The following is a 115,343-nucleotide window of genomic DNA, read 5'->3' on the forward strand; positions in this document are numbered from 1 at the left end:
ATATGATCATTAATACCTGCATCAGTAGCATTAAAATCACTAACATCACTAGCAAAAACAACATTCGCACTTAAAAAAACAGCACAAACAACTAACAATGCCAAAAACTTACTAAAATTCAAAAAAAATTAAACCTCCAATATATTCTAATATAATCTACTATAATGTATACTTACTAAAATATATAAAGTTTACGTATGCCTAAATTTTTTAGTAAAAAAAGAAAATAATCATAAAATTGAAAAAAATAATCTAAAAAAAATAATACAAAAGTTTAGGACTGAAAAATACAAAAATAGCAAAATTGATAAGATTGCAGGAATAATCCCACAATCTAATTAGAATATTGGGAAAGTATTAAATCTATTTACCAATTAAAACTTCGGTAGATTTGATAATAGCAGTAACATCGTCACCTTCAGATAAACCTAATTTCTCTGCAGATTCTTTAGTAATAACAGCAGTGATATTGTTAGGTTCAGTTACTTCGATTTTAATGTTAGCCATTACAGCACCAAGGTCTACTCCAGTTACTTTTCCAGTTAATTGATTTCTAGCACTTAATTGCATAATAATAATCTCCTTCAAATATTTTATAACGACAGTAAATACGAAGTTACTCTTGCATATCGTATCATGCCGACAATACTATATTGTCATCGAATTGTATATAAACTTTTCGTTTTTTAGGAAAAAAACTAATTTTTTTATCGATTACTAGATTTGCTTCATATCGTAAATAATTAAAAAAAATAATAAATTATTCTTCCAAAAGAATAATGTTTTTAGGATCAACTTTTATGTACTCTGGAAGATTTAATTCATGGTCATAAATCAATTTATCAAGTTTCCACCATAAACCGTTAGATAAAGTTACCTGCCATTCAAAAGGCATTTCCAATATAGCTGCATCAGTAGTATCTAACACATTAATATCCTCTTTCTCAGCGGGAGTAAAATCGTGTGCTCTTATACCAATATGAGAAATATTGGAAGTAATTTTCTCAGATACTTCAAATGTTACTCCCCATTCTAGTGCTTTGAGATGATAATCATCTATAACTTCAATTTTTGAGATATTTTTACAACCAGTAAGCAAAGCAACCTGAACTTTGCCAGGATTTTCGAAAACATCATGAGTAGGACCTTTTGCAATGATTTTACCTTGGTCCATTACAATAATTTCATCACAAAACTGGAATGCCTCATCACGGTCATGAGTAACTAAAATAGATAATCCATTATAGTAATCCAATAACTTAATAAGTTCAATACGTAATCTTTCTTTTAACACAGTATCCATTGCACTAAACGGCTCATCTAACAAAATAACATCAGGACCATAAGCTAAAATACGAGCTAGAGCAACTCTTTGTTGTTGACCACCAGATAATTGCCTAGGATACCTTTTTTCCAAACCCTGAAGATGAAAACGTTCAATCATTTCAGAAACAATTTTTTTATCCTGATTTTCACCTAATCCAACTGCAACATTTTCTTCAACAGTCATGTTTGGGAATAAAGCATAATTTTGAAATAAGTAACCTACATTTCTTTTTTGAGGTTTTAAATTGGTTTTTTTATTAGAATCATAATAAACTGTCTCTTCACCAGTATTTAAACTTATAAAACCAGAATCAGGATCAACAATACCTGCAATTGATTTTAAAGTCATACTTTTACCACAACCAGAAGGACCTAAAATACCTAAACAGCCTTGTTTTAATTCAAAATCCATTTCTAAATTGAATTCCTTAAGTTCCTTTTGGATGTCCACTTTCAACAATTTATCACTCATAATTAAACCACCAAATAATAAAAAAATATTTAATTAATCATTATTTCCATTGTTTTTCCTTACGTATGGAAATATAATCCATAATAAAAATAGCTATAAAGGATATGATAATAATGACTATTACATAATTAAATGCATCTCCCATATTACCTGCAGCTACTTCAGAATAAACTGCCATTGGGAGAGTTCTGGTCTGTCCTGCAATATTACCTGCAATCATAGCTGTAGCACCAAACTCACCTAAACCACGAGCATAAGCAAGAATTCCACCACTAATAATACCAGGTAAAGCATTTGCAAATAAAACTTTCCAAAAAATTTTCCACTCAGACATACCTAATGTACGACCAGCATCCAACAAGTTAGAATCAACCTGTTCAAATGCTCCACGAGCAGAACGATACATTAAAGGAAAAGACATGACCACTGCGGCAATAACTGTTGCAGACCATGAAAAAGCTATTTTCACAGTGAAAAAGTCTATAAAAAACTTCCCAATAGGACCCCTTACACCAAAAAGATACAATAAGAAAAATCCTACAACAGTAGGTGGCAATACAAGAGGTAATGTGAAAAGACCATCAAGTACTACTTTTATTGAATCATTTTTAATTTTTATAATACCCCAAGCAACAATCAAACCTAAAAAGAAGGTTATTAAAATTGATAAACTTGCGGTTTTCATTGAAATAAAAACGGGACCCCAATCCATCATGTCAATATATATCTCCTTTAACTTTATTAAATATTTAGATAAATAAATTTAAGAAAATTTATTTATGAATAGTAAATCCGTAGTCTTCAAATACACTTTGAGCTTCAGGGGTTTGTAAGAACTCCATAAATTTAGCTGCAGCATCTGCGTGTTCAGCATCTTTGAGTGGAGCTACAGGATAAACAATAGTTTTTAAAGAACCTTCAGGAGCTTCACATACTACTTTTACATCTTTACTGGATTGAGCATCAGTAGCATATACAAGACCACATTCAGCGGATTTTTGAGCAACTTGATTTAATACAGCAGTTACATCAGTAGCTAAAGATAATTTAGGTTCAACAGCATCCCAGATACCAAGGTTGTGTAATGATTCATTAGCATATTGACCAGCAGGTACAGATTCAGGATCACCGATTGCAATATTACCTTTTACGTTTTTCAAGTCTTCAAATGAAGTCATATTAGCATTAGAATCAGCAGGTACAATTAAAACAAGTTTGTTTTCTAAAAATTTAACATTGGAAGCGTTGTCAACTAAACTTTCATTGATTAAAGCATCCATTTGTTTATTACCTGCAGACATGAATACATCTGCTTTTAAACCATTTTCAATTTGTTTTTGTAAATCCCCACTAGAAGCGTAGGTAGGAGTTACAGTTACTCCAGGATATTTTTCTTCAAACATTGGGATTAATTTTTCATCATAAACATTTTTTAAACTAGCTGCAGCTGCTAATTGAACATCTTGTCCATTTAAATCACTAGAAGCAGTGTTTCCTAATGAACCAGTAGCATATAATCCAGCAGCAATAATTACGATTACTGCGACTACAGCAATGATTATTTTATTTCTAGATTCCATAATTATTCTCCTTGAATTAATTAATACAAATTACTAAAAGACAACAATTAACTTAAGACTAATGAAGATAATAAGAATAAAATCCTTAATTATCCACTATGAACAATGAATTAAAAAAATCAACCAACTGTTATATGTAAAAATAATTTTCCAAAATAAATTTGAAGCATATTTAATACACAACCACCAATCTTAAATTACAATTATCAATATTAGTAATTATAATTAAGTAAAAAATGATATATAAATATTTTCATATCGTTTTGCAAATTATGTATAAATTTAAATAAAATATTTGTCATGATAAAGTAAATATCTAAAAATAGTTCAATTAAAGCATTAATCCAATGAAAAAAAGTACAATAATTCCAAATAGTACAAAATAACACTTATATAATGTATTTAGCGACAATTATCTAATTACACATTATAAAAAAATAAGAAATGGGTAAAAATCCCATTAGAATTAACTATTCTTTTTGAAATACAATGAAATAGTGAGATTTACCTTGTGGAATATCTTCACCAATCTCTTCATTTAAGTGAGTCATTTTTAAACCGTGTTTAGCAAAGACTTCTTCCAATTCCTCTGGAGAACTTCTAAATGCTGTTGGAGGTCCTTTTGGAACATCCCAAGCTTTATAGTCCATAATTGCAATTTTACCATCTTGTTTGATGATTCTTGCAAATTCATCAATAGCTTCATCCATTGTTCTTGATGCTCTAAATCCGTGGAATACGTTAACCATTAAAACAACATCAATAGATTCATCATCAACACCAGGAATTCCTTTTGTAATATCAGCTTCAATGTTAATAAGATTTTCAACATTATTTTCTGCTTTATATGCTTCCATATCTTCAATAGATGCATCATATACATCTACTGCATAAACAGTTCCATCAGGAAGATATTCTTCAACTACTTTTATTGCTATGTGGCCGTCACCACATCCTGCGTCCATAAAAGTCTCATTACCTTTAAGATTCAATTCAGAAATAATCTCATCAGAATCCAAGAAGTGTACACTTGAAAATCCATGAGCCCTATGTCCATTCATATAATCACCATATTATACTTTCTAAAAAATAGTATTTAATAATTATCAATATGATGATGTTTTCACAACATTAAAAAAAATAGTTAAAATAAAAAAAGTTATAAGAGGATTATTTTTTCCAAGTTTGTTTAACTCCTCTTCCTCTTTTACTACCAGGTTTAGTGTAATGTCTTTTTTGTCTGGTTCTTCTGTTAGTTCCTTTAACTTTAGCCATATTTTCCCCTCCTTCAAAATCAATAATAAAAATATTAGAATTATATCTATAACATAAAAATATTTGTTTTTAATATATTTAAAACTTTTCTTTATGTGGTGTATTCAGCATTGATTTTTACATAATCATATGTCAAATCACAACCCCAAGCAGTTGCCTGCCCATCACCTAAATGCATATCAATATTAACTGAAACATATTTTGACTGCATTACTTTTTCAGCTCTTTCAAGGTTTGGAGTGTCTTCAAATGCTAAGATAGTGCCATCTTTAACTAAATCTACTTCATCATCACTATTTGCAATAGCTATTGTTACTATATCTGGATTTAAATCACAACCAGAGTATCCTATTGCAGATACAATTCTACCCCAGTTTGGATCTCCTCCAAACACTGCAGATTTAAATAAACTTGAAGATACAATTGATTTTGCAGCTAATTTAGCATCATTTTCATCTTTTGCACCGCAAACATTAGCTTCGATGAATTTTGTAGCACCTTCACCATCACGAGCCATTTTTTTAGCTAAATCTATACAAATATAGTCTAAAGCTTCCTGGAAATTGGAATCTAATTTTCCATCCCTAACAACTTCAACACCAGATGATCCGTTTGCCATCATAAGACATGTATCGTTGGTACTTTCATCACCATCAACAACAATCATGTTAAAACTGATATCAGCAGATTTCTTTAATGCTTTGTTGATTTCATCTGCAGGAATTACTGCATCAGTTACAATAAATGACAACATAGTTCCCATATTTGGAGCAATCATTCCACTTCCTTTTGTAATACCTGCAATTTTAACAGTTTCTCCAGTTGTTAAAGTAACTTCAATTGCACATTCTTTTGGGAATGTATCAGTTGTCATAATAGCTTTTGCAGCTGCAAGTGAATGCTCAGCATCACTTCCTAATTTAGAAAGAGATTCGTAAGCAACTTTGGAAATAGTATCAATTGGCATTTCACGACCGATAACACCTGTTGAAGAAATAGCAATTTCATCTTTAGGTAATTTTAAGTCATTAGCAACCAATTCAACTAAAGTTTCACAGTCATCAAGTCCCTGTTGGCCTGTAAAGCAATTTGCATTACCACTATTTACAAAAACAGCAGAAACAATTCCTTTTTTAAGCATTTTTTTAGTATATTTAACTGGCGCAGCAACTACTTTATTGGAAGTAAACACGGCAGAAGCAGTACTGTTTGGTGAGTGAATAATTGCAACACCAAACTTGCCTTCACGTGCACCTGAGACTTCCAAATTTTCAATTACTGAAAATCCACCATCTAATTCTTTAATAAAATCCATATAAATCACAAAAAATAATTAATAAGATGGTTCAACAGTCAGATTTAGCTCAGATACTGTTTGATTATCATTATAGTCAATACCATCTACTTCTTTATCATAAGTAACATTATCATCAGTTAAGTTTGTAGTCATCTCCTTAGTCACATTATGCCAAGTAGGACCATTATCCTCATTAAGATCAAAAGCCAAAGAAATACCTGCTCCTGCACCAACAACAAAAGCAATTAAAGCTAGAATAATGACAAATACTGCACCATTACTCCATTTTCTTGGTTTAGGTTGTCTTCTTCTATTATTTTGTTGGCGTTGAGGAAAACTTATTCTCCGGTTATTGGAAGAACGCCTACGATTATTTTGTGGAGAAAACAAAACCCTTTTATCATCTTTTTTTCTTCTCATATTCTTTCACTTTTTTATTTATTAAGATATGAAAGCATAAACTAAAGCGATTATGACTCCCACAAAACTAAAAATTCCTAATCCTAAAACTGACATCACATATGCAAATATAAACACGAAAGCAAAAATACCAATTAATTTTGCTTTTTCATTTTCAATTAAATTAATTAAAGTTCTAGTAAATTCTGAAGGAATATTATATGCATATAATCCATTTGCCAATTCAAATACAACTAAAGACAAAGGAGAGGTAGTTTTTAAACTATCTACAAGCTGTGCTCTTTCACCTGCTTCTCTTCTACTTCTACCAACACCAGCCCTTATCTTTGCACCGTTATCAAGTGCAAACCATGCTGCATCAAGACCAGCACGTATAGCTAAATCTTTAGAAGGGAATCTTGCAATAAAGTCATCTCCCCCTTCACGATATCCTTCAAGTTCACCGTCACATTCAGTTTCGATGAAATTTTTAATACCAGTCATCAAGTCAACAAGTTGATTACGACCGTTTTTATCAATGAATTTAGTAGAATCAATTAAATCAATGAATAAATAATTATCTAAGTTAAGAGGCTTTGATTCACGAAGTAAAAATGGTGAATCAAAAACTAAAGCATATTCTCCACCTAATTTAGTAAATGCAATACCTGGAAAACTTCCAACATGCTGAGTATAATGAATTGCTCTTTCGATTGATGCTGCTCCAGTCATTCCAACAGCAGAAATTACCTGAATTCCTTCAGATAATCCTATACCAATTAATTCAATAGCTACACGAATTGCATCATTTTTACTTAGCATTTTAGCAACTAATTCTGTTTCTGTTTTTTCAACAACTTCTCCTTTTTCATTTTCAATGATTTTAACAAATACATTGATTAAGTTAGATGGATTTTGAAGCTCAATGTAGAAGTAACGGTCATTACCCATAATAATGTTACTTACAAGAGCATATTCTTCAATCCTGTTTTCTGCAGGCTTTAATTCGTAGAAATTATAGTCTTTTGGTAGATTTTCACCACCAACATCACGAATTAAGTTCTCCAAAATAGAATCTGAAGTGATTTCTGCTTTATCCAATTCAAAAAGAATAGTTTGAGTATAATTGAATAACTCTACATATTCTGTTTCAAGAGAATTGGTTGGAAAAAATTTAGTTCCAACAGAAATAGGAGTTAAATTAGTAGTTAATTTAATAAGAGATTTAGTTAACGGATTAACCATCGAAACCTCCTCCCTTCTCAAGTTCTATTTCAAAGTCTCCTGGTTTTTCTAAAAGCATATCTGGTTTTACAGAAACAAATGGGAATTTCCAAGATCCAAGTCTTCCAGCAATAGTACTTGCAATGTTTCTGGAATTCTTTTTGATAAATATTTCATCACGTTCACATACACGTATTGCAACGTTGTATGGAGCATGTTCAGTTACTTCATCTGCTAATAAAATATTTAATTCAAAATTACCTGGTTTAGTGAATAAATCGTTTCTAACTGCAATTAATGGTTTTTTCTCAAGACCTAATCTGTCTGCAACAGTAACAGAAATGTTTCCTGCATTTTTAACAGCAATCTTATAGTCTCTAGGATGTACTAATACAAAAATCACATAAGGTGCTGCGATTTCCACATCATCAACCATTTCTACAATTTTATTGAACATTGGAATTTTGGAAAATATATTTTCAAGCTTTGATTCTGTGTTATTTGCATTATCAATACGAATAATAGCTTGTTTAGCAATATTTAACGGGGAAATTTCCAATCCTTCTTTTCCTGTGTAAACTTCCCATTTTTTAAACTTTAATTCCTTAATAATTTCATCACAGATGTGCTGGAGAATGTTTTTATCCTTTTTAGCTTTCTTAGGTTTTCCAAACACAAGTCTGCCATTTTCAATAATGAATGGAATTCTCATAGATGAAATATTAGTAAACTCAGCAGCATAATCTCTGAATTTATCATTGGACAATATTTTTGCTTTTTCACGTACAGCAATTTCTAAAATAAAGTGATCAGCATCATTACCCGCAGGAACTTCCTCTACGTTTTCACTTTCCAATAACTTGAGAAATGTTTCTTTATCATCAATATCATGACGAAGTGATGCATCGGCAATAATTACAAACTCATCCTCACCTTCTTCTAATGCCTTAACAGCTGCAAGAATATTAGACATTTGAGGTTGTCCATTTTTATTTTTAACACTAAAAGCCACATTAGAAGCATCTACAACCACTTTCATAATCTCACCTATAATCAATAAATAATTCCTATAATATATTTTATGTTCTATTATTTAAATTTACTTTATAACTTATTTCTCGCATATTTTCCAAATAAAAATTTTTCTCCGCCAAGATTATTGAGAAAAATCTCTATTTCTTCTTCTGTAATGTTATACACCATATAAGAATTGCTAATTTTACCTCTAAGTTTTTTTGAACAAAGAGAACCTGCATTAACAACTATTGTATTATTTATTTTCCAGATATTTGGAACATGTTTGTGTCCAGATAATACCAAATCAACATCATGAGTTGTTAATGTTTTTAAAACATCCCCTGCATCGGATAAAACATTACGTTCACGTCCTGTTTGAGGAATAGGAATCACATGATGGTGAAGAGCTACAATAGCGAAATTTTCATTAATAGCACATTCATCTAATTGATGTTCTAACCACAAATGTTGAGGATTGCCAATATGGCCTTTATTTTCATCTGGAGAACTGCTGTCTATTCCCATAACAGTTAAATCATCATCCATTGTTAATTTCCAGCTACGCTCACCTATTACTTCTTCAAAAGTTTGGTAACCTAAATTACGTGCATCATGGTTTCCCGGAACTGCAAATAACGGTGCTTCAAACATCTCCAAATATTTGGTAGCCTGTTTATATTCAGCATAATAACCATTACTAGTTATATCTCCAGTTAAAATAATCATATCAGGCTGCAAATAATTTATTTCACTTACTGCCCGCATAAAAACTTCTTCATTAAATTCAGAATCGCCAATATGTAAATCTGAAATATGTACAATAACAGTCATTTTATCTATTGATTTAACTTCATGATAGCTTCTGCAAGGTCTCCTTTACATTCTTCAAGTGCTGCTTTTGCATCATCTTTAGAAACACCTGCACTGTTAGCTACCATTTCAATATCTTCTTCAGGAATTTCAATTTCATATTCAAGTTCTACTTCACGAGCTTTACCATCAATTTGGTAAGTTTCCTGACCCATTACATTCATTAAACTTACACTAGGATTATCAATAATCAACTCTTTTTCATCAAAACGGATAATAACTTCACGAACACCGTCAAGGTCTTCCATTTTCATACCCATTTTTTTCATTTGTCTTTCCATCTGTTTCATTTGTTTTTTATTCATACCAGGTATCATAATAAAATCCTCATAAGATTAACTGTTTATAATTATATTATTAATTATTATTAAAACTTGCTTAAATGATAATAAAATTAGAGTTAAATTGAATTTTAATAAAAAAATATTTAGAGATTATTTATCAATTCTTTTTCATAATCCAATAATTCCACAACATGATTTAGTGAATAAAGAAGTGGACTGTTATTGTCTTTAAATTCCCCACCATCGATTATTTTAATCATTTCATCTTTCATTTCATCAGATAATTCATAAATTTCCATGTAATTTAAAATAGTGTAGGAAATATTGATTATTTTAGACTGTAAATAGTATAATTCTTCATTTTCACTTGTTAGTTGAATATTTTCACGAATCATATTGCTTATAACAATAAGAGATGTTTTATTAAATGAAGATTTGCCTTCACATTTTGATTTGATCATTTCAACAAACTGTTTATTCAATTTATAGGATGATTTTAGATTATTTTTAGTTTCTTTTTCAATTGAAAATGGTAAAAATCCATAGTTAATTATATTTACAACCAAAATAGCTGTAAAAACCCATAATATTTTTAATTCAATAGCTTTAGGCGGTGCAATACAAAGTAATGATGCTGATAGAGACATTACAGTCATAAAGAAAAATCTTACAGGCCGATTTTTAATTGATAAAAGTATACCTACAGTCCCTATAAGAAGTGCAACACCAACATATGATTTTGTAGATATTGGAATAAACGGAAGAGCAATCAAAATTATTAAAAATGCAAAACTACCTACAAATGTTCCGATAACACGGCTTTTAACACTATGCAATACATCATCAATATGAGGAAGCATTATTGAAATTGCTGCAAAATAAAGCCATGTTGCATATGGAAAATTAAATAAAACAGTTATAATTTCACATAAAGTTAAAACTAAAGCCATTTTAAAAGCAAAAGTAAATTTAGCTGATTTAAACGAAAACTGCCTTTTAACCAATGGTTTTACAATACCAATAACTGCTTTCATATCAGGAATATTATCTGATGTTTTATCATGTGAATTTTCAAGCTCATTTTTTATGACTTTTAAGTTTAAAACAACAAGATTCATTTCCTCATGTTCAACAGGAATGTTTTCAATATCAAATGTTTTAGATTCTTTAAAATCGTTTAAAACAATTTTAATATAGTTTAATTCATTTAATGATAAATCACATTTAGATATAACCCACCCGATAAACTGAAGAGATTTTATAATATTCAAATAAGATTCATTTTTTTGAGTTGGGAAAAACTTATGCTCAAATTTTGAAAATGCACTTCTATAAAATCCATCAGCAACATTGAAATTTTCAATTGCCACTTCTTTCCCATCCAATTTCAACTCAACAGCACCGATAATCTCATCAATTAATGAAGATACAGTGTATTTATTAAAATTTGAATATTTTTTCCCATTTAGCACCAGATTAAACCCAACAATAAATACTGCTCCAAATGCTAAAGACATTAATCTCATTGGTAAATCTTCAGGACCTACGGGTCTAGCAACCATAATTGTATATATCACTAAAAACGGCCGGTAGACATGAGTTCCAAATAAATGATAGGATGAAAATGTAGTTGCAAAAACTATAAAGAAAGTTAAAACACATCCAAAAGAAGTAATTGGACTATTAATATATGCTCCTATCCCTAAAATTAGTAACAAAACCAGCAGTTTAACAAATGATGCTTTTGGTTTATATGACAAATCATTTCCTAAATTCAGCAATGCTGCAATAAACACCATTAAACCAATTATCAGATTTGCCTTTCCAAATACTTTAATATAAAAAACCATGATTAAAACCATGGTGAAAATCAATAATAATCTAAATTTTAAAGCCTTTTTCATTTGTTAACCTTTTATAAAAAGTGGATTTTTTGCAATAATATATTTAAACAAAGTTTTTAATAATAATTTCTATGACAAAAAAGAGATGTAGTTGGGTAAGCGATGATGAAATTTATATAAAATACCATGATGAAGAATGGGGCGTTCCAACTCATGATGACCATGAATTATTTGAAATGCTTGTTTTAGAGTCTTTTCAGGCAGGGCTTTCCTGGATTACAATTCTTAAAAAAAGAGAGAATTTTAGAAAGGCATTTGATGATTTTGATTATGTGAAAATCTCCCAATATGGTGAAGATAAGATTAATGAATTGCAAAACAACAAAGGAATCATCAGACACGAGTTAAAAATCAATGCTGCAATAAAAAATGCTAAAGTGTTTATGGAAATTCAAAATGAATTTGGCAGTTTTGATAAATACATTTGGGGCTTTACAGATAGCAAAATTATTAAGGCTGAATTTAAAACTGAATCTGAACTTTCAAAGACAATTTCCAAAGATTTGAAAAAACGTGGGATGAGCTTTGTTGGCCCAACAATCATCTATTCATATCTTGAATCAATTGGAATTATTGACAATCATCAAGAAGACTGCTTTAAGTTTTAAGTTATTTTTATAAGAGGTTTGTCAATAATTTAGTTTTTTAATATTTTTCCCCATTTTGTTATTTTCTATATTAATTTTCGTTTGTTTTTAAATTTAAATGTTTTTATCAGTTTTTTCTATGATTGATTTTTGCTGTTTTTCCAATCAGAAAAAGCAAATTTTTATTAAATTAAAATTTCAAAAATAGATTTGAACAGCAATTTTCTTAAAAAACATAAGTTTAAGTATAAATTGTTTGTTTCAGATACGGCGTACTGTCTATCTTAATGATAAACATTTAACATTTTTAGTAGTGTTTTAATGTTAAATATGCTGTGTCAGTTAGATTAACTTGTCTTGTAAGGTTGTAAATGGTATTTCTTAGTTGGATTTCGTTGTCAACTGCATTTTTTGTAGTTCCGATTAATTTCAGAATGCCATCATCACCTTTCAAGAAACCATTAATGCCTTCACTTCTTGAAAAACGAGATTTATAATGAATATTATGTCGTTTATCCAAGAATTTATTGGTCATATCAAAAATCAGGTCTGAAATTCTATCTTCTATTATTTTTATGCAGTTTTCACTTCGAGGACATCCTTTGCAAGAATATGTTTTAAAAATATGTCGTTTCTTTTTGCAAATGTCTGGAAGATTATCATCCTCATGTGGTTTGCGATGATTAATTTCTATAGGGTCCAGATGTCTCATAAAACGACCAATAGGACAGGTATAACCATTTTTAACCCTTTCAAATCCTTTTCTATTTGAATCTTTTCTTTTTTCTTCATGCTCGTTTTCACGCCTTAATTTATTGTTATGTTCTTCTGCAATCTTTTTAGGCATGATTAATGCATTTATTTTATGAATGAATAAGTAATAGAGGTTTTCTGTAGTGAAATAACCAGAATCTGCAATTAAAATATGTTCGCGCATTCTTTTTCTTATTTCACGAGTGTTCCATCTTTGTCCAAATTCACGTTGCATCTTTATGAAAAGTTCAATAGTTTTATAAAGATTTTTTAAAACGTATTTGATTGTTTTTTGGTCATTAGGTTCTGCTAATAATATTCCAGCCAATATTATATGATTTTCAGTCATCAATTCTTGCAAATTGAATGCAAAATCAAAGATTCCTCTTTTCGTTTTCATCCAACAAGCCTCAGGAAATGTAATAGAAACACTATCAACATCCCTTTCAACCATAACTTTCAAATAAATATCCTTTTTAGAATACACATTGTAATTGTAAATTTTAACTCTTTTTAAGGCCAAATTAATTGTTTTACACATTTCTTTATCATTTTCAAAAATTTCCAATTTTTCTTTTAATCCATTTATTGTGCGATTAATGGATGATGACGTATTATTATGTAATAAACCCCATTCATGTACTTGTATTAATGCATCTAACTCTTTTACACTAATTTTGTAGTACCGTGATCCTCTGACAAGAGCATCGGTTCCATCAACAAATAATTTAACAAAATCTAAGAAGTGTAAATCATTTAATAAGACCAATGTACTTACAAAAACTTTTTTAATTATTTCTGCATCACTATTATTTAAAAAATTAGCGAATGTATTGCGTGTTGGCTTTAATCCACATGTAACGATTAAAAGAAATTTATTTTTCCTACATTCTTCTTCCATTTTAGTATAATTGGTAATATCAATGCTAAAACAATATAAAACCACTATTAAAAGTAGTGTTCGAGGATAAGCAGGACGTCCAGGTTTAGATACAAATTCAGCATCCAATTGAGCCATTAAACTTTGAATCATATTAGTGAATGCAAAATTACAAATCGTTAACAACATTTTAGGACAATCCTCCTCTTCTTTAAGTTTTTTTATCATACTACCATCATTATACTCTTTCAATTCTATAATTGACATATAAAATCCAAGAGTAAGATTATTTAAAGAATTATTCATAGGTTTTAATTTTAAATAAAAATTTTCACAAAACTAAATAAAATCCAATAAAAATTAAATTTAACATATAAAAATTCATGTTACAATACTATAAATAATTCTTATATAATTATATATAATTTAACTTATTTAAAACTTATTATATCTAATTTTAAGTAATATTAAACTAAATTAAAGTAATTAAAAGAATATTAATAAAGTATTTCTAATTTAAAGAATTTATAATGGAAAAAATTAGTTGATATCAGTTAAGTTGATCAAAATTTTTCAGACGAAAAAATTGCGAGAAAAACATGAAAATAAAAATTTCGTAAAAACAAAAAATAAGCAATAAAAATATGAATTTATTAAAATAAAGAAAAATTAACTATGAAAATTAGAAAAATAAGAAAAATTAAGAAAATATGGATTTAATGACAAACCCCATAAAAAATACTTTGCAATAGCAATATGTCCTTGACGAATAATATTAAATTTCATGACGCTAGTTATTTAGTGTAAAGAAAGTATTATCAAATAAGTAGTCATCATGAATAACTATCATTTTATGAAGCAAATATTCATTTTAATAAAAGGAAATTTTCAATCAATATATCAAAAAAATAAAAAAAGAGAGTATTAAAAAATAATACTCTTAAGCAGGAATTTCACCAGCAGATAATGTTTTAGACATTTCAACTTTGAAAAGTCTATCTGGATCAGTTAAAGAACCAATTGAAACTTTAATTACATTTTCACCTTCTTTAAAGTCACCAGCATCAAATGAGAATACTCCAACACCATTTACAACATCAAATTTAACTTCAACATCATCATTTAATGTAGCAAACATGTCAAATACTGGTAAATTAGATGCTACAACATCTTTATCATAAAATGTAATAGAATATGTTCCAGGAGTTACACAAGTTATTTCCTTAAATGCAATTCCAGTAGTGTTGATTCTAGGACACATTGTTCCGTAACCTACAACACCAGTATCATTATCCCAAGTTACAATTTGGTTTTTACCATACCAGTTGGTACCAATATTTAATCTTAAAGAAGCATTAAATGCACCAGGACCATAGATTCCAGCAGGGTTTGCACTTAATTCACCTAAGATCATCATACTTGGACCTCTAGCATTTCTATAAATTGCATTTTCAACAACCACAGGTTCAACTGCATTTTTAGCTAAATCATAACCTTCATTGAATCTAATTCCTTCTAAAACATTGTCAGAAATTAAATTGCTTTTTATGACAATTCCAGTTGTGTGGTTTGCATCAACAGAGATTCCTAAATGATTCCAAGTAATGTTGTTTTTGGTAATTGTTACATTTACTGCAGAATTGTTTAAGAATATTCCGTATCCTCTAGGACCTTCAGGAACTAAGTTAGTGTACAATCCAATGCTATCATAGATTTTATTGTTTGTGATATTGGAATTTGCAACTCCATAATCATATTTAATTCCGTAGTTGTTCTTTTCTAATAAATTATCAGCAATAGTTAATTTATTTGAGTCATAAGCATAGATTCCACTTTCAAACAAGTAAATAGAGTTATTATTAATTTTAATATTCTCTGAATTAGCAATAGCTATTCCATATCCAGGAAGTGAAATTGTACTTTTCATGTAACTATCAAGTTTGGATTCATCTAATTTATTTGAAATATTGTTTCCAGAAATTACAACATTGTATCCATTGTCAATAACAATTGCATCATTCATGTTTGAAACAATTGTGAAATCGGAAATTGTTACATTATTTGCCATTATAGTAAATACTGCGCAATTAGCTTTAGCATTTAAAGTAGAGTTGTTTTCAGAATAAATATTCAATGATTTATCAACAGTTAATGCAATATTATCATAGTTTTTACCTAAAAATTCAACTTTACTTCCTTCAGCACAATTATCTAAAATATTTTGAATTTCTGAATTTGGTAAGTTTGCATCAACAAATACCACATTTGTTTTATCAGACATTGCAATTAAGCTATCTGCACTAACTGGTCTGTATTGATTATCACCCGCAAATTTTGAGGTAATATTAAAAGATCCAGAATCATTTAACTTAATTTGTGCAACACCATTTTGATTAGTTGTATTTACAACAGTTTTACCGTTAAATACAAATGAAATCTCTTTATTAGCTAATGGTTTACCATTTTTGTCTTTTAAAGTTACAGTATAAATTTTACTGGAATCAGCAGCAAATGTTTTATTATAGCTTAATAATTGAGAATCCATTTTTGAAACAGCAACACTGCTGGTTGTTTTAATTGGTTTATAATATGTATTTCCTAAGTAATTTAACACAACTGCATAAGTTTTTTCAGTTGGGAATACTACATCAATACTAGCCTGACCTCTAGCATTAGTTATTCTTGAATAGGTTTTACCATTAACAGCAATAGTAATTTTTTGACTAGATAATGTTTTTCCAGCAGTTGTTTTTAAAGCTACAGTGTATGTTTTTTTCTCATTTGGAAGAACTGAAAGAGTTGGAGCTACAAATTTAGTAGCAGCCTTAGCAACTACAATTTTACCAGTTGCAGAAGTTGCCCTGTAGATTTTGCTTCCAGAATAACTTGCATATACTTTATATGAACCTAATTTTGCAAACTTAACTTTAAGTGAAACAAGCCCATTACTATTGGTTGTTTTTGTATAAGTTTTACCATTTAATTTAATAGTTACTTTTTGATTTGCAATTCCTTTACCATCAGCATTTTTTAAAGAAATTGTATAGGTTTTATAAGTATTTGGAAGAATTGTAACTGTAGGAGTTGCCAATTTAGCAGTTTTAGATGAATATTTAACATATAAGTAATTTGTTTTTGAAACTGCTTTGTATTTGTTAGTACCTGCAAATTTGATATGAACAGAATATACTCCTTTATTAAGTTTAAGTCTAATTTTTGCAACACCGTTTTTATCTGTTTTTACAGAGTAAGTTTTACCATTTACTTTGAAAGTTACAGTTTGATATGCAATTGCTTTTCCTGATGCATCTTTTAAAGTAATTGAATAATAATCATACATTTTAGGAATCATGTACATATTTGAAGCATATATCTTGGAATATGATTTTTTAACAACTACACTAGCTTTAGCTTCACTTGAAGTGTAATCAATATCATCACCAACAAAGTTAGCGGTTATTGCATAGGTTCCTTCTTTAGCGATGGAAATTTTTATTTGAGCAACACCATTAGCATCAGTTTGAGCAGTTAAAGTTTTACCGTTGATTTTAAATACAATACTTTGATAAGCAACAGGAGTTCCATCAATATCAGTTAAAGTTGCTTTGAAAATTGCATTTGAACTAGGATATGTAACCATATTGGATATAGTGAGTTTTGTATCAGTTACATTACCTGGTATGAACTTATCATCAACATTAAATAATCTATAAGGTCTGTAAGGCATAGAGTAAATATTATTTCCAGTACCGGGGAAACTTGCAAGTAAAACATTTTCAGAGTCATAAAACTCATCTGGATAGAATCTTACAGTTGCAGTACCATTTTGTATCATTACAACTTTACAAGCATCTCCTTCTTTAGGTGCTTTTTGTCTGCCATTAATATCCAAATCTTTTTTCATCATGTAGAAAGTAACAGGAATAGAACTGATTTCTTTAGCAATATTTCCATTAACATCAACGATGGATATTTGATATACTCCTTTTTTAATTTGAGTAATGTTAGTTAGATATAAATAGTAATTTCCAGTTTTTGTCCAAGGAGTTACACCATGTTCAGGGTAAGTGAAATAGATGTTTGGACATTGGATAAATTGATTAATAATAAATGTATAACCTAAGAAAGTTCCGGTTTGGTGACCCCAATATTCACCATTGTTTTCACCAACATAAGTATAAACATCATTTACAGGATCATAATTATAATCTCCAACACCAGGTCCTTTATATTCATAAACTTGACGCCAGATTGGTCTTTCAGCGTTGTCGCCTCCAACCATATAATTATTATTAATTACTTGTATGTTTTCTCCGCCTTTTACCCATATATTTCTAACTCTGTAATCATTAAAAATGTTATATTGAACATTTCTATCAATGAAGTTACCTTTAACTTCCATTTTTTCAATATTACAGTTTGTGTAAATACCATATCTTCCATTTAATCCAACATAATTGCTTATAATGTAGATATAATTAGCAGAAGTCATATTAATACCAATATTACCTTTAGAAATATAATTGGATTTAATATTGACATTTTTACTTGTACCTGCAATAGCTATTCCTGCAATTTTGTTATTTGTAATATTGTTGGAAAGCAAATCTACTTTATTAGAATCAATGACATTTATACAGTATTTTGCATTGTCAATAAAAGAGTTTTCAACTTTAACATTTTCACTGTTTATAATTCTGATTCCACTGCCTACACTAGCTATAGAAACATTGTCAATTACAGTATTTTTTGCATTAACTACTCTAATTGCATCAGAAACCATTCCATTATTAGTGAAATTACAATTTTTAATTGTTACATCAGATACACCATTAACATAAATTCCATAGTCATCATCTCTAGAAACTTCATTAATTATTGTAAAACCACTAATTACAGTACCACTAGCTTCAGGAGTTACATAAAAAATACCTCTATAACCAGAAACTGCATTACTACCGCATGGTTGCATAGTTGTTCCAACATTACTTATAATTGTTAATTTTTTATTAACAATGAAATGACAGTGCACATAACTTTCCCCTTCAATAATAATTGTATCCCCAGGATTTGCACTATCAATTGCTTTTTGAATTGTTGGATCATTCATTTCATTGTGCTCTTTTTCAACTTCTTCTACAACAATAGTGTTAGCAGTTAGAACATCACCAACACCTGATTTATATGAATTTACATTAATATCGTTACTATTTGATTCATCAATTGTGCTTATTGCACTTAATGAATCAGTTGTTAAGTTATTATCATCACTATAAGCTGATACTGAACCAATAGATAACAGTACAACTAGTATGAATGATAATAATATCATAATCTTATCAAATTTCATAAATATAGTATCCCCCATATTCAATATATAATAGTATAACTATCGATATATTTAATGTTTTATGATTTAATTCGAGAAATAACTAATTATTTTATATTAAAAAAAAGTAGAATTGAATAAAAATACACATTGAAATAAAAAAAAGATGTAGAAAAGAAATATTTCCCACAATTATCTAACTTTTAAAGTTGTTTTAACATTTGAATTTAAATAGCTTACAGTAACAGAGTATTTACCAACCTTTAAATTCTTAAAACCAACAGTAGCAACCCCATATTTGTTTGTTTTAGCAGCGTAAGTTTTACCTTTGATTTTAAAAGTAATTGTTTTGCCCACAATTGCTTTTCCTTTGCTGGTTTTTAATGTAGCAGAATATGAAATCTTTTTAGATTTTTTCTTAGTGATACTTTTAGCAAATAACACTTTATTGACAGTTATTGTATTTTTAGTAGTATAACCTTTGTAAGATACAGAAATTGTGTATTTACCTGGAGTTAAACTGAATGATTTATACGCATAACCGTTCTTATCTGTTTTTACATAGTAAGTTTTACCAGCTATTTTCATAGTAACAACAACATTAGCACCAACAATTTTACCATTTGTTCCAACAACACGTACTTTGTAAGTAGTTTTTCCATTATAATCAACAACAACATTCTTGTTATCGATTATTCTTTTGTTTATTGGAGCAATTTTTAATAAAATACTTTGATCATTCATTTTAGCTGAAATTGAAGTTATTAAAGGAATAGTTTTAGTTAATAATTTAATTCCTCCATCAACATTAACCATCCCATAATTTGAAAGTGTAACTTTAAAAATCGGTAACTCTTCAGATGAATTGATATTAGAAACAACTCCTAATTTATTTTTGACCTGGTTGAAATTAATATTCAAAGTAGATGTTTTATATTGAACTAAGTCATTATTACTTGTAAAACTCATAATAATCCAATTAAAATCATCTGTAATATTAATATTTACTAATTTGTCAAAATTAGGGTCATTACAACCCCACCAGTTGTTTGATAAATCTACATCACCAGTACTTCTATTAACAATTGCATAACCATCTTTATCCTTGTTATTATAGATAATTGAATGAGTTAAATTAGTGTTTGACCTGATTATAACTGCCCCACCTTCATTTCCTGCAACATTATTTGTGAAAATTGAACCCACAATAACCATATTACCATTGCTGTCGATTGCTCCACCGTTGTTAGTTGCTTTGTTGTTTGTGAAATTGGATTTAATAATAGTCAGTTCACCTGCATTATCAATAGCTCCAGCACCATATGCTTTATTATTGTCAAATAATGAGTTTTTAATAGTCATTTTTCCAGCATTATCAATAGCTGCACCATAACTTGTTGCAGTATTTGAAATAAACTTAGAATTATCTACAAGTACATTAGCACCAAAATTGAAGATACATCCACCCTCATCAGCATTATAATTAGATTCAAACAATGAATTTGTAATATTAACATTTCCATTATTAAGTCTCAATACACCTGCATTATGTGAAACATAATTTTTAATAAATTGAGAATTGTCAATTATTAAATTATTATTAGAATAAATTACTCCAGCCTGAAATGCACTATTGGATTCAAAAAGGGAATTTTTAATTATAGCTATTTTTTCATTATAAATAGCTCCACCAAACTGTTTAGCCCTATTAGAACTTAAAATTACACTATTTAAAGCAATATTAAGTTTATTGTAAATAGCTCCACCCCAAGTGGAAGCTACATTTTCATGAATCTGTGAGCTTTCAACAGATAAGTTTAAATCATTATAAATAGCACCACCAACATCACTAGCAGTGTTTGATTTTATAGTAGTCTGTTTTAAATTTAATATTCCGTTATTGTAAATTGCTCCACCTTTAGAAGCAGAATTATTAATAATATCAACATCATCAATATCTACACAACATCCTTTAAATCCGTTAATATAACAAGCACCACCACGATTAGCGATATTGTTGGAAATAGAAGTATTAGTTACAGATGAGTGTAAAAGAGCAAAGTAAATTCCTCCACCATCATATTTAGCAACATTATTATTGACAATGGAATCTTTTAAATCAATAGATCCCATACTTATATCAATACCACCACCACGTTCAGCAATATTGTTTTCAATGGTCATATTTTTCATTTTAGCAGTAGCTCTTGTTTCAACGGTGATTCCTCCACCCCATTGACCAGAATTGTTTTTAACAATACAATTCTCAGCAATTAGTGTGAATTCAGATACATAAATTCCACCGCCCTGTCTTGCAGAGTTATTTAAAAATATTGAGTCATATATTTCACATGCACCCCAACTTTTAACTCCTCCACCTAAATCGGAAACATCATTAGAAATGAATTTGGAATTGTGAATAATCAAACCTCCGCGATTATTATAAATTCCACCACCCCTAGCTGCGGAATTATTGTAAAAAGAACAGTTATAGACTAAAAATTCACCAAATCTATTATAAATCGCACCACCTTCAAGACAGGAGTTATTTGTAAAAGTTGTATCAACAATTTTTAAATACCCTACATAATTATCAATAGCTGCACCAAAACTTCCACGATTTGCATCAAATAAAGAATTTGTTACTATTAATTTTCCAGTATTACGAATAGCACCAGTTTCAGCATAGGTATTTTGAATTACAGAATCAGTGATACTTAAAACACCTAAATTAAAAATAGCTCCACCTTCTGTTGAATTATAACCATTAGTAAAAGTCAATCCCCTAAAATTAACATTAACATCCTTGGATATTAAAAAGATGCTTGACTTATCACTAGCATTTAAAACAGTTTTAGAAGAATCCACCCCATATATATTAATGGATTTATCAACGACAATTGGAGTTCCATTACCATAATAGGTTTTATTTTCAAGATATATTGAATCACCAGGCTTTGCATTATCAATCATTACCTGAATAGATTCAAAATCATCATTTGTAACATTCATTGTTGAATTATCTTCTTGTGCATATACAACCCCGACAAACAACATTGAAAAAATTATCAAAAAAAGCATGAAAGCTTTAAAATTTTTATTAATTTGCATACCCCCAATCAATTGATTAAAAAATCATATGATTCAATATTATTTTTATTTCGATATATAATATAAATATTATCGAAATAATTTTATTACATAAATAGTCATTATTTTGCAAATTAAATAACAATTAACATTAATTTAATTAATAATACGATTAAAATAAAATTTTAATTAAAATAATAAAAAAATAATTGAATTTTCTAATAAAAACCCTAATTTAAAAAAATAAAACGATATAAATATTATTATATATAGAGTAGTAAAGATGTATATATGAGAAATAATAATTTTCTCCAACAACCTTGCGGAGGTGAAAATATTAAGTTCAAAAAGATAATTCCGGTAATTATGTTTTTAATTGTTCTAACAACAATTACATCTGTAAGTGCAATACAAGATAATTCTACTGACAATACTCTTTTAAGTCCTGACGAAATCAGTTTAGATGAAAAGTCATTGGATTTGAAAGATAAAATTATTAATGCTCAAAATGGAGATGAAATATTAGTTTCTCCTGGAACTTATAATATTCATAACATCACTATTACTAAGAATATTACTATTCAGGGAAAAGGAAATCCAAATAACATCATAATTGATGGAAATAAGAAATCTTCTATTTTTTTAATTAATGATCCTACAGTACATGTCACATTTAAGAATTTAACATTCATAAATGGATTATCATATAATTTTGGTGGTGCAATATGTATCAATACAGGAAATGTGTATGTAGACAATTGTCGTTTTATCAATAACTCAGCTCTTGACAATACAAATGCAGGTGCAATATCTGCTTATGGAACTGAGGAATATAAAGCGTACCTTTTTGTAAATAACACATTATTTATGAACAATCATGCAGATCACGATGGTGGAGCAGTAACAACATGTTATGCAAGATCAGATATGTTCAATTGTGTTTTCATAAATAATACTGCTGTTAGAGATGGTGGTGCCATAAGAGTTAGTGTTAAAGGATTTGGTCGTGTAGAAGATTGTATTTTTATGTACAACCATGCTGACGAATGGGGAGGAGCATATTACAGCTGGTCAGGAAGTTCTGTAATTAATAGATGTATATTTATGAACAATACTGCAGGAACAAATGGTGGAGCAGTAATGGTTTCAGGAAACATGGATCTTAAAAATTCCATTATTATAAACAATACTGGAGGAAAAACTGGAGGTTCTTTTTACATACAAGAACCAATGTATGAAGCAAAAACATACATTAATGTCCACGATAACCTTATTACAGATAATAACTCACCTAAAGGTCAGGAAGTATATATCAAATGGAAACATTCAGAAAATTTATACCCTAACTTCAACAATAATGATTGGGGATCTGAAGACCCGAATGATTACAAAGTAAATGACCCAGATAATGTTACTTCAAGAATTAAAGTAAGTGCAACTAAAGATAAATCTAATTTATTAAATGAATTGAATTTTAATGCATTAAATAAATATTATGATTTAATTAAACAACACTTCCCAGAAAATTATTTAGAAGACATTAAAAAACAAGCGGATAAAACCAATAAAAAAGAAAATACAACTAAACCAAACAACGAGCCTTCAAATAAAACTGAAGATAATATATATTCTTCAATGCGTAATTCTACTAAGAATTCACAACAGAATGCTCAAAATAATATGCCAAGTAATATTGCAGGTTATTTAAATCCAACCGCACCATCAGGAGAAGATAAGCAAGCATATGAATTAAATAAAACAGATGTTTCCAAATCACAATCTCCAAAATTAGAATATGTGGCTCTTTGTTTAGTTATATTAGCAATATTAGTTATTGGTTATAGAAGAGAAAAACGTAAAGATAAATAGTTATTTTAGCTGTTTATCTATTTTTTATTTTTTTAAAAATTTTAGGATAAAAAAAGAAGAAAGAATGATGAATTATTGTTTAGATCTCATTTCTTCAATATCTTTACGATAATATAATCCTAATGTTAATAATATTAACGTAATGATTACTATAAGACCTTTAACTTTGAAGAATTCATCATCTTCGATTACTATTTGTTTTGTTACTGATTGTGAAGCGCCAGATGCACCACCACTACTTTCAGATGCACCTATTTGACCCACATCTTGAGCTTGAGATACATCGTTTACGGGATTACTATTAGGTTCCATGTTTTGAGCACTTGAACTATTTCCAGTATTGTCACCAGATGTTTGTGAAGTACCATTACCTTGATTTGCCCCATTACCATTTCCTTCACCGTCGCCATCACCATCACCATAATTGATGTCAGGATAGCTGAAAGTTGGAGATTGTCCATTTTGTGGAGTTTTAGACGGAGTATTTGAATCGTAAACATTTTTTCTGTTTGTACGATCAACTGTAGATTTAATAATATCTGCATCAGCAGCAGATACAGTAAATGTTCCAACTCCTCCTTTTATTGTAACTGTTGCAGTTTTTCCATCACTAGTTTTATAGGTTAAAACTCTATCTGGAAGTAAACTTGCAATTTGACCATTTGAATCAACAAATGATGCTTGGAATTGGTTTTTACCAATTTGAGTTACAGTAAATTTCAAATTGTTAGTTTTAATTTTAGGACATAATAATCCATCATCTGTATACCAGTTATCCCCTACAGACAAACGGTCAACACCAGCATAGGATTTAGCTTCAACTTGGACATGAGAATTTCCAAAGATTGCATTATAACTGATTTCTTGATCTTTAATCTGAGTATATTCCTCTTCAAAACTAACACCAGAAACACTGTTAGTTATGACATTAGATTGAATTTTATATGTACCTACAGAATTAATGGATACTCCACTAACTTTATTTGCATCAATGGTATTTCCTTTAATATTAATATTATCTCCTGCATTATAAATGCAAACACCATCCCAGCTATTTCCATTGATTGTATTTTTAGTAATATGGACATTAACAGGACCAGTTTTATAATATTTTTTATTAAATTCATTGGTTAATAAAATACCATAACGAGCATTCTTTGAAATAGTATTGTTATCAATATAAGTAGTATCAGATTTTGTTAAGACTACTCCATTTGCACCATTGTTAATAATAACATTAGCGATAATGTAAGAGTTTTCAGTTGAATAAAATACAATACCGCATTTACCGTTTTTGTAAATACTGTTTTTGGTAATATTGAGATATTTTGTATTAGATGCAGTAATACCTATACCATCAACAGTTACATGGTTATTTAAGATTCTTACATAATCCGCATCATTAACAACAATTCCATCACCACTTCCTTGGATTTTAAATCCCATAACAATTGAATAGGAAGCGGCTTTTCCTTTAATTGTAATAACCGGAGAATTGGAGCTTGATTGTAATACTGTGCTTGCAGTGGAAATTAATGTAAGGCGTTTGTCAATTATCAAATTAATATCTGAATAACTAGAACCTTTAAATATTATCACATTATTTTCTTTAGCATTATTTATAATATTCTGGATTTCAGAGTTACTTAATCCACTTTCAACAACACGAGTATTATTCATTGTAACAATAGTTGATTTTGAGGAAGGATTATACTTGGAATCTCCTAAAAATTTAGATGAAATTTGATATGATCCATCTACCAGATTAATTTTTAAAAGAGCAATACCATGTGAATTAGTAGTTTTTTCATAATTAACCCCTTTAATGGTAAATATAATTTTAGCATTTGAAATGGATTTATTATTTGCATCTACTAATTTAATTTTAAAGTAATCACCTTTCACATCAAGTGTATCATTACTAATGACATCAATATGAGTATCTATTTTATCCGAAGTGCTTAGTTTAGCCACATCAGATTTTAAAAGATAACTACTATTTTGAGATGATACTAAATCAGTTGAATTATCAATTTCTTGAGCAAAGCAAATGTTTAATGAAAATAATAAGCATAGAACTAATATAATCACGAAACATTTTCGCATTTTTCACCCCCTGATTCCATTACACAATAAACCATGGGAAACGAAGATATCTGCAAGTAATTATTAGCAAATATCCAACCAAAGATTTATTATTATAATATTGCTCTACCTGAATATATAAACATATCGAAAATAAGTTATTTTGAAATAAAATAATTAATTAGAAATAAATAAAATAAAAAAATAACATTAATCAGCTTTTAAACAAGATATTATTAACTAAAAATAATTAAAATAAAAAAATAAAAAAAATAAGTAGAAAAAAGGAATAATGATATAAATTAATCTTCAATTAATTCATAATATGATTCTTCAGCACAGGATCTGCATACCGGCCTTCCACCTCTAAGTACATGACGACCGTCAGATACTTTTTCACCACATACAGAACAAAATGTAGTAGTATAAGGCTTGCCTGGCATGTCTCCTGGACCTAATTCAATTCTTACTTTATCTACTTTGAATAATTCTTCAGGAGGAGTTCTTCTAAAACGAGCAATCATTTCTTCTTTTGTTTCTTCATCTTTGAACTTTTTATTAGCATCAGCGTCAGTAATTCTTAAAGCTTCACCAGTGTCCTGATTGTAGAAAGTAGCTGCAAATTTACCGTAGTACATTTGTTTAAGGCTTCTTTTACCCATAGAACAGCCAGTTACAGATTGTACTGCATCAGACATACATCTGTCAATTTCTAAAAATACAATTAAATTTTTATTTCTTTTGTTAAGCTCCATTCCGAGTAATTCCATACCATACATTGCTAATTTAGTTCCAATAGCTATTCCACCACAGACGTGTCCGTGGAATTCTGCTGCTTTTGCTAATTGTTCATCATAATCTTGTTCATTCATACAATCACCTTATAAATCTAATTTTAAATTTGTTTTAAGAGGAACACATACTTTCCTGTTGTCCTCTAATTCAACTAATTTTACATCAATTGAATATGCTTTTCTTAAATTTTCTTCATTTACAACTTCATCAGGACTTCCAAAGTCAACAAACCCACCATCTTTCATAATAGCTACTTTATTTGAGCTTAAAAATGTATGATCCGGGAAATGTGAAGACATTATAACGGAAATACCTGCTTTAGCTAAATTATCAACAATTTCTAAAAGTTTAATCTGATTTCCAAAATCCAAGTGAGAAGTTGGTTCATCCAATATCAATATGTCCGGTTGCTGACACAATATTCTTGCTAAAAAGACCATTTGTCTTTCCCCACCACTTAGATTGGTATAATCCTTATCTTTGAGATATTCAATACCTAAAGTTTTTAGGGCATTTAGTGCAATTTCAATCTCTTTATCACGAGGTGCATCAGTTAATGCCAAATAAGGAGCTCTTCCCATTACAACAACATCAATCACTTTAAATGGAAATGAAGGAGTATGAGTTTGAGGAATATAACCGATATTTCTGGAAATTTCCTTAAATGACAATTTTTTAATGTTTTTTCCTTTAATTAGAATTTCACCAGAAGAAATATCATGTAAACCATTAAGACATTTAATCAAAGTAGTTTTTCCAGTCCCGTTTGGTCCTAAAATACACAATACATCACCTTTATCAAGAGAAAAGCTAATATCAGAGAAAATCTCTTCATCATCATATGAAAATGAGATGTTTTTAACTTCAAATAACTTATCTACGCCCATTCTGAATACCCTCTTTTAAGTAAGTATAAAAATATTGGTACTCCAATAATTGCAGTTAAAACACCTATTGGAATTTCAATTGAAATTAGAGCACGTGAAATATTATCAATCAACAATAAGAAACTTGCACCAAGACTCAAAGATGCTGGAATTAATATTCTGTTATCAGAACCAACGACCATACGAGCCATATGTGGAATTACAAGTCCAATCCAACCGATAATACCACTTATAGACACTGCAGCTGAAGTAAGTAAAGTACAACCAATAATAATTAATAATCTGACTCTTGAGGGGTTTATACCTAAAGATTGTGCTTCTTCATCACCCATTGCAAGTAAGTTCATATTCCATCTTAAAGCAAATAGGATTATCATACCTAAAGCAACAGGAACTAAAATCATGATTAATTTATCCACAGTTACAGAAGCTAAACTACCCATAAGCCAATATACAATTTCTGGAAGTTTATCATTTGGATCAGCTACAAATTTTATAGCAGATACCAAAGCACTGAAGAATGCTGAAATAGCAACCCCTGATAAAACTAGCACTAATATTCCACCAGATTTATATGCTTTTGAAAGCATGTAAGTAATTGAAACAGAAATAATTCCAAAAATAAATGCAAATATTTGAGTAACAACACCAACACCACTTATTAAAATAGCTAATGCTGCTCCAAATCCTGCACCATTAGATACTCCAAGTAAATCTGAAGATACAAGTGGGTTTTTAAAAATACTTTGAAATGCAACTCCTGCCATTGCAAGAGAAGAACCAACAACAAAAGCCCCGAGTATCCTTGGAAGCCTAATTTCAAAAACAATAGTTGTTATTGTTGGTGAAACTTCACATTGTGGAAATATCGGACATAACAATGTATTTATAACATCAAAAGGAGCTATTGGATATCTTCCAAGCAAAAATGATGCGAAAAATAAAATAATTGGAAGGAAAATTAAAAGTAAAATACTAATAATTTCCTTTGATTCTTTATCCATAATTATTACCTACAAGTTTGACTCCTTAAGTCCTGAGCCGGTTAAAATTTCTTTTGCTTGATCATCACTTAAATCATAATGATAGAAATTACTGTAGAACTCTTTAGTTGTATCTACCATGTTAATTTCCTTATAATCTTCAGGATAAATGACTTTAGCAGTCCATGGAAGACCAATAATCATATTAGCACCAATCGGATTGTCAAACCATTTGAATGGAGATTGTGGAGATACATAAACATCTTTATTTTTAACAGCTTTCAAATGAGCCCAGTTAGGATTTTTATATACACTATTATAGAAGTCCATATTATTGGTTATAATAACATCAGGATCCCATTTAATTACTTGTTCAATAGATACCTGTACACCACCAGTAGTATTTCCCTGATTTAGTGCATCTGCAACATTTTTTCCACCTACACAGTCAATTAACTGACCATGAGCTGCACCGGACGGATAAGTTTTTAAACCATCAGAACCAGCGGCATAGAAAACTGTTTTCTTATCACCATCAGATAATTTAGCAGATTTTTCCTCAACCATCTTCAAATATTTGTTATTGAAATCATTGAGCTGATTTGCTTTGTCTTTAGCACCAATCAAATCACCCATAAATGAAATAGAATTATTTAATGATTTAATATTAACAGTATCCTGAACACCAACAACAGGAATATCACCAAATTTGCTTTGACGTTCATCAACTATTGACAAATCGTTGTTTCCACCTTCATCAGTAGACTCCAAGACAACATCAGGCTCTGCTGCAATAAATTCTTCATAGTTTCCATCCTGTGTACCATACCATCCACCAACAACTGGTAAATTAGCATATTGGAATGGAACATATTTTAATTCTTCATCAGTCCATTGGAAATTAACTGCTTTTAATTTGTCTGGAGCAATCATATATACTACAGTAGTCAATGGTGGAGAAGTAGCTATAACATTTTTAACTTCCATAGGAACTTTTACTGTCCTATTTACCATGTCAGTAATATTTTTAGAACCTTCAACACCATCAGAAGAAGGAGCTAAAAATAACTGAGTAGCAACACCAAGTACTGCTAAAACAACCAACATTAAAATAATCACTTTAACCTTTTTTTCCATTAAATCCCCCAAAAAAATATTTCGATGTTACTATTTATTCACCAAGACATTAAAAAAGTTTTCCATAAAATTTTAAATAAAAAATAATTAAAAAAATTGGTTGAAAATTAAATTTAGCAATTATAAATTTACTTAATTAGAAATTGGATAAAAAATATATTGAATTAATGGAAAATAAACAAAAATCACGTTATTAATTAATTAACAACGACAATACTAAAACTATAAAATATTTAAAGTTCTAATATAAAACAGAGGTGTAAAAATGTCAGATATCAAAAAAATAGACGAATTATTATCTAAAGCAGAAGTATTCTACCTTGCAACCGTTGATGGAGATAAACCAAAAGTAAGACCTCTTGGATTCCATTTACTCCACGAAGACAAAATCTATTTTGGAATAGGTACATTTAAAGATGCTTATAAACAAATTGAAAACAATCCTAACGTTGAGATAAGTGCATGGGATGGAGAACATATCTTAAGATATTATGGAGTTGCTGATTTAACCAAAAATGAAGAAGTAGTCGAAAAAGCTTTCGAATTAATGCCAGAAATAGGTGAAATATACAAATCAAATGGCTGGGAAATGGGCGTATTTTTCCTTAATGATGCAACTGCAGAAATTAGAAATATGTTTGCTGTAGAAGAATCATGTGAATTTAAATATTAATGTTTAAAACATTAATATCTATTTTTTATTATTTCCAATGCATTTGATGCTCTTGGAACACCAATATATGGTAATATTGCTCTTAAAACTGAAATTAATTTTTCCCCATCATTACCAACAGCTAAATTAGATTCAATATTGGATTCAAGTTGATTTTCACATCCACCATGAGATACAAGAAGAGAAAATGCAATTAACTGTTTTTCGCACTCGCTTAAACCACCATCATAAATATCATCAAAGCAGAAACTTTCAAAATGATTTTTATTTACTTCATCTTTAGCAACATACTGGCTTTCAAGAGGATACTCGATATCTTTCATGTCAAATACTTTAGATACAACACCAAAGAAGTTATGTGCTTTTCCAAATCCAACATAAACAACTGACTGGTAAAGCAATTGTTTTACTTCAACAGGAGTTATATCCATATCCAAAGAAGCTTTTAAAATCTTTTTAAAAGCTTTAGGTGACTGACAGCCAATTAATGAGGCCAATATAACTAAAATAGATTCTTTTTTTGATAATAATGAATTTTCAAAAACTTCCTCAAATGCAAAGTTTTCAAATTTTTCATGAAATTCAGGATCTCTTTTTTTAAAAGCAGTAAAATAAGCAAACAATTCTTTCATGAAAATAGTATTTAATAATAATATATAATAAAATTATTGAAAAAAAGAAAAATTAATAAAGAAGAATTAATCTCCTTTATTCCAGTTTACAATACCATAACCAACGCATAAAGCAGTAGATAGGATAATTCCAACATATACTCCCCAAATCATTGGGTCTTCAATTCCTAAAAATCCCATTATGCATCACTTCCTTTATTATCGATGTTTTCAAATGCTTTATCAATAACTTCTTGTTCAAGAGGTTTTGTAAGTAAACTTACAACAATTGTAAATAAAGCAGAGATAGGTACTGCAATTAACATTACATCAATAAACGGCCATGGTGCTGCAGGAAGTAAAGTTTCTACTCCGAAAATGAATTTACAAATTCCAAGTCCTACAGCAGTCTTTTTGAATACAAACATTAACCAGAATAAGCTGACAAATGTTCCGGATACAATTCCTGAAATAGCTCCGAGTCTTGTAACTCCTTTCCAGTAAAGAGCAGCCAAGAACACTGGTAAAAATGCTGCTGCACAGATTTCAAAGAACAAACTTGTTCCGAGTGCAACTACACTTCCAGGAAGTATGAATGCCATTACTAATGCTAAGACAATAGCTATTAAAATACCGATTCTTGTAATAGTTACCTGATCTACAGGTTGTTTGGTTTTGTCTCTTAAAGTTCCGTAGATATCTACACCAAAGGAAGTACCTTGAGTGTGTAATTGTGAAGATATTGTAGACATTGCTGCTGCAATTAATGAAAGTAAGAAAACATATACAAACCATTCAGGTAATGCCATGGTAATAAATGTTGGAATAACTTTATCAATGTTTCCTCCAACAACATCTACTGCGATTTTACCTAATTTATCAAAGAAGTATACATTTGATAAAGCTCCAACGATATAAGCAGTAGTTGGCATGATTGCAATGAAAATACCACCAATTAAAACAGATCTGTTTAATTCTTTGTCGGATTTAACAGTCATGAATCTTACAATTAATGAAGGTTGAGCAAGAACCCCAATACCTACACCAATAAGGGTTGAAGATACAAGTGACCACCAGAATGGAGTTCCAAATTCCGGAAATGCTGTCCATCCTGTTCCTCCTGTTGCAGTAGCACTGGCCGGATAGAGATGTACCATGTTTGTTAATGCTGAGTTTGCATTTTCAACACCACCAAACATCCAATATACGAATACAAGCAAGAATACCATAGCTACTACCATAATACTTCCTTGCAATGCATCAGTATACATTACACCACGAATACCTCCGAACAATACATAGAATGTAATAATAATTGATAATATGAGAAGTGCAATACTGAAATTAATCAAAAGAGATGATTCCAAGAATCTTGCAGCTCCAATCAATACAACAGCTGCATAAAGTGGCATTGCACAAAAGATAATCAATCCAGAGAAATAGTGGATAAATTTACTGTTGAAACGTTTACCTAAAAATTCAGGAAATGTTAATGAATCAAGAGCATGTCCCATTCTACGAGTTCTTTTACCTAAAAATACAAATGCTATGAATACACCGACAATGATGTTTAAGAATGCTAACCATAAAACACTCATACCATATTGACTTGCAACTCCCCCAAAACCGACGATAGCTGCTGTCGAGATGAATGTCGCACCATAACTCATTGCCATGATGAAAGGATGTGTATCCTTACCAGCAAGCATGAAATCCTCAGATGAATTTGTTTTTTTGTATGCGTAATACCCAACAAATACAAGTGCGAATATGTAAAGTATAAATACGATTGTTAAAATCATTACGTCCATAAATAATACCTCAAAATAGAAATATACATTAATAATTATCTAATTAGTAGGTATATAAATATTGCTTAAAATGGCCATAATTTCACGAATTACAACTAATTATACGATAATTAACATTTCTAACCGTTCCACATACAATTCCATCATAATTATACTTAAATAACAAAGATATTGACTCATCCAATGTTAATTCAACACTTTTTTCAAGAAAAATCTGAATATTCAAATCACATAACATTTGAGTATAGATCACATTTTTTAATTTTTCAGCATTTTTTAAATCAATATCTTTTAATTCATTAACCATCTTAAGACAGTCATCATATTTTTTAGAAAAAACCTTAAGCACAAATGGAACCATCATAGTCGCAAAATCATCAAAATTTTGATCTAAAAGCATGTTTCCACATTCATTCATCATTTGCTTATCATCTATAAATGTTGAAAGCAGTGATTTTTCAAGAAGTGCACCAACATGATTTTCATCAATTTCCAAAATCATATTACAATATTTTAAGGATTTTTCATACTTTTTAATTAAAGTACATAGCTTCATCAAATCAGATAGCTCATCTGTATTGCATATATCAACAATTCGTTCAACATTATCAAGAGCACTACCCATATTACTTAAATCATCTAAAAAATAATGACATTTAGTTTTATCTATCCAAAACAATAATGCATAAGGATTATCACAAATCAGGAGATTTATAATTGTTAGTGCATCACTAAAGCATCCCAAATTCATTAAACAGTTATATTTAAGCATTAAAGCAAATTTGTAATCCTCATCATCACTTCCAATTTCTTCTAAAATATCCAGTGCCTGTTCAAAATTTCCCCCATCAAATTCCCCCATAGACTGTTTTAGCTTTAAATTCAAATAATCACCAATTTAATTTAAATTAAAGTATTATAAATAGTTTTTTTGAAAAATAAAATAAAAATTAATCTTTATTTATGATTTTACACTCTTAAAACAATAATAAAGCCAATCAATTATACAAAAGAACAAATATTTATAATAACCAACACAAATAATTAAACATAGTGAAAAAATGATAAACTAGTGATACTATGTTTTGGGATAAAAAAGCCGAATGTATGAGTAAAGATGAAAAAGAAAAAGTACAGCTCGAAAGACTTCAAAAGACTGTAAAACTCGCATATGAAAATGTAGAGTTTTATAAAAAAAGATTTGATGAAATCGGTTTGAAACCAGAAGATATCAAAACCTTAGAAGATATTGAAAAAATACCATTTACTACAAAAAGCGATTTAAGAGAAGCTTACCCATTAGGATTACTTGCAGTTCCTCGTGAAGACATCGTAGAAATTCACGCATCATCCGGAACAACTGGAAAACCAACAGTTACTGCATACACCCAAAATGATTTAGATATTTGGGGAGAATGTATTGCACGTGGTCTTAAAATGACTGGAGCTGAAAAAGATAACATTATTCAAAACGCATACGGATACGGATTATTCACAGGAGGATTTGGAATTCACCACGGAGGAAACAAAATGGGTGCAATTACAGTACCTATCTCTGCAGGAAATACCAAAAGACAACTTGATACTATGGTTGATTTCCAAAGTGATATCTTAACCTGTACTCCTTCTTATGCAATGTACCTTGGAGAATCCCGTGAAAAAGCAGGAATCCCATTAGAAGACATTAATTTAAAAGCAGGAATCCACGGAGCTGAAATGTGGACTGACGAAATGAGAAAAAGAATTGAAGCATCTCTTGGAATTAAAACCTACAACATTTATGGTTTAACAGAAGTTATGGGACCTGGAGTTGCTCAGGAATGTGGTGAACAAGATGGAATGCACATTCAAGATGATCATTTCTATCCTGAAATCATTAACCCTGAAACCGGTGAAACCTTAGATTATGGTGAAAAAGGAGAACTTGTTTTAACTTCCTTAACCAAAACTGGAATGCCTATTTTAAGATTCAGAACCAAAGACTTAACTTCATTAGTTGGTGAAACCTGTGGATGTGGAAGAACCACCGTTAGAATGACCAGAATCACCGGTAGAAGTGACGACATGTTAAAAATCAAAGGTGTAATGGTATTCCCATCTCAAATTGAAAAAGCGTTACTTAAAATCGAAGGAATCAGTCCAAACTACATGATTCATGTAACAAGACCGGATATTTTAGATGAAGTAGAAGTTAAAGTTGAAGCATCAAAAGAATTGTTCTTCGATGAAATGAAAGAAATGGAAAAAGTTGAAAAACAAATCCAAGCTTCCATCAGATCTGAAACCGGACTTAGAGTCGATGTAACAATCTGTGAACCTGAAACCCTTCCAAGAAGTGAAGGTAAAGCAGTTCGTGTAATTGATGAAAGGAATTTTGAATAAGGTGATAGCATGGCAGTAAAACAAATTTCAATTTTTATAGAAAACAAAGAAGGTAGAATTAAAAAAGCAATCGACACTTTAGCACAACAAAACATTAATATCCGTGCTCTTTCAATTGCAGATACTACAAAATATGGAATTTTAAGATTGATTGTTTCTGATAACAAAAAAGCTATCGCTGCACTCGAAGACAACGGTTTTGTTGTAAGAGAAAATGAAGTTATCATCATAGCAGTTCCAGATGAACCTAACGGATTAAACTCAACATTAGCAGTATTTGATGAAAAAGGAATCAATTTAGAATACTTATATGCATTTGTAAGTTCTAAAACTGATGAAGCTATTGTTGTTATGAGATTAGAAAATATGGACCAAGCTATTGAAGCATTACAAGATAGTGACGTTTCCATATTAGATGAAAACGATATTAAAAACTTATAGAAAAGATTTAATCTTTTCTAAACTATTTTTTATTAAAATTTATTTAAAAAAAAAAGAATAAAAAAAGATAGCTACATTTCTTTTAACATGTGAGCTATATCTTCTTTTGAGTAGCCTAAACGAACAAATAGGCTTTTAATTGGTTCCTTATCAGGAATTACCCCTAAATCTCTCCATTTTTTGAAATCATTTTTCATAATGGAATTGATTAACAATTGAATAGTAATTAAATCATCACTTTTAACAGCAATAAAAGCTGATTCATTAGCAAAGACATTTTCTGGGTCAATTAAAGTTAATCTTCCATCAGCATCTTTTTTAATAATTGCATTGTCGATTTGATATGCCATAATACCACACTTCAATCTAAACTTTATTTTAAATAGTATTTAAATTAACCTTTAATGGATTTGTATCCACTTTCAATTGCTTTAAGATTCATGTCATGGAATTTAGGTTTTAAATTATTTTTCATAGCTTCAATAACTGATTCTTTAGTTAATGGGAACTTGTCATCAGCTGTTACTGCACCTAAAAGAACCATATTCAATGCAAGTACGCTTCCAGCATCAATAGCTAATTGAGTTCCGTCAATTGGAAGAACATACTTAAAATTTTCTTTTAAAGTTTTAGTAATCTCATCAACATTTGGATATTGCTTGTCAGATGAAGATGGAATAATCGGATGAGTATTATAGACAATTTTGGTTTCACTGTTTACTTTGTCCAATCCTCTTATTGTTTCAATTGGTTCAAATGAAAGCAACATATCTGCACCCTGTTTAGGAATAATGGATGAGTTATAACCACCTATTTTTAATTCAGTAGAAACAGATCCCCCTCTTTGGGACATACCATGAATTTCACTCATTACTACATCCAAACCTTGGTTCATTGCAGCTTCACCGATAATTGTTGAAGTTTTGATAATTCCTTGACCCCCAACACCACAAATATAAATACTATAATGATTATTCATTTTTCTCACCTACCATCCTCTAAAGCACCATATTTACAAACTTGTATACATGCAGAACATCCGTCACATTGTGCTTCGTCAATAGTTATTTTTCCGTTGATTTTAGAAATAGCAGGACATGCTAATTCAGATACACATTTGTCACAGTCATTACAATTACTTTCAACTAATTTAACAGGAGGTTTTCTAGTTAAACCTTTGATTAAAGTACATGGAGCTTTTGATATAATTACTGCCGCATCATTTCTTTCAAATGCTTCTTTATAGGTTTTAACAACTTGTTCTAAGTTAAATGGATTGATTACACGTACATAATCACAGCCACAAGCTAAAGCTAATTTACGAATAGATACTTCAGGAGCTTCATCTCCCATACCGTCAACTGGAATACCTGGGTTTGGCTGACCTCCAGTCATTGCAGTGATTCTGTTGTCCAATACAGTTAAAACAAAGTTGTGTTTGTTGTGTACTGCATTTATCAATGGAGAAATACCACTGTGGAAGAATGTAGAATCTCCAATGAAGCTTGCTACTTTCTGGTCAGTTGAAACTGAAAATCCACATCCGTCTCCAACACTTGAACCCATAGATAACAAGTAATCAGCTGCGTTGTAAGGTGGGTTGATACCTAATGTGTAACATCCAATATCTGAAGCAAATACAACATCATTTGGTGATAATCCCAATTCTTCAATTGCAACGTTTATTCCATAATACATTGCTCTGTGAGGACAACCTGCACATAAAACAGGAGCACGGGAAGGAATATCTTCACTTAATTTTTCCAAACTTTGAGAGAATGAAATTTCTTTATCCTCTTTGAAGTTTAATACTTTGTTTAATCCATCAGCAACAATATCTGAATTAAATTCATGATAAATTGGGAAAGTTCCATCTAATTTACCGTGAACTTGAACGTTGAGGTTTTTAGAAGCAACACAAACTAATGTGTCTCTTTCAATGATTGGATCAACTTCTTCTACAATAAATACTTCATCAACATCATTTAAGAATTCAGCAACCTTGTCCTGAGGGAAAGGATATGAGAATCCTAATTTTAAGATTTTAATATCCAAATCGTTGAATTTTACAACATCATGAGCGTAATTAAATGCACTGCTTGAAGCTATTAAACCGTATTTTTTATCAGAGCCAATTTCACAGTTGAAATCTGATTTATTTGATACATCTTCAATTTTGTGGATTTTATCCCAAAGTTTTACGTGCATATCTCCAGCAAATGCTGGTACTGGAACGTATTGTGATGGGTCTTTGTTGAAATGACCTCTCTTCCAGTGGTCATCGCAGTTTGATGAGTTATCTTTAACGTCTCCAAATTCAACAACACCTCTCATGTGAGATACACGAGTAGTGGTTCTAACAATAACAGGTAAGTTGAACTGTTCTGATAAATCAAATGCATATTTAACCATATCTTTTACTTCTTGACAGTTTGATGGTTCTAAAATAGGCACATTTGCCAATTTTGCATAGTTACGTGTGTCTTGTTCATTTTGAGATGAGAAAAGAGATGGATCATCAGCAGATAAAATAACCATTCCACCATTTACGCCAGAATAAGCAGTTGTCATAAATGAATCTGCTGCAACATTCATACCAACATGTTTCATAAATGTAAATGACCTAAGACCGGATGCTGCTGCAGTTGCTGCAACCTCCATTGCAACTTTTTCGTTAGTAGAAAACTCGAAATAAATATTAGCATCCTTAGCCAATACAGACAATACATTTCCAATCTCTGATGAAGGAGTTCCTGGATATGTAGCTGCAATAGAAATACCTGCTTCGATAAGTCCTCTTACAGCCGCTTCATTACCTAGTAAAAATTGTTTTTCACCAGCAGCTCCTGTGACTAATTCTTTTAAATTCATTGTATTACTCCTCAAATAATCGTTAATATATTATATATTTACTCTAAATTATATAAGATTTATTAAATTATCCAAAAAAATAATGAAAAAATAGACTTATGTCAATTTTTTAAATATTCATAGTAAATATAATATATTGTTAAGATACAAAGATAATTACAGAATAAATTATAACTTCATTAATTTATTTTGGAGAGAAATGATGATTAAAGTTTATGTTTCAAGATTTAATAGCGAAACTGATAAAGAACCACATTTAGAATGTTATGAAATCGAAAAAACAAAACATATGAAGGTTCTTGACGCGCTTCAAGCTATTAATGAAAAATATGATGCAGATATTAGTTTTAGAAGCTCATGTAGAGCAGGACAATGCGGATCATGTGGGATTCTATTTAAAGGAAATGGAGCTCTTGCTTGTCAAAAAGAAATTAAAGATGGTGCAATTATTGAACCTCTTAGATTCCCAGTCATTAAAGACTTAATTGTCGATAAATCAAGCATAGAAGCTAAAGTACAGGATTTACAACTATCTCTTCAATGCGATCACAAATGCAGTGAAATAGATTCAAGTATTAAAAAAGACGATACAGCAGACACCAAAAAGGTAAGAAGTTGTATTGAATGTTATTCCTGTTATTCAACCTGTCCTGTTGTTAATATTGCAACAGAAGAATTTGGTGGACCTTATCTTATGAGATATATCAATAAATTTGAGACTGACCCTAGAGATAACTTCGATAGACTTAAAGAAGCACTTGACGAAGGTTTATACAACTGTACCAGCTGTGGAAAATGTTTATCAGTATGTCCTAAAAACATTAACACCTTTGGTGATGCAATAGAGAAAATGAGAGCACTTGCAGTTGCAAATGGTTCAGGCCCACTCCCAGAACATGTTGCATTTAAAGAAAATGTATTAAACAATGGTAGATCAGTTAAAAAGAGTAAAACCTCATTTATTGAAGAAGCTACCAACAATACTGGTTCAAAAGTAGCATTCTTTACAGGATGTATGGTTGATTACAGATTCCCAGAACTTGGTCACAAATTAGTTAGAATTCTAAAAGAAAATGGAATAGACATAGATGTTCCTGAAGGCCAAGTATGTTGTGGTTCTCCTCTTTTAAGAACCGGTCAAACCGATGCTGTTCAAAAACTCGTTGATACAAACAAAGAAGTTTTCAAAGACTATGATACTGTTGTTACTGTCTGTTCAGGCTGTGGATCTACTTTAAAAAATAACCACCCAGACTATGGTTCAAAACTCAATGTAATGGACATCAGTGAGTTTTTAGTAGATAAACTTGATGAAAGTAAACTCAAAGAAGTTAATATGACTGTTACATACCACGATCCATGTCATTTAGGCAGAGGACAAGGCATTAAAGATGCGCCAAGAGACATTATTGAAAAAATACCTGGTGTTGAATTTAAAGAAATGTTATACCCTTGCCAATGCTGTGGTGCTGGTGGTGGAATCAAATCTGGAAAACCTGAAATCGCAATGGAATTATCCAAATCAAAAGCAGAAATGATTGTAGATACTGGTTCTGATAGTGTTGTTAGCATTTGTCCATTCTGTAAACGTAATATACAAGACGGATTAAATGCAATAGGACGTGAAGATATAAAATGTATCCACATTCTTGAATTGTTAGATAAAGCTTACGAATAGTTAATATTGGAGTTGATTAAAATAGGAGATACTGCAGTTAGTGAAGAACAGGTAGTTGAAACTACCACTATGGACTCATCTAAACAAAAAGAGGAATCTGATAGTGAAAAAAAGTCAACTTCAACAAAAAAAGCCAAATCAACTGGACAATCCAGAGGAACTGCAAGAGCAAAGTTAATAAAGGACCAGGAAGAAAAAGAAGTCAGTTTATTTAAAGAAAACATTTATATTGTTTTTGTTGAATGTGAAACTCCTGGAAATATTGGTTTTCTTGCAAGAACCATGGCAAACTTCGGATTAAAGAATTTAGTTTTAATTAATCCACCTACATTAACAAATGAAGCTTATTATCAGGCAACTCATGGAAAATACATTGTTGAAAATGCAAAGATATATTCTACTTTAGATGAATTTTATCAATCCCAAAGAATTGATTTCAAAGTTGCATCAACTGGAATGGCTGGTGGAAGTTATAATTTATCCAGAATTCCAATTAGGCCCGAAGAACTCGGTAAATCAATGAATGTTTCAAATAAGATTGCAATAATATTTGGAAGAGAAGGAAACGGACTTACAAACAAAGAAATTGAAGATTGTGATATCTGCGTTTCCATTCCAACAGATCCGACATACCCAATCATGAATATCTCTCACGCAGCAGCAATCATATTTTATGAATTATTTAGAAACAAACATGACTACTGTGCTGAAGGGCTTGATGAAAGTACTGATTTAGAAAAAGAATTCTTATTAAATGATATGAATGATATAATTAACAGTTTAGATATTCCAGACCATAAGAAAAGAAATGGTCTTAAAACTTTTAATAACATTATTTCAAGAGCATTTATTACATCTAGAGAAGCGCACACATTTAAAGGAATATTAAGAAGACTAAAAAATAAACTCGGTGAAGAATGAGACGAATCAGATTTGTAGACATTAGTAAATTTATTCTCAAATATATTTTTAATTGGAGATTTTGGATTGCAGAATTCACCAAAAAATCAAAGATATATAAAAAATTCATTGATAAGTTTCTTTTTGATGAAGACACAATTATTGTTGTGCCAAATACAATTAATGTAAATAAAAAAATTGAATCAACAGGTTCAGAGTTTTTACCTACAGACATTATTAAAGAAGTTGTTAAACAAAGCAAAGACATCGTTATTATGGATACATGTCTTTGTAGAGAGTCAAACGGCTGTGAAGATTACCCACATGATATTGGATGTATATTTTTAGGCCCGACCTCTCGAAAAATTCCAGATCATATTGGTAAAAAAGCAAGTGTAGAAGAAGCATTAGCTCAAATTGACAGGGCTGATGCAGCTGGATTAACCCATATTATTGGAAGAAATAAAATTGACACCGTCTGGATGAACATACGTCCTGGAAAAGGACTTTTAACAATTTGTCACTGCTGTCCATGCTGTTGTTTGTGGAAAGTTCACCCAAACCTTGATGAAGACATCAGCGGTAAATTAGAAAAGCTTGATGGTGTTGAAGTAAAACTTAATCAAGATAACTGTACATTATGTAAAAAATGTTTAGACGACCTTTGTATGTATCAGGCAATTAGCTTAAAAGACAATAAAATAGCTATAGATAATGATACATGTAAAGGATGCGGTCTTTGTGTTAATGCATGTAAATTTGATGCAATTACAATAGATTATACTAAAGAAACTATTGACAATGTTGTTAATAGAATTGAAGATTTACTTGAAATTAAAGAATAAAAAACGTGTTGTGTGAAAAATGGCTATTTTAAGTGATAAGGATATAAAGAAATATCTAAAAGAAGGTAAAATTGGTATTGACCCTCTTTTAGATGAAAAACAAATTCAACCTTCCTCTGTTGATATGAGATTGGGGGATGAATTTAAGGTATTTAAAGTTATTAGAAAACCATATATTGATCCAAAAGATGAAGAAGACATCGCATCTTACATGGAATCAACAACCGTTGAAGAAGGTGAAGCATTTATAATCCACCCTAACGAATTTGCCCTTGCTACTACATTAGAATATGTAAAAGTTCCTGATGACTTGGTTGCAAGAGTAGAAGGTCGTTCAAGTATGGGAAGACTTGGAGTTACAATGCACGTTACCGCAGGATTTATTGATCCTGGATTTGAAGGTAAAATCACCTTAGAAATATCAAATATTGGTGCAATGCCTGTAGCATTATATCCTGGTCAAAGAGTATGCCAAATCGTATTTGAGACCATGACAACACCATCAGAACTTCCTTATGGACATCCTGATAGACAAAGTAAATACATGGGACAAACTAGTCCTGAAAGCAGTAGAGTTAAATTAGATTACGAATTAAAAAAATAAATGGAGATAATATTTATGAATCATGATAAAATGTCAAATATAAGTGCAAAAAGAGGATTCTTATGGCCATCTTTTGAAATTTACTCTGGAGTATCCGGTTTTACAGATTACGGTCCTCTCGGTGCTAGTTTAAAAAACAACATTATGCAAAAATGGAGAAAACAATACGTTTCAGGTGAAGGATTTTACGAAATCGAAGGTCCAACCGTAATGCCAAAAGAAGTATTAAAAGCATCAGGACACGTTGACAACTTTACCGACCCAATGTGTAAATGTGAAAGCTGTGGAGAAGTTTTCAGAGCAGACCACATTATTGAAGATGTAATTGGAGAAGATGTAGAAAGCCTTGAAAATGAAGAGCTTGACCAAATCGTTATTGACAACAACATCAAATGTCCTGACTGTGGTGGAGACTTATCAAACATCTGGAATTACAATTTAATGTTTAAAACTGAAATCGGTGCTAAAGGAGATAAAGTAGGTTATATGAGACCTGAAACAGCACAAGGAATCTTCATTTTATTCAAACGTTTAGAAAGATTTTTCAGAGGAAAACTCCCATTCGGAGCAGTTCAACTTGGTAAAGCATACAGAAATGAAATTTCACCAAGACAAGGAGTTATCAGACTTAGAGAATTCACACAAGCAGAAGCTGAAATCTTTTTAAACCCTGAAGACAAAACACATCCTAAATTCTCACAAATTGAAGATGTTGTATTACGTTTAAACTCCCAGGAAGTTCAAGAAAAAGACTTAGAACCTTTAGAAATCACAGCACGTGAAGCTCTTGACAGTGGAGTTGTAGCAAATGAAATGTTAATTTACCAATTATACTTAGCTCGTAAATTCTTAACTGAAATTGGTATTCCTGAAGACGTTTTAAGATTCAGACAACATTTAGCTGGTGAAATGGCTCACTATGCACTTGACTGCTGGGACGTTGAAGTAAAAACCGACAAATATGGTTGGGTTGAAATTATCGGAATTGCTGATAGAGGAGCATACGATTTAACATCTCACACAAACTCAAGTAACGATGAATTAACTGTATTTATGGAATACGATGAACCTAAAAAAGTTCAAAAAACCGTTGTTAAACCAAACTTATCCAAATTTGGACCAATCTTTAAAGGAGATTCTCCTAAAGTAAAACAAGCTATTGAAGATGCCGATGTTGAAGAAATTAAAGCAGCAATCGAAAATGACGGTAAATTCACTATCGAATTAGACAAAGTATACGAAGTACCTGAAGATTTACTTATCTTTGAAGAAGTTGAAGAAGAAATAACCGGTGAGAAAATCATTCCTCATGTTATCGAACCTTCATTTGGTATTGACCGTATTACCTATTCTGTTTTATTACACTCATTTACTGAAACAGAAGGTAAAGATTACTTCAAATTTGATAAATCCGTAGCTCCAGTTCAACTTGGAATTTTCCCTCTTGTTAACAAAGAAGGACCTCGTGAAGTTGCTCAGAAATTAGCAGATGATTTCAGAATGGCTGGATTTAAAGTTGAATATGATGCTAGCGGAACTATTGGAAAAAGATATGCTAGAGCAGATGAAATAGGTATTCCTCTTGCAATTACTGTTGATTTTGATACTCTTGAAGATAATCAAGTAACTGTAAGAGATAGAGATACTGAAGCTCAAGAAAGAATTCCAATAGATGAATTAGCAGATTACGTAGAAAAATATTATAAATGAGTTTAAACTCATTTATTTTTCATTTTAAAATTTTTATAAAGATTATTAGCCCATTTTATTGAATCACTATTTTTAGAAGTTAATAATCTGTTTTGATCAAAATAACCATCTTCCTTAAACAAACCAAGAATCATAAGTTCATTTGTAACAATCAGCAAAAATGTCTTTTCACTATCAAAAAAAGATAAGTTTTCAATTAGTGATTTTTCACCAAACACCCCTCGAAGACTATTTGGTACAATTGCACTTACCTGCTTATTTTGTTTAACCAATTCATTTAATTTATCTATAAATGAGTCATGATAAAATGGTAAAATGCATTTAACTTCATCTGCACTAGCTAATGACTCATCAATGAAATTATATATTCTATATGCATCAACACCATCTGATTCAACAAGGCGAGCATTTCCAAGAAGATATAACTCTGCAACAGACTGATTTGGAATCATATCAACAAGATGCTTATCTAAAATGTTAAAAAAATCATTTAGCAAATTAAGAAGATTTCCCAATTTTAAAACCTGTTCAACTTCAAGTTTAGTAGTGTTTGAGAGATAGTATTTATTATGTTCTCTATATACGTGGCCTTTTAGTTCTAAATTATGCAGATTACTGGATATTGAACTATAACTTAGAGATGTGATGCTGTTTAAGTCTTTCATGTTTAAAGGGCATTTGTACAGGGTTGCCAATATTTTTAATCGAATTATGGAGTTGGTCATGTATTTTACTTCTTCTGAAATTAATTCATAGCTTTCCAAATAGTTTTTATTGTCTTCCAAATTAATCACCAATCGAGTATTACTTACAACATTACTTTTTATTACAAAAAAATATAAAATCTATTGAAGTGAGAAAATATGAAAATGTGACTTTGCAAATAGCTTTTTTAAAAAAATAAAGTTATTTTTTTATATCTAGATAAGCATAAATAACAAAATAGTGAGTAAAAATGATTGATACACATATTCATGCAGATTCAAGAAGTGGTGAAGATTTTAGAGATATGTACCTTGCAGGAATAGATAGTGCAATTACTTGCAGTTACTATCCCTACAAAATAGATTCAGAACTTATTCTTTTAAATCATTTAAACAGAATTTTAGAGCTTGATACTAAAAGAGCATCAGAACACGGTTTAGATTTAAAAGTAGCTCTAGGAATCCATCCTACAAACTGTATAAAAAATCCTGAAATGATTTACGACAAATTATACGAGTGGGTTGAAAACAAACAGATTGTAGCTATTGGAGAAATTGGCCTTGAAGATTTAAGTGATATTGAAATTGAAACTTTTAAAAAGCAATTAGATATCGCAGACAAAACCAATTCAAAAGTTATTATCCATACTCCTAGAAAAAACAAAAAGGAAGTTTTAAAAGTAATTTTAGATATTGTTCCACAACACATTGACGAATCACAAGCAGTAATTGATCATATTAACCATGACGTAATTGAAGACGTTATAGATAGCAATTATATGCTTGGATTAACAGTTCAACCTCATAAACTTGATGTTAATGGAGCTATTGATATTTTGGACAATTATGGCTTTGACAGATTCTTTTTAAATAGTGATATGAGTAATAAACCTTCAGATCCACTTTCTGTTGCTAAAACTATTCGTGAATTAACAAGACTAGCTTATAACAAAAATGATATTGAAAAAATATCCCATAAAAACGCTGCAGATTACTTTAAAATTTAGATAATATGAAATATGTTAAAAACGTACCATTACCTGTTTCAGGTTTGATTCTTGCATTATTTTCCTTGGGGAATTTATTGCAGGACCAAAATCCTGATGTCAAATATTTATTTGGAACATTAGGAGCTATTCTTTTAGTATTATTAGTTCTTAAAATCATTAAATATCCTGATGATGTTAAAAATGATTTTAAAAATCCAGTAATAGCCAGTAGTTTTGGTACTTTTTCCATGAGTTTAATGCTTTTATCTACCTATACCATTGGATTTATACCAAGTATTTCATACACTATATGGATAATAGGATTGGCGTTGCATATTCTATTAATGATTTACTTTACATATCATTTTATCATACGTAATTTTAATATAAATGATGTTTACCCAACTTACTGGATCGTTTATGTTGGAATTACAATGGCTGCAATTACAGCACCATCATATGGACTTAAAGAAATAGGATTTATATTCTTTATTATTGGCTTTATTTCAATGCTTATTACAATGCCTGTGATGATTTATAGATATATCAAATATTCAGATGTTCCTGATGTAAATAAACCAACAATATGTATTTTTACAGCAATTATGAGCATATTAATTGTTGGATATGTAAATTCTACACCACAAATATCTATTGAATTCATAATAACATTATATTGCCTTGCATGTATATTTTACATATTTTCACTTTACAAATTAGTTGAATACAGAAATCTTGAGTTTTATCCAAGTTTTTCGGCATTTACATTTCCATTTGTAATAAGTGCAATTGCAACAAAATCAGTAATAAAATTAACACAAAATGCTTTGTTAATGCCAGTTGAGACAATGCAAACAGTAATAGCTATAATAGCTGTGTTTTATGTATTATCACAATACATTAATTTTTTAAAAAAAGAGTAAAAAAAGTAGATTTTAATCTACTTATCCTTTGTTAACTAACTTAACTTTTTCAGGAGCTAAAATAATTAAGTTTTTATCTTCAGTACGGGTAAGCAATAATGCCTGTGCACCGTGATTTTCTCTAATTTGTCTAATTTTTTCTCCAGCTAATTTAAAGTTAAGATCACTTTCTTTTTCAAGGAAGGATAAATCAACAATAACAGGATTTTTTTCTTCTATGATTTGATCAACCATATAATTGATATCATCAAGAGTCTTTGGTCTAATTAAAACAATTTCATAAAAAGACTGTTCTGGAGTAATTACATCATAATCATCAAATTCATCCTGAACAGGAACAGACCTAGGAGCTTGTTGTGGTTTAGGAGCATGTTCATATTGTACATTACCATTTTGTTGAGGTTGAGTTCTGGAATTTTTAACAGAATTAGTGATATCATTTATGAATTCAGAGAAACTGAAACTAGATTCATTCTCACTTCCTTCCACATCCTCATATCCTAAACTTCTTTTTAAAGTATCAATAAAGCTCATTTTAAACTACTCTCCTAAATATTCATATATAGCATCTAATAATTTATCAGCACCATTATTATAAACGTCTTCAGCAGGTAAGTTGTATTTGGATTCAAAGTCTTCTAAAGTCATATCAGAATCTGCATTTTTAAGGTTGATTGATAAACCAACAACTTTTGTAGGTTCAACAGCCTCAATAGCTCTAACTTCTTCTTCAATACCTCTAGGTTCTCTGTAAGGGTGGTTTGGTCTGTGTCCAACAATAACTGCATCAGGAGCACATCCGATTAAGATTCCTGCAGATAATCCTCTTGGGTGAGGATTTCCCATTTCAGTTAAACTGGATTGACCTTCAATAAAAATAATATCTGGTTGTTTTGTATCTTCAACATATTTGATTGCAGATAAAAGAGCTGCCGGAACGTCCATTGCAGATAAACTTCCAGCTCTAAAATTAAAATCAGTAGGTTCTTCAATACCCATTTCATCAGTAGATATAATTGCAGGAGTTAAACCTCTTTTCATACTTGCAATACCTAATGCTTTGGTGGTAGTTCTTTTACCACATTCCTGTGAAGTTCCTCCAACGAAAATTACAGGAGCTTTAGATTCATAAGAAATCTTTGGCAATACTTCACATGATTTTTCAGGAGCTACACCAGCTATTTTTTTAACTACGTCTAATCTAGGGCTGATATCCTTTATTACAACACCTTTTGAATCAGCAAATTTCTTTAAAGATAAGTTATCGGAAATAGATAATGATCTAAATGAAGTAATTACATTTAAACCTGCATCAATAGCTTGAACTGCATATTTTAAAGCAGCACCTTCAGCACCGATTGGAAGCATAATAACTAAAGATTTAGCGTCCTTAGCGCCTTCAAGACATTCTTCTAAACTACCTGCTACAATATATCCACAGTATTCAGTTCCTTGTTTATCAACATTATCGTCAATAAATCCTACTGCTTCCACACCTTCAAGATTGGAGAATTTTTCACCTCCACCACCACAGCCTACAACTATGAATGGGTTCAAATCTTGAATTTCTTTTACTGATTTTATTGAATACAAAAATTTCATCCCCTTACAACTTATAATTTATAACATTAATTATGAATTTATAATCATGATTTTTCAAAAAATAATTTTAAAAAAAACATTATATTATTAATTATAATTTTTCATATTAATAAATGTAAATGTTTTAGGGCATAAATTGTAATACTTTTTGGAGATTAAAAAAAATTAATTTTAAATATTTGTTGAAAATAACAACAACATTATTAATGAAAATAAAGATAAAAAAGAATAATTATCACAATTACAAATTATCTAGATAAAATTATACAAATAAAGGATATGTTTTAAATGAATGAAATGGAAATCAACGAAATGGTAATTAAATGTCCTGTTTGCTCTGTTGAAGGTGTGGCTAAGTCAATAATGAAGGAAATTGAAATACCTCACTTTGGAAAAGTTTTAGAAACAACCATTCAATGTCCAGAATGCGGATTTAAACACAGTGATGTAATAGCTCTAGAGCAAAATGATCCTGCTAAATATGTTATTGAAATTAATAAAAACAATTTGTCTGTTAGAGTTGTAAGGTCACAGTCTGCAACTGTTTCAATACCTGAAATTGGTGTTAAAGTTGAACCTGGTCCAAAATCTGAAGGATATGTAACAAATGTTGAAGGAATTCTCACCCGTTTTGAAGATGCTGTAGAAAAAGCTTTGAATTTATTTGATGATGATGCATCCCAAGAGAATGGTAAAAAAACTTTAAATGAAATCAGAGAACTTAAAAAAGGAAACGGAACTGCAACATTGATTATTTTAGATCCATTTGGTCAAAGTAACGTTGTAAGTGACAGTGTTGAAATTAGTGAAATTCCAGAAGAGGAATTAAATACTTTAAAAACAGGTTTTAGTCATATTGAAGAATAAATAAAGAAGAAGGATTATTCTTCTTCGTCTTCTTCATCAGTAGGTGCTGAGAAGCTGAAAGTATCTTCTTCTACAACATCTTTTAATTTTAATGTTTTTTGAACATCCATAGCTAATGCATTACAATCTGCTTTAATAGCTTCTAAATGTAATAAAATTCTTTCTTTTTCTTGATTAATCCTTTCGATGTTAGTGTAAGGGTAAGTAGATTCTTTAAGCATTTCGTATTCAATAGTGGTGTATGGGTAATCGTTTAATTGTTTACATACATTTTTTAAAACTTCACCTAAGAATTTGTTCATTTCTACTTTTACTCTTTCTCTAATCATTTTGTCATCGTCAAGGTTTTCTTTCATTAAACGGACAACTTCAGCTTTAGCGAAAGGTAATTTTTCGTCTTCTTCTTCAAATTCTTCAGAAACTTGTTCAATCATTTCTTCTTCAGACATAATTACACCTCATTGCATTTAATTAATAATATTGACTCATCTACTTTCTTTTTTAAAAAAATAACATTTTATCAATATGTAATATTATATTTATCACAAGTTTTATTTAAAGGTTTTGTTTAAATTAAAAAAATGAAGAACTATTTGAATATTTATTTGTCTAACTTATAAAATAATTAATCGTAAAATCAATAATTATGATACTTTCACAAATTTGAAAAACCGATTAAAAAAAATAATAAAAAGTAGCTTAAAAGCTACTTTAATTTTACCTTTTTTTAAAAATACCACAGCCACTAAAAATCATTGAAAACAATGCTGAAACAATCAACAAAGATATGACATTTGCAGTAGGATTTTTTTGAAGACCATTAACTGATTGTTTAATGTTTTTAACCTCAATAGTTTTCTTAGATAACTTATTAGCAATTTTTTTAACTATTTTAGATGAATCATTACTAATGATTTTAACTATTGCATCATCACGATTATTATCCTCATTACTATCAGGTGTGTCACTAACAATAGATGCAACATTTTTAAAGATTCCTTCATGAATAGCTCTAAATTCAATGTGTAATTGTTCTTTTTCACCAGATGCAAGCTTATTTAGTGACCAAACATTAGTAGAAGTATTAAATGTTCCATCAGATACACTAAATGATTTTAAACTTAATGATTGTGGAAATTCTTCAAATACTTTTACATTAAAAGCATCACTAGGTCCATTATTGCTTATTTTAATGTTATATGAAACAATTTCACCAAGTTTATATGTGTATTTTGAGACTGTTTTTGTAATTGACAAATCAGCAGCAGGATTTACATGTACCGTTGCATTATCATCATTATTAGACCAGTCAGGGTCTTTTTGATCACCGTAAGCTATTGCAGTATTTGTAATTATTCCTGTTTTGATGATTCTTGTTACAATTTCAAGGGTTTTTGATTCTCCAACATTTAAATCACCAATATACCAAATGCCATTAATGTAATCACCAGATGTGCTAACGATTTCAAGGGAATCTGGCAAAATATCTTCAACAATAACTCCAGTTGCATTGTTAAATCCATTGTTTGAAACAACTAATGTCCATTTTATCAAATCTTTATAGTTTGCTGTTGATACATTAGCTATTTTTACAATTGAGATGTCTGAAACTGGTAATGTATTAATTGATTCATTATCATAGTTATTTGACATATTAGTATCAAATTCATCGGCAATTGCATAAACATCATTGACAATGATTCCCAATTCATTTACAAAACAGCTAATGTTTAATACTTCACTTTCACCAGCATTTAAGTAATCTATACTCCAAATACCATTTTCATAAACTCCACGAGTTGAAACACATCCATAAAAGATTAAACCGTTTGGTAAAATATCATAAACTTTAATGTTAGTTGCCCTGTCAGGACCGTTGTTTGTGACTTTAATGGTCCAAATAATCATATCTCCAAAGTATGGATTTTTATCAGATACCTGTTTTAAAACTGAGATATCTGAAGTGGAGTTTACACAAATAGTTTCATTGTCAATGTTGTTATCAGGATTTGGATCGTAGGTATTTCCATAAATCTCTGCAATGTTAGTAATGGTTCCGGTTGTATTTACTTTACAAATTAGTTCTAAGGTTTGGGTTTCTTTATTTTCAAGACAACAAAATGCCCATATTCCCTCATCGTAAAATCCTTTGCTTGCAGTGTAGTTTACAAGAATTAAACCATTTGGAAGGATATCCTGAACGTAAGCTGCAGATACTTTGTCTGGACCCTTGTTGGATATTGTTATTGTCCATTTTATCAAATCACCATAGTTTACCTCAGTTGCATTAACTGTTTTTACAATAGCTAAATCACCAGATTTATTAATTAGAATTGTTTTATTTGCAATATTGTTAGCTGGATTAATATCTTTTTCAAGGCAGGTCACATTAGCAATGTTTGTTATGCTTCCAGTTCCGTTTACCCTAGTGATTATATTAAGTTCAACACGTTCATGATTTTTCATATCTCCAATATTCCAGATTCCTGTTTTAGAATCATACATTCCACAGGAATCATCACTAATCCAAATTAATGAATCCGGCAATATATCAGCTACTTTTACATCATGAGCAACATCAGGACCATGATTTGATACAATTAAATTCCATTCAACCAAATCTCCAAATTTAGGATTTGAAACATTTACATTTTTGATTACAGACAAATCAACAGTTTTAGGAACAATTATTTCTTTTTCATCATGGTTGTTGTCCAAATCAATATCAAACTCATTTCCAGTAACATTAGCTTTATTTACAATCTCACCTGTAGCATTTACTTTTGTTATAATATTTACAATTAAAGTTTCACCAACTTTAAGAGATCCTATTGTTAAAATACCAGTTTGTGGATTATATGCGCCGTTAGTGTCATCTGATATCCAGATTAATCCCTCAGGCAATACATCATTAACAATAACTCCTGTTGCATCATTAGGACCATTATTGGTAATGTTTAATGTCCAAATTACAAAATCACCATAATCTATTGTGTCGTCATTGCTTTGTTTTGAGAGTTTGTTGTCTGTTTTTGGAATTACATTAAATACAGTAGCATTTGTAATAGCTTTGTAGTAGTTATCCTCAAAATGCTTTGCAGTTACATAATATCTTCCAGGTTTTAGATTTTCCAAACTATCATAAACTTCACCAAGATAATTGGATTTTAATGTATTGTTATAAACAACAGTTCCATCTTCATACTGTATTGTCATTAAAACATCAATATCATATTCTCTGTCATCCTGATACAATTTTCCACTATCTGTTGCACCAAATACTGGATACTCACCGTCAATTTCAATTTTATCATTACTTGCTGCATTATAAATTGCATTTGAGACATTTAAATTGTCAAAATCTGCAATATTGTTTCCACCATAAATAATGGATTTAAAGTTTTCAACTTCACCATAATAAATATCATGAGCAAAAATCAACAATTTATAAACCCATGCCTGATTTTGATATAAAGTGTTGTTTACGAGTTTAAATTCAATTCCATTACTATCAAAGTAAATTGCACTACCATTTCTAGCTGTATTTAATTTAAAATTGTTATTACTTGCAAGTACTTTTGTACTGTTTACATAAATAGCTCCACCTAAACCATCATTTAGTTTACTTGCGTCAGGTAAAGCATTATTTTTTATAAAATCGGAATTTGAAATCACAACATCCATACCTTTAATAAACAATGCTCCTCCATTGATACTTGCATTATTGCCGTTAAATTGAGAATCTATAACTTTAACATTAGCAGCGTTAATATTAACTCCACCACCACATTGGGATGCATAATTATCCTCAAAAATTGAATCTTCAATCATTATATTAAAACCATCCAATTTAACTGCACCCCCTAAAGGAGCACTGTTTGATTTGAATATGCTTTTTGTAATGTTTAGATTCATATTATCCAAGTAATCTCTCATAATTGATACTGCACCACCAAATTCATTTGCAGTATTATTGATTAAAGTACAGTTATATAAATTTCCGGAAGCATGATATGTTAGAGCTCCACCCTGATCAGCACTATTGTTAATAAATATACAGTTATAATATGATGAACCGTTTCTAACACAGGCTGCACCGGCATGAGACAATCCATTAAGAGATGCTGCTTTATTATTTTTAAATACACAGCTTCTCACAACTCCGTATGAAACCGCAGTGTCCAAACCTATTTGAATTGCACCACCATAGCTGTCATTTTCACCTACAACATAATTTGAATCAAATATACAGTTTTCAATTAAAAACTGATGGCTGAATGCACCAACTGCACCGGCAGCCACAACAGCATTATTTTTTATGAAATTACAGTTTTTTATTGTAAGTCCCTGAGCTGTTGAGGCATCATAATATGTTTGTATTGCACCAGAAGTTTTACCTGCACGATTGTTTTCAAAAGAACAACCATCAAATGTGATGTATTTTGCTTTTATATAAACTGCTCCACCACTGCTTTTAGAATAACCATTAATAAATTTCAGATTCTTAAATTGGGAATTAGCACCCCCCTGTAAAACTTCAAAAATCCTTGTCATCTGTTTACCATCTAAAGTTGCCTTGGAAGATGAAGTAAAAATCAATCTTTTAGATAGTAACATTGTATCATTACCATTTGAGATGAATTTTCCTTCAAGAGTTATTGTATCTCCATCACTTGCCTTGTTTATTGTATCCTGAATATCTTTAAATGTACCTCCATTTAATGAATAAGATTTAGCTTGCAATATTTGATTTTCATGAGAATTTTCCAGTTTATCTTCCACATCTATGCCAAGTTCAATTTCATCACTCTGATTTACACAGGCAGCATATACCTGTTCACCATTAACACTCATTGAAGTGAACACCAAGCAAACAAGAATTAATGAAATGAAAAAAGGCTTGCTAATAGCTTTATTTTGAATTTTGTTTAACATTTTAACCTCACTCGAGGACATTAACGCTATCAATTAACAAAAGTTACCAATTAGCAATTAAACTTTTTATTTCGAGTCCTTCATTAAAAAGAACAAAGCTATTTTACTAAATTTAAAAAATATGACCTTAATTTATGCAGTCTATAAATTAACTACATTAGTAGAAGAATTTTTGATTAAATTTTCCACAATGTTAAAGGTCATTTTTCAATTTAATATAAAGAAATACTCTTTTTTAAATCAGTACAAAATTTAACTGAAAATAAAAGATAATCTCTTTAAATCCTCAAAAAGTCTATTAACCAGTAATTTATTTAAATTTTATGCAAAAAAGACATTAAAATTAATGCAATTAAAAAATAATTAAATTATAACGAAATTTAATATTATTAACATGAAAAAATATTTTATTAATAAAGTTGATAAATAAAGATATTAGTAACAGAGGATTGAAACAATGAAAAAACAAATCGCAATTATACTAATGATTCTGTTAATAAGTGCCCCGATAATACAGGGAGTAAGTGCATCAAAAACAGTATTTATTACCTCTGATAATATCGTGGACAAAGAAACAGATACAGATATGTTAAACTCTATTAAACAGTATATTGAAGAAATAAGTAATAGAGAAATTCAAGTAATCGTTGATAATCAAGCTCCTTCACCAGGAGAGGGCTGGAGATCAATAGCTGTAACAAGTGATGTAAGTATTAACATAGCTGCATCAGATGCTGCAAACTACATACAACTTGCATCTGCAGCAGCTACAGGAAGTAAACAGATTATTTTTATTAATATTGGAGATTACGACTTAGATAATCATTCTAACTTCTTAAGAAGAGCATGGGACGATAATTACTCAAATGAGTCTCTTGCAGGATTACGTGACCCAGGAACATTACTTATAAATTCCGGAATCCAATATATCCAACTTGCAAAAGATTATCCTCAAAATGTCGGCGATAACGGTATTTTAGAAAAATATGATGAGGATATGAACCGTGATATTGCACAAAGAATTGTAAATATGATTAACAATTACAATAACGAGACTCCAAAAGAACTAAGTGAGAAGTTAATTGTAACAAATAAGATATCGCCAAAAGGAATGGCAGATGCAAGTAAAATGCTTGTTGAAAGTGGTGATAAAGAAATGAAAGGACCATACGGTTCATATACAACTCCACAATTACTTTATCAAACCAGTTCTTATCTTAATGGAAATGGAATAGACATTCCTAAAAGCTACGAAGAACCAGAAGATCCACTTGGAGTTTCAGTCTTAACAAAAGACACATACAGTGTTTATGACTATTTCAAAATGGGTGGAATTGTTAAAAATTACATGGATGAAAATGGAAGAGCACCTGATTCAATCGAGTATGAAGGAGCACGTATAAGCTACTATGATTTAACATATAATTTTGCAAAAATTGTACAAAACCATACTGACACACAACACATGGGCTTTGAAAGTGAATACCACTTCGATAAAGTTAATGATTCAATATTATTACACTTATTACCATTTGTTTTAATATTTGTAGTACTAATCTTGGCATACCTATTTATGAAAAGAATTAGAATAATATAAAAAGGTGACAAAAAAATGAAAAGATACATCTCAGAATTAATCGGAACAATGGTCCTTGTATTGTTTGGTTGCGGAAGCGCAGCAATTGCAGGATCAGTGTTAGGTAATGTCGGTATTGCATTAGCATTTGGTTTATCCATTGTAGCTATGGCATACGTAATTGGAGACATCTCTGGATGTCACATCAACCCTGCTGTTTCAATCGGTATGTGGATTGATGGAAGATTAGAAACAAAAGACTTAGTTATGTACATTGTTTTCCAATGTATTGGAGCAATTATTGGTATTGGTCTTTTAGCAGTCATCATTAACTCTGCACCAACTCTCGGAGGCTACACAGCAACCGGACTTGGTCAAAACGGATTTGGCGCTGCATCCAGCGTTGGATTAAATGTAACTGGTGCAATCATTGTTGAAATTATTTTAACATTTGTATTTGTATTTACAGTCCTTGGAGTTACTAAAAAAGCAGAAAATGGTGCAGTTGCAGGTATTGTAATTGGTTTAACACTTGCATTCGTACACATTATGGGAATCCCATTAACTGGAACTTCAGTTAACCCAGCACGTAGTATTGCACCAGCATTATTCATTGGTGGACAAGCTCTCCAACAAGTTTGGGTATTTATTGTAGCACCAATTATCGGAGCAATCATTGCAGGTACCTTATTCAAAGGTTTAACCTCAGAGGATAACTAAATCCTCTATTTTTTTCTTTTTTTAAATTTTAATACTTCCTATGTAAGTATATCCCTTAAGTTCATCAAAATTATCTTTAATTTTAAATTCGAATGTGTTTTCATTAGCTATATACATATGACTAATAGCTATTCCCATATCAATAGGATTCCATCTTTTAAGAAGCTGTCTTTTAATAATATTCTGTTTAACCTGATAGACATCAAAACCATCCACAGTATGCTTAAAATACCATGGCTGTGAGTTCATTGCAGACGGAGCAAGCTGTGCTGGAATTAATGACTCATCGACTTCATCAGAGATTTTAGATAAATTATTTCTTTTAAATTCATCTAAAATTCTTGTCATATCATCAGATTTTCCAAATGAAATAAGAATTACAAATTCAGAGTCCTTCTTTTTAGGTGATCCAAGTCCTAACCAGCAACTACCAATACCCTGACTTTGAAGATAAAGACAAAGCTGTTGGAATATAAAACCAGCATTTACCATGTAATTTTCTTTTATCTCACTATATATTGCCAAATAATATGGTGCTTTAAAATGCATTTTACTGCTAACTTCATTTTGTTTTAAAAATTCATAACGATATTTAATATCCTCATTTAAAGGTTTTACATTACTCATAAATTCGTCAATTAAATCCAAATTAACAGGTTCATCTAGATATTTACGGCACGATTTTCTGAGATATATTTGTTCTTCTAATTTCACTAAACCACCATTTTAAGTTGATATTTATTAAGATTTAAATAATATCTATAAAATATACTATATATAAGGTGAATATATGAAAATTGTAATAGCAATCGGAGGATCAATTTTACTTAAAGAATATGATTGTAAAAAATTCCAAGAATATAGTGCTATTTTAAAAGATTTAGCAAAAGAACACAAATTATTCGTCGTTGTAGGTGGTGGAAAACCAGCTAGGGAATATATTGGCGTAGTTCGTGACTTAGGTGCTGGTGAAGCACAATGCGATGACATTGGAATTGAAGTAACAAGAATTAATGCTAAGTTAATGTTAACTGCACTTGGAGATGCTGCGTATCAAAGAGTACCTCACAATTTCCAAGAAGCATTAGAATTCTCAGCTACTGGAAAAATAATTGTAATGGGTGGAACTGAACCTGCACACAGTACTGATGCAGTATCTGCAATTTTAGCAGAATATATTCAAGCAGACAAGCTCATTAACTTAACTTCAGTAGATGGAATGTATACTAAAGATCCAAATAAATTCGATGATGCAGAACTTGTTCCTGAAATTACTGCAACTGATTTACTTGAATTCTTAAGCGGTAAAGATGTAAAAGCAGGAACTTACGAATTCTTTGACACAACTGCAGTTCAAATGATTAAAAGATCAAACTTAGAAACCGTAATTACCAATGGTTTTGAACCTGAAAACTTAATCAAAGCAGTTAATGGTGAAACCGTAGGAACTAAAGTTATCAATGAATAGGTGATTTTGTGGATAATCTTGTTGATATTGGCCTTAATTTAATGCATTCTTCATTTAAAAAAGATAGAATCGAAATAATTGAAGAAGCAAAAAAAGTAGGTGTTAATCAATTCATTATCACAGGAACCAATATACAATCAAGCCAAATGGCGGCCCAATATGCATCACAGTATCCTGAAACTTTATTTTCAACATCTGGAGTACATCCACATGATGCAAAAACATGTGATGAGACTACAATGGGTAAAATTGAAAAAATAGCTGAAAATGACTGTGTTGTTGCTATTGGAGAATGCGGTCTTGATTATAACAGAAACTTTTCACCACAAGATGTTCAAAGAAAATGGTTTGAAGCGCAAATCGAAGTCGCAGAAAAGCTAGAAATGCCACTATTCTTACATGAACGTGAAGCACACGAAGATTTATACAACATTTTAAAAAGACATGAAAGTGTTGTTGAAAAATCAGTAGTCCACTGTTTTACAGGAACAAAACAAGAAGCACAGAATTATATTGATTTAGGTTGTTATATTGGTGTTACCGGATGGATTTGTGACATGAAAAGAGGAAAAGACCTTCAAGAAGCAGTTAGTGTAATTCCTCCTGAAAAATTAATGATTGAAACAGATGCACCATTTCTAATACCAAAAAACTTTGACTTTAAACCAAAGAAAAACAGAAATGAACCAAAATATTTACCTCATATTCTTGAAACAATCGCATATTACATGGAGATTGATTCACAAGAACTTAAAAAACAAGTTAGTAAAAATACTAAAAAATTCTTTAAAATTTAAGGAGATGAAAAAATGGCAGTAGAACCTCACAAACATTGTCCAATATGTGGAACCCCAATTCCTTTAAACGAACTTGTATGCTCATCAGATTGTCAAAAAGTCTGGGATGCAAGATTAGCACAAACTAAAAAGACCAGAATGGTCTTATACGCAGTTATTGCACTCTTCTTAATCGTTTGGGCTATAATGAATTTTTATAAATAGTGATATAATGATTTTAACCTCATCAAACACTCTTGTTACAAAAGAGATAATTGAATACAGAGGTTTAGTTACCGGTGAATCACTCATCGGTGCTAATATCTATAAAGATTTATTCTCAGGTGTTCGTGACGTTGTAGGTGGAAGAACATCAAAATATGAAGAAGAATTGAAAAAAGCAAGAGATATAGCTTTAAAAAGTATGGAAGAAAAAGCTGAAAATTTAGGTGCCAATGCAATAATTGGACTTAAAATATCTTACGATAATCTTGGTGGTACTATGGGAAATACAATTCTTGTAACCGCATATGGTACTGCTGTAAAGTGTGAATAAAATGAAACTAGAATGGTCAAAACCTGAAAATTTCAGACAGAAAGTTATATGTATCTTGTTTGGTACTGTTGTAGGTACTATAACATACATGATCTTTTTATATTTGAATCTTGCAATTTTCGGTTGGAATTTAGGATTAGCTGTTGCTCCATTACTCGCAGGATATGCCGAGACCATTCTTGCAGAAAAAATAATGAAAACAGACACTGGAGCAATAAGTGCATTTATCCTTTTTGTAGGGACAACATGCTACAGTTTTATTTTAGTAAACCCATCTCTTGGAGCTAATTTCATCACTTTTGGATCAATTACAGTCATATTACAGGCTGCTTTTCCAACTTTAGTAAATTATATTCTGTTTGGTATAATAATCGGGATTGTATTTTATATTTTAAGATTTATTAAAAGAACAATTGAAAAAATTTATTATATACTTAAAGCCCCCATATACAAATACATTCTTAAAAAACCGCTTGAAGTTAAAACCAAGAAAATTGTAGAATATGATGAAATTAAACATAATGAAGAAATCAATAGCTTAGATTTCATATTTATGACAAGTACTGATGTTTCAGACAAATATCTTATTAACGTCGGACAGTTCCAGTCTACAGTAATCATAGAAAAAGATCCGGAATTGCTTGATTTGGATTTAAAAGAAAGAGAGGTTAATACATTAAATACTCTAAAACAAGGAAAACATGAATGTTTAATCAATTTAACTACCAAAATCAAAGCTGCTGGTGGAAATGGAGTTATTGACCTTGATATCCAGTACAGTTTAATCGGACTTGGTGGTGAAAGTTACCAAATCAGTGCAATGGGAATGGGCGTATATATAAAATAAGTTAAAAAATTAACTTATTTCTTTTAATCTTTTTTTATATTCAGTATTTTTCTTACAATTCATAATAGCTTTTTTTAAAATGTCTATTTCTGCATTGACATTTCCCTGTTTTTGATATATGGCAATTAATGAATCGTATGTTTTTGAAGAATCAGGTAGCGTATAGAGTACCTGCTTATATAAATCAATAGCTTCATCAAATAAACCCTTATTTTCAAGGTATTGTGCCTCATTAATCATATAAGAAATATTTTTAAATTTGGATTCTTTTTTAGGTTTTGTTTTCCCTTTAACATTTCTTAATTTCCCAAAAATATCTTTAGCCATATCTTCATCAAAATTTTTCCCAACTTTCCTATTATCACTCATTAAATCACCTTAAGGTAATATAGATAACATTTTCAATGCCATATATAAAATTACAACAGAAAATATCATTTTTAGCTTTTTTTGAGGAACTTTATGTGCCATTTTCGCACCAACAGAAGCCATTGGTACAGAAAAACATGCAATTAAGACAAAATTGATAATACTTACATATCCAATGGAATATGGAAATGTACTTACTCCAAAACCTGAAATCATGTAAGATATAAATCCTCCAATTGCAGTTAGGCTAATGAATATTGAAGAAGTTCCAATAGCTTCAATTATTGAAAATCCAAGAAGTGCTGTTAGAATTGCAATTAAAAATATTCCTCCACCAACACCTAAAAGTCCTGATGAAAATCCAACACCAAGACCAATAATTCCAATTGTTAACCAGTTAAATGGAATTCTAGCTTCTTCTCTTTCCTTATTGATATTTACAATATTATTAAATGCAATAAATAGCAATAAAAGACCAAATATTATCTCCAATGTTTTTGATGGAAGAACAGATGCAACAAAACCTCCAATAAAACCACCAATTACTCCAAAAATACCCAAACGAAGACCAGGTTTTATAATATTGTCCATAGATCTTGTGTGACGGTAAGCTCCACTGATAGATGTTGGAATAATAATTGCAAGGCTTGTTCCAAATGAAATCAAAATTGCAAGTTCAGGCGCCACACCGATGGATTTAAGTAAGAAAAACTGAAGAGGAGCTATTAAAAATCCACCTCCGACTCCTAAAAGCCCTGATGCAAATCCTGCACATATACCTATTAAAATTAAACCTATAAAATACCAAATTGTAAACATGACATCACTTATTTAAAGTAGTAATATTAAATTATTGGTTAATGAAACTTAATAAAACTATCTTATTTGGATTTTTATTTATCGCTCTTGGAGGATTTGTATTCATTTCAGATATTTTAAATCCAATTATTAGACCAATAACTTATACATTCCTTATGGGTTCATCAAAAGGAAAAGACATTATGTTTTTCGCATTAATGGGAATCTTATTAATCCTATCACAGATAATACCTAGAAAAATTGATGTTACTAAATATTTAAAGATATCTATCGTTATTGGGTCAGTTTTACTCATTTTAGGCAATCTTTTAGAAGTAGTATTTAGATTACAAATGGGAATCAAACTTAACACTGTGTTTTGTTCTATGACTAACACAATGAGTTCTACAAGCATTTTACATACTCACTTGTTAAAGTCCATTTTAGGAGAAGTTATAACTAAAATAATGGGGCCATTCGTACAAAGCAATATTAACACAGGAGTTGGACTATATTCATACGTACCAACTGTTGGTTTTTTAATAATTTTACTAATTCCAGTACTGTTTATTACACTTACATTTGCAAATCAAAAAAGACCATGGCCAACAGCAATACTTCTTTCATTCTTCTCAAGCTGCCTCATTATCGGAGCAATCGATGGAGGATTATGGGGAACACCTGCAATGGTGGGAATAATTGGAATCTGGTACATTTATAGAAACGGATATTACTTAAACGAGTTTATTGCATCAATTCTAAACGATAATAAACTTTTAAAAGAAAATGAAAAGATACCTGCACCTTATCAAAAAGATAAATTAAGCAAAAAAAGATTTATCTTAAACATAGCATTACCAATTCTTGTGATTGTACTAATGTTATTTTTGAGATGTGGTATTGGAATAGCTGGAGCAGAAGTGGACTACTACACAGTCAATATAGAAAATATGAGCGATGATGTTGATTTTGGACACATCCCTATGGAAAAAATAGACAATACTACATACCATGTTACTTCAAACTACAATGAAATGCAGTTACTTAACGATTTAAAAGTACCTCTAAATAATTCCTGCGAATACTATACGGTTTCATGGAACATATTTTCATATTTTTAATTTAGATAAAATTTTATATGAATAATACCAAAGAAAACTTATGAAAAAAATCTATTTAATTTTACCACTTCTTGCAGGAATGATGTTTGGATCTGGAGGAGTATTCGTTCGAACATTAATGGCAAATGGAATTGATTCAACAACACTTCTTTTTTTAAGATTTTCAATAGCAATTCTTCCAATATTAATAGCCATTTTAGTAACTGACAGGAATTTGTTTAAAATATATTTAAAAGACATACCTTTGTTTTTAGTTTGTGCAATGTGTATTGTAGGACTTAACTTATGCTATAATGAGTCAATGGGAAGCATCCCTCTTTCACTGGCAGCAGTTTTATTATCACTTGCACCGATTTACGTTCTTGTAATAGCATATTTTGCATTTAGAGAAAAAATTACAAATAAAAAACTAATCTGTATGGCTCTAGCTATTTTTGGCTGTATTTTAATGACTGGAGTTTTAGAAACTGATTTAAGTAATCTTCCGGTTTACGGAATCATTGCAGGAATTGGTGCGGGGCTGTTTTGGGCAGTTTATCTAATAGCATCTAAAAAATCAATTGAAAATGGAAAACACACATTTACAATCCTAATTTACTCAATTGTTTTTATTTCAATAGGATTAATCCCATTTACCAATTTTGGCCAAATTACACATTTCATTTCACTTAATCCAGTGTTAGTTATAGTGTTTTTAATAATGCACTCAACATTATCATTTGCACTTCCATATATCTTCTCAACTTTAAGTTTAAACTATATAGACTCTGGAATTTCATCAATAATGCTATCAGGAACAGAACCTTTTGCAGCACTCATATTCGGATTGATATTCTACTCAGAAGTTCCAACATTTATGATGTCTTGCGGATTTATATTGACAATAATTGCAATGATGGTGTTAAGTAAAACTGAAAATGTTGAAAATTAATGAATTTTTACAAAAACTTATTAATTTAAAAAATAAACCTTAACATATGATTTTAAGCATTATTATACCTACTTACAATGAAGAAGATTATCTTCCAGTTCTTCTGGATAGTATTAAAGAACAGAATTTTGACGATTATGAAGTTATTGTGGCGGATGCTAATTCAAAAGACCGCACACGTGAAATTGCTGAAGAATACGGTTGTATAGTAGTTGATGGGGGATTACCTGCTGTAGGTAGAAATAATGGTGCTAAAGTTGCAAAAGGAGACATTTTACTTTTCCTTGATTCTGATTTAAAATTAACCGATGATTATCTAAGAGATGTTATCTATGAATTTAAAATGGAAAGGCTTGGAATTGCAATTACTCGTATGAAACCGCTTTCAAACAAAGTTGAAGACAAGCTATTCCACGATTTTGCTAATTACTTCATGATTAGTGTTGAAAAAATTAAACCACATGGTGCAGGATGTTACGGAATAATTGCAAAAAGATCACTGCACGAAGAATGCAATGGATTTGATGAATCATTGACATTTGGAGAAGACACTGATTATATTGAAAGATTAGCTAAAAAAGAACGTTTTAGAGTTTTAAGAAATGCAAAAATTGGTGTTTCAACAAGAAGATTGGAAGAAGAAGGACTTACCACATTAATCAGACAATATGGAAAAAGTACAGTTAATGATTTTTTAGGCAAAAGAACTGAAGCTAGTGACTTAAACTATAACTTTGACCATGGCCGTGAAAAAATTAGTGAAAATAAAATGTCCAAACTTGAAAAAGGTGCAGAGAAGTTAAATAGTATTAGAGAAACTTACGGCGATTCAAAAGAAAAGGCAAGTGAAGTAAAATCCAAATTAATTAGTAGCTCAAAACGTGAAAGAGATAAAAAAGTAGTCTTTTATTGTGTTTGCGGTGAAGGAATGGGTCATGCAATAAGAACTGGAGTAATTGTTGATCAAATAAAAGACGACTATGATGTTTACTTGTTTTCAAGTGACAGAGCTTATGAATATCTTAAATCCAAATTTGACAACGTATACAAGATTGGAGGATTTAATACAGTTTATATCAACAATAAAGTTAATAATTTAAAAACTCTTGCAAGTGCTTTAAAGAGAAATCCTTCAAATATGAAAGCAGGATACGAAACATTGTATAAAAAAGCAAGAAAACTTAAACCAGACGTTATTGTAACTGATTTTGAAATTTACGCAACAGTAGTATCAAAACTTCTCAGTATTCCATTAATCAGCTTAGATAATATTCATATGATTACTCAAACAAAAATTGACTATCCAAAAAAGCATTATGCTGAAATGGTTAAAGCAAAAGGAGTAATCAAAACTTATGTCGTTAAACCAAAAGTACATATCCTTACAAGTTTCTTTTATCCAAGAGTAAGGACTAATAAAAACGCAATTATCTATCCGCCAATTATACGTGAAGATATAATGAAATTAGAACCTACACAGGGCGATCACGTAATTGTATACCAGACAAGTAAAGAAAGTGGACAGTTAGTTCGCAAGTTAAAATCACTTAGTAATGAAAAATTCATTGTTTACGGATTTAACAAAAACGAAGTTGACGGCAATTTGACCTATAAAGAGTTTAATGAAGATGTATTCTACGATGATTTAGCATCATCAAAAGCAGTTATCTCAAATGGAGGATTTACATTCATATCTGAAGCAATATATCTTAAAAAACCTATTTATTCAGTTCCAGCTATTGGAAACTTTGAACAGACATTAAACGGATTTTATGTTGAAAAACTTGGATATGGAGAATACCATGAAACTATGAATGCTGCTAAAGTTAAAAAGTTCCTCTCCAGACTTCCTAAATACCAAAGAAAGCTTGAGACTGTTAAAAAGACAAATAATGATGGAATCATTCGTGAATTGAAATACAGAATCGAAAAGTATTCCAAAAATTAATTTTTAAAAAAAAGTCTGATTAAAAAAGCATTAATAATTGCTCAATTAATCAATAAAATAATTAGAAAGTTACTATAAAGTAACTCCCATTTCTAATTGTTCAGTTAATTCTTTATATCTGTTTCTGATAGTTACTTCAGTAACACCTGCAATTTCAGCAACATCTCTTTGGGTTTTTCTATCACCAAGTAAGACAGATGCGATGTATAATGCAGCTGCTGCTACACCAGTAGGACCTCTTCCTGAAGTTAAACCTTTTTCCATTGCTTTTTCAATAATTTCAATAGCTTTGGATTGTGCTTCACCAGAAAGTCCGAGTTCTGATGCAAATCTAGGAACGTAATCTACTGGAGAAGTTGGTGGCAATTTAATATTTAATTCACGAGTTAAGAACCTGTATGTACGACCTACTTCTTTTTTAGATACTCTAGATACTTCAGCAATTTCATCTAATGTACGTGGAACATTACAACGTCTACATGCAGCATATAATGAAGCAGCTACTACTCCTTCAATACTTCTTCCTCTGATTAATTTGTTGTCCACTGCACTTCTGTAAACTACACTAGCAGCTTCCCTTACACTTCTTGGAAGTCCTAATCTTGAAGAGTCACGGTCAAGTTCACTTAAAGCGAAAGCCAAGTTTCTCTCAGTTGCTCCGGAAATCCTAATTTTCCTTTGCCATTTTCTTAATCTGTACCATTGTGCTCTGTTTCTTGCAGGAATATCACGACCGTAGATATCTTTGTTTCTCCAATCGATCATGGTACTTAAACCTTTATCGTGAATGGTGTAAGTAATTGGAGCACCTACTCTAGTACGTTTATCTCTTTGTTCATGGTCGAATGCTCTCCATTCAGGACCCATATCTACGAGATTTTCATCAATAACTAATCCACATCTTTTACATACAACTTCTGCTCTTTCGTAGTCCCCAACTAATTCAGTTGAACCACATTCAGGACAGACGGTGAGTTCTTTAGAACCTTCTTCACCACCACGTGCATTAGCTCTTTGTGCTCTTCTCCCACGTCTTTCTCTTCTTGGATCTCTATCTACTTTTTGTGTTGTGGTTTGTTCTGGCGTGATCTCATCCTCCTTCTTCTAGTCTTTTTGGATTTTGGTTTTGATACAAATAGTTTCTCACCACATTTTTTCGCAATTTCATCCCTATTAGCAAATCTAAATAATCTAATTGACACATAAGGATGGGCTGTAGGTCCAAAAACATAACCTACTTTACCAATTTTCTTCTTGTTACTATTAAACACTATAGCCCCCGGTGACGGAGTCTTGGTTGTACGAGCTATTAATTTACCTGAGTTTGCAATATGCAAACTTTTACCTAATAATTTCATAAAATCAAATCTGTATCAGTTATATATAATGAAGATGGAGTATATAAACTTATCGATATATTTATATATAAACATTGAATTCTATTTAAATGTTTTACTATTTCTTTTCAAAGACAGCAATTTCTGATAAAGTAGCACCTTGTGAAAGTTTGTTTATAATGTTTAGTTCCTTGATTTTAACACCTAATGCACCAACCATTGTTTTTGCAAATAACTCTTGAGGAATAACGACAACACCACATTCATCCCCAATGAAGAAGTCTCCTGGATTAACTTTAAATCCATTAATGTCCAATGGTTCATTTAAACTGCCTAAACCTAAAGCAGAACCTGCATTAGGACAGAAGTTAGTTGAAAATATTGGGTAATCCATATACAATAAAGCATCAAGATCGCGAGCTGAACCATAAATGACAGTAGCTTTAATACCATTGTCACGAGCACAAATTGAAGCAAGTTCTCCCCATATTGCTTTATCATCATTATCTACTTTGAAAAATAAGATGTCATCTTCCTGTGCTGCATCGATTGCAAGTGCAGAAGTTCCCCAATCATCACTAGTAGTTTCTGCTGTAAAAATTCTTCCATAAACTTTTTGATTGTTGACAGGTTTGATTTCCTGAATAACACCAGATCTTCTGGAAATAGAATTGAATGCATCTGAAACCTGACATGAAGATACATTTTCCAAAAGAGAATGTAAGTGAATATACTGCTTATAGTTATCTCCTCTGAATTTTAAATCATCTACAGTAACACCATCTAAGCATATTTCATCAATATCAACACGTTTGTTCAAATTTTTACTTTTATTTAACATATTCTTCGGATTAACTGACATAACTTCACCAAATTTTCACTTTATGTTATACTTTATATATTAGTTATTCTAATAAATAATAATTGTAGTATTTTAAGAAATACTTAAACATTATTATATACTCAATAGAGTTAATTTACATATCATTATTATTAAATTCATTTATTAATTTATTATATATCAAAAGACAGGAGTTAAAAAAAGTATTAAGGAAAAATTATAACATCATATTAAAAAAAAAACAATCTATAAAAGATATTAAAACCTTGATATTAGACTTCTGCAAATGTATAAACTCTTTTTTAGTGTATAATAGGTCTATAAGACTGATGAAATATGATTATCATATAATTTATGCAAATTTACCAAATAAGTTTTAGTATTACATAAATTATCCTGATTAATAAGCTTAGGAGGCTTAAAAATGGGAAAAGGAGAAGAATTAACAACAACTAAATACTTAATTCATGCTCAGATTACTGCTAATGGTATTGTTGAAAAACCAGACGTTGTTGGTGCAGTATTCGGGCAGACTGAAGGATTACTTAGTAATGATTTAGATTTAAGAGAACTTCAAAGAACTGGAAGAATTGGAAGAATTCAAGTTAACATCCGTTCAAACAGTGGAAGAGCAAAAGGAGAAATTGTAATTCCATCCAGTTTAGACAGAGTTGAAACCGCCATTCTTGCAGCATCTCTCGAAACTATTAACCGTGTAGGTCCTTGTGAAGCTCAAATTCAAACTTTAAGAGTTGAAGACGTAAGAGCTGTTAAAAGAGAACAAGTTGTAAACCGTGCAAAAGAAATTTACAAAAACATGGTTGAAAGCGTTGGTCCTACCAGCATTAAAATGATTGAAGAAGTCAGAGAAGCTATGCGTATTCATGAAATCTCTGAATATGGTGAAGATCATTTACCTGCAGGTCCAAGTATTCACTCTTCCGATGCAATTATTGTAGTTGAAGGACGTAGTGATGTTTTAAACTTACTTAAATATGGTATTAAAAATACTGTTGCTGTTGAAGGTGTAAGTGTACCTCAATCAATTGGAGAATTAAGTAAAAAGAGAACTACAACTGCATTTGTTGATGGGGACAGAGGCGGAGAACTCATTTTAAAAGAACTTTTACAAATTGGTGAAGTTGACTTTATTACCCGTGCACCAAAAGGAAAAGAAGTTGAAGATTTAGAAAAAGACGAAGTTTTAGTTGCACTTAGAGACAAAGTTCCTACTGCACAATTCTTAGCTACTACTAACATCTTAAACGACAGTCCTAATAAAAAAGAACACGGTAAAAACAACCGTAACAACAAGCACAACAATCACAATAAAAAACAAAAATATAACAATAACCACCATCATGAAGAAAAAACTCCAGAACCAGTTATTGAAGATGACGAAGTAAGCTTAATGAAAGATATGGTTAAAGAATTCGAAGGCACTGGTATCGGAGCTATTTTAGATGAAGCATTAAACATAACCAAAGAAGTTGAAGTAGAAAACCTCTACGAAGAAATTAAAAATATCGAAGGAAATGTTGATGCTGTAATTTTCGATGGTGTTATCAGTCAAAGATTAATTGATGTTGCTTCACAAAAAAATATTAAAAAATTAGTTGCATTCAAATCTGTTGACATTGTTAAAAAACCACATAACGTTAAAATTATAACTATAAACTAAACTTGAGAACTAAGCATTCTCATTTTTTCTATTTTCATAAATGGAGGAATTAAATATGAATATTAATATGGAAAATTATTACAGTGCTAGAAAAAATATATTCGAAAGAATTCAAGATGCTAGTACTACAACCAAAGTACTTATGTCCTTAATGATGGCATGTTTTACTGGTATAATGGCACAAATCATTATCCCACTCCCATGGACTCCAGTACCAGTTACTGCTCAAACATTTGCAGTTTTATGCTCAGGTTTATTATTAGGTAAAAAATATGGATGTTTAAGCCAAATCTTCTACATTGTTTTAGGTACCGCATTCATCCCATGGTTTGCAGGAATGACTGGTGGAATTGAAGTATTACTTGGATCCAACATCGGATTCCTTGTAGGATTTGTAATTGCATCCTACTTCGTTGGATTTATATCTGAAAAATATGCAAGCAGCCGCAGTTTCACAAAAATGGTTGCTGTTATCTCAGTTGCAAACTTTGCACTTATCTACATACCAGGACTTTTAGGTCTTGCTTTATGGTTAAATATGCAAGGTAGTGCTGTTGGTATCTTTGATTTATTAATGATGGGTCTTATACCATTCATTATTGGAGATATCGTAAAAATCATTGGAGCAGCTTCTGTTTCCAAAGCATTTTTACCTAAAAACTAAAAAGGTTGATTTAACCTTTTCTTTTTTTATTTATTCTTTTTTTGATAATATGAAACTAATTTTAAGAGGACATCACTTATTATGTCTTAAAGGTTTTCAAGGATATGGCTATGATGAAAACTTCACTAAAAACATGATTGATGTTAATTCCAAAAGAAAAATGGAAAATACAACAATTACACTTACCAACAGCCCAGATGATGTGTGCAAAGCTTGTCCTAATCTAAAAAACAATGTTTGTGAAAATGAAAAGCAAAATGAAAAAATCGTTTTTATGGACAATGAGGTATTAAAAAAGATTGACTCTAAAAAAGAGTATAATTCCATTGAATTATTTGAAAAAATTGATGAAATTTTCACAACAAAAGAAAGTGTATCCACAATTTGTGCTAAATGTATGTGGCATAAAGAATGTTTATTTTATCAAAAATTAGCAAAAAACCAAAAACTATAAATAGTACATTACAAATATATATTAAATGTTGTATGTATTACAATATAGTCCCGTAGGGTAGTGGTAATCCTTCTAGGCTTTGGACCCGGAGACGGCGGTTCGACTCCGCTCGGGACTATTACTTTTATAAACTTTTTTTTACTGATATTTTATGGAAAAATTATTACTAATTGGAATTGACACTAGATGTATGATTAACAGTGCACTTCAATTAGATTATGAACTTTATTCTACTAGCTATTTTTCAACTTCTGATACTCCAACAATTAAAAATCAAAAAATTATTTTAAATGAAAGTAATGATGAAAGTTGCGGTATTTTTGAAGATCTTTTCAGCAGCGAGACTCTTCTAGACATTTCAAAAGATTATCTTGATGAAGTTGACTATATCATTCCTGTTTCTGGAATTTCACCAACTGATTTTCCAAAAGAATACAAAAAAAAGATTCTAGGAACAACTGACATAGAAGATATTGAAAATAAATACAAATTTTATAAAAAAATAAAAAACAAATTCTTAACTCCTATGACTTTTAGGTTATCTGATATAGATGAAGCATTTGAAATTAATGAAAATTATCCTAACAAGCAATTTATTTTAAAACCCACTCAAGGAAGTGGTGGATATAACATAAATCTTTTAGATAATTCAAAGGATTTGCAATTTAATGATAGTGAATTCATGTTGCAGGAATTTGTTTGTGGAATTAATGTAAGTTCATCAGTACTTGGAACAAAAAATGATTCAAAAACAGTAGTAAACTCAAGATTACTAACTATGAATGATTTTGAAAAAAATAACAGTTTCATATACGTAGGCAATATCATCCCCCTAACAAATGAATCCATGATGGAAAATATTAATGAAATCTGTGATATAAATGAAGAGATGAGTGAAACATCACAAAATTTAGCTCGTAGATTTAATTTAATTGGTTCTAATGGAGTTGACTATATCCTTAATGAAAATGGATTGTATGTCATTGAACTAAACCCAAGAATTCAGGGGACTTTTGAATGCGTAGAAAAAGCACTTGGAATAAATATGCTTGAAGCACATATAAAAGCATGTCAAGGAGAAATAGTCGATATACCAAAACCAGAATACTATTCCTATAAAAGAATTATATACTCACCAAACAGGATGAAATATGAAAAAATAGATTTAGACAATATCTATGATTTACCACACATCGGATCAATAACCGAAAAGGCAGAACCATTACTTACAATAATTGATAAAGATAAAGATTTTGAAAAATTATATAAAAAAGTAGAATTAACTAGTAAAATAGTTAACAAACAAGCTAGATTACACCAACAAGATATAGAATAAATAATATTACTCCAATTGTAATCATAAAAGTAGTTATAATCATTGCACGAGTAATCCAGATAAATACATTAGCCTTATTATCCGGGTCCTTCATATATTGGTCAATTGGATTTCTTTTCATGTTTACACCGTTTTTTAAAAAAATTCTAGTAAAAAAACTTTTTATAGTAACTAACTTAAAATAACTTATTTTTAAAATAAAACAATAGAATAATTTCTAATAAAAAAATAATAAAAAATAGAAGAAAATGAAAAGAATTAAGAAAAATTATTCAGCATTTTCTGCTGCAGCAGCTGCAGCAGCAGCTTTTTCATTTTTCTCAATAGTAGATCTAATCATTTTCAATCTAACGAAGTTTTCCCTTTCCATTTCTTGGAGTCTCATATCAATATACTTTTCAGTATTTTGGAATCTAGGAATCATAATGTGTTCTAAAGAATTTACTCTACGTTTGGTAGCTTCGATTTCCTCAGCAAGTAAGTAGATAGTTTTTTCTACTTCACCAAGTTCGATTAAATACTTTAATGATTCCTCGAATTTTTTAGCAGCTTCGTCTAATTGAATAGTAGTGTCGGAAAATCCATAACCTCTGTCTACAATGGATCTTTCTTCCATTTTAACATCGGTTACAGGTACAGCAACACCCATAACACTTCTTGATGAAATTTCAACATCAATAGATTCTTTAACGGATAATGCTGCTTTTCTAACAGCTAAGTCACCCATAGCAATTTGAGCTTCAATTAAAGCATCGTATGCTTCTTTAAGACTTTGTTCTGCGTTTTCACGAATACCTTTGACACGATCCAAGATATCAAAAAACTCTTTAATTAAAGCATCTCTTTTTTCTTTGAGTAAACCGTGCCCTTTAATAGCAAGTTTAGTTCTGTTTTTAAGAGATAACAATTCCATACGAGTTGGATTAATTCCATCTATAATATCTTGTGCCATTTAATCACCTACATTACTGTAATGAGATTATTCATCTTTTGGAAGGTATTGTTCAATAAATTCTTCTTTAACCCTTTTGAGCTCAGATTTAGGTAAGATTTTGAGTAAGTTCCAACCAAGGTCCAAAGTTTCAAAGATGGATCTGTCTTCATCTTTACTTTGGGTAATGAATTGATCTTCGAATTCTTGAGCAAATTCTAAGAATTTTTGATCCCTAGGAGTAAGTGCTTCTTCCCCTACAACCGCAACTAAGTCTCTTAATTCACGACCTTCTGCGTATGCAGAATAGAGTTGGTCAGATACTCCACTGTGGTCATCCCTAGTTTTTTCTCCTCCAATACCACCACTCATCAAACGAGAAAGTGAAGGAAGTACGTCTACAGGAGGGTAAATACCTTTCCTTGAGAGTTCCCTACTTAATACAATTTGTCCTTCGGTAATATAACCGGTTAAATCAGGAATTGGGTGAGTAATATCATCTTGAGGCATAACTAAGATAGGCATTTGAGTAATGGAACCTTCTTTACCATCAATACGTCCTGCTCTTTCATAAATACCTGCGAGGTCAGTGTACATGTAACCAGGGTAACCTCTTCTTCCAGGTACTTCTTCTCTAGCTGCAGAAATTTCCCTTAAAGCTTCACAGTAGTTGGTCATATCAGTTAAGATAACTAATACTTGCATACCTAAAGTGAATGCGTAGTATTCAGCAGTAGTTAAAGCCATTTTTGGAGTTAAGATTCTTTCAATAGCAGGGTCGTCTGCTAAGTTCATGAATACTGTTAATTTTTCTAATGCTCCGGTACGTTCGAAGTCTCTCATAAAGAAGTTTGCTTCTTCGTTGGTAATACCCATAGCTGCAAAAATTACTGCGAATTCGTCGTTTGCACCTAATACTTTAGCTTGTCTAGCGATTTGAACAGCTAAATCGTTGTGAGGTAAACCAGATCCTGAGAAAATAGGAAGTTTTTGTCCTCTTACTAATGTGTTCATTCCGTCAATGGTAGAGATACCAGTTTGAATAAATTCTTCAGGGAATTCACGGGAAGCAGGGTTCATAGGAGCCCCATTAATATCTAATTCTTCATCAGGAATAATTTCTGGTCCACCGTCAATAGGTTTACCGATACCGTTAAAGATACGTCCCATCATGTCTCTGGATACACCGATTTTTGCGGTTTGACCAGTGAATCTGGTTTTAGTATCTTTAGTGTTTAAATCAGTGGTTCCTTCGAATACTTGAATAACAGCAACATCTTTACTTACTTCAAGAACTTGTCCACTTCTTTTTTCACCAGTAGGTGTTTCAATATCTACAATTTCATTGTAACCAACGCCTTCTACACCTTCAACAACCATTAAAGGACCTGAGACTTCGGATACAGTAGTATATTCTCTAGTTTTAATATTTGTATTCATGTTTAAGCCTCACTGCATTGTTTTACAACTGCAGCTTGAATATCTGCAATTTTTGCGTCAAATTCATCTTGTGGTATGTATTTCATTTTACCAATGTCTTCTTTAACAGGTAAAGCTGCAATAGTTGCAATTGGAGCTCCTCTGTTAACAGCTGCAAGAGATTCTTTGTAGAATAAGAGAATGGTCTTTAACATTTGGTATTGTTTGGATGGAGCACAGTAAGTGTCAACATCGTCAAATGCGTTTTGTTGTAAGAAGTCTTCTCTTAACATACGGGTAGTTTCTAAAGTAGCTTGGTCAGTTTCAGGTAATGCATCAGGACCTACTAATTGTACAATTTCTTGTAACTCGGATTCTTTTTGTAATAATCCCATAGCTTGGTCACGGATAGATCTCCAATCTTCAGCTACGTTTTCAGCCCACCAACCTTCAATACTGTCTACGTATAAGGAGTAACTTTGTAACCAGTCAATTGAAGGGAAGTGACGTTTATCTGCAAGAGATGCATCTAATGCCCAGAACACTTTACAGATACGTAAGGTGTTTTGAGTAACAGGTTCGGATAAGTCCCCACCAGGAGGAGATACAGCACCAACTACAGAAATAGAAGCTACATGAGGTTCGGAACCGATAGTTTCTACTCTTCCTGCTCTTTCGTAGAATTGTGCTAATCTGGATGCTAAATATGCAGGGTAACCTTCTTCCCCAGGCATTTCTTCTAATCTTCCAGAAATCTCCCTCATAGCTTCAGCCCATCTAGAGGTTGAATCAGCCATAAGTGCTACATCGTAACCTTGGTCACGGTAGTATTCAGCAATAGTAATACCAGTATATACACATGCTTCACGAGCTGCTACCGGCATGTTAGAAGTGTTTGCGATAAGAACAGTTCTGTCCATTAATGGGTTACCAGTTTTAGGGTCGTCGAGGAATGGGAATTCGGTAAGTACTTCAGTCATTTCGTTACCACGTTCTCCACATCCGATATATACCACAATATCTGCGTCTGCCCATTTAGCTAATTGTTGTTGAGTAACAGTTTTACCTGATCCGAAAGGTCCAGGGATAGCTGCTGCTCCTCCTTTAGCTACGGAGAAGAAAGTGTCTTGTGCTCTTTGACCAGTTACTAAAGGTACATCTGGGTCTAATTTCCTTACGTAAGGACGGCTTTTTTTAACAGGCCATTTTTGGAGCATTTGTACTTTTTGTCCACCTACTTCAGCGATGTCTTCAACAATAGTGTATTCGCCTTCAGCAGCAATTTCAGTAACTTCACCTTCGAGAGTAGGTGGAACCATAATTTTGTGTAAAACTGCAGAGGTTTCCTGTACTTCACCGAGTACATCTCCAGCTTTTAAAACATCTCCAACTTTAGCAACAGGTTTGAATTCCCATTTTTTCTCTTTGTCAATGGAATCTACATCAATACCTCTAGCAATGAAATCACCAGAAGCTTCTCTGATGATTCTTAAAGGTCTTTGAATACCATCGAAAATGGAACTCATTACACCAGGACCGAGTTCTACGGATAATGCTCCACCAGTACATTCAACTACTTCACCAGGTTGGATACCTGCTGTTTCTTCATATACTTGGATAGTTGCGGTGTCACCTTCAAGCTCGATAATTTCTCCGATAAGCTTTTCATTACCGACCCTAACCATCTCAAGCATCTGAGCCCCTCTCATACCATCTGCGACAATAACAGGCCCAGCAATCTTAATAATATTTCCTTCAATAATCATTTAACCATCTCTACCCCGATAACTCTTCTAATAAGGTCATTAATTTGATCAGATGATCCTTCAGAGGACCCATCTTTATCAGGTATTTCAATTATCATTGGTAAAACACTTGAACCAATTTTTCTATTAATATGATTTCTAATTTCATTTGCCATTAACTGAGTAATGATAATAATTGAAATCTCTTCATCTAAAAATTTATCAAAAGCTACAATAGCCTCATCAGCTGTTTTAACAACAACTGCTTCTTTGACACCACCAAGTCTAAATCCGGAAACGGTATCAATATCACCAATAACTGCTACGGAACTCATAATAACATCTCCATGATTTTATCATTAGGGAAGTCTGCTTCTCTTTTTGCTCTTGCAATAATTTTTAAATTTTTAATTTCGTTTTCTTTTTGAATTAAATAACCAATAATTGGACCAATACCTAATGGTTTTTTAGTTGCTAAAGATTTTGCGTAATCAGAAGCGTAAGCATTTAATGCTTTTTCAAATACTGCAACGGAGCCAGTTTCGTTGTAAACTGTCATTACGTCAGTTAATGATTCAGCATATTTTGTACCTTCTAATCCAGAAATTACATTTGTAACATCAGGAGATTCCATTAAATCTTTAAGTTTCCATTCACGTAATTGGTATCCTTCATCTAATATATAAGGTGCGATAGCATCATAGTCAAGGCCATCTTCTTTAGCCCTTATAATTAGTTTAAGATTAGCTACATCTACTTGAGTTCCAATGTAGGAGTATAAAATTTGTTTATTCTCATCAGAAGGAACATCTGTAGAACGTAATAATTTGCCCAAGTAATATTTATCTAAAGCAGATTCTAATGAAAGAATCATTTTAGTGTTTTCATATTGTGGAAGAGCGTCTTCTAAAACTCCAGCGTATTCAGTGTTGTCCAAACCGGTAATGACATCAGTTACAGTTTCAGCATCAGCTAAAGATTCTAAGTCACTGTATAATGAACCACATGGAATTAATAATTCTTTGGTTTCTTCAGCGTCGTATCCAACTTCTTTTGCAGTTAAGAGACTTTTAATGTTGTCAATGTCTGCTTTTTTAGACATTACTGCGAAAGGAGCTTTAATATCTTTAGGAGCTAATCTTGCAACAAGATCATAAGTGTTTGCACGTTCAACATCTAAAGCTTTATCAAGAGGATATTCTTCTAAAACATCCGCATATTCAGGAACACCTTTGAGATAATTTTCAACTTCTTCAATGTCGTTGGTTTCAACGATTTCAGAAATTTGTTTTTCATCAAATAATCTTCCTTTTCTAGCTCTTACTCTTGCACTTGGATTAAGATAAGGATAAATGTCCAAAATTGGTCTAGATGTAATGATTACTACTACTGCACCAACAACAAGTAATGCGATAACACAGAATACCAAAAAGGTTTCTTGTGTAAGTCCTGCAGAACTTATTAAAGTAGCAATTTGATCTGCCATAATTTATCCTCCTAATTTATTTAAATAAAACGTTAGCAACTTCACTACGTAAGATACTTTTAAATCTTTCTAATCTTGCATCAATAGTGTTATTTACTTCAATATCTCCATTACTAGTTTTTAAGATTGCTCCACCAATAGCATTGATAGGCTCACCTAATTTGAACTTAATTCCTTCTACATCGAAAGTATTGTCTGAAGATATTTCACCTTTAAATTGATTTGTGTCAGCTTCGTTTAATTGAATAATTAAATCGTCACCGCCAATTTCATCAGCAGCTTCTTTAATCATTTTAATTAAAGAATCTTCATAATCTGCGCTTTGGGAAGAAGCTTTTTGTTCTAATTCGCTTACTGCTTTTTCAAAAGCAGCTTCGATGATTTCTTCTTTAGCGCTTAATTTTGCTCTACGAGCATTCATCTTAGCTTCAGAGATAATTTGCTGATATCTCATATCAGATTGTTTTTTACCATTTTCTAAGATTTTAGCTTTTTCAACTTCAGCGGTTTTATCAGCTTGTGCTTCAATAGCTGAAACTTCTGCATTAACCTCTTGAATGATTACATCAGCTTTCTCTTGGGCTTCAGACATAATGCTTGAAACAATTTTATCTGTGCCTGAGCTCATATAAATTGCCTCCTACCTATAAGATTCCACCGAATACCATGAGTAAAATAGCAATCAAGAAACCGTAAATAGCTTGAGTCTCTGGTAATGCAGAGAAAATAATACCACGAGCGAACATGTCGCTGTCTTCGACAATAGCACCAACGGAGGAAGCAGCAGCCATACCTTGTCCCATACCGGAACCTAAACCTGCGAAACCAATGGATGCACCTACACCGATAGCTACGATACCAGCTTCAGTAGATAATCCTTGACCTCCACCTAATAATCCTGAGAATACTAATAATAAAATTGCAACCAAGAAACCGTAAATAGCCTGAGTTTCTGGTAATGCAGAGAAAATAATACCTCTTGCAAACATGTCATTGTCTTCTGCTACAGCACCTACGGAACCAGCAGCTGCCATACCTTGCCCTAAACCGGAACCTAAACCGGCAAATCCAATTGCTACTCCAGCACCAATAGCTGCTAAAGCAGTACCTAAAGCAATATCTACCATATTTAATTCACCTTTGAAATAATATTGATTTAATTAATTTTTAATTTAAGATATAAATGAAAAAATTTTAATTTATTTAAGTTTTGTAAATGTCCTACTTGCTTTGAAAGCTTCGAATTTTCCTTTACCGCTCATGAAGAATTGTGAGAAGAATTCTACGTAGTTAAGACGTAAAGCGTTAATAAATGCACCTAATACTTGGAAAGCGAAGTTTGCAATATGACCGAATATGAATATTAACACTGCAAGTACGATACCAGCAAATGGAACCATACTATCAATCATAGCTGCTAAAATGTTAACAGTCATAGCAATACCACCAGTAGCTAAACATAATGCTAAAAGACGAGCGTAAGATAAAACATCTCCCATGTAACCGAAAATATCCATTACACCGTATGCTCCGTTAGCCCAAATTAACATAACGATAGTTGCAAGAATTAAAATTCCACCTAACGCCATACCAGCCATACCAATAGCAGGCATGAGGTAACCTAAAGCGAGGAATACAATACCAGCTTCGAAAACAAACCAACAAATTTGAGATCCAATAGCTTCTTTAACATTACCGTATCTAAGGTTGTTAATAGCACCAACAATGAACCCGAGGTTGGTGTAAAGAAGACCAAATGCGATAGCTATAATTAAAATAGTATCTGGGTGTTTGAATGCTTCAACAGGAGCAAATACGGTTGGTAATCTGTATCCCATGATTCTTTCTGGGAAGTCCCCAATAAAACCATTTGTTAGTAAACCTAGTACAACAGCCCACAGACCGGACCATACTAAAATCCAACCAAATGAATTCATGGACTCTTTAACTTTACCTATACCTTTAATTAATACAACACCAATTAAAGATACGACTAATCCATAAACTGCATCAGTTAAACAGAACCCGAAGAAGAATGGGAATGTAAGTGCTACAAAAATTGTTGGATCAATTTCATTGTAACGTACCGGAGAGTACATATCTACAAGGTATTCGAAAGGTTTCGCATACCATCCATTTTGTTGTAAAACAGGAACATCTTCATCATCAGTACCTTCAATTTCAATTGTTTCAAAGGCACAGTGTCCCTCAGAACTGGATTCGACCAATTGTTCAACTTTTTCGGTATCTTTTACAGGTACCCAAGCTTCAAGAATGTAAGCATCTTTAGTTTGAACAAATGAGGAAAGAATTTCGTTCTTATCTTTTTCATTTTCTAATTGTTCTTTGAGAGCTAAGATTTCATCGTCCCATTGCTCAGCGACTGCTCTTAATTCACCTTTAACAGCAGCACGTTCTGATTCAATAGTTAATAAACGAGAATCAGCACTTGAAATAACATGTTCAGGAGTACCTTCAACATTGCCTATTTCAATTTTCTCAAAGTCGAATTTACGAAGAGTTGAATAAACATCATCATTAAATTCTTTTAATGTTACTACAGTAATGATTTCACCATCATCAGTAGGAACAGTAAACATTTCTAATTCATCAGTCAAGTTACTTAATTCATTTTTGATTTCTGAAGTAGATTCAGCATTAATCCTTCCAACAGTAATAGAAGTGTACTTTGAATCTTTTAAAAGCGCTAAATCCATGTCAAAATTAGATAAACGTTTAGCCAAACTTTTATTAGACTTTAGTTCACTTGTTTCAGCGTCGAGTGCAGAAAGTTTACCTTCAATAACACTTGTTTTGCTTTCAACCTTAGCTAAGGTTTCTTCTGCTTTTTCAATAAAAGCAGCAGTATCTAACTTCTCAATGTCTTTTTGAACTGGCATATCAGGACTAATAAAAGACATGATTGTGTCTTTTAACCCATGGCCTTCTGATAAAGAATTTCCTAATAGTTCAGATATACCATTTGTTTTCATAAGAAGTGAAGATAATTTACCTGTGTAAGGTGTAGCTTTTGAAGGAATTACTAATTCCGCTAATTCAGGATCTTGCTGAATGCTTTCAGAAATATCACTGACTTGTATAAGCCCTGATTCGTGGAGAGCATCCACAGTAGGAGCTACATACTTATCAAGTGTAACAATTCTAATTTTACGCATTCTAGCTGTCTTGAACATATAAACTCACACTACAATATATTTTTGACAATAATAGAAGCAGCTTCATCAACGTTAGCCATAGCCTCATCTTTTAAAGATTTGACTTCCACTTGAGACTGTTCAGCAATTGATTGTGCTTCTTTTTTAGCTTTATCTTCTGCATCAAAAACAGTTTTTTTAGCTTCTTCTTCTGCTGCAGCTTTAACTTCGGATACGGATTGTTCAGCTTTTTTGTTAGCATCATCAATCAATTCTTTTGATTTTGATTTTGAATCCGCAATAAGTTGTTCAGCATCAGATTCAGCTTTTTTTATCATTGCGATTGCGTCTGATATCTCTGCCATAATTAATCACCATGGTATATTAAACTTTGTTTAGAAGTATATATATCTTTTACTATTCAATATTTAAAAAAGTAGTCAAAATTGAAAATAAGAAGAAAAAATTATCCAAATGGATAAAATTCCATGGTAAAAATTGATAAAAAAAGTAATAAAAGATAAATAAATTATCTATAGAACCATTTTAAAAGTTTTGGAGGTAATTTGCCTAAATAAGCAAGAACTGCAATTATAATTACAATTAAACCAACACCAAGCAATTCTAAATTGTAAGGGAATGCTAATAACATATATCCTGAAACAGCAATAATTATACCTTCAAAGAAGAAAACTGCCTTAGTCCAACTAGGGTTGAACATGATAATGAGATATGCAAATGAAATCATAATTAATATAATTGCACTAGCAATAACCTCAGCAGTAATTGGCTGATGTCTTAAGAATGGGAGAATTCCCCATAAGAACAACAATAAAGACAATAATACTCCTACTAATTTATAAGTTTTAATATTTGCCATAATAACACTTAATTTTAATTTTAATTTTATAATATTTATATCATTTCATATAAATTAATATATATGGAAAGAGCAGTTTGGATAATATTAAATAATAATTTTTCATTGACATTAGACAGTGAAATAAAAGATGGAAAAGTAGTTGACAAAAGATTCTCACCAGGAAATGATTTATGGACTACAGAGATTCCACAACTACGTTTTAGTGATGAAAATATTCAAAATGATTATAATGACTTTGTTTTTGATATTGTAGCATTATTTGCAGAGCCTAGTGTTGATAAAGTATTTATTGATGCTAAAATAGGTGAAGAATCAGAATATGTTAATGCTAAAAATCCTTTGGTAATAAGAAAAATAGAAGAATATAGTGTAGATGAAATTATAGAATAGCATTTGCTTTATTTAATATTTCATCCATATTACTAAATTCCAATGGGTTTCCATCATCATCAACTCTCTCAGTTGTAATTAATACATTAGGAGAGGCATATAAATAAGAATATGAAAAGTATGCAACATTGATTAATAAGACCAATCCTACAAACTGAAGAGCTATTATTAAACAAATTGCATGGATTAAAAGATTACCATACCTTTTTTTACGCATCAATATGTAATTCTTATCTGATTGAGTTACTTTGAACTTTTTTAAAGATAATTCATTGGATATTGAATCCATATCCTTGGAATTATCTGCTTTTAAAATAAATAGCTTCATTTTAATCTTTATATACTACAAATTCATCTAATTCTTTTCTTGGAGTTTCACGAGGTTCAGCATTACCATAACCAAGAGGAGTAAATAATACTGCTTCTTCTGTTTCATCCAATCCTAAGAATTTATGTGCTTTATTTTTCTTGAATGCTGCAATATAACATGTTCCAAGACCAACATCAGTAGCTGCAAGAATAATGTGATCCATTACGATAGTTGCATCAATATCTGCAATGCTTTTTGAATCCCATGGTCTTACCCAAGCTTCATTTCTTAGTGCAACAACACATAAAACGTATGGTGCTTCTACAAACCATTCTGCAGCATAGATTTCGGATAATTCCTTTTTATATTTTTTAGTATCAATAACGTAAACTTTAAATGGCTGTTTGTTAACTCCTGTTGGAGCTAATGTAGCTGCTTTTAAAACGTATTCAAGCTTTTCTTTTTCTACTTCTTTATCTAAATATCCTCTAACACTGTATCTTTCATTAATTACATCAATAAATTCCATATTATCTACCTTTTTTGTTGATAAATTACATCATCTAAATCGCAAAATCTTCTAAATTCATCTTCATCCATTTTTTCTTCATGAATGTGTGCAATTATACCTGGGATTCTACCAATAATAAATACTCCTAATCCCAAGTCTGGTGTGAAACCTAAATCTGACAAAATTGCTGCATTTGCCCCATCTACATTAAGCCTAATTTGCTTTTTTTCATAGATTAAATCTTCAAGAGCTAATGCCAATTTAATATGTGGTCCAATAAAACCTTCCTTGATAACAATTTCCATCAGTTTATTTGCTCTAGGGTCAATGTTATGGTATCTGTGACCAAAACCAGGTACTTTTTTACCTTTTAAGACATAGTCTTGATAAATTTCAATAGCTAAACCAGCAATCTGTTTATTATCAATTTCAGAATCATCAATCAAGTAAGAAGAATTGATTTTTGACTGATATAACTCCATAGCTTTTTCAATAGCTCCAGCATGTTTATGTCCAAAAGACAATAATGCTCCTGCAACAGCTGAATTAACCGGTGAGCCTGAAGAAGTAACTATACGGGCTGTTTGAGTACTTGGAGGAGTTACACCATGATCGCAAAATGAAACAAGGACATGATTAAATATTTTACCTTCCATAATAGATGGCAATCTTCCTTTTAATAGTAAGAAAACCATATCACTATATCTTATTTTTTCAATTAAATCTCTTTGATTATATCCTCTAGTAACAATTTTATCAGTTTCAACTCGTGAAATAGCTGTTTTTAAAGAATGTCTATCAATTTTAAAGTTATTATCCTGCATTTTACGCTACCTATTTTTCTTTATCAATTATATTAAGATAATTATTAGATTATATATAAACATTTACAATTTTAATGTTGCAACTCTTGGTTCAACAAAACAGGATGGTCTTATTGACACTATCCTTACACCACTTGCCCTTTGATTTCCAATATTTAAATAAGTTCCTAAAACTGTTGTTTTTCCACCAAAACCCATAGGTCCAATGTCAGTTTTATTCAATCTATTAGTGATTCTTTTTTCATGTTCACTTTGATTATCCAAATTCCCATAGGCAATTGCCTTTAGAAGAAGAGAAGTTGCTTCATAATGTGTTCTACCTATACCAATTGCAGGAATAGATGGAGTACAACCCAACATTTTTAATGACTCTTCAAGCCATTCACATGCAGTATTGATTACATTATCAAAAGACCTTTTATGGTAAACTCTTAATGTTTTTGCCCTTATCTCAGGACCTCCCCCTTCAAGTATAAAATGAATATTTAATGTATCCGGAGAAATGTCCCTTTTATATGAATGTTCATCAAGACCATTGTCGATTAATATTGGTGCTGGGCGAAGCATGCCTGGTTTTTCAAATAAACCTTCACTTTGATTGATTCTTTGAACTTCATCACCAATTACAGCCATTGGTCTTGCAGGAAGATTATTTAATCCTAATTTAATTCCCCGATGAATCTGGTTAATTAATTTTCCTGAAAGCTGTCTATCCTCACCGATTTCTACAATAACATGAGGAATACCAGTATCATCACATAATGGAAACTTAATATCCTGGGCTACTTTATAATTTTCTAAAATCTGTTCTAAAGCCCATTTGGCGTTTTCATTGTCTTCAAGTTCAATAGCTCTTTTTAGTGCATCATATTTATCACAAGAAAGAGTTGTTGATGCATCAATTATTGTTTTTGAAATATCATCCAAAATACTCATAGAATCACTCTGGAGTAGATAAATCATCAGATTTTGCAGGAGATACTACTGCATCAGGATAATATTCATCAATTATTCTTTTAACTAATACAACCTGTTTTATACGAGCTATTGCTTCTTTTTGTGTTGTATCCCAGTTGTGATTAGCTGCAACAGATCCTCCGGTTTTAAGATAAACAGGAGATGCTACTTTAATGAATTGTGGAACTTCATAGTGTCTTATAAATCCTCCAGTGGATTTTGGATTTTCAGTGTGTAAATCAATTGCAAGATTGCATGCATCTCTTATAGCTCCAATCATTGGAATTTGCAAATCTCTTACTGGATTAAGTGAATTAAGACCCTGAGATTCAAGTAATTTTGCAGAAGCCGGATTGGAATGACCTGCATGTGCAGATAATTTAAAGTGAACATTTTCAGGAAGTTCAACATCTTGTCTCATCTTGTTTAATACAAAAAGTAATCCTTCATCATATAATAATATACCACGAACACCTAATCTGCATGCTCTTTTAACGTCCTCGATTGCATAGACTAAATTATCATATCCTCTTAAACGATAGCCTATTCTACTTCCCTCTTTGGTATGAACTGTTGCAGATGTATCATAGGTTGCTCTTGGACCAACAGATAAAAATAATTCACATCCATAACCAATAGCTAAATTAACCATTTGTTTAATCTCATCATCACTCAACATCATTATTCCTTTGGTTTGAGTGACTCTATGAATAAAAATACCCTGTTTTATTGATTCTTCTAAAAGAGCTTCCATTGTTTTTGGAGATTGGATTCCTGGAACTTCAAAACGGTATTGTCCACCATCGCCAAAACGTTTATCAGATTTATAATCGCTTGAAACTTCATTTATTCCAATTTTTTTAAGGAATTGTTTTGTATTTTCCATATTATCTACCATTCAATTTACCAACAACATATTTCATATTGTATTCTTCAATAGAATCAATAACAGTTAAATTACTGACATCATATTTAGGATTTAAACCTTTAAATTTCTCGATTAATTCTTTTAATTGGAAAGGATTTTCAAAGTCTCCTTTTGGAAGTAATGTACTGTTTTGGAATGTTCCATTTCTAAATACTTCATCTAATCTGATAATGATATTTGAAGGTCTTTTTGACGGATAAAGTTTAGTTAATTCATCATCTGAGATAATAGTCATATTATTTACTATCTTTTTAATTGCATTTACATCATCAACAGTAGAATAGTTTTCTAAAAGACCAAATTCAACTAACTGATTGATTTTATCAACACTTACTTCACCAACAACAAGAGAAATTGCAATTGCATAAGGAAGGCTTTGTTTTAATTCTTCTATGTTTTTCGGGTGATAATTATCGTGTTGAGCTGCAACCTCGTATGTTTCCACAAGAATATGTTGAATATGAGAATACTCATCACCAATACTTGCTTTAAGCTTTAGGGCAGTATCTATTGAAGAGTGTAAATGTCTACAAAACGGATATTTTTTAAAGTAAATGTCTCTTACACTTACATTTCCCACATTTCTTAAAGCATCTTCTAGGGAAAATTCTTCTTGTTTATCTAGAACCATTGTTCTTAAAAATCCTTCATCCCCATCAAATATGGTTCCACTACCTGTAAAACCATTTCTTGCAAGATATGCAGATAAAATACCATTATATGCTGCTTTTCCAACATGTAAAACTTTACCCATAGATCCACCGTGGTCAGATTCCAAAAGACCTGCTGCTTGGGTTCCACATAATCCTAATGTGTTTAAAATCTGATCAACATCAAGTTTTAGCAATTTAGCTGCAACCGCACCAGCAACAAATGTTCCTATTGTTCCTGTTGTATGAAATCCGTTGTCCCTGTGGTCTGGATTTACAAGTTTTCCAAGTAAAATTCCAACTTCATAACCTACAATTACACTTTCTAAAAATTCTCTACCAGTTAAATCATGAGCTTCAGAAATTGCAAGAGCTGTTGGAAATATAACTGAACCTAAATGAAGTTGAGCACCTCTGTGACCATCATCCAACTCCAAAACATGTGCAGCAACCCCATTTATAAAAGCTGCACTTAAAACATCTGTTTTTAAATTCTTCCCTATTACAGATGCACTAAAATTTAAATCAATTTTTCCAGAAAATAGCTCATCAATTGTAGTTAAAGCAATATTTGATGCTTCTTCCTCAATTCCCCTATATGTAACCCCAAAGAAATCCAAAAAAGCCGCTTTTACCGCAGTCATAGATGCTACGGTTGATTGTTCATAGCGATAGTTGGATATAAATTTAGAAATATTTTGCAAAAACATAAAACACCTACCATAAATATATGTAAAAAGTAGTATTAAAATAGTTCAGTTATGAATTAATAATAAAAAAAAGATTAAACTCAGATGAGTTTAAACAGGTACACCGGTAAACACTAAAATAGTGTGTGCAACAAGTGCAGAACCTAAATATGTAGATGCAATAACTAGAATTGTGATAATAACTGCTCTTGGACCTAATGCTTTGAATTCGTCCCAGCTTTTACCCATTCCAATACCCACATATGCTAAGAATACTGTAACAATAGATATTAATTCAACTTGTGAAACGTAATATAATAAGGTTTCTGAAGTTGGCATTCCAGGAAATGCTAAAACAATACCAATTACACTGATATAAATAATTGAAGAAATGTTGAACGGTAAATATCTCTCCATCCAAACACCGACCAATGTAATTACTGATAATATTAACATACCAATTAAAGCATCACCAATCGGATGGTCATAACCAATATAATTTCCAATAACAGTAATTATTGAAAAGATAGTTAAAAGCAAAACCCAATTTAAAATACCTTGAACTGAAATATTTTCTGATCCATCAATAATATCCATCTATTCATCACCCTCTTTCTTTTCTTCAACAATAGGGTCTCTTCCAATTCTAGGTTCTAAAAAGGAATATAATTTTTCTGTTAATGGTATTGCTACAAACATAACAATATAGATACCAACAGAGAAAGACAATAAATTACTGAATCCAGCAAATGCTTCAATAGGTGTTGCTAAATTCGGGAAAGCTGCAATAGTCGGAGCGAGTGAAGCAGCATTCATACTTGCACTACCTACACCGGAAGCCATAGCAAATGCATATGGGTGTAGAGGCAATACTGAAACACAGATACTGGTAAGGAAACTAATAAACACAGTTCCAATAATTGTTCCAACAATGAAGAGTGCAAAAATACCTCTTGATTCTGGAGAGTTAAAACCATATTTGTCAACAATAACTGCAACTTCAGGTTCACGACCAATAGATGAAGTCATACCAATACATTCACGTTTAAATCCAAGCAATAATGCAGCAGGAAGAGCTATTAAAATTGTAGCTAAGTGTCCTAATTCTTGTAACATTAAAGCAGGACCCATTTCAAAAATCAAATGAATGGATTGACCACTGGAAACTGCTAATTTTGCAATTAACACTCCAATAAACAACATCATTGCCCCTTCAGCAACTCTGGATTGTTTTCTTTGAATCCAAGTAATTGGTTTTGCCAAATAAAATATTAAACCTAAAACCATTGTATAAAGCAAAGGCATAACTAAAATTTCTACGCCTTTTGCAAGGGGAATTTTAATTGAACCAATAAATTCAGCCACTATAACTAAAACAAGTACTGTAATATGTAATCCATAATCCTTCCACGGATTCTTTTTCAAAATACGTCTATCGGTTTTATCACGATAGATATGTTGAACTTTCGTATCACTATTCTTTTTTGATATTTTTGACAACCCCTTACAATTAGAGCAAAAACTCCATTAAGATATACTATAAAAATACTTATATATAAATTAATAGGAATTAGTTCTTAAAAGTTCAAAAAAATAGAATATAATTAATAAAAAATTAGAAAAAAGTTCATATAATATGAACTAATAAAAAATAGTTTAAAACAACTATTTGACTTATAAACAATTTATTCAATAGCCATTAATCTAAATCCATTCTGCAAAGAGGTTTTGACAAGTGACGCCTTGCAGAAACTGGTGTTTCATAAAACTGAGCATTTTTTAAAAAACGTGTGACACTAATAGGAACTTTTTTGTTTGAAGCAATTTTATTTCCACACTTTTTACATTTAAATCCTTTGTTTTTACCTGCAGAAGTCATTCTTTTACCGCATTCGCAAACAGGATTTTTATACTCAATATCATTTAATTTAATGACTTGAAACTTCTCAATATTGAATGTATTTTGCTCACCAATTCCCCCAAAGACTTTAATAATATCTCCAGGACGTAAATGAGAAACTACCTTTCTAAAGTTTTTAGTCGGCTCATATGCGCCACATTCAATTTCTCCTGACTCATCAAAGATTGAAAAGAACATATGTCCACCATCAATGATTGTAGGTTTGTTTTTAACCTCACCAACAACCTCATAGCACCCATATTGCTTCATAGATGCAATATCGGAAGCTTTTTGAATATGCATATCAGTGTGCTGATTTGTTTTAAAAATACACCAGTCCACAATAGGTTCAGATACCTGAACAATTTCTTTTGCTTTTTTAAGTGCCTCAACAGTATTTGACCTGATTCCATACAAAACAGGACAAGGTGTTTTAGGTTCAATTGCAATATAATCTTCAGAATAATCAATATTTTCAAAAGTGTCTGGAAAAGTCTCTTTATCCATTTTATAAACAGATTCATAGTCAATTTGACGTTTAGTTCCATAATTTTGAGATGATCTGTATGCCAATAGCTCAAAAGTATAATCTGGAAGAGGTAAACTAATAGCTGCAATTGACCCGATAATTCCTCTGCCTTTTTTGAACTTATGAATTTCACATCCAACAGATTTTCCAAATTCTTCAGCCCCATCAATGGTAATGAACTCATAAATTGCTCTAAAAGCATAATCCTGCATTTCTTTTGTGATTTCGCCATCATAAAAGATTACGCCAGGATTTGTATTGTCACAATCAAACATTGAAAGTTTTTCAACTTCATCAAGAACAATTTTCTTAGCCAAATCTACATTATCACTATTTGAAATCTGAAAACTAACTCCACCATTTCCACGAGTTTTAAAACGAGCAAAAGGATTTAATCTAATTAATCTTGGATAATCAAGAAGTTTAATCCCATTTTCTTCAAATTTATTAACAATTTGACTAGCTAGATAAGTAGTACACATTCCATCCGGAGAATCTGTATCGTCAATTCCAATATGTAAAATATTAATTATAATCACCCTTAAATATACAAATATATTAGAGTTAAAACAATATATAGTTTAATTAGAGGAATCACTATGTTGACTCGAGGAAACTTGTTACAACAAACTGAAAAATTATTAAAATCTCAAGGTTTTAAAACATCAGATTTCTATGAACAAGGTTCATTTGATCTTGTAGCGAGAAAAAAATTGTTAATTTTACTTTTAAAGACATTTGTAAATATAGATAGTATTAACGAACAAAATGCTCATGAAATGAAGCAGTTAGCTAATATATTCCTTGCTTCCCCAATTATTATTGGAAGCAAATCAAGAAACGGCCTTCTTGAAGAAGGAGTAATTTATGAAAGATATGACATTCCAACTATTGGATTTGACACTTTCAAAAATATGATTTTATACAATGAATATCCAGAAATTTTAGCTGACCGTGGAGGATACTTTGTTAAAATTGACGGAAATGTCATAAAACAGTATCGTGACGAATATTCAATGTCTCTTAAAGAATTAGCTAGTCTTGCACATGTATCTCGTGCTACAATGTATAAGTATGAAAATGGAATTGTTCGTGCAAATGCTGAAACTGCAATGATTTTAGAAGAAATTTTAAATACAAAAGTTACATTAGATATTGATTTGTTAAAACAGCCTCAAAAAGAAGATATAGAATATAGTGATGATGTTAATGACCTGTCAAAATTAGGTTATGGAGTTTTATCAACCAATAAAGGACCATTTGATGCAGTAGCAAAAATGAAAACCTCCGATAAACATTCTCCGTTAATGGCAAATGTTGAAAAGAATAGAACTGAAAAAACCTTAAAAAGAATGGCAATTCCTCTAAAAGACTTATCAATGATTACAACTTCTGAACCTGTCTTTATAATAAATAATGAAAAGATTAAAGAATCAATTGGAACAATTCCAGTTATAAAGTCATGGGAATTAAAAGAATTTGAGAATTCAAAAGAATTATTAAAAATAATTAGAGAAAGAAAAGAAAATTAAAGTGATTACATGGAAGATTTAAAAATTACAGGTATGGAAAACTATCCAATTAAATGGGTTTGTAACTTCAAAGGACAAAAAGCAATCGGAATTTGTGGAAAAACACAAAAAATAGCTATGTTTGCATCAGATGAAAGAGTTTCAAAACTATTAGACGACATTGTAATCGGAACTGATGAAGCACAGGAAGGATACGGTTGTGAAGAAAAAAGTAGATGCTGTAATTTTGATTGTGAACTTTGTGAAATTTCACCAAGACAATACTTACAAATTACAGGTAAAAAACCATCCAATAAAAATATAAAAGATTTAATTAATGGTTTAGCAGATTTAAACAAATCCCTTGAAGAAGAAAAACTTGTTCCTTTCAAAGAATATGAAATTGTTGAATTTTAATATTCTTTTAAAAGAGTAAAGTCTTCACGTGCTTCTTCAACTTTAGCCACACCAATTGATATTAAATCAACATAATCTATATTTTTATAAAATTCAAATGCTTCTTTAGGTTTTAAAACACCACATGCCATAATCCTAGAAGCTATTACTTTTTTATTTAAACTAGTGAGTTTTTCTTTGAATTCCTCTCTTTGAGAAGCATTAAATGCAGTAATATCCATCATATATGAAATTGCATTAAATGGAACCATATAAAAATCAAATAAATTCATATCAAGATTTTCTGGAATTAAAGTTGTTGTTTTTAGAGGAAATGCAGTAATTAATCCTGAAAGAGCACCAGTATCATTAATACTTGATAAAATTTTTGAGGTTAATCTCCAGTCATATGCATCAACAATAAATTCATCAACCAACATCAAAGGACAATCATATTTACTGAATAATTCAATATCCTCATCCCAGTCTGCCTCTTTTGCAATTTCGTAATTTGGATTTAAATAATCAATATCAGTTTTACCAATAGTAGCAATTACCTGCATTTCACAGCCCTGAGAACATGCAAGATCATATCCTTCAAGTAATTTTTCATCATTAAAAAGGTTAATTGCTCTTACGCCCTGATTGTATGACTCCACAATAACATCTGCAATAGCCTGTGGATTTTCATGTAAATCCCTTTCATATAACATGGATCTGTGACCTAAAAAAGGCTCAGCAACAAATGGAGAAAATCCTAAGATTGTTTTTGGAATTGTTTTTTCTTTATATGTTAAATCATCAAAAAACATCGCAATACCTTATTTATCTTCAATTTTTTCAATTACAACTGCAGTTCCATAAGTTAATACTTCCTGCATAGTTTGGGAAATACTGTCTGAAGCCATTCTAACGGAAATTATTCCATTTGCACCTAATTCTTTTGCATGTTCAATACATCTGTCAATTGATTCTTCTCTTGAGTTTTCCATCATATCAACATACTGTCTGATTTCTCCACCAACAAGACTCTTAAGACCAGCACCAATATTCCCCCCAAGACCACGGGAACGTACAGTTAATCCGTAAACAAAACCTTTGTTTTCAACAATTCTATAACCTGCAATGTAATTTGCACTAGACATTGGGAATTCATCCATTTTTACCATATTTATCACCTATAAATAATTATTCTCAAAGTACATATATAATTTTTTATAGAACAAATATCTATTTTGGAAATACAAAATCAATAGCTATTTTTCACCAAAATTAAAACCTTTTAAATAATATAAAAAATATACATATAACCAATATTTATTATTAATTAAATTATGGTGAAAATATGAAAGTACTTATCGCTGATGCTATTAACGAAAAGGGTATCGAAAATTTAAAAGAAGTGGCTGACGTCGTTGTTGACACCAGTATCACTCCTGAAGAATTAGCAAATACTATCCATGAATACAATGGAATTGTAGTACGAAGTCGTACAAAATTAACTGCTGATATTATTGAAAAAGCAGACAATTTACAAATCATTGCAAGAGCAGGTGTTGGAGTAGACAACATTGATCTTAACGCTGCTACTGAAAAAGGTATTATGGTTGTAAACTCACCAGAATCCACCTCCGTTACTGTAGCTGAACATACTATGGGATTAATCTTAAGTATGGCTCGTAAAATTTCCATTGCTGATAAATCCGTTAAAGACGGTAAATGGGAAAAGAAAAAATTCATGGGAGTTGAACTTAGAAACAAAACTCTCGGTGTAATTGGAATGGGTAGAATCGGATCTCAAGTAGTAAACAGATGTAAAGCATTTGGTATGGATGCTATGGCATACGACCCATATTTACCAGAAGAAGTTGCAAAACAAATGGGCGTTGAATTAACTGACTTAGAAACCGTTCTTAAAAACGCAGATTTCATTACAATCCACGTACCTCTTACTCCAGAAACCAAACATTCAATTTCTACTGAACAATTCGAAATAATGAAAGACACTGCATTTATCGTAAACTGTGCTCGTGGAGGAATCATTGACGAAGAAGCATTATACGATGCATTAGTTAACGACAAAATTGGTGGAGCAGCACTTGATGTATACGAAGAAGAACCACCAGCAGCTGACTGCAAATTATTCGGACTTGATAATATTATCTTAACTCCTCACATTGCAGCTTCAACCAAAGAAGCTCAGAGAGATGCAGCTATTATTGTAGCAGATGAAATTATTGATTTAGCAAAAGGAAACACTCCTAAAAATGTATTAAACCTTCCACGTATTGACAAAAACACTTACAACGAATTAACTCCATACATCGAATTATGTGAAAAATTAGGTTGTTTTGTTTCCCAAGGAATTAACGGTAAACTTAAAGAACTCGAAATTATCTACAGTGGAGAACTTTCTGAAATTGATAACCTTGAAATCTTATCCAGAGCAGTTATCCAAGGTGCAGTAAACCCATTCTTAAGCTCACCAGTAAATGCAGTTAACGCAGCATTAGTCGCTAAAGAAAGAGGAATTAGCATCATCGAAGGTAGAAAAGACAACTCCAGAGGATACGAATCATTAATTAAAGTTATCGCAAAAAGTGATGACGACACTTTCACCGCTGAAGGTACTCAATTACACGAAGCTAGAATCTTAAAAGTTAATGATTACTGGGTTGACGTAATCCCTAAAGGACACATGTTCATTGCAAAATATGAAGATGTACCTGGAAGTATCGGTAAAATCGGAACCAAATTAGGCGAACACAACGTAAACATTGGAATTATGCAAGTTGGAAGAGATGAAAAAGGTGGAAGAGCTATCATGGTTTTAACCTTAGATAAAGAAGTTCCACAAGAAATAATTAGTGAAATCCAAGCTTTAGATAATGTTTACGAAGCTACTGGACTCGAATTATAAAAAACAATTTTCACCATGATTGTTTTTTATTTTTTTCTTTTTTTTAAAAAAAAATTAGTCTTTAAAATTCCTTGAGACTTTTTTAACACTGCCATCAGGATTAAGTTCTATTTTTATTACATTATTTGGCATGTGATTATCTTCAAAAACCTCATTTTCAAAATTTTTTTCATCATCAAGACTTTTGAAAAATTCATCATCTTCTTCATCGAAAAATCCTGGTTTAAACTCATCACTATCAGTTACAACATCATCTTCGTCGAAGAATTCAGCAAAATCATCATTTACCAAATGACTATAGTCACCAACAGTGTAATCAACAGTATTTCCGTGTCTATCATATGCCATAAATGTTTCATAGGAATATGGAAGACAAACTATCATATGAAAATATCCATTTTTAGAAAAAGTTTTTAAATCTGCTCCTGACGGACGTGCACTTGGTCCTGGGTGTGAGTGAACTGATCCGTAGTATTTGGTATTCAATGGAACCAATTCAGTATGTACAACCGCACCAGTTTCACAAGTTTCGCCTGGAACAAAGATTAAATGAGTAATATACAATATTTTATCTTTGATAACACCATCAAAGAATGCTAGAAATTCATTTGGATAAGCCTGTTTTGAATAATAGATTACAGAATCCAATACTTCTCTGTCAACTCTTACTTCATTGAATTCTTCATCATTATTTCCAAATAATTTTGATATAAAACTCATTTTAACACACCTATTTGTTTAAAGAAATCATGACTGAATTTTGGAAGGTCCCAGTCTGTGTGAACATAACTTCTGTAGGATACTTGATTTTTGTTTTCTTTTTTGTTAAAACCTACGACTTTTTTGTTCTTCCTATATACTGCAAGACCTCTTTTTTTATAAGTATCAACATCATTTAAATTAATACCATGTTCAAATAATAATTCGTGTACATCACTTAAATTCTTGCCATTTATTTTATCATTAGCAATATTATTTGGATACTTTGATTTTAGGTAAAAAATTCCATGAGAATTAACACAGTTTCTCCATGATTCATCCTGTCTCCATTTAAAATATTCCAATATATCATCATCAGAAATTGGAATAACACGTGCATCAAATGCAGGAGGTTTTTTAAATTGAGTATTGTAATGCATTACAAAAGAACTAGCTGCAAAACTTGCAATTACAGAATCAATTTTTTCCAGTCTTCCATTAAATGGAACCTTATCTAAAAGGATGCTGATTTCATCTGAAAATGCATAAACAAAACTTGCAGAAAATTCCTTAAATAAATCTTCACAAACATTAGAAAAAACATTATAGAAATTATCATCATATGGTTTAATTAAGTTTAAATCACGAGCCAACTGATGAAAACTCCTACCATCCAAACGAACAATAATTTTAGAGTTTTTTGGAACTTTTAGTGAAGAATAAACTTCATATCCCTTCATTACATACCCACACTAATGGTTTCATTGAAGCTTTTAAGTAATCTGATTGCAGATAGTGCTGCTAACATACTTGTTTTAGGATTAGCTGCACAAGGGAAATTCATAGTAGTTGTTTTAAATTCACCGAAATCTCCTCTAGCAGTAATTTCATGCACATTTCTATCTACTTTAGGATCAACAATGATTTTAACATCAATATCCTTGTTACATGCCATACTTATTGTTGCAGCAACGTTAATGTTTAATGGGAACTGTTTAACTGCCTCAGAAGCCTTGCCTTCAAACAATATCTCTTCAGTATCAATATCCTTACCAAGAGACCTTGGAGATTTACGGGTAACAAGGTTAATTTCTTTAAGACCGAATTTAGCAACTGCTTTAATTCCATCCAAACCAACAACAGCACCGGAAGGCAAGTGAATTTTAGCATTATTCTGTTTTGCAACATTTAATACAGTATTATAAAATTCAGTATCCATAAATGCTCCAATACTCATTATAATCATATCAATTCCTTTTTTAAGAACAATAGGAGCATATTCTTTAACTGAATCAGGTGAAGCACATTCTAAAACTAAATCAACGTTGTTTAACATCTCATCAAAATCAAGTGCTGCTACACCGCCAGCTAAACTTGCTAAATTCTCTGCTCTTTCGATGTCTTTATCAAAAAAGTATGCGATTTCAATACCATTATTTTCAGAAGTAATGCTGCCAGTAATAATGTTGGCAATAGCACCACAGCCTATTATACCGACTTTCATAAAAAATCACTCTTAAAAAAAAGTTAATAAAAAAAATAAATGAAAGAAACTAAGCTCTTTCAGCGTCAAATTGGACTTGTTTTTCTTGTGGTTGAGTTTCAGGTTGTTTTGGGACAACAGCATCAGGAACTTGTGGTTCTTGGTTTCTTCTAATGTCTCTTGGGTTGATTAACATAATGTCGCCAATAGCTTGAACTTTATCGAAATCAACAGTTAATACGTCATCTTGGAAAGATTTCATATCATTTTCTTCTGGAACTTCTCCACGAATACTTCCTAAAAATGAATTAATAACACCTGCAGGTTTTCTTTCATGTTCAATAGCTCTAACCTGTAATTTTGAGATAGTTCCTAATCTAATATTGAGAACAACATCTTCTACACGTCCAACATAATGCCCTGTGTTAGTATAAATATCTAAACTGCGTAATTTTGAAACTTTTACCATTTTTACACCACAATAATATAATTTAAATATGTATAAGTTTATTTTATTGTTAATATAAATAGTTTTTTATTTATTTAAAAAAACATCAATTTACAAAAAATTTATTAAATTATAAAATTAAATTTATATCTAGATTAAAAGGAGACTTGAAATGTGGGATACAACAAAAGATTATAGAATTTTAGTAGCAAGTAAAGCAAGAGAAAACTATCTCAACCTCATTCCAACCGCATCATTTAGAGGAAGTTGGAATAAAAAACAAGCTATTGACTTAGGAAAACAAATGAACAGTGATTTTCAATCATTAACTTATTCTTACCTTGAAGGAGATGAATTAGTAAACTCCCCAGATGTTGCATCATTAAAAGAAAAAGGAGAGCAAATCATTGAGTATTTAGGAGGAGATGACTGGAATAAAAAATTCTTAAGCAATGCACCTAAAGAAGATAAGGAAAAAACCCAAGAAAACATTGCAAAAGTAAGATTCTTCTTAGATACAATTATCGGATTAAAAGACAGATTAGCACTTGGACCAATTAACGATCCTATTGTTGGAGTAGATATTAAAGTTGGAGAAGTAATGAGTGTTACAAAACATCCACAAAACGACAAATTATTAATCTGTAATGTAAACCTTGGAAAACGTGCAATCACAGTTCTTACTAACGATTTAAACGTTAAAGAAAACAATAAAGTTGGTGTATCCTTACTCCCACCACAATCATTTAGTGATATTGTAAGTGAAGGAATGTTCCTTGGAATGGATGGAAGTATCCTCAAAGACGTTGATGGAGAACTTGGCCAAATGCCAAAAGGAATTCCTATAGAATCACTTAATGAAACAAGAAACCTTGTTGAAAACTATTTAAAATAAACACTTTGTAGAAATCATTTTTTTTTTTGATTTCTTCAAATCTTTTTAAAAGAAAACTATTTTTTACATAAATTTAAACAGTATACTAAAAAATTTCAAGAATATTTGATTATTTTACAAAAAACAATTTTTTATATGATATTAAGTGCATAATATTCATATGAAATGTTCAGACTTATTTTCAAATGATAAAATAAACATAGGAAGACAAGTTGAACTGGATATTGCTAAAGCTTTATCTATCATATTCATGATTTTTCTTCACACATTAATGGTTGTGTATGGTTTTAATCAAGGAAATTAGTCCTTCTTATGGTTTTATTGTCGGTAATGTTTTAGGAAGACCTTACGCAGCTCCTATATTCATGTTTTGTATGGGAGTTGGAATTGTATACTCAAGACGTAGTCAATGGGACATAATGGTTAAAAGAGGAATAACTTTATTCCTTTTAGGTATTTTAGTAAATGTATTTGAATTTTTCCTCCCATATTACGTTTGTGGAACTTTATTAGTTAGTTGGGACATATTCCCAATAGCTGGTGGATTATTACTCTTTTGTGTTGATATTTTAGCATTCGCTGGTTTATCATTCATTTTAATGGGAATTTTAAAGAAATTTGAACTTTCAAATAAGAAATTAATTGTTATTGCCCTTTTAATGTCAATAATTGGATCTTTATTAAGAGGTACTGATTTAGACATACCAGTTTTAAATTTAATATTTGGTAATTTCATTGGAACTGCTGGTGGATTTACTGCATTCCCATTATTTAACTGGTTCATATTCCCAATTGCAGGTTATATATGGGGACAATATTTCATAAGAGCAAAAGACAAAGGTGAATTCTTTGAATTCTAGTATATTTTACTAATCCTATCCATATTGTATTTCATAATATCAACCAACCACTGGGGCGGTGTCTTATCAGATGACGTTCATTTGTATTATTTCTTAAATACACTTGATGCAGTATTTTGTATAATCAATGCACACGCAGTTATTGGTTTGTGCTACGCTGTCATGAAATACTTACCAGATGCTGTAATTAAAGCATTCAGCATTTTAAGTAGTAACATTAATAGGATTTATATTGCACAATGGTTATTTATACCATTAGCAGTGATATTCATCTCATATTTATTCAAAGACTTAGTATTAACTGATTTAGTAAGTTCAATAATAGCAATAGCTATGTTATTATTATCTACAGTTTGTGCAATATATTACAAAAAATTAAGAACAAAACAATGAGGCAAACATGAGACTAAATAAAAAATTAGTTTTATTTTTTATAGTTTGTGCCCTATTTACAATAAGTAGCGTTTCAGCTATTGATAATCAGACTCCAATTATTGGAGAATCTGATTATCATACATTTAGCGAACTAAATCAAAGTATTGCAGATAGTGGGGACAAATTAGATTTAGAATATAACTACAAATATGACAATACTTCAATAAACATTAATAAGAATGTAGAATTTACAATTAATGGTAATAATCACATTATTGAAGGAATAAAAGATGAAAATGCTTTTAATATTAATTCTACAAAGACTGTTACCATCAATAATTTAATCTTTAAAAATTGTATAAATACTACAATAACCATTAATCCACCAGTTATTTTTAACAATATACAATTTATCAATTGTACAGGATTTGATACAGAATTTGCTCAACAAACGCAGGGAAATCATTTTATTAAAGCTACTGAAAATGTAACATTCAATAATTGTACTTTCCATATGGGTGATGGGAATTATCAAACCATTGGTTGTAACAATGAAGGGAATTTAATTATAAATAATTCAGTATTTGATTCTGGAAGCTTTTTCAATGGTTGTATTTATGTAAACAGATGTGATTTATTAATTGAAAATACTACTTTTACAAATTTGAATTCAAAAGTTGCAACTGCTATTAACTATAAAGGTTGGAATTTTACTTTAAGAAACTCCAAGTTTATTAATTTACACTCCAACACAACAGGTGGTGCAATTGTAGGAAAATATTTCCCATGCATTATTTATGACCCTGAAACCCAGGAAATTATTGAAATTTTACCAAATGGCCCATTTTTAATTGAAAACTGTGAATTTATAAATACTACTTCTACCAGCAATGGTGGTGCGATTCATTTTGATTTAGATTCTGGGTCACAACATAAAATACAGACTTTAAACTTAATTAATAACTCATTTATTGATTGTGAGTCTAAATTTGGTGGTGCTATTACCAATATGGGTGGTATTTTAAATATATCCAATTCAAAATTCTTAAAAAATTGTGCTAACTTTAGTGGAGGAGCAATTTATACAACATGGTCAAATGTATTTATAACTAATTGTACTTTAACCAATAACTCTGCTCAAAAGAATGCTGGTGAAATTTACTTTGATAAAAAGAACTTAACTATCATAAACTCCAGTTTAACCAACAATATAATTAGCAAAGTCTCAAACACAACTGCTAACGGTATTTATGCTTATGATGCAAGTATTTACTTTGCAAATACAACATTTAACAATGGTGGAGTTGGTGTTTATGCAAACTTTGCAGCAGACTCCAAATTAGAAAATATTACCAAAAATGAAGATGTTTTCTTACTTGACAATAAAAACTACATTGTTTCAGTTGAAAGTAAAGGAATAAAACTCAATTTAACTAACAACACAATTATTGTAGATGAACTACCCTCTAAGTTCAATTTAGACGATTGGGGATGGGTAAGTCCACTTAGACTACAGGGTGACAATTTTGATTGCTGGGCAATTGCAACAGTAACATCCATGGAATCTGCTCTTCTTAAATCAACTGGTGTTTTATATGATTTATCTCCAAATTATGTTCAAAAACTCCAATTAAAATATAATCAAAACGGAGATTTAAGAAACAGTATAACTGGATTTTCATATAGTGGTTTAGGATATGCATTAAGCTGGTATGGAATACTTCAAAGTGACAATTTCTATGATGATAGAGGAATGATAACTGATACTGATTTAAATGATGAAAGAATTCATCTCCAGGATGCATTAATTATATTTGGTGGAAAAAATGACACAGAAGACCAAATTAAAAGAGCAATAATGAAATATGGTGCAGTTTGCGTTCAGCTAATTATTGGTGATTTTCCAGCAGATGTAAATAGCACTGGTGAAGATATTGCATGTGCTGATCATAGTACTCATTTTCTTTCATTTATTGGATGGGATGATGAAAAACAGGTTTGGTTTGTCAAAGACTCCGAGGGAGTAGTAGAAAAATTAGACTACAAACAATCAGGAGAAACACTTTTCAAAGATGATATTTTTGCTATTGTTCCTCAAAATGCTATAATTGCATATATTTTTGAAAATAACATTGATTATCATGTGAATTATCAAACTGATTTAACTGGTCTTGTTGGTTTTGATGGTAATTACACATTTTATTCAAATGAGTTTACTTCAAAATACTCAGAGTTAATTGGTGCTGTTGGAACTTACTTTAATGAGTCAGGAATCAATTATTCCTTTGATATTTATGTAAATGGAGTTAAAAAGTATTCTCAAAGTGGAGTAAGTGAATTTGCAGGATTTAGAACAATCATTTTAAATAACTATGTTCATGTTAACGCAGGAGATGTATTTAAAGTAGTATTTAAAAACAATGCACTCCCATATCAGGCATATTCAAGACAACACTACGTGCCTGGAATGAGTATGGTTAGTGAAAATGGAACTAGCTGGAGAGATATTACTTTAGATAACAAGACTGTTTGTCTTAAGGTTTATACTGTAAAAGATGATACCAAAATCATAAATAACAAAGATATTTCTGTTGATTATCTTGGTGGATCATATTACTCAGTTAAAGTAGTAACTGCTGATGGACACGTTGTTGTTGGAGCTTTAGTTAAATTTACAATAGCTGGTAAAACATACACCATTAAAACAGATGCAAACGGAATAGCTAAAATCAAAATAAACCTTGTTCCAAACAAATACACAGTTACTGCATCATGCAATGGAAAACAGGTTAAAAACATAGTAACTGTAAAACAGGTTATTAAAACAAGTCCAGTTAGTGTTAAAAAGACTGCTAAGAAATTCAGTTTAAAAGCAACACTTAAAATCAATGGTAAATTAGTTAAAGACAAAGTAATTACCTTTAAATTCAATGGTAAAACCTACAAGGTTAAAACCAACTCTAAAGGAATTGCACAAAAAACCTTTAGCAAAAACACCATTAAAAAACTTAAAAAATCAAAAACATACACAGTAAAAGTAATTTACGGCAAAACTTCCGTAAAAACAACTGTTAAAGTAAAGTAGATGATTAATAATCATCTACACTTATTTTTTATCTTAAATTTAAACCGATTAATTTTGTTTTTGTCATTTCATCAAATGCATATTTGACTCCTTCTTTACCAATACCACTGTTTTTAAAACCTCCAAATGGCATATTATCAGTTCTAAAGGTGGATTGTTTATTGACAAAAACTGTTCCAGCTTCGATTTCATTTGCACATCTCATTGCAGCATAATAATCATTTGTAAATACACCAGCCTGCAATCCATATTCTGTATCATTAGCTATTTCAATAGCTTCATCCAAGTTTTTAACACGAATTATTGGTGCAATTGGACCGAATGTTTCATTTTGAACCAAATCCATATCTGGAGATACATTATCAATGACTGTTGCTTCATAAAATGCATCTTCACGATTACCTCCAGTTAATATCTTTGCACCTTTTTCAACTGCATCATTAACAGCCTGTTCTACCTGTATAGCTGCTTTTTTAGATATTAATGTTCCAAGAGTTGTTTTAGAATCCTGTGGATTTCCCATGACTAATTTTTCTGTTGCAACAACCAATTTTTGTACAAATTCATCAACAATTGACTCATCAATAATTATTCTTTTAACACCCATACATACCTGACCTGCATTTAAAAATGCTCCGTTAATAACTCCTTTAATAGCTTTATCAATATCTGCATCTTTTAAAACAATCATTGGGTCATTTCCACCAAGTTCAAGTGTTACTTTTTTCATTCCTGCTTTTTGTGAAATCATAAGTCCTGTTGGTACACTTCCAGTAAAAGAAACTTTATCAACATCAGCAGAAGTAACCAAGTAATCTCCTACTTCAGATCCATATCCTGTAACCACATTTACAACACCATCCGGAAACTCTTCATTTAAGAGTTCACAGAATTTCATAACAGTTAGCGGAGCTTCTGAAGGTGGTTTTACTATTACAGTGTTTTTACATGCTATTGCAGGTGCTATTTTATGGATTGTTAGATTAAGAGGATAATTAAATGGAGCAATAGCCACTACAACACCTAAAGGCATTCTTTGTGTAAAAGCAAAAAATCCTTTTCCGTTTAATCCAGCATCCAAAGGCACACTTTCACCATAGATTCTTTTTGCCTCTTCAGCTGCGAGTTTTAAAGTTTCAATAGACCTGTCCACTTCAACTAATGATTCATTAATAGGTTTTCCAACTTCCAGTGTTAATAACTCAGCAAATTCCTGGCGTTTTTTGCGTAATTTATCTACAACATTAAATAATTTATTTGAAATTTTAAATGCTGACATTTCAGTTAATGCTGATTTAGCATCATTTGCAGCTTCAATTGCCATGTCTGCGATTTGTCTGTGAGCAATTGGAATTGTATCGATTACTTCCCCATTATATGGATTAATTACTTCTTCTAAATCTTCACTTGAGATGTGTTTTCCACCAATTAACATATCCATTTTATCACCAGAGTTATTTTCTATTTATATAATAATTTATTATGCATAAATGATATAATGTTTTTTTATGAGAATTTGTCAAAACTGTGGAGCAGAAGTTAAACAAGATGAAGAAAAATGTGAAAGGTGTGGCAGTGAAGATATTAAAGAAGAACATTTCTGCAGAATATTGGGTACAAAAATCAAATAAATGATTTATAGTATAAATAGCAAATATTCAAGTATGGAAACCACACGATTTGAAACATTTTTTGATGCAATACTTGCAATCATCATTACCATTTTAGTTATAAAAATTCCACAACCTGCAGCACCAACAATAGCTGCAATTTTAGAATTAAAAACAACCTATATTGCATATTTAATTAGTTTTTTAACATTATACAATCTGTGGCATGCCAATCACGAATTATTCCAGATTATTGACACTATTGAAAACAGCGCAGTTTGGATTTACGGTGCAATGATATTTGTCACTTCATTAATTCCTTATTTTACACTTTGGATTGCAAATAACATTAATTCCATTCCTGCAGAGACAATGTTTGGATTAATTTTTATTATAACCCACATCCTGAACAGATTAGGAATAAAAGAGATTTATAAAAGCAACAAATACAACAAAAAGCTAAATAAAATTGGTTTTAACAGACATATGCAAAGTATGCCTTTAATAATCCTTGCTATTGGATTTATATTAACATACACTATTTTCAAACCAGGAATTTACATTAGCTGCTTAATCTCAGTTGTATTGTGGATTGTCATTGACATAAAAAAGAGGGATTACAATGGATAGATTTGAAGCATTAATTGATGCAATATTGGCAATTATCATTACAATTATTGTTTTAGAAATCCCATATCCTAGTTCAGGTAGCTGGCAAGCAATATATGCTCTTAGATATGAATTTTTAATCTATGCAGTCAGTTTTATGGTTTGTTTTAACTTTTGGAACTATAACAACAATATTTTCCATCTTGTAAATAAAATCGACTATAAAATTATTTGGATTACTGGAATTACATTATTTGTATTTTCAACTCTCCCTTATCTTACAACATTTGTTGGTGAAAATTTCTTTGAATTCATACCTCAGCTATTATATGGATTATGTTTTATCACAGCAGCAATCCTTACTTTGATAAATGGCTATCTTTTAAAAAAAGCAGATCCTGGAAATATTGCTCTACACATTGCACTAAGTAAACATAATACTTCCAGTACAGTCATTTTGGTTATAATTGGAATAATAGTTGGATATTTAGTTTATCCTCCAGCAATAATCATATGTTGCTTATTTTCAATGTTAGGCACATGGTTTATGCCAAAAATAAGAATTTATTTAAAATAAACTTATTTTTAAAAGAATAAAGAAAAAATAAGATATTCTTAGAAAAAAAATTTATTCGAGAAAAATGATTAAATCGAATAAAAATTAAAAATTGGCTCATTCTATTCTTGCTTGAAGTGCAAACAATCTAAATGAGAAAATCATAGTTATTGGAGCCAATGTAAATCTAAGAATGAAATTGGCAATACCAATTAAATCCCATGAAGGAACTGTTGCAAGACTTGAAACAAGAACAAATTGTGTGAAGAAAGAAGTAAGAAGCAAATAGAATGTTCCAGAAAATCCTAACTTAAGATACAACTTCAATATTCCAAAAATGTTTAATCCATCAACAATACTTCCTTTTTTATAAGCCATATACACTAATGAAGTATCCATCATAAACCAAAATACTGTTAAAAATAACATTAAACCAATTGAAATATAGAAATCATACTGGTAATGTTCCATTATATCTGAACAAATAACACCAATTAAAGAGTATGTAAATATTACACAAGCTTCAGAAACACCGCATCTACACATCTCAAAGAAATGATTCTAGGAGGTTCAGTAGAACCATGAATTGTTTCTTCAGTTATTTTTGAAGAATATCCTGATTCAAAAAGCAATAGTGCAACTAAAACAACTAAATATATGATAGCTAAAATAGTATTTGAAGTAGTAGCTTCCTCTACCACTGCAAGAAATGTAAAAAATACCCCCATAGCAAGAATAGCAAATTTATCCGAAATTGAATAACGAATTGCGTCCTTTACATTCAAATAAAATAATTTAGTATGTTCAATCATTACATTACCTTTTATATTTTAAGTAATAAAAAGCATTGCATTAAATGAATATTTAAATAAAGTATTTTTCCAGATTTTTTAGTTGATTATTAAATTCATTTACTTCTTTTGATTGAATTTCACTACCTAAATCATCCATATAACTGCGATACATGCAAATAACAAGTAATACCACAACAAATATTCCTCCAAACAGTAAAATAAACTCAGCAGAGGTTTGTGCTTTTTCATCCATTAAAATCCCCCCATAAGTAATGATACACCAAAATTAGAAATAACATAAAATATTCCGAATGCTGCTGCCACAAGAGGTAGTGAAAACTTAATTCCAGGTTTTATTTCACCATACATTATAATACTAATAATAAAACCAATCAAAAGAGAATGAATCATTAAATAAAGCTCTCCTGCAAGAGGAGCTGTAAGAATAATCTCTGTTTGCATCCCATAGGTTTGCATAAACTCAGAATATACACTAACCATTCCCATAGCAAATGGTGTTGCTACAATAGCTGAAATTAGTAAAAACATAACAGACATCATAACTGCAGATTTTCGCTCACGTTTAAGAGCTATTAAATCCCTCAAATCATTGGAAACATCAAATAATACTGTTGATATACTTGATCCACTTTTTCTTCCATCAAGTATAATTCCAAATATCCTCTCCAGTTCTTTTGATTTTAACCGGACACTCATTGCCCTCCATGCTTCATCAAAATTACGCCCCATTCGAATTTCAATTATTGCACGCCTTATCTCATCATATAACGGGCCTTTAGAGTAATGAGACATATCTTCCATTGCATTTTCAAAGCTTAAACCAACCTGAAGCATGCTTGAGAGCTGTCTTAAAAAGTCTGGTGCGCTACGTTCAATTTCCTGTACTCTCTTTTCCTGCATTAAAATAACATAAGCAAAAAGTGCAGGAATTATGAAAAATGGAAAAATTAACAAGGAAAATGATAAATTAAAAAGAATTATTAGAGTTACTAGAAAAGTTTCCATTACTGTAATAACTATTATTAGTATAGATAAAACTTTACTTGCATCTGTAAAAATAGCACCACTTAATAAAAATTCACTAAATTTAGATAAATACGCATCAGAAATATTATTGTCTAAAAATAAAGCTACATCATCAATCATTTTAAATTTCATGGAAAAATATTATATTTTAAAAAATATAAACCCTCAGTAAGTTTTAAAATCAATTTTTAGATGTAAAATAAAAAAAATAAGTAAAATAGAATAATCAATATTCTATTTTATACGTTTAGTCACAAATCTGGTAATTACACCAAAGAATCCAATAACAAATCCAATTTCAATAATATTAATAATCATAGCTACATAGTCAATATTTCCAGAATTGAAAATACTATCATATGTTAACTCATGAGAATTGTTTTTGGAGACATTCTGATTTTTGTGCTGAAGAGTTCCATTATTTCCTAATCCTTCCCCAGTTCTATTTTGGTTTTTGTGTAATCCTTTACCTGAACCATCACGTTTACCTTGTCCAGAACCATCATGCTTTCCATTACCAGGACCAGTTCCATCATGCTTACCTTGTCCAGAACCATCATGTTTACCCTGACCAGTACCATTTAAGTGCTTACCAGTTTTATTACCCATATCAGTACCATTTAAATGTTGACCATCGCCACCATTTCCTTTTCCAAGACCTAATCCATTACCATGACCATCACCATGAGGGTTTGAAGGATCATATGTAAATGGTCCAGATAACCAGTCTGCAAATGATGTATTTGCCATACTAAAAGCTCCACCAACGAGAATCAACAAAGAAATGACAATAACCAATGATTTTGACGGATTTTTAGGTAGTTTAATAATTTTTCTAATCATTGAATAGAATGTATCCCATTCAAGACCAAGATGAATACCTACAAGAATTAGTGCAAATGCACATAAGAAATTATGTATAAACTTCCAAATTCCAAAGTATCCGAAGTTGAATAATACTTTAGAAATCATTATTCCAGTAATAACCATCAATACAAAATCAATTAATAAAACTACATCTACAATATATCTCAATTTGGTTTTGGTTTTTATTTTTCTGAATTTCTTTGCTGATGCAATAAACAGTTTTCTGTTGAAAAATAAGTGAATTAGAACAATTACAAATACCAATAAACCTATAATTTCATGAAAACCTATGGATACGATTCTTTTTTTATACATTAATAAAAAGAATACAATCATAACCCATCAATCAATAGTTTCCAAGTATTTCTCTTCATATTATCACATTTTTAAAATTACAATTAAACATTTGTCAAAAATAGTATTTAAAATTTAATCAAATGACAAATATTTAAGACCATTAATCAAAAAAATTAGTATTTTGTAAAATATAGTTAATTAAAGTGTAAATTAAAAAAATTCAAATTAAACAAAAGTGATGAAACTATTTAAATGAAGTCAAAAAAATATAATATTAATAACAAATGGAGAAAAAATAATGAAAAAAATAGGATTAATTGGATGAACTGCTCCAGAATCAACAATAATGTATTACAAAAAATTAACTCATGAACTAAATGAAATGAACGGTGGTGAAAAACTACCTGAAATTACTATTGAAAGTGTTGATATGTATAATATCCTAAATCAAATAGGAAATAGAAACTGTGAAGAAGCTTCAGATTATATGGTTGAAAGAATAAAATATCTAAAAAATGGTGGTGCAGAAATCATATCATTTACATCAGTAACAATGCACATCTTACTTGATCACATTTATAAAAAAACAGATATTGAACTTGAAAGCATTCCAAAAGCAGTATGTGAAAAAGCAGTTTCAAAAGGAATTAAAAAAGTTGGGCTTTTAGGAACTGGTTTTACAATGAAAGAAAACCATATGAAAAAAGATTTCATAAAAGAAGGAATTGAAGTATTCGTACCTGATGAAAAAGGCCAAGAATTAATTGATAATAAAATATTTGAAGAACTTGTTCACGGAACTATTAACGAAAGTACTGTAAAAGAATTTGTTAATATAATCGAAGAAATGAAAAACAAATATGGAATTGAAGCAATTATTCTTGGATGTACTGAAATACCATTAATTATAAATGACGACAATTCCCCAGTACCAGTTTTAAATGCAACTGAAATACATATAAATAAATTAATAAAAATGGCAATGGATTAGAACTCAAAATCAGTTCTAATTTCAGATACCTCATTGCATTTAGCTAATACATTGACTAATCTTTCATCCAAATCTGTTTGGTTGTTGTGATAGTCAATTTCACCAAGCTCACTTCTAGTTTCATAAGCCAAATGTTCTTCGTCCAATGAAAATTGGGCATTTACATTTTCCTTATTTCCACGTGCATCAAGCCTGATCCATTTATCTAATTGCTCAATATAAACAGTATTAAAAGCGTGGATAATATAACCATCACTTGCATCATCTGCTCTTGTAAGCAACTGATAGCTAATTCCAGATGGAATTCCATTTGCTCTTAGAAGAGCTGCAAGAAGACATGATTTTGTCCAGCACACCCCTGTTTTATTTGCAAGTACTTCACTAGCTTTTTTTGAGACAACACTTGCATTAATATCCCATGAATGTGGAATTTCATCACGAACAAACATGAAACATCGCTCAATATAATCAATATCATCACTAGATAACTCTTTTAGATGACCAACCTTTTTTTGAATGTTTTCATCATTATAGTCAATGCTTTGTGTTTCAATTAAATAATCGTTCATTTAACAATCCCCTATAAGTTGAGAGGCAAATCCCCAATTATATTAGCTTTTTTTGAGATTAAAACTGTATCTTCAAGTCTAACTCCAAATTCTCCTTCCAAGTATATTCCAGGTTCAACTGTTATAACCATTCCCTTTTCAATTACTGTTTCATCACGTGTTGAAAATCCAGGAGTTTCATGAATATCAAGACCTAAACTGTGACCTGTTGAGTGTATAAAGTTATCACCATACCCATAGTCTGAAATAATATCACGGGCAACCTTGTCTATTTCACAGCATTTTAAACCTGGTTTGATTGCTTTAATAGCTTTATCATGAGCTTCACGAACAATATCCCAAATTTCCTGTTGAGCTTCACTAAATACAATAGTTCTTGTATTATCAGAACAATACCCGTCAAATATTGCTCCCCAGTCAATTAAAATTGGTTCTTGTAATTTTTTAGCCTCAGGAACAGCATGAGGAAGGCTTGAATTAGCACCACTGGTTACTATTGTGTCAAATGATTCTTTTGAAGCACCATTTTCAATCATATATCTTACAAGATCAAAAGCTATTTCCTTTTCAGTTGATTCATTATTCCTAATATCCAATTGTAAAAATGATTTTTGAGCAATTTCAGTTGCTTTTGTGATATTTTCAATCTCACGAGGAGTTTTAATCATACGCTGCTCATCAACATATGTTTTTGCACAAATGTTAAAATCATCTCTAAATCTTACATAAGTACTGAATGGAAGAGTTGGTTCAATTGCAAGGTTTTTAATACCTTCTTTTTTTAATTCACCAACCATAACATCATATGATTCATATTCTTTAACTTCAATAGCTGAATCACGTTTTGCAATTTCCATATCCATTCCAGATGCATAAATAATCGGATTTTCTTTAATTATACAAAAAGCAAAACTTGTTGGTTTATATCCTGAAAGATAACTGACATTGTTAAATTGTGTTAGCATATAAGCATGAATATTATCTTCCTGCAATTTTTTTAAAATATTATTTACATGTATTTGCATGTTTAATAATTAAGAAAAAAGTATTATAAAAAAATAAAGGATAATTTTATTAAAGTCAAATTAGATATTTTAAAAGTATGTTTAAATTTACAGCTAATGAAATAAGAGATTTAATAATTGCATTTGTTGTAATCTCTTTAAGTTTTGCAATAGTACAAGGAGGAAGAGACCCTTCTTTAGTACTTAATATTTTACCAATTGTTATGGTTGGTGTAGGAACAGGTTTTATATTGCATGAACTTGGACATAAATTCGTGTCAATGAAGTACGGATACTGGGCAGAATTTAAATTATGGCCACAAGGATTAATATTTGCACTTTTAAGTTCATTTTTAGGATTTGTATTTGCAGCACCTGGTGCAGTATATACCTATGCAAACTATATGAACGATGAAATCAACGGTAAAATCTCAATTGCTGGACCTATTGTCAATATAATCATTGCATTAATCTTCTTGGCAATTTGTGTTGTTGTTTACCCAACAGCATTTTTCTCTGAAACATCCTTGTTAATATTCCTTGTTTGTTCAGTAGGATATACAATTAACAGTTTCCTTGCTACATTTAACTTAATACCATTTGGAAACTTGGATGGATCTAAAGTATTAACCTGGAATGCTGGAATTTGGGTTGTTACAATTGCAGTTGCAGGTTTAATGACTTTTATGTCAATGACAATAGGCGTTGAAAATATTGTAAGATTAATTATAGGACTTTAAGAATGACAGAACAGCTCACATATTTTGAAGGAACACACAGAGTTATTGCTCCTGAAAAAACAATTGAAAATAATGAAGATAAATTGATAACTGCAGGAATTACCCGTATTGCAGACATTACTGATTTGGATAGAATTGGACTTCCAGTATTTACTGCAATCAGACCTACTGCAGAAGATGGTGCAATCAGTATTTATGGTGGAAAAGGAATCACAAAAGACCATGCTAAAGCGTCTGCTATGATGGAAGGTTTTGAGAGATATTCTGCTGAAAAACAGGACGATGATGAAACAATTATCGCAACTGTTGATGAAATCAGCACTAAAGGTGAATATATTGATCCTAAAACCTTAAATCTACCTCAAAAATATGAAAAAGAAGATATATCACAAATCCCATTAGAATGGAATTTAGCAACAGATATAATCTCAAATAAAGACCATTATGTTCCTTCAAATGCAGTATTCCACCCATATACTCATGATAATGATATTCAGAGCTTTTTTAAATCAAACACCAATGGTCTTGCTTCAGGAAACATTTTAGAAGAAGCAATATTACATGGAATGTTTGAAGTAATTGAAAGAGATGCGTGGAGTATTTTTGAGTTAACACATAAAAATTATTCACAAATCAATTTAGACACTATTGAAAGTGAATTGATAAACAATACCATTGAAAAATTTGAATCCAATGGAATTAAAATTAAATTGATGGATTTCACAGCAGATATCCAAGTTCCAACAATAGCTGCTTCTGCAGACGATACTGTTACAAAAGATGCTGGATTATTAACACTTGGAATGGGAACACACCTTGATCCAGAAATTGCTGTTTTAAGAGCACTAACCGAAGTTGCACAAAGCAGAGCAACCCAAATCAACGGTGCTCGTGAAGACACAGTAAGAGCAGATTTTGCACGTGAAGCAGGTTATGAAAGAATGAAAAGAATCAACAAATACTACTTCAGACAGGAAGAAGAGCAAGTTGATTTTAGAGATATTGAAAATAAATCCACAACATCCATTAATGAAGATATTGAAATTGTAAAAGATGAATTAATAGCTAATGATATTAAACACATCCTATATACTGATTTAACAAGACCTGAACTTGACATAAGTGTTGTAAGAGTCATAATTCCAGAAATGGAGCTTTATGCAATTGATCCTAATCGTGCAGGATACAGATTTTTAAGAGTATGATAAAATGGTAAAGATTCTCATTTATACAGGGCTTTCACTTCCTTTTAGCGAAGCAAAGGAAATTTTAGATTCACACGACGATATTGAAGTAGTCTACAAAAGACCAATCAAAAGAGGAGACTTAAGTCACGATATAAAAGAAAATCCGGACATTATCGCAATAATTGATGGAGTATTTCATCAAAATTCTGCTGTTGGACATAGAGAAATCCTTAGTGTGATGAAAAAAGGAGTTAAAGTATATGGTTCTTCAAGTATGGGAGCTCTTAGAGCATCAGAACTTGACGTTTTAGGAATGGAAGGTATTGGATATTGTTATAATGAATATGCAAGTGGAAATGTTACTTCTGATGATGATGTTGCAGTAATGCTTGACAGTGAAACACTAGAAGCACTTTCAGTTCCATTAATTAGTATGAATTATGTTTTTACAAATGCAGTAGCTGAAAATATAATAACCAAAGAAGAAAAAGATGAACTAATTAAGATTACAAAAGAAACCTATTATCCTAAAAGAAATTATGCTCAAACATTATCACAATCAAGTTTAGACGCTGATAAAAAAGGAAAATTAATTGATTTTATTCGTACTTCAAAAGATATTAAAAAAGAAGATGCAAAAGAATTGCTAAACCATATTAAGTCAGTGATTGAATGAATATAGAAAATAAGATAAACACCGTTAAAGAAATATTAAAAGACAAAAAGGTAGCTATTGGTTTTTCAGGCGGAAGTGATTCAACATTAATCATTTATTTAGCATCCCTTTTTGCAAAAGACACCCTTGCAATTACCATTGATAATCATTTAATGCCAACTGGTTTTATTGAACATACCAAAAGAGTAACTGATCTTTATAATGTTCGCCATGAGATAATTGATATTGATTTTTATAAAGATGATGATTTTTTAGAAAATTCACCAAAAAGATGTTATACATGCCGTAATTTAATGTATAGTGAAATTAAAAAGCTTGCAGTTGAAAATGGCTTTGATTATATTTGTGACGGCAATAACATCAGCGATTTAATTGATGATCGCCCAGGAATATTAATTACTTATGCTAATAACTTCAAAACACCATTAATTGAAGCTAGATTAAACTCAAAGGAAATTCACGAATATCTTGATAAAAATAATATTCCTTATTCAAAATCAACTACATGCCTTGCAACAAGAATTAAAACTGATACTCCAATTACAAAAGAAAAAATAGATACTATCAGTTATTGTGAAGATTATATTTTATCCAATACCAACTGCGAAATCGTCAAAGTTAGAGATTTTGGAAAAGTTAGTATGTGTGAAGTAGATAATATTATTGAAGTTCTGCAAGATAATAAATTTAAACAGATAAACGATGAATTAAAAAAGCAAGGTTATAAAAAAGTATCATTAAATTTATCAGAAATTAAAAATACTGATGAGATAATTCTTGATTGCAAAAATGGTTCATTTTCATATAACCTTCCATTCACAATCAACATGGAAAATACAAAAAAACAACTTAAAAATGAAATTTTGAATAAAACAAATAAAAAAATAGAAATAGAAAATATTGATATTTATGATACCGGTTTAATAAAAGGAAATAATTTTAAAAACTATGAAGATGCATTAAACAGATTCATGTATGTCCTTACAAAAATAAGGAGAAACATCTAGTTTTTCATTTCCATATATTTTTTTAATACGATATCCGGAGTTTCAATACTTTGATCAAAAGTGGTCAATAATTCTTTAGGTTCAAAATCATCTTCTACTTTTCTAAGATTCTTAAGGAAAATAGAATCTCCATCAATTTTAAACCCAACGTCATCTGCTGTAATTGAGATTAATTTTATTTCAATTTCAGAAGCTTTTTCCAAAGCATCATTTGATTTAACCTCATATTTTAAATTCAACATTTTATGAGGCATAATCTCATTAATAGTTCTTTTGATAACAGAATCCAAAAGTTCCAAAAATTTAATGGCAGGAGGCATATCATTAGCCCACCAATATGTAAGAACAGAATTTAAAACAATTTCGTGTTCGGAGAAATCATCATATAACCTCGCACGAACACCAACACTTGTATTATCAACTACTTTAATCACTAAAACTGGACTAACTGCCATTATACCACTATTCTTGCGGAATTAATGCTTTAATTAAATCACTAGCTCTTACAAGACCTACTAAATTACCTTCAACACCAATAACAGGAATTTGTTCAATGTTTAAGGTTTTCATTTTTCTAGCACAGTCAGAAACTTTAGTTTTAGAGTTAGCAACTTCAACATTTCCTACAGCAACATCACAAACAACTTTATCAGTAAACTTCAAGTGATTTTTCTCAATGTATAATACTGAAGTACTGTCCCAGGACCATTTATCTCCTTCAGTTCCTACAGTAGAACTGTGTTCACTTCTTTCAGAAATAATTTCAATTTCTGAGATGAAATCAGTTTCAGTTAAAATTCCAGATAATTTAGCATCATCATCAAGAGCTAAAACGGATTTTAAACCAAATTGATTCATAGTTTCAAATGCAACGTTTAATGGAGCTTTATCCCATGTTGTTGGAACAGTTGTAATCATATAATTTTCAACTGCATCATTAATTTCAGTTTTAGTTAATGCATTGGATACAATATCAAATGATGTAATAATACCCACTAATGCTCCTTCATCATCAACAACAGGAACTCTTCTAACATTATTATCTACCATTTTACGAGCAGCATCAACTACATCATCACCAGGTTTTACGGTGACTAAATCTCTACTCATTAACATTGCAAGTTGTTCTTCATCAGGATTATTAATTAAATCAGAACGAGTTATGACTCCTACTAAAATGTCAGTGTCTCCTTTGACAACTGGTAATACTGCTTTTTTTTCTTTTCTCATTAAGTCTAAAACTTTGTCTCTGTTACCAGGAACAGAAACGCTTACTACATTTTTAGACATTGTTCTTTTAACTAACATATAAACACCTATTATAAAAATACAATAAATTGTAATTAATGAACTACAAGTACTGCACATTTAGCTGAATTAACAACTTTATCTGCAACA

Annotated in this window: 118 protein-coding genes, 1 tRNA gene and 1 pseudogene (1 of these 120 running past the window's edge); 46 read left to right on the forward strand and 74 right to left on the reverse strand. The window is 30.7% G+C overall.

Going from position 1 to position 115,343, the window contains the following annotated elements:
- Positions 1-363: 363 nt before the first annotated feature.
- From PUD86_00135 to PUD86_00190, 12 genes are all read right to left on the reverse strand, one after another.
- A complete protein-coding gene (locus PUD86_00135) occupies positions 364-570 on the reverse strand; it encodes a TOBE domain-containing protein (protein MDD6775693.1) in 207 nt (68 codons plus the stop codon).
- 190 nt (positions 571-760) lie between these two features.
- Positions 761-1,798, reverse strand: coding sequence for an ATP-binding cassette domain-containing protein (locus PUD86_00140; protein ID MDD6775694.1), 1,038 nt, complete (start codon positions 1,796-1,798; stop codon positions 761-763).
- A 40-nt stretch (positions 1,799-1,838) separates the two neighbouring features.
- The gene (gene modB / locus PUD86_00145) at positions 1,839-2,510 is read right to left on the reverse strand and encodes a molybdate ABC transporter permease subunit (GenBank protein MDD6775695.1); all 672 of its coding nucleotides are present in this window, start codon (positions 2,508-2,510) and stop codon (positions 1,839-1,841) included.
- A gap of 61 nt (positions 2,511-2,571) precedes the next feature.
- The gene (gene modA, locus PUD86_00150; protein MDD6775696.1) at positions 2,572-3,378 is read right to left on the reverse strand and encodes a molybdate ABC transporter substrate-binding protein; all 807 of its coding nucleotides are present in this window, start codon (positions 3,376-3,378) and stop codon (positions 2,572-2,574) included.
- Positions 3,379-3,848: 470 nt separating this feature from the next.
- Entirely contained in the window at positions 3,849-4,439 is a 591-nt protein-coding gene (locus PUD86_00155; protein ID MDD6775697.1) for a methyltransferase domain-containing protein, read from the reverse strand.
- Positions 4,440-4,744: 305 nt separating this feature from the next.
- A complete protein-coding gene (gene argJ / locus PUD86_00160; GenBank protein ID MDD6775698.1) occupies positions 4,745-5,968 on the reverse strand; it encodes a bifunctional ornithine acetyltransferase/N-acetylglutamate synthase in 1,224 nt (407 codons plus the stop codon).
- A gap of 18 nt (positions 5,969-5,986) precedes the next feature.
- Complete coding sequence (locus PUD86_00165) at positions 5,987-6,370, reverse strand: hypothetical protein (GenBank protein MDD6775699.1); 384 nt, start codon at positions 6,368-6,370, stop codon at positions 5,987-5,989.
- A gap of 21 nt (positions 6,371-6,391) precedes the next feature.
- Entirely contained in the window at positions 6,392-7,594 is a 1,203-nt protein-coding gene (locus PUD86_00170; protein MDD6775700.1) for a hypothetical protein, read from the reverse strand.
- On the reverse strand, positions 7,587-8,612 hold the full coding sequence (locus PUD86_00175) for a Zc3h12a-like ribonuclease (GenBank protein ID MDD6775701.1): 1,026 nt from the start codon (positions 8,610-8,612) through the stop codon (positions 7,587-7,589). The genes PUD86_00170 and PUD86_00175 overlap by 8 nt, the downstream gene beginning before the upstream one ends.
- A gap of 65 nt (positions 8,613-8,677) precedes the next feature.
- Complete coding sequence (locus tag PUD86_00180; protein MDD6775702.1) at positions 8,678-9,421, reverse strand: metallophosphoesterase family protein; 744 nt, start codon at positions 9,419-9,421, stop codon at positions 8,678-8,680.
- 5 nt (positions 9,422-9,426) lie between these two features.
- Positions 9,427-9,777, reverse strand: coding sequence for a nascent polypeptide-associated complex protein (locus tag PUD86_00185; protein ID MDD6775703.1), 351 nt, complete (start codon positions 9,775-9,777; stop codon positions 9,427-9,429).
- A 110-nt stretch (positions 9,778-9,887) separates the two neighbouring features.
- Positions 9,888-11,648, reverse strand: a complete 1,761-nt coding sequence (locus PUD86_00190; GenBank protein MDD6775704.1) for an FUSC family protein — start codon at positions 11,646-11,648, stop codon at positions 9,888-9,890.
- A 71-nt stretch (positions 11,649-11,719) separates the two neighbouring features.
- On the opposite strand from PUD86_00190, the gene PUD86_00195 reads away from it, so the two are divergent.
- Positions 11,720-12,256: a DNA-3-methyladenine glycosylase I gene (locus PUD86_00195; protein ID MDD6775705.1), complete on the forward strand. Its 537-nt coding sequence runs from the start codon at positions 11,720-11,722 to the stop codon at positions 12,254-12,256.
- Positions 12,257-12,542: 286 nt separating this feature from the next.
- Here the strand turns inward: PUD86_00195 and PUD86_00200 are convergent, their stop codons facing one another.
- The 3 genes from PUD86_00200 to PUD86_00210 all read right to left on the reverse strand — a co-directional run bounded on the left by PUD86_00200 (position 12,543) and on the right by PUD86_00210 (position 22,254).
- Entirely contained in the window at positions 12,543-14,135 is a 1,593-nt protein-coding gene (locus PUD86_00200; protein ID MDD6775706.1) for a hypothetical protein, read from the reverse strand.
- Between the two features lie 673 nt (positions 14,136-14,808).
- Entirely contained in the window at positions 14,809-19,218 is a 4,410-nt protein-coding gene (locus PUD86_00205) for a right-handed parallel beta-helix repeat-containing protein (GenBank protein ID MDD6775707.1), read from the reverse strand.
- Between the two features lie 171 nt (positions 19,219-19,389).
- On the reverse strand, positions 19,390-22,254 hold the full coding sequence (locus tag PUD86_00210; GenBank protein ID MDD6775708.1) for a hypothetical protein: 2,865 nt from the start codon (positions 22,252-22,254) through the stop codon (positions 19,390-19,392).
- A gap of 324 nt (positions 22,255-22,578) precedes the next feature.
- On the opposite strand from PUD86_00210, the gene PUD86_00215 reads away from it, so the two are divergent.
- Entirely contained in the window at positions 22,579-24,156 is a 1,578-nt protein-coding gene (locus PUD86_00215) for a hypothetical protein (GenBank protein MDD6775709.1), read from the forward strand.
- Between the two features lie 72 nt (positions 24,157-24,228).
- On the opposite strand, the gene PUD86_00220 is transcribed toward PUD86_00215, so the two are convergent.
- The 5 genes from PUD86_00220 to PUD86_00240 all read right to left on the reverse strand — a co-directional run bounded on the left by PUD86_00220 (position 24,229) and on the right by PUD86_00240 (position 30,043).
- Entirely contained in the window at positions 24,229-26,262 is a 2,034-nt protein-coding gene (locus PUD86_00220; protein MDD6775710.1) for a right-handed parallel beta-helix repeat-containing protein, read from the reverse strand.
- Between the two features lie 281 nt (positions 26,263-26,543).
- Positions 26,544-27,113: an FmdE family protein gene (locus tag PUD86_00225; GenBank protein MDD6775711.1), complete on the reverse strand. Its 570-nt coding sequence runs from the start codon at positions 27,111-27,113 to the stop codon at positions 26,544-26,546.
- A gap of 9 nt (positions 27,114-27,122) precedes the next feature.
- On the reverse strand, positions 27,123-27,923 hold the full coding sequence (locus PUD86_00230) for an ABC transporter ATP-binding protein (protein MDD6775712.1): 801 nt from the start codon (positions 27,921-27,923) through the stop codon (positions 27,123-27,125).
- On the reverse strand, positions 27,914-28,927 hold the full coding sequence (locus tag PUD86_00235; GenBank protein MDD6775713.1) for an iron ABC transporter permease: 1,014 nt from the start codon (positions 28,925-28,927) through the stop codon (positions 27,914-27,916). Before PUD86_00235 ends, PUD86_00230 begins: the two co-directional genes overlap by 10 nt.
- Before the next feature lie 9 nt (positions 28,928-28,936).
- On the reverse strand, positions 28,937-30,043 hold the full coding sequence (locus PUD86_00240) for an ABC transporter substrate-binding protein (GenBank protein ID MDD6775714.1): 1,107 nt from the start codon (positions 30,041-30,043) through the stop codon (positions 28,937-28,939).
- A gap of 265 nt (positions 30,044-30,308) precedes the next feature.
- Here PUD86_00240 and PUD86_00245 point away from each other — a divergent pair, with 265 nt between their 5' ends.
- Positions 30,309-30,716 (forward strand): pyridoxamine 5'-phosphate oxidase family protein, encoded by a 408-nt coding sequence (locus PUD86_00245; protein ID MDD6775715.1) that lies wholly within the window; start codon positions 30,309-30,311, stop codon positions 30,714-30,716.
- An 11-nt stretch (positions 30,717-30,727) separates the two neighbouring features.
- Here the strand turns inward: PUD86_00245 and PUD86_00250 are convergent, their stop codons facing one another.
- The 3 genes from PUD86_00250 to PUD86_00260 all read right to left on the reverse strand — a co-directional run bounded on the left by PUD86_00250 (position 30,728) and on the right by PUD86_00260 (position 34,024).
- Positions 30,728-31,348 (reverse strand): carboxymuconolactone decarboxylase family protein, encoded by a 621-nt coding sequence (locus tag PUD86_00250; GenBank protein MDD6775716.1) that lies wholly within the window; start codon positions 31,346-31,348, stop codon positions 30,728-30,730.
- Positions 31,349-31,527: 179 nt separating this feature from the next.
- Entirely contained in the window at positions 31,528-33,138 is a 1,611-nt protein-coding gene (locus PUD86_00255; GenBank protein ID MDD6775717.1) for a sodium:solute symporter family protein, read from the reverse strand.
- An 82-nt stretch (positions 33,139-33,220) separates the two neighbouring features.
- Positions 33,221-34,024 (reverse strand): hypothetical protein, encoded by an 804-nt coding sequence (locus PUD86_00260; GenBank protein ID MDD6775718.1) that lies wholly within the window; start codon positions 34,022-34,024, stop codon positions 33,221-33,223.
- Positions 34,025-34,218: 194 nt separating this feature from the next.
- Here PUD86_00260 and PUD86_00265 point away from each other — a divergent pair, with 194 nt between their 5' ends.
- Entirely contained in the window at positions 34,219-35,520 is a 1,302-nt protein-coding gene (locus PUD86_00265; protein ID MDD6775719.1) for a phenylacetate--CoA ligase, read from the forward strand.
- 9 nt (positions 35,521-35,529) lie between these two features.
- Positions 35,530-35,961, forward strand: a complete 432-nt coding sequence (locus tag PUD86_00270) for an amino acid-binding protein (GenBank protein ID MDD6775720.1) — start codon at positions 35,530-35,532, stop codon at positions 35,959-35,961.
- A 71-nt stretch (positions 35,962-36,032) separates the two neighbouring features.
- On the opposite strand, the gene PUD86_00275 is transcribed toward PUD86_00270, so the two are convergent.
- The 3 genes from PUD86_00275 to iorA are packed head-to-tail and all read right to left on the reverse strand — an operon-like array spanning position 36,033 to position 38,832.
- Complete coding sequence (locus PUD86_00275; protein MDD6775721.1) at positions 36,033-36,311, reverse strand: hypothetical protein; 279 nt, start codon at positions 36,309-36,311, stop codon at positions 36,033-36,035.
- Between the two features lie 44 nt (positions 36,312-36,355).
- Positions 36,356-36,940 (reverse strand): indolepyruvate oxidoreductase subunit beta, encoded by a 585-nt coding sequence (locus PUD86_00280; GenBank protein MDD6775722.1) that lies wholly within the window; start codon positions 36,938-36,940, stop codon positions 36,356-36,358.
- A 5-nt stretch (positions 36,941-36,945) separates the two neighbouring features.
- Complete coding sequence (iorA, locus tag PUD86_00285) at positions 36,946-38,832, reverse strand: indolepyruvate ferredoxin oxidoreductase subunit alpha (protein ID MDD6775723.1); 1,887 nt, start codon at positions 38,830-38,832, stop codon at positions 36,946-36,948.
- Positions 38,833-39,034: 202 nt separating this feature from the next.
- Between iorA and PUD86_00290 the strand changes: the two genes are divergently transcribed.
- The 5 genes from PUD86_00290 to glyS are packed head-to-tail and all read left to right on the forward strand — an operon-like array spanning position 39,035 to position 44,569.
- Complete coding sequence (locus PUD86_00290) at positions 39,035-40,510, forward strand: succinate dehydrogenase/fumarate reductase iron-sulfur subunit (protein MDD6775724.1); 1,476 nt, start codon at positions 39,035-39,037, stop codon at positions 40,508-40,510.
- Positions 40,511-40,522: 12 nt separating this feature from the next.
- Complete coding sequence (locus tag PUD86_00295) at positions 40,523-41,431, forward strand: TrmJ/YjtD family RNA methyltransferase (protein ID MDD6775725.1); 909 nt, start codon at positions 40,523-40,525, stop codon at positions 41,429-41,431.
- Complete coding sequence (locus tag PUD86_00300; protein MDD6775726.1) at positions 41,428-42,255, forward strand: 4Fe-4S binding protein; 828 nt, start codon at positions 41,428-41,430, stop codon at positions 42,253-42,255. The genes PUD86_00295 and PUD86_00300 overlap by 4 nt, the downstream gene beginning before the upstream one ends.
- A gap of 19 nt (positions 42,256-42,274) precedes the next feature.
- On the forward strand, positions 42,275-42,859 hold the full coding sequence (gene dcd, locus PUD86_00305; protein ID MDD6775727.1) for a dCTP deaminase: 585 nt from the start codon (positions 42,275-42,277) through the stop codon (positions 42,857-42,859).
- Between the two features lie 15 nt (positions 42,860-42,874).
- Complete coding sequence (gene glyS / locus PUD86_00310) at positions 42,875-44,569, forward strand: glycine--tRNA ligase (GenBank protein MDD6775728.1); 1,695 nt, start codon at positions 42,875-42,877, stop codon at positions 44,567-44,569.
- An 8-nt stretch (positions 44,570-44,577) separates the two neighbouring features.
- On the opposite strand, the gene PUD86_00315 is transcribed toward glyS, so the two are convergent.
- Positions 44,578-45,363, reverse strand: coding sequence for a DUF1724 domain-containing protein (locus PUD86_00315; protein MDD6775729.1), 786 nt, complete (start codon positions 45,361-45,363; stop codon positions 44,578-44,580).
- Between the two features lie 161 nt (positions 45,364-45,524).
- Between PUD86_00315 and PUD86_00320 the strand changes: the two genes are divergently transcribed.
- Together PUD86_00320 and PUD86_00325 are read left to right on the forward strand one after the other, a co-directional pair.
- A complete protein-coding gene (locus PUD86_00320; protein MDD6775730.1) occupies positions 45,525-46,280 on the forward strand; it encodes a TatD family hydrolase in 756 nt (251 codons plus the stop codon).
- 5 nt (positions 46,281-46,285) lie between these two features.
- Entirely contained in the window at positions 46,286-47,185 is a 900-nt protein-coding gene (locus PUD86_00325; GenBank protein ID MDD6775731.1) for a TDT family transporter, read from the forward strand.
- Between the two features lie 21 nt (positions 47,186-47,206).
- On the opposite strand, the gene sepF is transcribed toward PUD86_00325, so the two are convergent.
- Positions 47,207-47,719 (reverse strand): cell division protein SepF, encoded by a 513-nt coding sequence (sepF, locus tag PUD86_00330; GenBank protein MDD6775732.1) that lies wholly within the window; start codon positions 47,717-47,719, stop codon positions 47,207-47,209.
- Between the two features lie 6 nt (positions 47,720-47,725).
- Positions 47,726-48,778, reverse strand: coding sequence for a DUF1611 domain-containing protein (locus PUD86_00335; protein ID MDD6775733.1), 1,053 nt, complete (start codon positions 48,776-48,778; stop codon positions 47,726-47,728).
- A 297-nt stretch (positions 48,779-49,075) separates the two neighbouring features.
- Between PUD86_00335 and PUD86_00340 the strand changes: the two genes are divergently transcribed.
- On the forward strand, positions 49,076-49,654 hold the full coding sequence (locus PUD86_00340) for a ZPR1 zinc finger domain-containing protein (protein ID MDD6775734.1): 579 nt from the start codon (positions 49,076-49,078) through the stop codon (positions 49,652-49,654).
- Positions 49,655-49,668: 14 nt separating this feature from the next.
- On the opposite strand, the gene PUD86_00345 is transcribed toward PUD86_00340, so the two are convergent.
- Together PUD86_00345 and PUD86_00350 are read right to left on the reverse strand one after the other, a co-directional pair.
- Positions 49,669-50,103 carry a hypothetical protein gene (locus tag PUD86_00345; protein ID MDD6775735.1) on the reverse strand — a complete coding sequence of 145 codons (435 nt, stop codon included), beginning with the start codon at positions 50,101-50,103 and terminating at the stop codon, positions 49,669-49,671.
- A 268-nt stretch (positions 50,104-50,371) separates the two neighbouring features.
- The gene (locus PUD86_00350; GenBank protein MDD6775736.1) at positions 50,372-54,508 is read right to left on the reverse strand and encodes a hypothetical protein; all 4,137 of its coding nucleotides are present in this window, start codon (positions 54,506-54,508) and stop codon (positions 50,372-50,374) included.
- 538 nt (positions 54,509-55,046) lie between these two features.
- On the opposite strand from PUD86_00350, the gene PUD86_00355 reads away from it, so the two are divergent.
- Both PUD86_00355 and PUD86_00360 read left to right on the forward strand, forming a co-directional pair.
- Positions 55,047-56,186 (forward strand): adhesin, encoded by a 1,140-nt coding sequence (locus tag PUD86_00355; protein MDD6775737.1) that lies wholly within the window; start codon positions 55,047-55,049, stop codon positions 56,184-56,186.
- 15 nt (positions 56,187-56,201) lie between these two features.
- A complete protein-coding gene (locus PUD86_00360; protein MDD6775738.1) occupies positions 56,202-56,885 on the forward strand; it encodes an MIP family channel protein in 684 nt (227 codons plus the stop codon).
- Between the two features lie 21 nt (positions 56,886-56,906).
- On the opposite strand, the gene PUD86_00365 is transcribed toward PUD86_00360, so the two are convergent.
- The gene (locus tag PUD86_00365) at positions 56,907-57,599 is read right to left on the reverse strand and encodes a nitroreductase family protein (protein ID MDD6775739.1); all 693 of its coding nucleotides are present in this window, start codon (positions 57,597-57,599) and stop codon (positions 56,907-56,909) included.
- A gap of 76 nt (positions 57,600-57,675) precedes the next feature.
- Between PUD86_00365 and pyrH the strand changes: the two genes are divergently transcribed.
- From pyrH to PUD86_00390, 5 genes are read left to right on the forward strand one after another with little or no spacing between them, the layout of a single operon-like run.
- Positions 57,676-58,353: a UMP kinase gene (pyrH, locus tag PUD86_00370; protein ID MDD6775740.1), complete on the forward strand. Its 678-nt coding sequence runs from the start codon at positions 57,676-57,678 to the stop codon at positions 58,351-58,353.
- A gap of 8 nt (positions 58,354-58,361) precedes the next feature.
- The gene (locus tag PUD86_00375; GenBank protein MDD6775741.1) at positions 58,362-59,150 is read left to right on the forward strand and encodes a TatD family hydrolase; all 789 of its coding nucleotides are present in this window, start codon (positions 58,362-58,364) and stop codon (positions 59,148-59,150) included.
- Positions 59,151-59,162: 12 nt separating this feature from the next.
- Complete coding sequence (locus PUD86_00380) at positions 59,163-59,354, forward strand: DUF2116 family Zn-ribbon domain-containing protein (protein MDD6775742.1); 192 nt, start codon at positions 59,163-59,165, stop codon at positions 59,352-59,354.
- A gap of 7 nt (positions 59,355-59,361) precedes the next feature.
- Positions 59,362-59,685 (forward strand): heavy metal-binding domain-containing protein, encoded by a 324-nt coding sequence (locus tag PUD86_00385; protein ID MDD6775743.1) that lies wholly within the window; start codon positions 59,362-59,364, stop codon positions 59,683-59,685.
- Position 59,686: 1 nt separating this feature from the next.
- A complete protein-coding gene (locus PUD86_00390; protein MDD6775744.1) occupies positions 59,687-60,532 on the forward strand; it encodes a hypothetical protein in 846 nt (281 codons plus the stop codon).
- Between the two features lie 9 nt (positions 60,533-60,541).
- Here PUD86_00390 and PUD86_00395 read toward each other — a convergent pair whose 3' ends face one another.
- Entirely contained in the window at positions 60,542-60,901 is a 360-nt protein-coding gene (locus PUD86_00395; GenBank protein ID MDD6775745.1) for a hypothetical protein, read from the reverse strand.
- A gap of 9 nt (positions 60,902-60,910) precedes the next feature.
- Positions 60,911-61,720: a sulfite exporter TauE/SafE family protein gene (locus PUD86_00400; protein ID MDD6775746.1), complete on the reverse strand. Its 810-nt coding sequence runs from the start codon at positions 61,718-61,720 to the stop codon at positions 60,911-60,913.
- 41 nt (positions 61,721-61,761) lie between these two features.
- On the opposite strand from PUD86_00400, the gene PUD86_00405 reads away from it, so the two are divergent.
- From PUD86_00405 to PUD86_00415, 3 genes are read left to right on the forward strand one after another with little or no spacing between them, the layout of a single operon-like run.
- Positions 61,762-62,820, forward strand: a complete 1,059-nt coding sequence (locus PUD86_00405) for a hypothetical protein (protein MDD6775747.1) — start codon at positions 61,762-61,764, stop codon at positions 62,818-62,820.
- A 40-nt stretch (positions 62,821-62,860) separates the two neighbouring features.
- Positions 62,861-63,751 carry a DMT family transporter gene (locus tag PUD86_00410; GenBank protein ID MDD6775748.1) on the forward strand — a complete coding sequence of 297 codons (891 nt, stop codon included), beginning with the start codon at positions 62,861-62,863 and terminating at the stop codon, positions 63,749-63,751.
- Between the two features lie 46 nt (positions 63,752-63,797).
- Complete coding sequence (locus PUD86_00415) at positions 63,798-65,699, forward strand: glycosyltransferase family protein (GenBank protein MDD6775749.1); 1,902 nt, start codon at positions 63,798-63,800, stop codon at positions 65,697-65,699.
- A gap of 72 nt (positions 65,700-65,771) precedes the next feature.
- Here PUD86_00415 and PUD86_00420 read toward each other — a convergent pair.
- The 3 genes and pseudogenes from PUD86_00420 to PUD86_00430 form a co-directional block, all read right to left on the reverse strand.
- Positions 65,772-66,680 (reverse strand): annotated as a pseudogene (locus PUD86_00420) (transcription initiation factor IIB).
- A gap of 74 nt (positions 66,681-66,754) precedes the next feature.
- Entirely contained in the window at positions 66,755-67,057 is a 303-nt protein-coding gene (locus PUD86_00425; GenBank protein MDD6775750.1) for a Gar1/Naf1 family protein, read from the reverse strand.
- Between the two features lie 97 nt (positions 67,058-67,154).
- The gene (locus tag PUD86_00430; GenBank protein MDD6775751.1) at positions 67,155-67,898 is read right to left on the reverse strand and encodes an RraA family protein; all 744 of its coding nucleotides are present in this window, start codon (positions 67,896-67,898) and stop codon (positions 67,155-67,157) included.
- Between the two features lie 403 nt (positions 67,899-68,301).
- Between PUD86_00430 and dnaG the strand changes: the two genes are divergently transcribed.
- The 5 genes from dnaG to PUD86_00455 all read left to right on the forward strand — a co-directional run bounded on the left by dnaG (position 68,302) and on the right by PUD86_00455 (position 72,012).
- Positions 68,302-69,558, forward strand: a complete 1,257-nt coding sequence (gene dnaG / locus PUD86_00435) for a DNA primase DnaG (GenBank protein MDD6775752.1) — start codon at positions 68,302-68,304, stop codon at positions 69,556-69,558.
- A gap of 61 nt (positions 69,559-69,619) precedes the next feature.
- The gene (locus PUD86_00440; protein MDD6775753.1) at positions 69,620-70,222 is read left to right on the forward strand and encodes a biotin transporter BioY; all 603 of its coding nucleotides are present in this window, start codon (positions 69,620-69,622) and stop codon (positions 70,220-70,222) included.
- 49 nt (positions 70,223-70,271) lie between these two features.
- Positions 70,272-70,676 carry a DUF1284 domain-containing protein gene (locus PUD86_00445; GenBank protein ID MDD6775754.1) on the forward strand — a complete coding sequence of 135 codons (405 nt, stop codon included), beginning with the start codon at positions 70,272-70,274 and terminating at the stop codon, positions 70,674-70,676.
- 46 nt (positions 70,677-70,722) lie between these two features.
- Positions 70,723-70,794 (forward strand) — tRNA-Gln (locus tag PUD86_00450).
- 33 nt (positions 70,795-70,827) lie between these two features.
- Positions 70,828-72,012 carry an ATP-grasp domain-containing protein gene (locus PUD86_00455; protein ID MDD6775755.1) on the forward strand — a complete coding sequence of 395 codons (1,185 nt, stop codon included), beginning with the start codon at positions 70,828-70,830 and terminating at the stop codon, positions 72,010-72,012.
- Here PUD86_00455 and PUD86_00460 read toward each other — a convergent pair.
- From PUD86_00460 to PUD86_00510, 11 genes are all read right to left on the reverse strand, one after another.
- Complete coding sequence (locus tag PUD86_00460; protein ID MDD6775756.1) at positions 71,984-72,133, reverse strand: hypothetical protein; 150 nt, start codon at positions 72,131-72,133, stop codon at positions 71,984-71,986. The two genes, PUD86_00455 and PUD86_00460, sit on opposite strands and share 29 nt — an antisense overlap.
- Before the next feature lie 147 nt (positions 72,134-72,280).
- Positions 72,281-72,964: a V-type ATP synthase subunit D gene (locus PUD86_00465; GenBank protein ID MDD6775757.1), complete on the reverse strand. Its 684-nt coding sequence runs from the start codon at positions 72,962-72,964 to the stop codon at positions 72,281-72,283.
- A gap of 27 nt (positions 72,965-72,991) precedes the next feature.
- Positions 72,992-74,383 carry a V-type ATP synthase subunit B gene (locus PUD86_00470; protein MDD6775758.1) on the reverse strand — a complete coding sequence of 464 codons (1,392 nt, stop codon included), beginning with the start codon at positions 74,381-74,383 and terminating at the stop codon, positions 72,992-72,994.
- 2 nt (positions 74,384-74,385) lie between these two features.
- Positions 74,386-76,128 carry an ATP synthase subunit A gene (locus PUD86_00475; protein MDD6775759.1) on the reverse strand — a complete coding sequence of 581 codons (1,743 nt, stop codon included), beginning with the start codon at positions 76,126-76,128 and terminating at the stop codon, positions 74,386-74,388.
- Positions 76,125-76,442 carry a V-type ATP synthase subunit F gene (locus tag PUD86_00480; GenBank protein MDD6775760.1) on the reverse strand — a complete coding sequence of 106 codons (318 nt, stop codon included), beginning with the start codon at positions 76,440-76,442 and terminating at the stop codon, positions 76,125-76,127. The genes PUD86_00475 and PUD86_00480 overlap by 4 nt, the downstream gene beginning before the upstream one ends.
- A complete protein-coding gene (locus tag PUD86_00485; GenBank protein ID MDD6775761.1) occupies positions 76,439-77,593 on the reverse strand; it encodes a V-type ATP synthase subunit C in 1,155 nt (384 codons plus the stop codon). The genes PUD86_00480 and PUD86_00485 overlap by 4 nt, the downstream gene beginning before the upstream one ends.
- 16 nt (positions 77,594-77,609) lie before the next feature.
- Positions 77,610-78,221 (reverse strand): V-type proton ATPase subunit E, encoded by a 612-nt coding sequence (locus PUD86_00490; protein ID MDD6775762.1) that lies wholly within the window; start codon positions 78,219-78,221, stop codon positions 77,610-77,612.
- Positions 78,222-78,237: 16 nt separating this feature from the next.
- Complete coding sequence (locus PUD86_00495; GenBank protein ID MDD6775763.1) at positions 78,238-78,720, reverse strand: V-type ATP synthase subunit K; 483 nt, start codon at positions 78,718-78,720, stop codon at positions 78,238-78,240.
- A gap of 72 nt (positions 78,721-78,792) precedes the next feature.
- Positions 78,793-80,787, reverse strand: a complete 1,995-nt coding sequence (locus PUD86_00500) for a V-type ATP synthase subunit I (GenBank protein ID MDD6775764.1) — start codon at positions 80,785-80,787, stop codon at positions 78,793-78,795.
- 11 nt (positions 80,788-80,798) lie between these two features.
- The gene (locus PUD86_00505) at positions 80,799-81,113 is read right to left on the reverse strand and encodes a V-type ATP synthase subunit H (protein MDD6775765.1); all 315 of its coding nucleotides are present in this window, start codon (positions 81,111-81,113) and stop codon (positions 80,799-80,801) included.
- 164 nt (positions 81,114-81,277) lie between these two features.
- Entirely contained in the window at positions 81,278-81,628 is a 351-nt protein-coding gene (locus PUD86_00510; GenBank protein MDD6775766.1) for a hypothetical protein, read from the reverse strand.
- Between the two features lie 63 nt (positions 81,629-81,691).
- Here PUD86_00510 and PUD86_00515 point away from each other — a divergent pair, with 63 nt between their 5' ends.
- Complete coding sequence (locus PUD86_00515) at positions 81,692-82,021, forward strand: hypothetical protein (protein ID MDD6775767.1); 330 nt, start codon at positions 81,692-81,694, stop codon at positions 82,019-82,021.
- Here PUD86_00515 and PUD86_00520 read toward each other — a convergent pair.
- The 9 genes from PUD86_00520 to PUD86_00560 form a co-directional block, all read right to left on the reverse strand.
- Positions 82,011-82,349 carry a hypothetical protein gene (locus PUD86_00520; protein MDD6775768.1) on the reverse strand — a complete coding sequence of 113 codons (339 nt, stop codon included), beginning with the start codon at positions 82,347-82,349 and terminating at the stop codon, positions 82,011-82,013. The genes PUD86_00515 and PUD86_00520 overlap by 11 nt on opposite strands.
- A 1-nt stretch (position 82,350) precedes the next feature.
- Positions 82,351-82,860 (reverse strand): nitroreductase family protein, encoded by a 510-nt coding sequence (locus tag PUD86_00525; protein ID MDD6775769.1) that lies wholly within the window; start codon positions 82,858-82,860, stop codon positions 82,351-82,353.
- A gap of 5 nt (positions 82,861-82,865) precedes the next feature.
- Positions 82,866-83,666 carry a citryl-CoA lyase gene (locus PUD86_00530; GenBank protein MDD6775770.1) on the reverse strand — a complete coding sequence of 267 codons (801 nt, stop codon included), beginning with the start codon at positions 83,664-83,666 and terminating at the stop codon, positions 82,866-82,868.
- Between the two features lie 63 nt (positions 83,667-83,729).
- Positions 83,730-84,602 (reverse strand): fumarate hydratase, encoded by an 873-nt coding sequence (locus PUD86_00535; GenBank protein ID MDD6775771.1) that lies wholly within the window; start codon positions 84,600-84,602, stop codon positions 83,730-83,732.
- A gap of 4 nt (positions 84,603-84,606) precedes the next feature.
- On the reverse strand, positions 84,607-85,509 hold the full coding sequence (locus PUD86_00540; GenBank protein MDD6775772.1) for a peptidase: 903 nt from the start codon (positions 85,507-85,509) through the stop codon (positions 84,607-84,609).
- A 1-nt stretch (position 85,510) separates the two neighbouring features.
- A complete protein-coding gene (locus PUD86_00545) occupies positions 85,511-86,911 on the reverse strand; it encodes an MmgE/PrpD family protein (protein MDD6775773.1) in 1,401 nt (466 codons plus the stop codon).
- Between the two features lie 90 nt (positions 86,912-87,001).
- A complete protein-coding gene (locus PUD86_00550) occupies positions 87,002-87,487 on the reverse strand; it encodes a hypothetical protein (GenBank protein ID MDD6775774.1) in 486 nt (161 codons plus the stop codon).
- A complete protein-coding gene (locus PUD86_00555; protein MDD6775775.1) occupies positions 87,488-88,390 on the reverse strand; it encodes a DUF3100 domain-containing protein in 903 nt (300 codons plus the stop codon). It abuts the gene before it with no gap.
- A 199-nt stretch (positions 88,391-88,589) separates the two neighbouring features.
- Positions 88,590-89,858 carry a tRNA(Ile)(2)-agmatinylcytidine synthase gene (locus PUD86_00560; GenBank protein ID MDD6775776.1) on the reverse strand — a complete coding sequence of 423 codons (1,269 nt, stop codon included), beginning with the start codon at positions 89,856-89,858 and terminating at the stop codon, positions 88,590-88,592.
- A gap of 60 nt (positions 89,859-89,918) precedes the next feature.
- Between PUD86_00560 and PUD86_00565 the strand changes: the two genes are divergently transcribed.
- The gene (locus PUD86_00565) at positions 89,919-90,851 is read left to right on the forward strand and encodes a transcriptional regulator (GenBank protein MDD6775777.1); all 933 of its coding nucleotides are present in this window, start codon (positions 89,919-89,921) and stop codon (positions 90,849-90,851) included.
- A 9-nt stretch (positions 90,852-90,860) separates the two neighbouring features.
- The gene (locus tag PUD86_00570; protein MDD6775778.1) at positions 90,861-91,247 is read left to right on the forward strand and encodes a hypothetical protein; all 387 of its coding nucleotides are present in this window, start codon (positions 90,861-90,863) and stop codon (positions 91,245-91,247) included.
- Here the strand turns inward: PUD86_00570 and PUD86_00575 are convergent.
- Together PUD86_00575 and PUD86_00580 are read right to left on the reverse strand one after the other, a co-directional pair.
- Positions 91,244-92,038 (reverse strand): hypothetical protein, encoded by a 795-nt coding sequence (locus PUD86_00575; protein MDD6775779.1) that lies wholly within the window; start codon positions 92,036-92,038, stop codon positions 91,244-91,246. The two genes, PUD86_00570 and PUD86_00575, sit on opposite strands and share 4 nt — an antisense overlap.
- A gap of 9 nt (positions 92,039-92,047) precedes the next feature.
- A complete protein-coding gene (locus PUD86_00580) occupies positions 92,048-92,395 on the reverse strand; it encodes a heavy metal-binding domain-containing protein (protein MDD6775780.1) in 348 nt (115 codons plus the stop codon).
- Between the two features lie 176 nt (positions 92,396-92,571).
- Between PUD86_00580 and serA the strand changes: the two genes are divergently transcribed.
- On the forward strand, positions 92,572-94,146 hold the full coding sequence (serA, locus tag PUD86_00585) for a phosphoglycerate dehydrogenase (GenBank protein ID MDD6775781.1): 1,575 nt from the start codon (positions 92,572-92,574) through the stop codon (positions 94,144-94,146).
- Positions 94,147-94,200: 54 nt separating this feature from the next.
- Here serA and PUD86_00590 read toward each other — a convergent pair whose 3' ends face one another.
- The 4 genes from PUD86_00590 to PUD86_00605 are packed head-to-tail and all read right to left on the reverse strand — an operon-like array spanning position 94,201 to position 96,797.
- The gene (locus PUD86_00590) at positions 94,201-94,866 is read right to left on the reverse strand and encodes a Mov34/MPN/PAD-1 family protein (GenBank protein MDD6775782.1); all 666 of its coding nucleotides are present in this window, start codon (positions 94,864-94,866) and stop codon (positions 94,201-94,203) included.
- Complete coding sequence (locus PUD86_00595) at positions 94,863-95,585, reverse strand: tRNA(His) guanylyltransferase Thg1 family protein (protein MDD6775783.1); 723 nt, start codon at positions 95,583-95,585, stop codon at positions 94,863-94,865. Before PUD86_00595 ends, PUD86_00590 begins: the two co-directional genes overlap by 4 nt.
- Positions 95,585-96,349, reverse strand: a complete 765-nt coding sequence (locus PUD86_00600; protein MDD6775784.1) for an aspartate dehydrogenase — start codon at positions 96,347-96,349, stop codon at positions 95,585-95,587. The genes PUD86_00595 and PUD86_00600 overlap by 1 nt, the downstream gene beginning before the upstream one ends.
- A gap of 49 nt (positions 96,350-96,398) precedes the next feature.
- Positions 96,399-96,797 carry a PRC-barrel domain-containing protein gene (locus PUD86_00605; protein ID MDD6775785.1) on the reverse strand — a complete coding sequence of 133 codons (399 nt, stop codon included), beginning with the start codon at positions 96,795-96,797 and terminating at the stop codon, positions 96,399-96,401.
- A gap of 151 nt (positions 96,798-96,948) precedes the next feature.
- Here PUD86_00605 and PUD86_00610 point away from each other — a divergent pair, with 151 nt between their 5' ends.
- From PUD86_00610 to PUD86_00630, 5 genes are all read left to right on the forward strand, one after another.
- Positions 96,949-97,671: a tRNA-binding protein gene (locus PUD86_00610; protein ID MDD6775786.1), complete on the forward strand. Its 723-nt coding sequence runs from the start codon at positions 96,949-96,951 to the stop codon at positions 97,669-97,671.
- Between the two features lie 160 nt (positions 97,672-97,831).
- On the forward strand, positions 97,832-97,975 hold the full coding sequence (locus tag PUD86_00615) for a hypothetical protein (GenBank protein MDD6775787.1): 144 nt from the start codon (positions 97,832-97,834) through the stop codon (positions 97,973-97,975).
- On the forward strand, positions 97,953-98,531 hold the full coding sequence (locus tag PUD86_00620; GenBank protein ID MDD6775788.1) for a heparan-alpha-glucosaminide N-acetyltransferase domain-containing protein: 579 nt from the start codon (positions 97,953-97,955) through the stop codon (positions 98,529-98,531). Before PUD86_00615 ends, PUD86_00620 begins: the two co-directional genes overlap by 23 nt.
- A 24-nt stretch (positions 98,532-98,555) precedes the next feature.
- The gene (locus PUD86_00625; GenBank protein MDD6775789.1) at positions 98,556-98,924 is read left to right on the forward strand and encodes a hypothetical protein; all 369 of its coding nucleotides are present in this window, start codon (positions 98,556-98,558) and stop codon (positions 98,922-98,924) included.
- A gap of 7 nt (positions 98,925-98,931) precedes the next feature.
- The gene (locus PUD86_00630; GenBank protein ID MDD6775790.1) at positions 98,932-101,991 is read left to right on the forward strand and encodes a lectin like domain-containing protein; all 3,060 of its coding nucleotides are present in this window, start codon (positions 98,932-98,934) and stop codon (positions 101,989-101,991) included.
- A 28-nt stretch (positions 101,992-102,019) separates the two neighbouring features.
- On the opposite strand, the gene PUD86_00635 is transcribed toward PUD86_00630, so the two are convergent.
- Complete coding sequence (locus tag PUD86_00635) at positions 102,020-103,432, reverse strand: lactaldehyde dehydrogenase (protein MDD6775791.1); 1,413 nt, start codon at positions 103,430-103,432, stop codon at positions 102,020-102,022.
- A gap of 67 nt (positions 103,433-103,499) precedes the next feature.
- Here PUD86_00635 and PUD86_00640 point away from each other — a divergent pair, with 67 nt between their 5' ends.
- Genes PUD86_00640 through PUD86_00650 form a run of 3 tightly spaced genes read left to right on the forward strand, consistent with a single transcriptional unit; the run spans position 103,500 to position 104,787 of the window.
- Positions 103,500-103,622, forward strand: a complete 123-nt coding sequence (locus PUD86_00640; GenBank protein MDD6775792.1) for a zinc-ribbon domain-containing protein — start codon at positions 103,500-103,502, stop codon at positions 103,620-103,622.
- Positions 103,623-104,231, forward strand: coding sequence for a TMEM175 family protein (locus tag PUD86_00645; GenBank protein MDD6775793.1), 609 nt, complete (start codon positions 103,623-103,625; stop codon positions 104,229-104,231).
- Entirely contained in the window at positions 104,224-104,787 is a 564-nt protein-coding gene (locus PUD86_00650) for a TMEM175 family protein (GenBank protein MDD6775794.1), read from the forward strand. The genes PUD86_00645 and PUD86_00650 overlap by 8 nt, the downstream gene beginning before the upstream one ends.
- Positions 104,788-104,883: 96 nt before the next feature.
- Here PUD86_00650 and PUD86_00655 read toward each other — a convergent pair whose 3' ends face one another.
- The 4 genes from PUD86_00655 to PUD86_00670 are packed head-to-tail and all read right to left on the reverse strand — an operon-like array spanning position 104,884 to position 106,481.
- A complete protein-coding gene (locus PUD86_00655; protein MDD6775795.1) occupies positions 104,884-105,312 on the reverse strand; it encodes a hypothetical protein in 429 nt (142 codons plus the stop codon).
- Complete coding sequence (locus tag PUD86_00660; protein ID MDD6775796.1) at positions 105,279-105,578, reverse strand: hypothetical protein; 300 nt, start codon at positions 105,576-105,578, stop codon at positions 105,279-105,281. The genes PUD86_00655 and PUD86_00660 overlap by 34 nt, the downstream gene beginning before the upstream one ends.
- 52 nt (positions 105,579-105,630) lie before the next feature.
- Positions 105,631-105,813, reverse strand: coding sequence for a class III signal peptide-containing protein (locus PUD86_00665; protein ID MDD6775797.1), 183 nt, complete (start codon positions 105,811-105,813; stop codon positions 105,631-105,633).
- Entirely contained in the window at positions 105,813-106,481 is a 669-nt protein-coding gene (locus tag PUD86_00670) for a type II secretion system F family protein (protein MDD6775798.1), read from the reverse strand. Before PUD86_00670 ends, PUD86_00665 begins: the two co-directional genes overlap by 1 nt.
- A gap of 31 nt (positions 106,482-106,512) precedes the next feature.
- Between PUD86_00670 and PUD86_00675 the strand changes: the two genes are divergently transcribed.
- The gene (locus PUD86_00675; protein MDD6775799.1) at positions 106,513-106,779 is read left to right on the forward strand and encodes a hypothetical protein; all 267 of its coding nucleotides are present in this window, start codon (positions 106,513-106,515) and stop codon (positions 106,777-106,779) included.
- Between the two features lie 62 nt (positions 106,780-106,841).
- Here the strand turns inward: PUD86_00675 and PUD86_00680 are convergent, their stop codons facing one another.
- Positions 106,842-107,810 (reverse strand): DUF4405 domain-containing protein, encoded by a 969-nt coding sequence (locus PUD86_00680; protein MDD6775800.1) that lies wholly within the window; start codon positions 107,808-107,810, stop codon positions 106,842-106,844.
- A gap of 304 nt (positions 107,811-108,114) precedes the next feature.
- On the opposite strand from PUD86_00680, the gene PUD86_00685 reads away from it, so the two are divergent.
- A complete protein-coding gene (locus PUD86_00685) occupies positions 108,115-108,762 on the forward strand; it encodes an amino acid racemase (GenBank protein MDD6775801.1) in 648 nt (215 codons plus the stop codon).
- On the opposite strand, the gene PUD86_00690 is transcribed toward PUD86_00685, so the two are convergent.
- Both PUD86_00690 and PUD86_00695 read right to left on the reverse strand, forming a co-directional pair.
- A complete protein-coding gene (locus tag PUD86_00690) occupies positions 108,759-109,331 on the reverse strand; it encodes a transglutaminase-like domain-containing protein (protein MDD6775802.1) in 573 nt (190 codons plus the stop codon). The genes PUD86_00685 and PUD86_00690 overlap by 4 nt on opposite strands.
- Before the next feature lie 11 nt (positions 109,332-109,342).
- Complete coding sequence (locus PUD86_00695; GenBank protein ID MDD6775803.1) at positions 109,343-110,356, reverse strand: aminopeptidase P family protein; 1,014 nt, start codon at positions 110,354-110,356, stop codon at positions 109,343-109,345.
- Between the two features lie 77 nt (positions 110,357-110,433).
- Here PUD86_00695 and PUD86_00700 point away from each other — a divergent pair, with 77 nt between their 5' ends.
- Genes PUD86_00700 through PUD86_00715 form a run of 4 tightly spaced genes read left to right on the forward strand, consistent with a single transcriptional unit; the run spans position 110,434 to position 113,945 of the window.
- Positions 110,434-111,075, forward strand: a complete 642-nt coding sequence (locus tag PUD86_00700; protein ID MDD6775804.1) for a site-2 protease family protein — start codon at positions 110,434-110,436, stop codon at positions 111,073-111,075.
- Positions 111,076-111,077: 2 nt separating this feature from the next.
- Entirely contained in the window at positions 111,078-112,280 is a 1,203-nt protein-coding gene (locus tag PUD86_00705) for a YcaO-related McrA-glycine thioamidation protein (protein ID MDD6775805.1), read from the forward strand.
- Positions 112,281-112,284: 4 nt separating this feature from the next.
- Positions 112,285-112,938, forward strand: coding sequence for a TfuA-related McrA-glycine thioamidation protein (locus tag PUD86_00710; protein MDD6775806.1), 654 nt, complete (start codon positions 112,285-112,287; stop codon positions 112,936-112,938).
- On the forward strand, positions 112,935-113,945 hold the full coding sequence (locus tag PUD86_00715) for an ATP-binding protein (GenBank protein ID MDD6775807.1): 1,011 nt from the start codon (positions 112,935-112,937) through the stop codon (positions 113,943-113,945). Before PUD86_00710 ends, PUD86_00715 begins: the two co-directional genes overlap by 4 nt.
- Here the strand turns inward: PUD86_00715 and PUD86_00720 are convergent.
- The 3 genes in view from PUD86_00720 to PUD86_00730 are tightly spaced (at most 35 nt apart) and all read right to left on the reverse strand, a layout consistent with a single transcriptional unit that may run on beyond the window.
- Positions 113,942-114,400: a hypothetical protein gene (locus PUD86_00720; protein MDD6775808.1), complete on the reverse strand. Its 459-nt coding sequence runs from the start codon at positions 114,398-114,400 to the stop codon at positions 113,942-113,944. The genes PUD86_00715 and PUD86_00720 overlap by 4 nt on opposite strands.
- A 7-nt stretch (positions 114,401-114,407) precedes the next feature.
- A complete protein-coding gene (locus tag PUD86_00725; protein MDD6775809.1) occupies positions 114,408-115,253 on the reverse strand; it encodes a CBS domain-containing protein in 846 nt (281 codons plus the stop codon).
- 35 nt (positions 115,254-115,288) lie between these two features.
- Positions 115,289-115,343: the end of a universal stress protein gene (locus PUD86_00730; protein ID MDD6775810.1), read on the reverse strand. 371 nt of this gene lie beyond the right edge of the window; only the last 55 of its 426 coding nucleotides appear in the window; the start codon falls outside the window, past its right edge; it ends in the stop codon at positions 115,289-115,291.

The sequence above is a fragment of the Methanobacteriaceae archaeon genome, from assembly GCA_029219465.1.
Classification (GTDB): Archaea; Methanobacteriota; Methanobacteria; order Methanobacteriales; family Methanobacteriaceae; genus Methanocatella.

Excerpts from the sequence above, each read along its gene's own strand:
- PUD86_00630 (MDD6775790.1), top strand. The coding sequence starts at position 98,932 with ATGAGACTAAATAAAAAATTAGTTTTATTTTTTATAGTTTGTGCCCTA.
- PUD86_00670 (MDD6775798.1), bottom strand. The coding sequence starts at position 106,481 with ATGCAGGAAAAGAGAGTACAGGAAATTGAACGTAGCGCACCAGACTTT.
- PUD86_00140 (MDD6775694.1), bottom strand. The coding sequence starts at position 1,798 with ATGAGTGATAAATTGTTGAAAGTGGACATCCAAAAGGAACTTAAGGAA.
- PUD86_00165 (MDD6775699.1), bottom strand. The coding sequence starts at position 6,370 with ATGAGAAGAAAAAAAGATGATAAAAGGGTTTTGTTTTCTCCACAAAAT.
- PUD86_00255 (MDD6775717.1), bottom strand. The coding sequence starts at position 33,138 with ATGGACGTAATGATTTTAACAATCGTATTTATACTTTACATATTCGCA.
- PUD86_00645 (MDD6775793.1), top strand. The coding sequence starts at position 103,623 with ATGATTTATAGTATAAATAGCAAATATTCAAGTATGGAAACCACACGA.
- PUD86_00460 (MDD6775756.1), bottom strand. The coding sequence starts at position 72,133 with ATGAAAAGAAATCCAATTGACCAATATATGAAGGACCCGGATAATAAG.
- PUD86_00635 (MDD6775791.1), bottom strand. The coding sequence starts at position 103,432 with ATGGATATGTTAATTGGTGGAAAACACATCTCAAGTGAAGATTTAGAA.
- PUD86_00225 (MDD6775711.1), bottom strand. The coding sequence starts at position 27,113 with ATGAATGAACAAGATTATGATGAACAATTAGCAAAAGCAGCAGAATTC.
- PUD86_00485 (MDD6775761.1), bottom strand. The coding sequence starts at position 77,593 with ATGGCAGATCAAATTGCTACTTTAATAAGTTCTGCAGGACTTACACAA.
- PUD86_00425 (MDD6775750.1), bottom strand. The coding sequence starts at position 67,057 with ATGAAATTATTAGGTAAAAGTTTGCATATTGCAAACTCAGGTAAATTA.
- sepF (MDD6775732.1), bottom strand. The coding sequence starts at position 47,719 with ATGAGCTTTATTGATACTTTAAAAAGAAGTTTAGGATATGAGGATGTG.
- PUD86_00345 (MDD6775735.1), bottom strand. The coding sequence starts at position 50,103 with ATGTCTGAAGAAGAAATGATTGAACAAGTTTCTGAAGAATTTGAAGAA.
- PUD86_00280 (MDD6775722.1), bottom strand. The coding sequence starts at position 36,940 with ATGAATAATCATTATAGTATTTATATTTGTGGTGTTGGGGGTCAAGGA.
- PUD86_00190 (MDD6775704.1), bottom strand. The coding sequence starts at position 11,648 with ATGAAAAAGGCTTTAAAATTTAGATTATTATTGATTTTCACCATGGTT.
- PUD86_00380 (MDD6775742.1), top strand. The coding sequence starts at position 59,163 with ATGGCAGTAGAACCTCACAAACATTGTCCAATATGTGGAACCCCAATT.
- PUD86_00155 (MDD6775697.1), bottom strand. The coding sequence starts at position 4,439 with ATGAATGGACATAGGGCTCATGGATTTTCAAGTGTACACTTCTTGGAT.
- PUD86_00615 (MDD6775787.1), top strand. The coding sequence starts at position 97,832 with ATGAAATGTTCAGACTTATTTTCAAATGATAAAATAAACATAGGAAGA.
- PUD86_00720 (MDD6775808.1), bottom strand. The coding sequence starts at position 114,400 with ATGGCAGTTAGTCCAGTTTTAGTGATTAAAGTAGTTGATAATACAAGT.
- PUD86_00200 (MDD6775706.1), bottom strand. The coding sequence starts at position 14,135 with ATGTCAATTATAGAATTGAAAGAGTATAATGATGGTAGTATGATAAAA.
- modA (MDD6775696.1), bottom strand. The coding sequence starts at position 3,378 with ATGGAATCTAGAAATAAAATAATCATTGCTGTAGTCGCAGTAATCGTA.
- PUD86_00410 (MDD6775748.1), top strand. The coding sequence starts at position 62,861 with ATGAAAAAAATCTATTTAATTTTACCACTTCTTGCAGGAATGATGTTT.
- PUD86_00655 (MDD6775795.1), bottom strand. The coding sequence starts at position 105,312 with ATGTGTAGATGCGGTGTTTCTGAAGCTTGTGTAATATTTACATACTCT.
- PUD86_00530 (MDD6775770.1), bottom strand. The coding sequence starts at position 83,666 with ATGCAGGATAATAACTTTAAAATTGATAGACATTCTTTAAAAACAGCT.
- PUD86_00600 (MDD6775784.1), bottom strand. The coding sequence starts at position 96,349 with ATGAAAGTCGGTATAATAGGCTGTGGTGCTATTGCCAACATTATTACT.
- PUD86_00575 (MDD6775779.1), bottom strand. The coding sequence starts at position 92,038 with ATGTTTTTTGATGATTTAACATATAAAGAAAAAACAATTCCAAAAACA.
- PUD86_00390 (MDD6775744.1), top strand. The coding sequence starts at position 59,687 with ATGAAACTAGAATGGTCAAAACCTGAAAATTTCAGACAGAAAGTTATA.
- PUD86_00465 (MDD6775757.1), bottom strand. The coding sequence starts at position 72,964 with ATGGCACAAGATATTATAGATGGAATTAATCCAACTCGTATGGAATTG.
- PUD86_00725 (MDD6775809.1), bottom strand. The coding sequence starts at position 115,253 with ATGTTAGTTAAAAGAACAATGTCTAAAAATGTAGTAAGCGTTTCTGTT.
- PUD86_00675 (MDD6775799.1), top strand. The coding sequence starts at position 106,513 with ATGAAAAATGGAAAAATTAACAAGGAAAATGATAAATTAAAAAGAATT.
- PUD86_00210 (MDD6775708.1), bottom strand. The coding sequence starts at position 22,254 with ATGTTGTTTGTCGGGGTTGTATATGCACAAGAAGATAATTCAACAATG.
- PUD86_00230 (MDD6775712.1), bottom strand. The coding sequence starts at position 27,923 with ATGGGCGTAGATAAGTTATTTGAAGTTAAAAACATCTCATTTTCATAT.
- PUD86_00350 (MDD6775736.1), bottom strand. The coding sequence starts at position 54,508 with ATGAGTGTTAATGGTGAACAGGTATATGCTGCCTGTGTAAATCAGAGT.
- PUD86_00515 (MDD6775767.1), top strand. The coding sequence starts at position 81,692 with ATGGAAAGAGCAGTTTGGATAATATTAAATAATAATTTTTCATTGACA.
- PUD86_00275 (MDD6775721.1), bottom strand. The coding sequence starts at position 36,311 with ATGGCATATCAAATCGACAATGCAATTATTAAAAAAGATGCTGATGGA.
- PUD86_00360 (MDD6775738.1), top strand. The coding sequence starts at position 56,202 with ATGAAAAGATACATCTCAGAATTAATCGGAACAATGGTCCTTGTATTG.
- PUD86_00405 (MDD6775747.1), top strand. The coding sequence starts at position 61,762 with ATGAAACTTAATAAAACTATCTTATTTGGATTTTTATTTATCGCTCTT.
- PUD86_00170 (MDD6775700.1), bottom strand. The coding sequence starts at position 7,594 with ATGGTTAATCCGTTAACTAAATCTCTTATTAAATTAACTACTAATTTA.
- PUD86_00320 (MDD6775730.1), top strand. The coding sequence starts at position 45,525 with ATGATTGATACACATATTCATGCAGATTCAAGAAGTGGTGAAGATTTT.
- dcd (MDD6775727.1), top strand. The coding sequence starts at position 42,275 with ATGGCTATTTTAAGTGATAAGGATATAAAGAAATATCTAAAAGAAGGT.
- PUD86_00290 (MDD6775724.1), top strand. The coding sequence starts at position 39,035 with ATGATTAAAGTTTATGTTTCAAGATTTAATAGCGAAACTGATAAAGAA.
- PUD86_00265 (MDD6775719.1), top strand. The coding sequence starts at position 34,219 with ATGTTTTGGGATAAAAAAGCCGAATGTATGAGTAAAGATGAAAAAGAA.
- PUD86_00595 (MDD6775783.1), bottom strand. The coding sequence starts at position 95,585 with ATGAAGGGATATGAAGTTTATTCTTCACTAAAAGTTCCAAAAAACTCT.
- PUD86_00395 (MDD6775745.1), bottom strand. The coding sequence starts at position 60,901 with ATGAGTGATAATAGGAAAGTTGGGAAAAATTTTGATGAAGATATGGCT.
- PUD86_00415 (MDD6775749.1), top strand. The coding sequence starts at position 63,798 with ATGATTTTAAGCATTATTATACCTACTTACAATGAAGAAGATTATCTT.
- serA (MDD6775781.1), top strand. The coding sequence starts at position 92,572 with ATGAAAGTACTTATCGCTGATGCTATTAACGAAAAGGGTATCGAAAAT.
- PUD86_00220 (MDD6775710.1), bottom strand. The coding sequence starts at position 26,262 with ATGCGAAAATGTTTCGTGATTATATTAGTTCTATGCTTATTATTTTCA.
- PUD86_00490 (MDD6775762.1), bottom strand. The coding sequence starts at position 78,221 with ATGAGCTCAGGCACAGATAAAATTGTTTCAAGCATTATGTCTGAAGCC.
- PUD86_00710 (MDD6775806.1), top strand. The coding sequence starts at position 112,285 with ATGGTAAAGATTCTCATTTATACAGGGCTTTCACTTCCTTTTAGCGAA.
- PUD86_00400 (MDD6775746.1), bottom strand. The coding sequence starts at position 61,720 with ATGTTTACAATTTGGTATTTTATAGGTTTAATTTTAATAGGTATATGT.
- PUD86_00500 (MDD6775764.1), bottom strand. The coding sequence starts at position 80,787 with ATGTTCAAGACAGCTAGAATGCGTAAAATTAGAATTGTTACACTTGAT.
- PUD86_00475 (MDD6775759.1), bottom strand. The coding sequence starts at position 76,128 with ATGATTATTGAAGGAAATATTATTAAGATTGCTGGGCCTGTTATTGTC.
- PUD86_00135 (MDD6775693.1), bottom strand. The coding sequence starts at position 570 with ATGCAATTAAGTGCTAGAAATCAATTAACTGGAAAAGTAACTGGAGTA.
- PUD86_00695 (MDD6775803.1), bottom strand. The coding sequence starts at position 110,356 with ATGCAAATACATGTAAATAATATTTTAAAAAAATTGCAGGAAGATAAT.
- PUD86_00240 (MDD6775714.1), bottom strand. The coding sequence starts at position 30,043 with ATGGAAAAAAAGGTTAAAGTGATTATTTTAATGTTGGTTGTTTTAGCA.
- argJ (MDD6775698.1), bottom strand. The coding sequence starts at position 5,968 with ATGGATTTTATTAAAGAATTAGATGGTGGATTTTCAGTAATTGAAAAT.
- PUD86_00650 (MDD6775794.1), top strand. The coding sequence starts at position 104,224 with ATGGATAGATTTGAAGCATTAATTGATGCAATATTGGCAATTATCATT.
- dnaG (MDD6775752.1), top strand. The coding sequence starts at position 68,302 with ATGGGAAAAGGAGAAGAATTAACAACAACTAAATACTTAATTCATGCT.
- iorA (MDD6775723.1), bottom strand. The coding sequence starts at position 38,832 with ATGAATTTAAAAGAATTAGTCACAGGAGCTGCTGGTGAAAAACAATTT.
- PUD86_00580 (MDD6775780.1), bottom strand. The coding sequence starts at position 92,395 with ATGGTAAAAATGGATGAATTCCCAATGTCTAGTGCAAATTACATTGCA.
- PUD86_00640 (MDD6775792.1), top strand. The coding sequence starts at position 103,500 with ATGAGAATTTGTCAAAACTGTGGAGCAGAAGTTAAACAAGATGAAGAA.
- PUD86_00540 (MDD6775772.1), bottom strand. The coding sequence starts at position 85,509 with ATGGAAAATACAAAACAATTCCTTAAAAAAATTGGAATAAATGAAGTT.
- modB (MDD6775695.1), bottom strand. The coding sequence starts at position 2,510 with ATGGATTGGGGTCCCGTTTTTATTTCAATGAAAACCGCAAGTTTATCA.
- PUD86_00505 (MDD6775765.1), bottom strand. The coding sequence starts at position 81,113 with ATGGCAGAGATATCAGACGCAATCGCAATGATAAAAAAAGCTGAATCT.
- PUD86_00270 (MDD6775720.1), top strand. The coding sequence starts at position 35,530 with ATGGCAGTAAAACAAATTTCAATTTTTATAGAAAACAAAGAAGGTAGA.
- PUD86_00355 (MDD6775737.1), top strand. The coding sequence starts at position 55,047 with ATGAAAAAACAAATCGCAATTATACTAATGATTCTGTTAATAAGTGCC.
- PUD86_00385 (MDD6775743.1), top strand. The coding sequence starts at position 59,362 with ATGATTTTAACCTCATCAAACACTCTTGTTACAAAAGAGATAATTGAA.
- PUD86_00340 (MDD6775734.1), top strand. The coding sequence starts at position 49,076 with ATGAATGAAATGGAAATCAACGAAATGGTAATTAAATGTCCTGTTTGC.
- PUD86_00470 (MDD6775758.1), bottom strand. The coding sequence starts at position 74,383 with ATGAATACAAATATTAAAACTAGAGAATATACTACTGTATCCGAAGTC.
- PUD86_00605 (MDD6775785.1), bottom strand. The coding sequence starts at position 96,797 with ATGGTAAAAGTTTCAAAATTACGCAGTTTAGATATTTATACTAACACA.
- PUD86_00195 (MDD6775705.1), top strand. The coding sequence starts at position 11,720 with ATGACAAAAAAGAGATGTAGTTGGGTAAGCGATGATGAAATTTATATA.
- PUD86_00185 (MDD6775703.1), bottom strand. The coding sequence starts at position 9,777 with ATGATACCTGGTATGAATAAAAAACAAATGAAACAGATGGAAAGACAA.
- PUD86_00610 (MDD6775786.1), top strand. The coding sequence starts at position 96,949 with ATGTGGGATACAACAAAAGATTATAGAATTTTAGTAGCAAGTAAAGCA.
- PUD86_00480 (MDD6775760.1), bottom strand. The coding sequence starts at position 76,442 with ATGAGTTCCGTAGCAGTTATTGGTGATATTGATACCGTTTCCGGATTT.
- PUD86_00455 (MDD6775755.1), top strand. The coding sequence starts at position 70,828 with ATGGAAAAATTATTACTAATTGGAATTGACACTAGATGTATGATTAAC.
- PUD86_00205 (MDD6775707.1), bottom strand. The coding sequence starts at position 19,218 with ATGAAATTTGATAAGATTATGATATTATTATCATTCATACTAGTTGTA.
- PUD86_00590 (MDD6775782.1), bottom strand. The coding sequence starts at position 94,866 with ATGAGTTTTATATCAAAATTATTTGGAAATAATGATGAAGAATTCAAT.
- PUD86_00235 (MDD6775713.1), bottom strand. The coding sequence starts at position 28,927 with ATGGATAAAGAATCAAAGGAAATTATTAGTATTTTACTTTTAATTTTC.
- PUD86_00300 (MDD6775726.1), top strand. The coding sequence starts at position 41,428 with ATGAGACGAATCAGATTTGTAGACATTAGTAAATTTATTCTCAAATAT.
- PUD86_00620 (MDD6775788.1), top strand. The coding sequence starts at position 97,953 with ATGGTTTTAATCAAGGAAATTAGTCCTTCTTATGGTTTTATTGTCGGT.
- PUD86_00520 (MDD6775768.1), bottom strand. The coding sequence starts at position 82,349 with ATGAAGCTATTTATTTTAAAAGCAGATAATTCCAAGGATATGGATTCA.
- PUD86_00325 (MDD6775731.1), top strand. The coding sequence starts at position 46,286 with ATGAAATATGTTAAAAACGTACCATTACCTGTTTCAGGTTTGATTCTT.
- glyS (MDD6775728.1), top strand. The coding sequence starts at position 42,875 with ATGAATCATGATAAAATGTCAAATATAAGTGCAAAAAGAGGATTCTTA.
- PUD86_00215 (MDD6775709.1), top strand. The coding sequence starts at position 22,579 with ATGAGAAATAATAATTTTCTCCAACAACCTTGCGGAGGTGAAAATATT.
- PUD86_00180 (MDD6775702.1), bottom strand. The coding sequence starts at position 9,421 with ATGACTGTTATTGTACATATTTCAGATTTACATATTGGCGATTCTGAA.
- PUD86_00545 (MDD6775773.1), bottom strand. The coding sequence starts at position 86,911 with ATGTTTTTGCAAAATATTTCTAAATTTATATCCAACTATCGCTATGAA.
- PUD86_00700 (MDD6775804.1), top strand. The coding sequence starts at position 110,434 with ATGTTTAAATTTACAGCTAATGAAATAAGAGATTTAATAATTGCATTT.
- PUD86_00550 (MDD6775774.1), bottom strand. The coding sequence starts at position 87,487 with ATGGATATTATTGATGGATCAGAAAATATTTCAGTTCAAGGTATTTTA.
- PUD86_00690 (MDD6775802.1), bottom strand. The coding sequence starts at position 109,331 with ATGAACGATTATTTAATTGAAACACAAAGCATTGACTATAATGATGAA.
- PUD86_00535 (MDD6775771.1), bottom strand. The coding sequence starts at position 84,602 with ATGAGTATTTTGGATGATATTTCAAAAACAATAATTGATGCATCAACA.
- PUD86_00665 (MDD6775797.1), bottom strand. The coding sequence starts at position 105,813 with ATGGATGAAAAAGCACAAACCTCTGCTGAGTTTATTTTACTGTTTGGA.
- PUD86_00570 (MDD6775778.1), top strand. The coding sequence starts at position 90,861 with ATGGAAGATTTAAAAATTACAGGTATGGAAAACTATCCAATTAAATGG.
- PUD86_00430 (MDD6775751.1), bottom strand. The coding sequence starts at position 67,898 with ATGTCAGTTAATCCGAAGAATATGTTAAATAAAAGTAAAAATTTGAAC.
- PUD86_00705 (MDD6775805.1), top strand. The coding sequence starts at position 111,078 with ATGACAGAACAGCTCACATATTTTGAAGGAACACACAGAGTTATTGCT.
- PUD86_00565 (MDD6775777.1), top strand. The coding sequence starts at position 89,919 with ATGTTGACTCGAGGAAACTTGTTACAACAAACTGAAAAATTATTAAAA.
- PUD86_00250 (MDD6775716.1), bottom strand. The coding sequence starts at position 31,348 with ATGAAAGAATTGTTTGCTTATTTTACTGCTTTTAAAAAAAGAGATCCT.
- PUD86_00175 (MDD6775701.1), bottom strand. The coding sequence starts at position 8,612 with ATGAAAGTGGTTGTAGATGCTTCTAATGTGGCTTTTAGTGTTAAAAAT.
- PUD86_00445 (MDD6775754.1), top strand. The coding sequence starts at position 70,272 with ATGAAACTAATTTTAAGAGGACATCACTTATTATGTCTTAAAGGTTTT.
- PUD86_00510 (MDD6775766.1), bottom strand. The coding sequence starts at position 81,628 with ATGGCAAATATTAAAACTTATAAATTAGTAGGAGTATTATTGTCTTTA.
- pyrH (MDD6775740.1), top strand. The coding sequence starts at position 57,676 with ATGAAAATTGTAATAGCAATCGGAGGATCAATTTTACTTAAAGAATAT.
- PUD86_00660 (MDD6775796.1), bottom strand. The coding sequence starts at position 105,578 with ATGATTGAACATACTAAATTATTTTATTTGAATGTAAAGGACGCAATT.
- PUD86_00495 (MDD6775763.1), bottom strand. The coding sequence starts at position 78,720 with ATGGTAGATATTGCTTTAGGTACTGCTTTAGCAGCTATTGGTGCTGGA.
- PUD86_00245 (MDD6775715.1), top strand. The coding sequence starts at position 30,309 with ATGTCAGATATCAAAAAAATAGACGAATTATTATCTAAAGCAGAAGTA.
- PUD86_00525 (MDD6775769.1), bottom strand. The coding sequence starts at position 82,860 with ATGGAATTTATTGATGTAATTAATGAAAGATACAGTGTTAGAGGATAT.
- PUD86_00680 (MDD6775800.1), bottom strand. The coding sequence starts at position 107,810 with ATGATTGTATTCTTTTTATTAATGTATAAAAAAAGAATCGTATCCATA.
- PUD86_00715 (MDD6775807.1), top strand. The coding sequence starts at position 112,935 with ATGAATATAGAAAATAAGATAAACACCGTTAAAGAAATATTAAAAGAC.